At 62.2% G+C, this 112,807-nt stretch carries 105 protein-coding genes, 3 tRNA genes and 3 rRNA genes (2 of these 111 only partly in view); 44 read left to right on the forward strand and 67 right to left on the reverse strand.

Going from position 1 to position 112,807, the window contains the following annotated elements; all coding sequences use genetic code 11:
- The 5 genes from BPHYT_RS17150 to yacG all read left to right on the forward strand — a co-directional run.
- Positions 1–707: the 3' portion of a type II secretion system F family protein gene (locus tag BPHYT_RS17150; protein WP_012434404.1), read on the forward strand. 523 nt of this gene lie to the left of the window's left edge; 707 of the gene's 1,230 nt are visible here — the last part of the coding sequence; its start codon lies off the left edge, out of view; it ends in the stop codon at positions 705–707.
- Positions 708–754: 47 nt separating this feature from the next.
- Entirely contained in the window at positions 755–1,675 is a 921-nt protein-coding gene (locus BPHYT_RS17155; protein ID WP_012434405.1) for a prepilin peptidase, read from the forward strand.
- A gap of 3 nt (positions 1,676–1,678) precedes the next feature.
- Positions 1,679–2,281, forward strand: coding sequence for a dephospho-CoA kinase (coaE, locus tag BPHYT_RS17160; RefSeq protein WP_012434406.1), 603 nt, complete (start codon positions 1,679–1,681; stop codon positions 2,279–2,281).
- 194 nt (positions 2,282–2,475) lie between these two features.
- Positions 2,476–3,231 (forward strand): cell division protein ZapD, encoded by a 756-nt coding sequence (gene zapD / locus BPHYT_RS17165; RefSeq protein WP_012434407.1) that lies wholly within the window; start codon positions 2,476–2,478, stop codon positions 3,229–3,231.
- A gap of 123 nt (positions 3,232–3,354) precedes the next feature.
- Positions 3,355–3,552 (forward strand): DNA gyrase inhibitor YacG, encoded by a 198-nt coding sequence (gene yacG / locus BPHYT_RS17170; protein ID WP_012434408.1) that lies wholly within the window; start codon positions 3,355–3,357, stop codon positions 3,550–3,552.
- 81 nt (positions 3,553–3,633) lie between these two features.
- Here the strand turns inward: yacG and mutT are convergent, their stop codons facing one another.
- The 4 genes from mutT to secA form a co-directional block, all read right to left on the reverse strand.
- Positions 3,634–4,059, reverse strand: coding sequence for an 8-oxo-dGTP diphosphatase MutT (mutT, locus tag BPHYT_RS17175; RefSeq protein ID WP_012434409.1), 426 nt, complete (start codon positions 4,057–4,059; stop codon positions 3,634–3,636).
- 8 nt (positions 4,060–4,067) lie between these two features.
- Entirely contained in the window at positions 4,068–4,937 is an 870-nt protein-coding gene (locus tag BPHYT_RS17180; protein WP_041758583.1) for an ATP-binding protein, read from the reverse strand.
- 54 nt (positions 4,938–4,991) lie between these two features.
- Positions 4,992–6,233 carry a bifunctional glutamate N-acetyltransferase/amino-acid acetyltransferase ArgJ gene (gene argJ / locus BPHYT_RS17185; protein WP_012434411.1) on the reverse strand — a complete coding sequence of 414 codons (1,242 nt, stop codon included), beginning with the start codon at positions 6,231–6,233 and terminating at the stop codon, positions 4,992–4,994.
- Positions 6,234–6,382: 149 nt separating this feature from the next.
- Positions 6,383–9,193, reverse strand: a complete 2,811-nt coding sequence (gene secA, locus BPHYT_RS17190; protein ID WP_012434412.1) for a preprotein translocase subunit SecA — start codon at positions 9,191–9,193, stop codon at positions 6,383–6,385.
- A gap of 291 nt (positions 9,194–9,484) precedes the next feature.
- Here secA and BPHYT_RS17195 point away from each other — a divergent pair, with 291 nt between their 5' ends.
- On the forward strand, positions 9,485–9,970 hold the full coding sequence (locus BPHYT_RS17195) for a DciA family protein (RefSeq protein ID WP_041758585.1): 486 nt from the start codon (positions 9,485–9,487) through the stop codon (positions 9,968–9,970).
- A gap of 70 nt (positions 9,971–10,040) precedes the next feature.
- Here BPHYT_RS17195 and lpxC read toward each other — a convergent pair whose 3' ends face one another.
- The 18 genes from lpxC to coq7 form a co-directional block, all read right to left on the reverse strand.
- Positions 10,041–10,958 carry a UDP-3-O-acyl-N-acetylglucosamine deacetylase gene (gene lpxC, locus BPHYT_RS17200; RefSeq protein ID WP_012434414.1) on the reverse strand — a complete coding sequence of 306 codons (918 nt, stop codon included), beginning with the start codon at positions 10,956–10,958 and terminating at the stop codon, positions 10,041–10,043.
- A 289-nt stretch (positions 10,959–11,247) separates the two neighbouring features.
- Complete coding sequence (locus tag BPHYT_RS17205; RefSeq protein WP_012434415.1) at positions 11,248–11,751, reverse strand: peroxiredoxin; 504 nt, start codon at positions 11,749–11,751, stop codon at positions 11,248–11,250.
- A 256-nt stretch (positions 11,752–12,007) separates the two neighbouring features.
- Positions 12,008–13,204 carry a cell division protein FtsZ gene (ftsZ, locus tag BPHYT_RS17210; protein ID WP_012434416.1) on the reverse strand — a complete coding sequence of 399 codons (1,197 nt, stop codon included), beginning with the start codon at positions 13,202–13,204 and terminating at the stop codon, positions 12,008–12,010.
- A 151-nt stretch (positions 13,205–13,355) separates the two neighbouring features.
- The gene (ftsA, locus tag BPHYT_RS17215; protein ID WP_012434417.1) at positions 13,356–14,588 is read right to left on the reverse strand and encodes a cell division protein FtsA; all 1,233 of its coding nucleotides are present in this window, start codon (positions 14,586–14,588) and stop codon (positions 13,356–13,358) included.
- Between the two features lie 27 nt (positions 14,589–14,615).
- Complete coding sequence (locus BPHYT_RS17220) at positions 14,616–15,368, reverse strand: cell division protein FtsQ/DivIB (protein WP_012434418.1); 753 nt, start codon at positions 15,366–15,368, stop codon at positions 14,616–14,618.
- A gap of 48 nt (positions 15,369–15,416) precedes the next feature.
- Positions 15,417–16,358 (reverse strand): D-alanine--D-alanine ligase, encoded by a 942-nt coding sequence (locus BPHYT_RS17225; protein WP_012434419.1) that lies wholly within the window; start codon positions 16,356–16,358, stop codon positions 15,417–15,419.
- Between the two features lies 1 nt (position 16,359).
- Complete coding sequence (gene murC / locus BPHYT_RS17230; protein WP_012434420.1) at positions 16,360–17,763, reverse strand: UDP-N-acetylmuramate--L-alanine ligase; 1,404 nt, start codon at positions 17,761–17,763, stop codon at positions 16,360–16,362.
- Positions 17,760–18,878 (reverse strand): undecaprenyldiphospho-muramoylpentapeptide beta-N-acetylglucosaminyltransferase, encoded by a 1,119-nt coding sequence (gene murG, locus BPHYT_RS17235; RefSeq protein ID WP_012434421.1) that lies wholly within the window; start codon positions 18,876–18,878, stop codon positions 17,760–17,762. The genes murC and murG overlap by 4 nt, the downstream gene beginning before the upstream one ends.
- Positions 18,875–20,152, reverse strand: coding sequence for a putative lipid II flippase FtsW (ftsW, locus tag BPHYT_RS17240; RefSeq protein WP_012434422.1), 1,278 nt, complete (start codon positions 20,150–20,152; stop codon positions 18,875–18,877). Before ftsW ends, murG begins: the two co-directional genes overlap by 4 nt.
- Positions 20,149–21,663: a UDP-N-acetylmuramoyl-L-alanine--D-glutamate ligase gene (murD, locus tag BPHYT_RS17245; RefSeq protein WP_012434423.1), complete on the reverse strand. Its 1,515-nt coding sequence runs from the start codon at positions 21,661–21,663 to the stop codon at positions 20,149–20,151. The genes ftsW and murD overlap by 4 nt, the downstream gene beginning before the upstream one ends.
- A 26-nt stretch (positions 21,664–21,689) precedes the next feature.
- The gene (mraY, locus tag BPHYT_RS17250; RefSeq protein WP_012434424.1) at positions 21,690–22,859 is read right to left on the reverse strand and encodes a phospho-N-acetylmuramoyl-pentapeptide-transferase; all 1,170 of its coding nucleotides are present in this window, start codon (positions 22,857–22,859) and stop codon (positions 21,690–21,692) included.
- A gap of 17 nt (positions 22,860–22,876) precedes the next feature.
- A complete protein-coding gene (locus BPHYT_RS17255; protein ID WP_041758587.1) occupies positions 22,877–24,283 on the reverse strand; it encodes a UDP-N-acetylmuramoyl-tripeptide--D-alanyl-D-alanine ligase in 1,407 nt (468 codons plus the stop codon).
- 17 nt (positions 24,284–24,300) lie between these two features.
- Positions 24,301–25,848 (reverse strand): UDP-N-acetylmuramoyl-L-alanyl-D-glutamate--2,6-diaminopimelate ligase, encoded by a 1,548-nt coding sequence (locus tag BPHYT_RS17260; RefSeq protein ID WP_012434426.1) that lies wholly within the window; start codon positions 25,846–25,848, stop codon positions 24,301–24,303.
- Positions 25,845–27,710, reverse strand: coding sequence for a peptidoglycan D,D-transpeptidase FtsI family protein (locus BPHYT_RS17265; protein ID WP_012434427.1), 1,866 nt, complete (start codon positions 27,708–27,710; stop codon positions 25,845–25,847). The genes BPHYT_RS17260 and BPHYT_RS17265 overlap by 4 nt, the downstream gene beginning before the upstream one ends.
- A complete protein-coding gene (gene ftsL / locus BPHYT_RS17270) occupies positions 27,707–28,057 on the reverse strand; it encodes a cell division protein FtsL (RefSeq protein WP_012434428.1) in 351 nt (116 codons plus the stop codon). Before ftsL ends, BPHYT_RS17265 begins: the two co-directional genes overlap by 4 nt.
- Entirely contained in the window at positions 28,054–29,007 is a 954-nt protein-coding gene (gene rsmH, locus BPHYT_RS17275) for a 16S rRNA (cytosine(1402)-N(4))-methyltransferase RsmH (RefSeq protein ID WP_012434429.1), read from the reverse strand. Before rsmH ends, ftsL begins: the two co-directional genes overlap by 4 nt.
- A gap of 15 nt (positions 29,008–29,022) precedes the next feature.
- Positions 29,023–29,451 (reverse strand): division/cell wall cluster transcriptional repressor MraZ, encoded by a 429-nt coding sequence (gene mraZ / locus BPHYT_RS17280; protein WP_012434430.1) that lies wholly within the window; start codon positions 29,449–29,451, stop codon positions 29,023–29,025.
- Between the two features lie 412 nt (positions 29,452–29,863).
- On the reverse strand, positions 29,864–30,502 hold the full coding sequence (gene coq7, locus BPHYT_RS17285; protein WP_012434431.1) for a 2-polyprenyl-3-methyl-6-methoxy-1,4-benzoquinone monooxygenase: 639 nt from the start codon (positions 30,500–30,502) through the stop codon (positions 29,864–29,866).
- A gap of 303 nt (positions 30,503–30,805) precedes the next feature.
- Here coq7 and BPHYT_RS17290 point away from each other — a divergent pair, with 303 nt between their 5' ends.
- Positions 30,806–31,975, forward strand: coding sequence for a porin (locus BPHYT_RS17290; protein ID WP_012434432.1), 1,170 nt, complete (start codon positions 30,806–30,808; stop codon positions 31,973–31,975).
- Positions 31,976–32,167: 192 nt separating this feature from the next.
- On the opposite strand, the gene BPHYT_RS17295 is transcribed toward BPHYT_RS17290, so the two are convergent.
- Both BPHYT_RS17295 and BPHYT_RS17300 read right to left on the reverse strand, forming a co-directional pair.
- On the reverse strand, positions 32,168–33,841 hold the full coding sequence (locus BPHYT_RS17295; protein ID WP_012434433.1) for a long-chain fatty acid--CoA ligase: 1,674 nt from the start codon (positions 33,839–33,841) through the stop codon (positions 32,168–32,170).
- A 146-nt stretch (positions 33,842–33,987) separates the two neighbouring features.
- Positions 33,988–36,066, reverse strand: coding sequence for a molybdopterin-containing oxidoreductase family protein (locus BPHYT_RS17300; RefSeq protein WP_012434434.1), 2,079 nt, complete (start codon positions 36,064–36,066; stop codon positions 33,988–33,990).
- 187 nt (positions 36,067–36,253) lie between these two features.
- On the opposite strand from BPHYT_RS17300, the gene BPHYT_RS17305 reads away from it, so the two are divergent.
- Entirely contained in the window at positions 36,254–37,450 is a 1,197-nt protein-coding gene (locus BPHYT_RS17305; RefSeq protein ID WP_012434435.1) for a M20 aminoacylase family protein, read from the forward strand.
- A 218-nt stretch (positions 37,451–37,668) separates the two neighbouring features.
- Here BPHYT_RS17305 and rrf read toward each other — a convergent pair.
- The 6 genes from rrf to BPHYT_RS17335 all read right to left on the reverse strand — a co-directional run bounded on the left by rrf (position 37,669) and on the right by BPHYT_RS17335 (position 44,306).
- Positions 37,669–37,782, reverse strand: a 5S ribosomal RNA gene (gene rrf / locus BPHYT_RS17310).
- A gap of 205 nt (positions 37,783–37,987) precedes the next feature.
- Positions 37,988–40,867, reverse strand: a 23S ribosomal RNA gene (locus tag BPHYT_RS17315).
- Between the two features lie 321 nt (positions 40,868–41,188).
- Positions 41,189–41,264 (reverse strand) — tRNA-Ala (locus tag BPHYT_RS17320).
- A gap of 68 nt (positions 41,265–41,332) precedes the next feature.
- Positions 41,333–41,409: transfer RNA gene (locus tag BPHYT_RS17325), tRNA-Ile, on the reverse strand.
- A 79-nt stretch (positions 41,410–41,488) separates the two neighbouring features.
- Positions 41,489–43,019: ribosomal RNA gene (locus tag BPHYT_RS17330) — 16S ribosomal RNA — on the reverse strand.
- The 16S, 23S and 5S rRNA genes sit together here with 2 tRNA genes alongside, the layout of an rRNA operon.
- Positions 43,020–43,529: 510 nt before the next feature.
- Positions 43,530–44,306, reverse strand: coding sequence for an enoyl-CoA hydratase (locus BPHYT_RS17335; RefSeq protein ID WP_012434436.1), 777 nt, complete (start codon positions 44,304–44,306; stop codon positions 43,530–43,532).
- A 137-nt stretch (positions 44,307–44,443) separates the two neighbouring features.
- On the opposite strand from BPHYT_RS17335, the gene paaN reads away from it, so the two are divergent.
- From paaN to paaK, 5 genes are all read left to right on the forward strand, one after another.
- The gene (paaN, locus tag BPHYT_RS17340; protein ID WP_012434437.1) at positions 44,444–46,144 is read left to right on the forward strand and encodes a phenylacetic acid degradation protein PaaN; all 1,701 of its coding nucleotides are present in this window, start codon (positions 44,444–44,446) and stop codon (positions 46,142–46,144) included.
- Between the two features lie 125 nt (positions 46,145–46,269).
- Positions 46,270–47,472 carry a 3-oxoadipyl-CoA thiolase gene (gene pcaF / locus BPHYT_RS17345; RefSeq protein ID WP_012434438.1) on the forward strand — a complete coding sequence of 401 codons (1,203 nt, stop codon included), beginning with the start codon at positions 46,270–46,272 and terminating at the stop codon, positions 47,470–47,472.
- Positions 47,473–47,522: 50 nt separating this feature from the next.
- Positions 47,523–48,314 (forward strand): 2-(1,2-epoxy-1,2-dihydrophenyl)acetyl-CoA isomerase PaaG, encoded by a 792-nt coding sequence (gene paaG / locus BPHYT_RS17350; RefSeq protein ID WP_012434439.1) that lies wholly within the window; start codon positions 47,523–47,525, stop codon positions 48,312–48,314.
- A 2-nt stretch (positions 48,315–48,316) separates the two neighbouring features.
- Positions 48,317–48,778, forward strand: a complete 462-nt coding sequence (paaI, locus tag BPHYT_RS17355) for a hydroxyphenylacetyl-CoA thioesterase PaaI (RefSeq protein ID WP_012434440.1) — start codon at positions 48,317–48,319, stop codon at positions 48,776–48,778.
- A gap of 150 nt (positions 48,779–48,928) precedes the next feature.
- Positions 48,929–50,233 (forward strand): phenylacetate--CoA ligase PaaK, encoded by a 1,305-nt coding sequence (gene paaK, locus BPHYT_RS17360; protein WP_012434441.1) that lies wholly within the window; start codon positions 48,929–48,931, stop codon positions 50,231–50,233.
- Between the two features lie 177 nt (positions 50,234–50,410).
- Here paaK and mltA read toward each other — a convergent pair whose 3' ends face one another.
- Positions 50,411–51,535, reverse strand: coding sequence for a murein transglycosylase A (mltA, locus tag BPHYT_RS17365; protein WP_012434442.1), 1,125 nt, complete (start codon positions 51,533–51,535; stop codon positions 50,411–50,413).
- A 28-nt stretch (positions 51,536–51,563) separates the two neighbouring features.
- On the opposite strand from mltA, the gene BPHYT_RS38710 reads away from it, so the two are divergent.
- Positions 51,564–51,725 carry a hypothetical protein gene (locus BPHYT_RS38710; RefSeq protein WP_012434443.1) on the forward strand — a complete coding sequence of 54 codons (162 nt, stop codon included), beginning with the start codon at positions 51,564–51,566 and terminating at the stop codon, positions 51,723–51,725.
- A gap of 57 nt (positions 51,726–51,782) precedes the next feature.
- Here BPHYT_RS38710 and apaG read toward each other — a convergent pair whose 3' ends face one another.
- A complete protein-coding gene (apaG, locus tag BPHYT_RS17375; RefSeq protein WP_012434444.1) occupies positions 51,783–52,157 on the reverse strand; it encodes a Co2+/Mg2+ efflux protein ApaG in 375 nt (124 codons plus the stop codon).
- A gap of 280 nt (positions 52,158–52,437) precedes the next feature.
- On the opposite strand from apaG, the gene rpe reads away from it, so the two are divergent.
- From rpe to BPHYT_RS17415, 8 genes are all read left to right on the forward strand, one after another.
- A complete protein-coding gene (gene rpe, locus BPHYT_RS17380) occupies positions 52,438–53,121 on the forward strand; it encodes a ribulose-phosphate 3-epimerase (protein WP_041758592.1) in 684 nt (227 codons plus the stop codon).
- 14 nt (positions 53,122–53,135) lie between these two features.
- Complete coding sequence (locus BPHYT_RS17385) at positions 53,136–53,852, forward strand: phosphoglycolate phosphatase (protein ID WP_012434446.1); 717 nt, start codon at positions 53,136–53,138, stop codon at positions 53,850–53,852.
- A gap of 369 nt (positions 53,853–54,221) precedes the next feature.
- On the forward strand, positions 54,222–55,715 hold the full coding sequence (gene trpE, locus BPHYT_RS17390) for an anthranilate synthase component I (RefSeq protein WP_012434447.1): 1,494 nt from the start codon (positions 54,222–54,224) through the stop codon (positions 55,713–55,715).
- 13 nt (positions 55,716–55,728) lie between these two features.
- Positions 55,729–56,331, forward strand: coding sequence for an aminodeoxychorismate/anthranilate synthase component II (locus tag BPHYT_RS17395; protein ID WP_012434448.1), 603 nt, complete (start codon positions 55,729–55,731; stop codon positions 56,329–56,331).
- Between the two features lie 17 nt (positions 56,332–56,348).
- On the forward strand, positions 56,349–57,380 hold the full coding sequence (gene trpD / locus BPHYT_RS17400; RefSeq protein ID WP_041759042.1) for an anthranilate phosphoribosyltransferase: 1,032 nt from the start codon (positions 56,349–56,351) through the stop codon (positions 57,378–57,380).
- A gap of 30 nt (positions 57,381–57,410) precedes the next feature.
- A complete protein-coding gene (trpC, locus tag BPHYT_RS17405; protein WP_012434450.1) occupies positions 57,411–58,196 on the forward strand; it encodes an indole-3-glycerol phosphate synthase TrpC in 786 nt (261 codons plus the stop codon).
- Between the two features lie 46 nt (positions 58,197–58,242).
- The gene (locus BPHYT_RS17410) at positions 58,243–58,869 is read left to right on the forward strand and encodes a CYTH domain-containing protein (protein ID WP_012434451.1); all 627 of its coding nucleotides are present in this window, start codon (positions 58,243–58,245) and stop codon (positions 58,867–58,869) included.
- Between the two features lie 84 nt (positions 58,870–58,953).
- A complete protein-coding gene (locus BPHYT_RS17415; protein WP_041758595.1) occupies positions 58,954–59,799 on the forward strand; it encodes a uracil-DNA glycosylase in 846 nt (281 codons plus the stop codon).
- 128 nt (positions 59,800–59,927) lie between these two features.
- Here BPHYT_RS17415 and BPHYT_RS17420 read toward each other — a convergent pair whose 3' ends face one another.
- The 5 genes from BPHYT_RS17420 to BPHYT_RS17440 form a co-directional block, all read right to left on the reverse strand.
- Complete coding sequence (locus tag BPHYT_RS17420) at positions 59,928–60,524, reverse strand: FMN-dependent NADH-azoreductase (RefSeq protein ID WP_012434453.1); 597 nt, start codon at positions 60,522–60,524, stop codon at positions 59,928–59,930.
- 154 nt (positions 60,525–60,678) lie between these two features.
- Positions 60,679–62,469 (reverse strand): M61 family metallopeptidase, encoded by a 1,791-nt coding sequence (locus BPHYT_RS17425; RefSeq protein ID WP_012434454.1) that lies wholly within the window; start codon positions 62,467–62,469, stop codon positions 60,679–60,681.
- Positions 62,470–62,563: 94 nt separating this feature from the next.
- Positions 62,564–63,289 carry a DsbC family protein gene (locus BPHYT_RS17430; protein ID WP_012434455.1) on the reverse strand — a complete coding sequence of 242 codons (726 nt, stop codon included), beginning with the start codon at positions 63,287–63,289 and terminating at the stop codon, positions 62,564–62,566.
- A 127-nt stretch (positions 63,290–63,416) separates the two neighbouring features.
- Positions 63,417–64,589 (reverse strand): UbiH/UbiF family hydroxylase, encoded by a 1,173-nt coding sequence (locus BPHYT_RS17435; RefSeq protein ID WP_012434456.1) that lies wholly within the window; start codon positions 64,587–64,589, stop codon positions 63,417–63,419.
- Between the two features lie 102 nt (positions 64,590–64,691).
- Positions 64,692–65,057 (reverse strand): hypothetical protein, encoded by a 366-nt coding sequence (locus BPHYT_RS17440; RefSeq protein ID WP_012434457.1) that lies wholly within the window; start codon positions 65,055–65,057, stop codon positions 64,692–64,694.
- 316 nt (positions 65,058–65,373) lie between these two features.
- Here BPHYT_RS17440 and ychF point away from each other — a divergent pair, with 316 nt between their 5' ends.
- The gene (gene ychF / locus BPHYT_RS17445) at positions 65,374–66,468 is read left to right on the forward strand and encodes a redox-regulated ATPase YchF (RefSeq protein WP_012434458.1); all 1,095 of its coding nucleotides are present in this window, start codon (positions 65,374–65,376) and stop codon (positions 66,466–66,468) included.
- A gap of 96 nt (positions 66,469–66,564) precedes the next feature.
- Here ychF and BPHYT_RS17450 read toward each other — a convergent pair whose 3' ends face one another.
- A complete protein-coding gene (locus tag BPHYT_RS17450; RefSeq protein ID WP_238535663.1) occupies positions 66,565–67,461 on the reverse strand; it encodes a glycerophosphodiester phosphodiesterase family protein in 897 nt (298 codons plus the stop codon).
- Between the two features lie 389 nt (positions 67,462–67,850).
- On the opposite strand from BPHYT_RS17450, the gene ugpB reads away from it, so the two are divergent.
- The 7 genes from ugpB (at position 67,851) to BPHYT_RS17485 (ending at position 75,828) form a co-directional block, all read left to right on the forward strand.
- A complete protein-coding gene (ugpB, locus tag BPHYT_RS17455) occupies positions 67,851–69,176 on the forward strand; it encodes a sn-glycerol-3-phosphate ABC transporter substrate-binding protein UgpB (protein ID WP_012434460.1) in 1,326 nt (441 codons plus the stop codon).
- 69 nt (positions 69,177–69,245) lie between these two features.
- Positions 69,246–70,130, forward strand: a complete 885-nt coding sequence (ugpA, locus tag BPHYT_RS17460) for a sn-glycerol-3-phosphate ABC transporter permease UgpA (RefSeq protein ID WP_012434461.1) — start codon at positions 69,246–69,248, stop codon at positions 70,128–70,130.
- Positions 70,127–70,972, forward strand: a complete 846-nt coding sequence (ugpE, locus tag BPHYT_RS17465) for a sn-glycerol-3-phosphate ABC transporter permease UgpE (protein WP_012434462.1) — start codon at positions 70,127–70,129, stop codon at positions 70,970–70,972. Before ugpA ends, ugpE begins: the two co-directional genes overlap by 4 nt.
- 91 nt (positions 70,973–71,063) lie before the next feature.
- Positions 71,064–72,152, forward strand: a complete 1,089-nt coding sequence (locus BPHYT_RS17470) for a sn-glycerol-3-phosphate import ATP-binding protein UgpC (protein WP_012434463.1) — start codon at positions 71,064–71,066, stop codon at positions 72,150–72,152.
- 49 nt (positions 72,153–72,201) lie between these two features.
- Complete coding sequence (locus tag BPHYT_RS17475; protein ID WP_012434464.1) at positions 72,202–72,501, forward strand: DUF3761 domain-containing protein; 300 nt, start codon at positions 72,202–72,204, stop codon at positions 72,499–72,501.
- 233 nt (positions 72,502–72,734) lie between these two features.
- The gene (gene ettA / locus BPHYT_RS17480) at positions 72,735–74,399 is read left to right on the forward strand and encodes an energy-dependent translational throttle protein EttA (protein ID WP_012434465.1); all 1,665 of its coding nucleotides are present in this window, start codon (positions 72,735–72,737) and stop codon (positions 74,397–74,399) included.
- Between the two features lie 307 nt (positions 74,400–74,706).
- Complete coding sequence (locus BPHYT_RS17485) at positions 74,707–75,828, forward strand: DUF748 domain-containing protein (RefSeq protein WP_012434467.1); 1,122 nt, start codon at positions 74,707–74,709, stop codon at positions 75,826–75,828.
- Between the two features lie 21 nt (positions 75,829–75,849).
- Here the strand turns inward: BPHYT_RS17485 and BPHYT_RS17490 are convergent, their stop codons facing one another.
- The 3 genes from BPHYT_RS17490 to BPHYT_RS17500 are packed head-to-tail and all read right to left on the reverse strand — an operon-like array spanning position 75,850 to position 78,593.
- Positions 75,850–76,473 (reverse strand): HAD family hydrolase, encoded by a 624-nt coding sequence (locus BPHYT_RS17490; RefSeq protein ID WP_012434468.1) that lies wholly within the window; start codon positions 76,471–76,473, stop codon positions 75,850–75,852.
- A 31-nt stretch (positions 76,474–76,504) separates the two neighbouring features.
- Positions 76,505–78,319 (reverse strand): aminopeptidase P family protein, encoded by a 1,815-nt coding sequence (locus BPHYT_RS17495; RefSeq protein WP_012434469.1) that lies wholly within the window; start codon positions 78,317–78,319, stop codon positions 76,505–76,507.
- A gap of 19 nt (positions 78,320–78,338) precedes the next feature.
- Entirely contained in the window at positions 78,339–78,593 is a 255-nt protein-coding gene (locus BPHYT_RS17500) for a hypothetical protein (RefSeq protein WP_012434470.1), read from the reverse strand.
- 204 nt (positions 78,594–78,797) lie between these two features.
- Here BPHYT_RS17500 and BPHYT_RS17505 point away from each other — a divergent pair, with 204 nt between their 5' ends.
- The 7 genes from BPHYT_RS17505 (at position 78,798) to BPHYT_RS17535 (ending at position 84,951) form a co-directional block, all read left to right on the forward strand.
- The gene (locus BPHYT_RS17505; protein WP_012434471.1) at positions 78,798–79,508 is read left to right on the forward strand and encodes a response regulator transcription factor; all 711 of its coding nucleotides are present in this window, start codon (positions 78,798–78,800) and stop codon (positions 79,506–79,508) included.
- 63 nt (positions 79,509–79,571) lie between these two features.
- The gene (hemA, locus tag BPHYT_RS17510) at positions 79,572–80,858 is read left to right on the forward strand and encodes a glutamyl-tRNA reductase (protein WP_012434472.1); all 1,287 of its coding nucleotides are present in this window, start codon (positions 79,572–79,574) and stop codon (positions 80,856–80,858) included.
- Positions 80,859–80,981: 123 nt separating this feature from the next.
- Complete coding sequence (prfA, locus tag BPHYT_RS17515) at positions 80,982–82,064, forward strand: peptide chain release factor 1 (RefSeq protein WP_012434473.1); 1,083 nt, start codon at positions 80,982–80,984, stop codon at positions 82,062–82,064.
- Positions 82,065–82,071: 7 nt separating this feature from the next.
- Positions 82,072–82,932, forward strand: a complete 861-nt coding sequence (prmC, locus tag BPHYT_RS17520) for a peptide chain release factor N(5)-glutamine methyltransferase (RefSeq protein WP_012434474.1) — start codon at positions 82,072–82,074, stop codon at positions 82,930–82,932.
- Positions 82,933–83,050: 118 nt separating this feature from the next.
- On the forward strand, positions 83,051–83,362 hold the full coding sequence (grxD, locus tag BPHYT_RS17525; RefSeq protein WP_012434475.1) for a Grx4 family monothiol glutaredoxin: 312 nt from the start codon (positions 83,051–83,053) through the stop codon (positions 83,360–83,362).
- Between the two features lie 43 nt (positions 83,363–83,405).
- Positions 83,406–84,005 carry a UbiX family flavin prenyltransferase gene (locus tag BPHYT_RS17530; RefSeq protein WP_012434476.1) on the forward strand — a complete coding sequence of 200 codons (600 nt, stop codon included), beginning with the start codon at positions 83,406–83,408 and terminating at the stop codon, positions 84,003–84,005.
- Between the two features lie 160 nt (positions 84,006–84,165).
- A complete protein-coding gene (locus BPHYT_RS17535) occupies positions 84,166–84,951 on the forward strand; it encodes a DODA-type extradiol aromatic ring-opening family dioxygenase (protein WP_012434477.1) in 786 nt (261 codons plus the stop codon).
- Between the two features lie 87 nt (positions 84,952–85,038).
- Here the strand turns inward: BPHYT_RS17535 and BPHYT_RS17540 are convergent, their stop codons facing one another.
- Positions 85,039–86,634, reverse strand: coding sequence for an APC family permease (locus BPHYT_RS17540; protein ID WP_041759043.1), 1,596 nt, complete (start codon positions 86,632–86,634; stop codon positions 85,039–85,041).
- A 481-nt stretch (positions 86,635–87,115) separates the two neighbouring features.
- Between BPHYT_RS17540 and BPHYT_RS17545 the strand changes: the two genes are divergently transcribed.
- Positions 87,116–87,319 carry a cold-shock protein gene (locus tag BPHYT_RS17545; RefSeq protein WP_007180251.1) on the forward strand — a complete coding sequence of 68 codons (204 nt, stop codon included), beginning with the start codon at positions 87,116–87,118 and terminating at the stop codon, positions 87,317–87,319.
- Positions 87,320–87,430: 111 nt separating this feature from the next.
- Here the strand turns inward: BPHYT_RS17545 and BPHYT_RS17550 are convergent, their stop codons facing one another.
- Positions 87,431–88,681, reverse strand: coding sequence for an Hsp70 family protein (locus BPHYT_RS17550; RefSeq protein WP_012434479.1), 1,251 nt, complete (start codon positions 88,679–88,681; stop codon positions 87,431–87,433).
- 189 nt (positions 88,682–88,870) lie between these two features.
- On the opposite strand from BPHYT_RS17550, the gene BPHYT_RS17555 reads away from it, so the two are divergent.
- Positions 88,871–90,346, forward strand: coding sequence for an MFS transporter (locus tag BPHYT_RS17555; RefSeq protein WP_012434480.1), 1,476 nt, complete (start codon positions 88,871–88,873; stop codon positions 90,344–90,346).
- A 57-nt stretch (positions 90,347–90,403) separates the two neighbouring features.
- On the opposite strand, the gene BPHYT_RS17560 is transcribed toward BPHYT_RS17555, so the two are convergent.
- Both BPHYT_RS17560 and BPHYT_RS17565 read right to left on the reverse strand, forming a co-directional pair.
- A complete protein-coding gene (locus BPHYT_RS17560; RefSeq protein ID WP_012434481.1) occupies positions 90,404–90,997 on the reverse strand; it encodes a nitroreductase family protein in 594 nt (197 codons plus the stop codon).
- A gap of 226 nt (positions 90,998–91,223) precedes the next feature.
- Positions 91,224–92,507: an MFS transporter gene (locus BPHYT_RS17565; RefSeq protein WP_012434482.1), complete on the reverse strand. Its 1,284-nt coding sequence runs from the start codon at positions 92,505–92,507 to the stop codon at positions 91,224–91,226.
- Positions 92,508–92,662: 155 nt separating this feature from the next.
- Between BPHYT_RS17565 and BPHYT_RS17570 the strand changes: the two genes are divergently transcribed.
- Positions 92,663–93,298 (forward strand): TetR/AcrR family transcriptional regulator, encoded by a 636-nt coding sequence (locus BPHYT_RS17570; protein ID WP_012434483.1) that lies wholly within the window; start codon positions 92,663–92,665, stop codon positions 93,296–93,298.
- Between the two features lie 119 nt (positions 93,299–93,417).
- A complete protein-coding gene (locus tag BPHYT_RS17575; RefSeq protein WP_041759044.1) occupies positions 93,418–93,972 on the forward strand; it encodes a DUF1415 domain-containing protein in 555 nt (184 codons plus the stop codon).
- A 45-nt stretch (positions 93,973–94,017) separates the two neighbouring features.
- On the opposite strand, the gene BPHYT_RS17580 is transcribed toward BPHYT_RS17575, so the two are convergent.
- Positions 94,018–94,860, reverse strand: a complete 843-nt coding sequence (locus tag BPHYT_RS17580) for a class I SAM-dependent methyltransferase (protein ID WP_012434485.1) — start codon at positions 94,858–94,860, stop codon at positions 94,018–94,020.
- Between the two features lie 382 nt (positions 94,861–95,242).
- Between BPHYT_RS17580 and BPHYT_RS17585 the strand changes: the two genes are divergently transcribed.
- Entirely contained in the window at positions 95,243–95,563 is a 321-nt protein-coding gene (locus BPHYT_RS17585; protein ID WP_012434486.1) for a type II toxin-antitoxin system HicA family toxin, read from the forward strand.
- Between the two features lie 89 nt (positions 95,564–95,652).
- Here the strand turns inward: BPHYT_RS17585 and BPHYT_RS17590 are convergent, their stop codons facing one another.
- Positions 95,653–95,862: a DUF1059 domain-containing protein gene (locus BPHYT_RS17590; protein WP_012434487.1), complete on the reverse strand. Its 210-nt coding sequence runs from the start codon at positions 95,860–95,862 to the stop codon at positions 95,653–95,655.
- Between the two features lie 381 nt (positions 95,863–96,243).
- On the opposite strand from BPHYT_RS17590, the gene BPHYT_RS17595 reads away from it, so the two are divergent.
- Positions 96,244–97,509 carry a TIGR03862 family flavoprotein gene (locus BPHYT_RS17595; protein WP_012434488.1) on the forward strand — a complete coding sequence of 422 codons (1,266 nt, stop codon included), beginning with the start codon at positions 96,244–96,246 and terminating at the stop codon, positions 97,507–97,509.
- A gap of 50 nt (positions 97,510–97,559) precedes the next feature.
- On the opposite strand, the gene BPHYT_RS17600 is transcribed toward BPHYT_RS17595, so the two are convergent.
- The 8 genes from BPHYT_RS17600 to BPHYT_RS17635 all read right to left on the reverse strand — a co-directional run bounded on the left by BPHYT_RS17600 (position 97,560) and on the right by BPHYT_RS17635 (position 104,238).
- Complete coding sequence (locus tag BPHYT_RS17600; protein WP_012434489.1) at positions 97,560–98,684, reverse strand: methyltransferase; 1,125 nt, start codon at positions 98,682–98,684, stop codon at positions 97,560–97,562.
- A gap of 393 nt (positions 98,685–99,077) precedes the next feature.
- A tRNA-Thr gene (locus BPHYT_RS17605) sits at positions 99,078–99,153 on the reverse strand.
- 19 nt (positions 99,154–99,172) lie between these two features.
- Complete coding sequence (locus BPHYT_RS17610; RefSeq protein WP_012434490.1) at positions 99,173–99,682, reverse strand: ClpXP protease specificity-enhancing factor; 510 nt, start codon at positions 99,680–99,682, stop codon at positions 99,173–99,175.
- Between the two features lie 70 nt (positions 99,683–99,752).
- Positions 99,753–100,364, reverse strand: a complete 612-nt coding sequence (locus BPHYT_RS17615; RefSeq protein WP_006052302.1) for a glutathione S-transferase N-terminal domain-containing protein — start codon at positions 100,362–100,364, stop codon at positions 99,753–99,755.
- Positions 100,365–100,459: 95 nt separating this feature from the next.
- Complete coding sequence (locus BPHYT_RS17620; RefSeq protein WP_012434491.1) at positions 100,460–101,215, reverse strand: cytochrome c1; 756 nt, start codon at positions 101,213–101,215, stop codon at positions 100,460–100,462.
- A gap of 21 nt (positions 101,216–101,236) precedes the next feature.
- Positions 101,237–102,616 carry a cytochrome b gene (locus tag BPHYT_RS17625; protein ID WP_012434492.1) on the reverse strand — a complete coding sequence of 460 codons (1,380 nt, stop codon included), beginning with the start codon at positions 102,614–102,616 and terminating at the stop codon, positions 101,237–101,239.
- Entirely contained in the window at positions 102,616–103,236 is a 621-nt protein-coding gene (gene petA / locus BPHYT_RS17630; protein ID WP_012434493.1) for a ubiquinol-cytochrome c reductase iron-sulfur subunit, read from the reverse strand. The genes BPHYT_RS17625 and petA overlap by 1 nt, the downstream gene beginning before the upstream one ends.
- Before the next feature lie 255 nt (positions 103,237–103,491).
- Positions 103,492–104,238 (reverse strand): Nif3-like dinuclear metal center hexameric protein, encoded by a 747-nt coding sequence (locus BPHYT_RS17635; RefSeq protein WP_012434494.1) that lies wholly within the window; start codon positions 104,236–104,238, stop codon positions 103,492–103,494.
- Positions 104,239–104,257: 19 nt separating this feature from the next.
- On the opposite strand from BPHYT_RS17635, the gene BPHYT_RS17640 reads away from it, so the two are divergent.
- The gene (locus BPHYT_RS17640; protein ID WP_012434495.1) at positions 104,258–105,481 is read left to right on the forward strand and encodes a Do family serine endopeptidase; all 1,224 of its coding nucleotides are present in this window, start codon (positions 104,258–104,260) and stop codon (positions 105,479–105,481) included.
- A gap of 135 nt (positions 105,482–105,616) precedes the next feature.
- On the opposite strand, the gene tatC is transcribed toward BPHYT_RS17640, so the two are convergent.
- The 12 genes from tatC to hisB form a co-directional block, all read right to left on the reverse strand.
- Positions 105,617–106,396, reverse strand: a complete 780-nt coding sequence (gene tatC, locus BPHYT_RS17645) for a twin-arginine translocase subunit TatC (RefSeq protein ID WP_012434496.1) — start codon at positions 106,394–106,396, stop codon at positions 105,617–105,619.
- Between the two features lie 34 nt (positions 106,397–106,430).
- Complete coding sequence (gene tatB / locus BPHYT_RS17650) at positions 106,431–106,949, reverse strand: Sec-independent protein translocase protein TatB (RefSeq protein WP_012434497.1); 519 nt, start codon at positions 106,947–106,949, stop codon at positions 106,431–106,433.
- 39 nt (positions 106,950–106,988) lie between these two features.
- Positions 106,989–107,228 carry a Sec-independent protein translocase subunit TatA gene (tatA, locus tag BPHYT_RS17655; RefSeq protein ID WP_012434498.1) on the reverse strand — a complete coding sequence of 80 codons (240 nt, stop codon included), beginning with the start codon at positions 107,226–107,228 and terminating at the stop codon, positions 106,989–106,991.
- Between the two features lie 237 nt (positions 107,229–107,465).
- On the reverse strand, positions 107,466–107,831 hold the full coding sequence (locus tag BPHYT_RS17660; RefSeq protein WP_012434499.1) for a histidine triad nucleotide-binding protein: 366 nt from the start codon (positions 107,829–107,831) through the stop codon (positions 107,466–107,468).
- A gap of 81 nt (positions 107,832–107,912) precedes the next feature.
- Complete coding sequence (locus tag BPHYT_RS17665; protein ID WP_012434500.1) at positions 107,913–108,308, reverse strand: DUF4870 family protein; 396 nt, start codon at positions 108,306–108,308, stop codon at positions 107,913–107,915.
- Between the two features lie 94 nt (positions 108,309–108,402).
- Positions 108,403–108,798, reverse strand: coding sequence for a phosphoribosyl-ATP diphosphatase (locus BPHYT_RS17670; protein ID WP_012434501.1), 396 nt, complete (start codon positions 108,796–108,798; stop codon positions 108,403–108,405).
- Positions 108,795–109,205, reverse strand: coding sequence for a phosphoribosyl-AMP cyclohydrolase (gene hisI / locus BPHYT_RS17675; protein ID WP_012434502.1), 411 nt, complete (start codon positions 109,203–109,205; stop codon positions 108,795–108,797). The genes BPHYT_RS17670 and hisI overlap by 4 nt, the downstream gene beginning before the upstream one ends.
- A gap of 1 nt (position 109,206) precedes the next feature.
- On the reverse strand, positions 109,207–109,980 hold the full coding sequence (gene hisF, locus BPHYT_RS17680; RefSeq protein ID WP_012434503.1) for an imidazole glycerol phosphate synthase subunit HisF: 774 nt from the start codon (positions 109,978–109,980) through the stop codon (positions 109,207–109,209).
- Between the two features lie 237 nt (positions 109,981–110,217).
- Positions 110,218–110,970: a 1-(5-phosphoribosyl)-5-[(5-phosphoribosylamino)methylideneamino]imidazole-4-carboxamide isomerase gene (gene hisA / locus BPHYT_RS17685; RefSeq protein ID WP_012434504.1), complete on the reverse strand. Its 753-nt coding sequence runs from the start codon at positions 110,968–110,970 to the stop codon at positions 110,218–110,220.
- Positions 110,971–111,199: 229 nt separating this feature from the next.
- The gene (hisH, locus tag BPHYT_RS17690; RefSeq protein ID WP_012434505.1) at positions 111,200–111,841 is read right to left on the reverse strand and encodes an imidazole glycerol phosphate synthase subunit HisH; all 642 of its coding nucleotides are present in this window, start codon (positions 111,839–111,841) and stop codon (positions 111,200–111,202) included.
- A complete protein-coding gene (locus tag BPHYT_RS17695) occupies positions 111,838–112,458 on the reverse strand; it encodes a MarC family protein (protein WP_012434506.1) in 621 nt (206 codons plus the stop codon). Before BPHYT_RS17695 ends, hisH begins: the two co-directional genes overlap by 4 nt.
- Before the next feature lie 79 nt (positions 112,459–112,537).
- Positions 112,538–112,807, reverse strand: partial view of an imidazoleglycerol-phosphate dehydratase HisB gene (gene hisB, locus BPHYT_RS17700; protein WP_012434507.1) — the 3' end only. Its footprint extends 318 nt past the window's final position; only the last 270 of its 588 coding nucleotides appear in the window; the start codon falls outside the window, past its right edge; it ends in the stop codon at positions 112,538–112,540.

Below are 112,807 nucleotides of genomic sequence, written 5' to 3' on the forward strand. Positions count from 1 at the left end.
TCACCTATCCCGTCGCGATCCTCGTGCTGGCGATGGCCATCACCGCGGCATTGCTCGTGTGGGTCGTGCCGACCTTCAAACAGATCTTCGACGGCTTCGGCGCCAGGCTGCCCGCACCCACGCAGTTCGTGCTGGCGTTGTCGTCCGGTGTGGCGCGATGGAGCATACCGGCATTCGCCATGATCTTCGCAACGGGATCAGCAGCGACGTTTCTACTGCGACATTCTGAAGCCGCGCGCATCCGCTTTGCGCGCGTATCGCTGACAATACCGGTCGCCGGTCCGCTGCTGCGCACGTTATGCGCAGCGCGCTGGAGCCGCGCGCTCGGCACTTTGTTGTCAGCCGGCACGCCGTTGGCCGACGCGTTCGACTCGCTGACCCACGCCACCGGCAACGCCTTCTTCGACCGAGCCACCGTGGAAATCGCCGCGCGGCTGCGGCGCGGCGAGCGGCTCGCCGCCGCAATGCGCGCGGCACGCTGCTTTCCACCGGAGGTCGTGCAGCCGATCGCGGTTGCCGAGGAGTCCGGAGCACTCGACACCATGCTCATCGACGTGGCGTCGCTGGCCGATCGTCAGGTAGACGAAAAGATCGGCACGCTGTCGAGCCTATGCGAGCCGCTCGTCATCGTCGTGCTCGGCGCGCTGGTCGGCGGCCTCGTGATCGCGATGTATCTTCCCATTATTCAACTCGGCAACGTGGTGTAGGATCGCAGCCGAATCCATCGTTAATCTATGCGGGCTACTCTTCCACCGTGCCAGACACCTCTTCCAGCCTGCTCTCGGGCTTGCTGCCCGACCATTTCGCGGCCGGCCTCGGCCAGGCGTTCGGCAGCCTGCCCGCAGCATTGCAGATGACGTTCGCCATTGTGTTCGGCCTCGTGATCGGCAGCTTCCTGAACGTGGTCGTGCATCGGCTGCCGATCATGCTCGATCGCGCCTGGCGCGCTGAAGTCAGCGAGGCGGCCGATCAACCACAGGAAGAAGACGGCTTGCCGGCACGCTACAACCTGTGGGTGCCGCGCAGTGCGTGTCCTCATTGCGGCCACGTGTTGAGCGCATGGGAGAACCTGCCGGTACTGAGCTATCTATTGCTGCGCGGCCGCTGCTCCGCGTGCAAGGCGCGCGTGAGCCTGCGCTATCCGCTGCTCGAAATCGCCAGCGCAGCGTTTGCGGCCGGCGCACTCGCGATGTTCGGCCCGACCTTCACGGCGCTCGCCGCCTTTGGTCTGTGCGCTACGCTGCTCGCCATGAGCGCGATCGACATCGACACGCATCTGCTTCCCGACTCCATGACGCTGCCGTTGCTGTGGGCGGGCATCATCGTCAACTTCAACGGTATGTTTACGAACCTGCATGATGCGGTGCTCGGCGCAATCTTCGGCTATCTGGTGCTGTGGGTCGTGCATTGGGTATTTCTACTCATACGCGGCGTCGAAGGCATGGGTCATGGTGATTTCAAACTACTGGCGGCGCTCGGCGCGTGGCTCGGCTGGGCCGCGCTGCCGCAGATCGTGGTGGTCGCCGCGGTGACCGGCGCGGTCGTCGGTCTGCTGGCAACATGGCGCGGCCGTATGCGCTTCGAAGAGCCGCTGCCTTTCGGGCCGTTTCTTGCCGCGGGCGGCGCACTGACGCTGTTTCTCGGCACACCGCTCTATCTGGCTCTGGGAGGCTGAAGCATGTTTGCTGTGGGATTGACCGGCGGCATCGGCAGCGGCAAATCGACTGTCGCCGACCTGTTTGCGGCGCACGGTGTGCCGCTCGTCGACACGGACCTGATCGCGCACCGCATCACCGCCCCGCACGGCATCGCCATGCCGCCAATCGCAGCCGAGTTCGGCGAGGCGTTCGTCGCTCCTGACGGCTCACTCGACCGCGCCCGCATGCGCGCACTCGTATTCAGCGACGACAGCGCGCGCAAACGCCTCGAAGGCATCACGCATCCATTGATTCGCGCGGAAACCGAACGCGAGCAACGCGAGGCTCAAGGGCCTTACGTGATCGTCGTGGTGCCGCTGCTGGTGGAATCCGGCACATGGAAGACGCGCGTGAATCGCGTGCTGACGGTGGATTGCAGCGTCGAAACGCAGATCTCGCGCGTGATGAGCCGCAATAATTTCAGCCGCGAACAGGTGCTGGCGATCATCGCCCGTCAAGCCACGCGTGAAGCGCGCCTCGCCGCGGCCGACGACGTGATCGACAACGACAACGCGCCGCTCGACGCGCTAACAGCGCAAGTCGACACGCTGCATCGCGTGTATCTGTCGCTCGCCGGCGCATGACGCCGACGTGACACCTCGGGAAATCCCGGTTGAACTTCGCAGCGATGCGCATGCCAAAAGTGCGTTGAAAACCGCCCGAAACACGTGGAAAAAGTTGCAAATGCGCGCTGAAAAAGTGCGTGATTGCTAGGGTAGTCTCACGGCATTAGAATGTTCTGCATTCCCGTCACCGACCACGCCCGAGGCGAGCCCGCTTGATCCTTTACGAGTATCCCTTCAACGAGCGAATCCGGACGCTATTGCGCCTCGAAGATCTGTTCGAGCGCTTCACGTTCTTTCTGACTCAGGAAGACGCCAGGGAACATCACGTCGCACTGACAACGTTGTTCGAAATTTCAGAGGTTGCGGGCCGCGCGGATCTGAAGTCGGATCTGATGAAAGAACTCGAACGCCAACGGCAAACACTGGCGCCGTTTCGCGGCAATCCGGGAATCGAACAGAGTGCGCTCGAGGCCGTACTTGGCGAGATCGAGCAAACGCTCGCGGGGCTTTCGCAGATGCAGGGCAAGACCGGCCAGCATCTTGCCGACAACGAGTGGCTCGCCAGTATCCGCAGCCGCGCGATCATTCCAGGCGGCACCTGCAAGTTCGATTTGCCGTCCTATTACGCCTGGCAGCAGATTCATCCTGATCAGCGCCGCCAGGACATCGCCAAGTGGGTGACGCCGCTGCTGCCGCTACGCGACGCGGCCATCATCGTCTTGCGGCTCGCGCGCGAGTCCGGCCAGGCATCCAAGGTCATGGCCATGCAGGGCAGCTATCAGCAGATGCTGTCCGGCCGTTCGTATCAATTGATGCAAGTGCGGGTGGCACCGGAATTGCGCGTGATCCCAGAGGCCAGTGCGAACAAGTACATGCTGTGGGTGCGCTTCACGGTGCAGGACGGCGATTTGCGTCCGCGTGCGGTCGATGTCGACGTACCTTTCCAGCTCACGCTTTGCAGCCTGTAAAACACGCTCACAAGCCTGTCACGTTCACCGGGTAAATCAGAAAAGAAGGGGCGCGCCTTTAAAGTGGCGAAAAATGCCCCTATATTCGTTACTTATTCCGTTTGCGATTGATTGCCTGACCGTATGCCTACTGTCGTCAAATGCCCCACTTGCGGAAAGGACGTCCGCTGGACACCTGAAAACCGCTTCCGCCCCTTCTGCTCCGATCGCTGCAAGCAGATCGACCTTGGCGCCTGGGCCGCTGAGAAGTACAAGATAGGCGGGGCCGAGCAGGAAGCGTCGTCGGACGAGACGCCCGGCGGGGATTACACCCCGCATTGAGCAGCGGCCCGCTGGGCGGGCCATGTCGATCGGCGCTGCGGTGAAGCAGCGCCCGGTGTTGCGCGTCCTGCTCTTTCCGCTTCAGTTCTTTTCGGCTGCAAGCCATTCCAGCACGGGAATGGTCGCCGGCAACAGCGGCTCGACATCCGCAGGCAGCGTCTGCCAGACAAAAGCCTGACCTTCGCGGCCGTGCGGCTCGCCGGACCACTGCGTCACTTTGCAGAAAAAGAGCCGCACATACGCGTGCGGGTAATCGTGTTCGAGCGTATGCCAGAGATGGCTTGCTTCGACGTCGATACCCAGCTCCTCGTGCAACTCACGTGCGAGCGCGGCTTCGACCGATTCGCCCGCTTCCAGCTTGCCGCCCGGAAACTCCCAGTAGCCCTCGTACGGCTTGCCCGCCGGGCGCTGTGCCAGCAGATAGCGCCCGTCGGGTTTGACCAGCACGCCGACGGCGACTTGCGTCACCTTGCGGCCGGCGGCGTTCCTCTCGACATTGTCGTTCATACCGACGCTCACGCTGAGGTTTTGCGGCCGGACCAGTCGCGCGCGAATTGCCACGCGACACGTCCTGAACGCGACCCGCGCTCGAGCGCCCACACCAGCGCATCGCCGCGTGCCGCTTCGACTTCGGCGTCATCGCAGCCGAAATGGCGCAGCCAGTGGCCGATGATCGACAGGTAGTCGTCCTGTTTGAACGGATAGAAGCTGACCCACAGCCCGAAGCGCTCGGACAGGGAGATCTTTTCTTCGACCAGTTCGCCAGGGTGAATCTCGCCGTCGGACGTGTGCTTGTACGTCTCGTTGTCGCTCATGTATTCGGGCAACAGATGGCGGCGGTTCGACGTCGCGTAGATCAGCACGTTGTCCGATTGCGCGGCGATCGAGCCGTCGAGCGCAACCTTCAGCGCCTTGTAGCCCGACTCGCCGTCTTCGAACGAGAGGTCGTCGCAGAACACCACAAAGCGCTCCGGCCGCTGCGCAATCAGGTCGACGATATCGCCGAGGTCGTGCAGATCGTCCTTATCCACTTCGATCAGACGCAGGCCGTCTTTGGCATACGCGTTCAGACACGCCTTGATCAGCGACGACTTGCCGGTGCCGCGCGCGCCCGTCAGCAAGACGTTGTTGGCCGGCTGCTTGTGCACGAATTGACGCGTGTTCTGCTCGATCAGGCCTTTCTGGCGATCGATGTTCTGCAGGTCGTCAAGCGTGATCGCCGAGATGGCCGGCACCGGCTGCAGGTAGCCGCGCCCCTGGCGTTTGCGCCAGCGGAAGGCCACTGCCGCCGACCAGTCGATATCAGGCGCAGCAGGCGGAAGCATCGCTTCGAGGCGAACGAGCACGGCTTCGGCCCGGGTCAGAAACTGTTCGAGTTTATCCATGGCTGGAAAGTAAGCGGCCATGAGGCCGCGTTAAACCCCTGGTGAGGAACCTGGTTACGAACGATAGTCGGCGTTGATGCTCACGTAGTCGTGCGACAGATCGCAAGTCCAGATCGTGGCTTGCGCATCGCCGCGGCCGAGTACGACACGAATGCCGATCTCGCTCTTTTTCATGACGCGCTGGCCGTCTTCTTCGCGGTAGGCCGGATTGCGGCCGCCGGCAGTCGCGACCAGCACGTCGTCCAGATACAGATCGATCTTGCCGACGTCGAGATCGTCCACGCCGGCATAGCCGATGGCCGCGAGAATGCGGCCGAGATTCGGATCCGATGCATAGAAGGCCGTTTTCACGAGCGGCGAGTGGCCGATCGCATAGGCGATCTGGCGGCATTCGCCGACGCTCGAACCGCCTTCCACTTGCACGGTCATGAATTTGGTCGCGCCTTCGCCGTCGCGCACGATCAGTTGCGCGAGGGTCTGGGCGACTTCGGTCACCGCGTCGCGCAGCGCTGCATAAGCGGGCGAGTCGGTGGACGTGATCGCCGGCAGGCTCGATTTGCCCGACGCGATCAGAATGAATGAATCGTTGGTCGACGTATCGCCATCGATCGTGATGCAGTTGAACGAGCGGTCCGCCACGTGCTTGACCAGCGCGTCCAGCACCGGCTGGGCGACGGCGGCGTCGAACGCGAGGAAGCCGAGCATGGTCGCCATGTTCGGCTTGATCATGCCCGCGCCCTTGCTGATGCCGGTCAGCGTGACCGTGTGGCCCTCGATCGTGACCTGGCGCGACGTGGCCTTGGGCAGCGTGTCCGTGGTCATGATCGCCTGCGCGGCGTCGTACCAGTTTGCTTCCTTGCGGTTCGCCAGCGCGGCCGGCAAACCCGCTTTCAAACGATCGACCGGCAACGGCTCCAGAATCACGCCCGTCGAAAACGGCAGCACCTGTTCCGGCGTAATGTCCGCGAGACGCGCGAGCTCGGCGCAGGTTTCGCGCGCCGCCACGAGGCCCGGCTCACCCGTGCCCGCATTCGCGTTGCCGGTGTTGATCACCAGCGCGCGAACCGGCTTGCCGCCGGCGCGCACGCGATCCAGATTCTCACGGCACACGGTGACGGGCGCCGCGCAAAAACGGTTCTGCGTGAACACCCCGCCCACCGTGGCGCCATCGCCCACGGAAATGACGAGCACGTCCTTGCGGTTCGGCTTGCGGATATTCGCCTCCGCCCAGCCGAGCGAGACGCCGGCGACGGGGTGGAGTTGAGCGGGATCGATCGAGGGGAAATTGACAGCCATGGTCGCGACCTGTCGAAGAAAATGCCGGCAGGCGCCGGCATCGGGGAAACGGAACTGATGGCCCGGGCGTGCTGCCGGACCACCGCGAAATCAAGGCAAGCAAACGTGTAAAACGACGCGGCGCGCCTTTCAGCGCGCCGCATTCGGCATTAGACGATCTTGCCGTGGCACTGCTTGTACTTCTTGCCGCTGCCGCACGGGCACGGGTCGTTGCGGCCAACCTTCGGCACGTTGTCCGCGCTCAGGTTCGCTGCTGCCGTATGCGACGAGCCGTGGCTCATTGCATCGCCAATCATGGCGGCAGTGGCTGCTTCCGCGGCAACAGGCGCTGCGGCGGCTGCTTCGGCGAATTCGGCGTGGCGGAACTCGACGTTTTCAAGGTGACCGCCTTGCTCTTCGAGCTGTTCGGCAGCCTGTTCCAACTGTTCCGGCGACTGGATCTGCACGTTCATCACCACGCGGGTGACTTCAAGCTTCACGGCGTCGAGCATGGCGGCGAATAGTTCGAACGCCTCGCGCTTGTATTCCTGCTTCGGATTCTTCTGCGCATAGCCGCGCAGATGGATGCCCTGACGCAAGTGATCGAGCGCGGCCAGATGTTCGCGCCAGCTACGGTCCAGCGTTTGCAGCATGATCGAGCGTTCGAACGCGCTGAACGATTCGCGGCCGACCAGCTCGACCTTCGCTTCGTAGGCTTCGTCCGCGGCGGCCTCGACCGCCTCGAGAATCTCGTCCGCGCTGATCGAGTTCGACTCGTTGATCATTTCCTGGATCGCGAGATCGAGCTGCCATTCGTTGCGCAGCACTTCTTCCAGTTCGGGCACGTCCCACTGCTCTTCAATGCTGCCCACCGGCACGAACTGGTGAACGATTTCGCCGATCACGCTCTGGCGCATCGCGCCGATCGTTTCGGTGATGTCGTTCGCTTCGAGCAATTCGTTGCGCTGCTGGTAGATCACCTTGCGCTGATCGTTCGAGACATCGTCGTATTCGAGCAATTGCTTGCGAACGTCGAAGTTGCGCGCTTCCACTTTACGCTGCGCCGATTCGATCGAGCGCGACACGATGCCCGCTTCGATCGCTTCGCCTTCCGGCATCTTCAGCCGGTCCATGATCGCGCGCACGCGATCGCCGGCGAAAATGCGCAGCAGCGGATCTTCAAGCGACAGATAGAAGCGCGACGAACCCGGGTCACCCTGACGGCCGGCACGGCCGCGCAACTGGTTGTCGATCCGGCGCGATTCGTGGCGCTCGGTGCCGATGATGTGCAGACCGCCCGCGGCCTTCACCTGATCGTGCAGCGCTTGCCATTCGTCGTGCAGCTTCTGGATGCGGCGTTGTTTCTCTTCTTCGGAAAGCGTTTCGTCCTTTTCGATGAAGGACGCTTGCTTTTCGGCATTGCCACCGAGCACGATGTCGGTACCGCGACCGGCCATGTTGGTGGCGATAGTGACACGCTTCGGACGGCCGGCTTCAGCGACGATCTCGGCTTCACGCGCATGCTGCTTGGCATTCAGCACTTCGTGCGGCAAACCGGCCTGCTTCAGCAGATGCGACAGCAACTCGGAATTTTCGATCGACGTCGTGCCGACCAGCACCGGCTGACCGCGCTCGTAGCAATCGCGGATGTCGCGAATCACCGCGTCGTAACGTTCCTTGGCGGTCTTGTAGATCTGATCCTGCTTGTCGATCCGCTTGGGCGGACGATTGGTCGGGATCACGACCGTTTCGAGACCATAGATCTCGTTGAATTCGAACGCTTCCGTATCCGCCGTGCCGGTCATGCCGGACAGCTTCGCGTACATGCGGAAGTAGTTCTGGAACGTGATCGACGCGAGCGTCTGGTTCTCGCTCTGGATCTTGACGTGTTCCTTCGCCTCGACAGCCTGGTGCAGACCGTCCGACCAGCGGCGGCCTGACATCAGACGGCCGGTGAATTCGTCGACGATCACCACTTCGCCGTTCTGCACCACGTAATGCTGGTCTTTGAAGAACAGCGTGTGTGCGCGCAGCGCGGCGTACACGTGGTGCATCAACGTGATGTTCTGCGGCGCGTACAGGCTTTCGCCCTCGCCGATCAGGCCCCACTCGGCGAGCAGGCGCTCGGCCTTTTCGTGGCCCGATTCCGTCAGGAACACCTGGCGGCCTTTTTCGTCCAGCGTGTAGTCGCCCGGCCTCTCGACGCCGGTGCCGTCCGCTTTCTCTTCACCGATCTGGCGTTCGAGCAGCGGCGGCAGCGCGTTCATGCGCACGTACAGGTCGGTGTGATCTTCGGCCTGGCCGGAGATGATCAGCGGCGTACGGGCTTCGTCGATCAGGATCGAGTCGACCTCGTCGACCACCGCGAAATTCAGGGCTCGCTGCACGCGCGCGTCGGTCTCGTAGACCATGTTGTCGCGCAGGTAGTCGAAGCCGAATTCGTTGTTGGTGCCGTATGTGATGTCCGCCGCGTAGGCTTCCTGCTTCGCGCCGTGATCCATCTGCGACAGGTTGATGCCGACGGACAGACCGAGGAAGTTGTACAGGCGCGCCATCCACTCGGCGTCGCGCTGGGCGAGGTAGTCGTTGACCGTGACCACGTGCACGCCGCGGCCCGACAGCGCGTTCAGGTACACCGGCAGCGTAGCGACAAGCGTCTTGCCCTCGCCGGTGCGCATTTCGCCGATCTTGCCGTAGTGCAGAACCATGCCGCCGATCAGCTGCACGTCGAAATGGCGCATTTTCAGCACCCGCTTGCTGGCCTCGCGGCACACCGCGAAGGCTTCCGGCAGGAGCTTGTCGAGCGATTCGCCGCTCGCGACGCGCTGGCGGAATTCACCCGTTTTGGCGCGCAGTTGATCGTCCGTCAATTGCTCGATCTGCGGCTCGAGCGCATTGATCGCCGTGACGGTCTTTTGATATTGCTTGACTAGCCGCTGGTTGCGGCTGCCAAAAATCTTCTGTAGAAAACCGGTGGTCATCGGATCGGTGTCTGCGTCGCGGCTTCGGCTGGGTTGCGGCGTGCAGTTCATGCACGCGCGCTCCGGGGTCGGAAGGGCCTCGGCGGCTTAGTCCAAGAGTGAATTCGAATCGCGCATTTTAGCACGCGCCCCCGCCCACGCTTATGTCAGCAGCGAGACGGCGGCGGGGCATCGGAAGCCCGCCGTAGCGAGCTCTGGGAGTCCGTATTGAGGCGGGCCCGCGTGCATCCTGCGCGGTACAATCGCGGCGTGAACGCGCATAGTGTGCGGGCACGCCATTACCCATCGAACATGAGCCGTTTTCCTTCCTTTTCAAGGCCGCCGCCCCAGCAGTTCAAGGCGCGCCGCCCGCAGCCGGTCGCCGAGGTGCTCAATCGCACAGACGCGTTCGCGGCCCTGCGCGCGGGCGTCGAGCAGATTGCGGCGCTGGAGAAGGATCTGCGCGCGCTACTGCCCGACTATCTGGCGACGAGCGTCGAACCCAGCTTTATCAAGGAAGGCGTGCTGGCCCTGTTCGCCGGCCATAACGCGCTGGCAGCGCGGCTGCGGCATCTGGAGCCACGGCTGCTGGCGGATCTGCAGCAGCGCGGCTGGCCCGTGAATTCCCTGCGGATTCGCGTGCGGCCGCAGGCGGTCAAGGAACCGCCGCCGGTCAAACAGGCGCGCATGACGCCAGCTGGCGCCGATGCGCTCCACGCGCTGAGCGAATCGCTGGCGCCCTCGCCTTTGCAGGAAGCGCTGGCGAAAATGGCGGCCCGGCATCGGAGAAATCGCTAGGCAAAAGAAAAGCGGCCCGACTGGGCCGCTTACTTTTCATGCGCTTGTTTCGGAAAATTCACCCAAGGCGTTAGGCAAAAGCCGTCTGCGTCTCGTAGGCAAAACCGCGCGGCGCCTTTTGCGTGTCGTCGAAGGTGACGATTTCGTACGAATCTTCGTGCGCCAGCAGTTCGCGCAGCAGCGCGTTGTTCAGGCCGTGGCCCGATTTGTACGCGTCGTACGCTGCCAGCAGCGGATGGCCGATCACATACAGGTCGCCGATCGCGTCGAGCATCTTGTGCTTCACGAACTCGTCGTCGTAGCGCAGGCCGTCGTTGTTCAGAATGCGGTATTCGTCCAGCACGATCGCGTTGTCCATGCTGCCGCCACGCGCCAGACCCAGTTCGCGCATCATTTCCACCTCATGCGCAAAACCGAAGGTGCGAGCACGCGCGATCTCGCGCACGTACGACGTATTGGCAAAATCCACTTCCAGCGCCTGACCGGTTTTATCCACAGCCGGGTGACGGAAATCGATCGTAAATTTGAGCTTGAAACCAAAATACGGGTCGAGGCGCGCGAATTTATCGCCGTCGCGAATTTCGACCGGCTTGGTGACCTTGATGAATTTCTTCGCCGCGTTCTGCTCTTCAATACCGGCAGACTGAATCAGAAATACGAATGAACCGGCGCTGCCGTCCATGATCGGAATTTCTTCGGCGGTGACGTCGATATAAAGATTGTCGATGCCGAGACCGGCGCAGGCGGACATCAGATGCTCGATGGTCGAGACGCGCGCGCCGTCCTTCTGCAACACGGAAGCCATACGCGTATCGCCAATCGCCATCGCCGACGCGGGAATGTCCACCGGCGTGGCCAGATCCACGCGCGAAAACACGATGCCCGTGTCCGGCGCGGCCGGACGGAGCGTCAGTTCGACTTTGCGGCCCGAGTGCAGGCCGATGCCGACCGTCTTGACGATTTGTTTGATAGTGCGCTGCTTCAGCATGGTGATCTTCTATTCGATTGAAAATCCCAATCGGGACTTTTTATTCCATAGCGCGAATTATACTCCAATACCCTAAGGAGCGTCTTTTCACGGAACGTATCAATCTGTTTCGCTGCATTACCCTTGGGCGCCCATCAGGGAAAGCGTGACGGGCCGATGCCCCGGAACGGAGGCGTTTCCGGTCATCGGCCCGCGTAACGGCCTGTCACAAAAGCGTCTTATCGACCGTTGCCCTGGCACAACGCGCGAACCGCGTGTGCCTGTGGCGAAGGTCACGACGCCAGCGTGCCTAGCTCAACGTAGCGAGAATACTCCCTGCATCGCTGACTTCGAATTTGCCGGCAGCCTCGACGTTCAACGTCTTGACCACGCCGTCGTCGACCACCATCGCGTAGCGTTGGGAACGGATTCCCATGCCGCGCGCCGACAAATCCTGCTCGAGACCGAGCGCTCGCGTGAAAGCCGCACTGCCGTCCGCCATCATGCGCACCTTGCCCGAGGCGTGCTGATCGCGTCCCCACGCGCCCATTACGAACGCGTCGTTGACGGACACGCACCAGATCTCGTCGATGCCAAGAGCGCGCAACTGCTCGGCGTGCTCGACATAACCCGGTACATGTTTGGCCGAACAGGTGGGCGTGAACGCGCCGGGCAATCCGAAGATCACCACACGCTTGCCCGCCGTCTGCTCGCGCACGTCGAAGCTGTTAGGCCCGATCGTGCAGCCCGCCCGCTCGTCTTCGATCAACTCGAAGAGCGTCGCGTCGGGCAGCTTGTCACCTGCCTGAATCATGCTCAGTCCTTTGCATCGATGCGAAGCACGCTCACACGTCGTCGTGTCGCAGTGAAAAATCCGGCGTGGGCACCAACCACTGCATGCTCCGCCGTCCGGCGACAGTCGCCCACTCCGCTTCGCGAATCCGAAGAGGGCACTTGTCCTTGTCGCGAATCCTCAACGATACGCGACTTGTTCGCCGTTCACCCGCCACGCTCGTGCATTCGTCCGCCAGCGCCAGAATCGGCGCCGCAACGAAAGCCTGCCCGTGCGCTCAGTCCGCCTGCTTGCGCAGGAATGCCGGAATGTCGTACGTGTCGACGCCCTTTTCCTGCAGCGCCTGCACATGCGAAGCGGCCGTATCGCGCGACGTGCGCCACACTGCCGGCGTATCCAGCGCGCCGTAATCGGCGGTGCTGGCGTGCGACGACTGCGGTGCGTAGGCAGCGTGTGCGCTGATCGGCTGGTTGTCGGTGCCGGTGCGCAGCAGCGTCATCGGTGCCGATTGCTGCTTCTTCGCCGCGCGGCCCAGACCCGTTGCCACGACCGTCACGCGCAGCGCGTCGCCCATTGCATCGTCGTACACTGCGCCGAAAATCACGGTTGCGTCTTCCGCAGCGTAGCTCTTGATCGTGTTCATCACTTCGCGCGTTTCCGACAGACGCAGCGAACGGCTCGACGTGATGTTCACCAGCACGCCACGCGCGCCCGACAGATCCACACCTTCCAGCAGCGGGCTTGCAACAGCCTGCTCAGCAGCGAGGCGTGCGCGATCGACGCCGGCAACCGTCGCCGTGCCCATCATCGCCTTGCCCTGTTCGCCCATCACCGTCTTCACGTCTTCGAAGTCGACGTTCACCAGACCGTCGACGTTGATGATTTCCGCGATGCCGGCAACTGCGTTGTTCAGAACGTCGTCTGCGCACTGGAAGCACTTGTCCATCTCGGCGTCATCGCCCATCACCTCGAACAGCTTGTCGTTCAGAACGACGATCAGCGAGTCGACGTGATCCTCCAGTTGCTGCGAACCGGCTTCTGCCACGCGCATCCGCTTGCCGCCTTCGAATTCGAACGGCTTGCTGACGACGCCAACGGTCAAGATACCCATTTCTTTCGCGATCTGCGCGACCACGGGTGCTGCGCCCGTGCCCGTGCCGCCGCCCATGCCGGCCGTGATGAAGACCATGTGCGCGCCACGCAGTGCGTCGGCGATGCGCTCACGTGCTTCTTCCGCTGCGGCGCGGCCCATTTCCGGCTTGGCGCCGGCGCCCAGACCCGTGTTGCCGAGCTGGATCACCGCGGTGGCGCGCGAACGCGACAAAGCCTGCGCGTCCGTGTTCATCACGATGAAGTCGACGCCTTGCACGCCTTTGTTGATCATGTGCTGAACAGCATTGCCGCCAGCGCCACCTACTCCGACCACCTTGATGATGGTGCCGTTCGTTTCGGTTTCCAGCATTTGGAAATCCATGATGCCTCCGTCAAGATAAAAATTTACAGCCACTTCGGCCGTTATTCGGCAGGAGATCGGGCAACCCCCTGTCGCGCGCCGGCCGCCGGCACCAGCGCGTATTTTGAAACTCGTTCGACAACCCGTTCTGTGCAGCGGTGCTACGAATGCTTTAAAAATTGCCGAGGAACCAGTCCTTCATGCGCGTGAACACCTGTCCCATAGAGCCCGACTGCACCGCGACCTTGCGGCCGCGCATGCGCTGCGAGCGTCCTTCGACGAGCAGGCCCATCGCCGTCGAGTAGCGCGGATTGCGTACTACATCAGCGAGACCGCCCGCGTATTCCGGCACGCCGATACGCACCGGCTTCAGGAAAATGTCCTCGCCCAGTTCGACCATGCCGAGCATCATCGACGCGCCGCCGGTCAGCACCACGCCGGAGCTCAGCAGTTCCTCGTAACCCGACTCGCGCACCACCTGCTGCACGAGCGAAAACAGTTCTTCGACACGCGGCTCGACCACCGCCGCCAGCGCCTGGCGCGACAACGTACGCGGACCGCGCTCGCCGAGACCCGGCACTTCGATCATTTCGTCCGGATCGGCGAGCGCCTGCTTGGCGATGCCGTAATCCACCTTGATGTCTTCCGCGTCCGGCGTCGGCGTGCGCAACGCCATCGCGATGTCGCTCGTGATCTGGTCGCCGGCAATCGGAATCACCGCCGTATGGCGGATCGCGCCTTCGCTGAAAATCGCGATGTCCGTCGTGCCGCCGCCGATATCGACCAGCACCACGCCGAGTTCTTTTTCGTCTTCCGTCAGCACCGCCAGCGACGACGCCAGCGGTTGCAAGATCAGATCGTTCACTTCGAGCCCGCAACGGCGCACGCACTTCACGATGTTCTGCGCCGCGCTCACCGCGCCGGTGACGATATGCACCTTCACTTCGAGACGAATGCCGCTCATGCCGATCGGCTCGCGCACATCTTCCTGACCGTCGATGATGAATTCCTGCGTCAGGATATGCAGCACCTGCTGATCGGTCGGGATGTTGATCGCCTTGGCCGTTTCGATCACGCGCGCCACATCCGCCTGCGTGACTTCCTTCTCCTTGATCGCCACCATGCCGCTCGAATTGAAGCTGCGGATATGGCTACCGGCAATCCCGGTAAATACGTTGGTGATCTTGCAGTCGGCCATCAGTTCGGCTTCTTCGAGCGCGCGCTGAATCGACTGCACGGTGGCCTCGATATTCACCACCACGCCTTTCTTGAGCCCCTTTGATTCGCTCTGGCCGAGGCCGATCACCTCGTAGTGACCTTCGCCCTTCAACTCGGCGACGATGGCCACGACCTTCGACGTCCCAATGTCGAGGGCGACCAGCAGATCTTTATAGTCTTTACTCATAGCGTGCTCATTGCGTGTGATGTCCGTTTACTTCTTGCCCTTGTCGGGTTCGGTGATAAAGCGCATCCCTGCCGCGCGAATCGCGAAACCGTTCGGATAGCGCAAGTCCGCATACTCGATATCCTTTCCCCAACGTTGCGTCACCGCGCTCCACGCCGCGCTCAGACGTTTGCTCCGATCGAGCAGCGTGTCCTGATTACGTTCGCGCCCAAGTTCCACCTGCGTGCCGTTCGAGAGCTTCACCGTCCACGCATAGCGCGGCGACAGCGTCACTTCTTCAGGCGTCGCGCCCAACGGCGCAAACCATTTCTGGAAGTCGTGATACCGCGCGACCACCTCTTTTGCCGTACCGTCCGGACCGTCGAACGCGGGCAGATCCTCTTCGAGCTCGCCCTGGTTCGCGGTGAATAGTTCGCCGTCGACGCTCACTAGCTGATCGCTGCCCCACGTCCCCAGCGGTTTGTACTCTTCCAGCGTGACAGCCAGTGCATTCGGCCAGACGCGCCGCACGCTCGCATGACGCACCCACGGCATCTGCTCGAATGCTTGACGCGCCACGTCGAGATCCACCGTGAAAAAGTTGCCCTTCAAACGCCCAACCACACCCGCGCGCACCGTCGGCGAATTGATGTGCTCGGTATCGCCGTCGATCTGAATCTCGTGCAGCGCGAAATTCGGACGCTGGATCAGCCAGTAACCGCCAGCCGCCAGCAGCACGAGCACCAGCAACACATGCAATGCGTTGGCGGCGAAATTGAGCTGGCGAACGTTGTTCCACATGGTGTTGCTTTCGGGTCGCCCCGGTTAGTGCTGCAATTAGTGCCGCAATTAGTCCTGCAACGTCAGCGCCAATACGCCGACAACCAGTTCCTGATAGCTGATGCCCACCGCGCGCGCCGCTTTCGGCGGCAGCGAGTGATCGGTCATGCCGGGCGCCGTGTTCACTTCGAGGAAATACGGGTTGCCGTCGGCGTCGAGCATGAAATCCGCGCGGCCCCAGTCGGTGCAGCCAAGCACGTCGAACGCACGGCGCGCGAGCACTTTCAGGCGAGCTTCCTCGTCCGCCGCCAAACCGCACGGGATCAGGTACTGCGTGTCGTTCGCGATGTACTTCGCGTGATAGTCGTAAAACTCGCCGGCCGGCACGATGCGGATCACCGGCAGATCCAGATTGCCTGCGATGCAAGCGGTGTATTCGCCGCCGCCTTCAACGCTCTTTTCCACCACCACGATCTTGTCGTACTTGACCGCTTCGATCAGCGCGGCCGGCAATGCGTCGGCGCTCTTCACCTTGATCACCGCGACGCTCGAACCTTCGCTCGCCGGCTTCACGAAAAGCGGCAAGCCGAGCTTCGCGACGATCTCTTTCGAGCGCGCTTCGTAGTCGTCGCCGCGCAACACGGCTTCGAACGGCGGCGTCGGAATGCCGAGTTGCTGCCACACGAGCTTGGTGCGGAATTTATCCAGACCGAGCGCCGAGCCGAGCACGCCGCTACCCGTGTACTTGATGCCGTAAAAGTCGAGCGCACCCTGAATCTGGCCGTTCTCGCCGTAGCCGCCATGCAGCGCGTTGAACGCGCGCACGAAGCCTTCTTCCTTCAACGCGGCGAGCGGACGCTCGGCCGGGTCGAACGGATGCGCGTCCACGCCGGCGTCGCGCAGACCTTGCAGTACCAGGCGGCCGGAGTTGAGCGATACCTCGCGCTCGGCGGAATTGCCGCCGAGGAGTACTGCCACCTTGCCGAATTGTTTCGGGTCAATACTGCTCATCTCACACCTTCGTTTCCTGCGCGAGGCGACCCGGCACACCGCCGATCGAACCCGCGCCCATCGTGATCACCACATCGCCGTCGCGCACCACTGCTGAAAGCGCGTCCGGCACTTCATCCACCGTATCGACAAATACCGGCTCGACCTTGCCCGCCACCCGCAGCGCGCGCGCCAACGCGCGGCCGTCCGCGGCGACGATCGGCGACTCGCCGGCCGAATAGACTTCGGTCAGCACGAGCGCGTCGACGGTCGACAGCACTTTCACAAAATCCTCGAAGCAATCACGCGTGCGCGTGAAGCGGTGCGGCTGAAACGCCAGCACCAGACGACGCCCCGGAAATGCGCCGCGCGCCGCCGCCACCGTGGCCGCCATTTCGACCGGGTGATGACCGTAGTCGTCCACCAGCGTGTAGGCGCCGCTCGCTTTGCCTTCGCTTACGACAGGCACTTCGCCGTAGCGCTGGAAGCGTCGGCCCACGCCGTTGAAATCGGCCAGCGCTCGCTGGATATCGGCATCTTTCACTTCAAGTTCAGTCGCAATTGCAATCGCGGCCAAAGCGTTCTGCACGTTGTGCTCGCCCGGCAGATTCAAGACGATGTCGATCGGCGCCGCGTCTTCACGCATGGCCGTGAAATGCATCTTGCCGTCGTGCGCTTTGACGTTGACCGCGCGCACCTGCGCATCCGGCGCGAAACCGTAGCGGATGATCGGCTTCGACACGAACGGCAGAATTTCCTTCACGTTCGGATCGTCCACGCACAACACCGCGATACCGTAAAACGGCAGACGGTGCGTGAATTCGATGAACGCCTGCTTGAGCCGCGCGAAGTCGTGGCCGTAGGTGTCCATGTGATCGGCGTCGATGTTCGTGATGACTTCGATCACCGGGAACAGATTCAGGAACGACGCATCCGACTCGTCGGCTTCCGCGACGATGAAGTCGCCCGTGCCGAGCCGCGCATTCGCGCCTGCACTGATCAGCCGGCCGCCGATCACGAAAGTCGGATCCAGCCCGCCCGCCGCCAGCACGCTCGCCACCAGCGAAGTGGTCGTGGTCTTGCCGTGCGTACCGGCAATCGCGATGCCTTGCTTCAGGCGCATCAATTCCGCGAGCATTACTGCGCGCGGCACGATCGGAATGCGGCGATGACGCGCGGCCAGCACTTCCGGGTTGTCGCTACGCACAGCCGTGGAAACGACTACCGCATTCGCGCCTTCGATGTTCTCCGCCGCGTGACCGATCGCGATCCGCGCGCCGAGTGCGGCGAGGCGATCGGTGATCGCGTTGCTCGTGAGATCCGAGCCGCTCACCTGATAGCCGAGATTGACCAGCACCTCCGCGATGCCGCTCATGCCGACACCGCCGATGCCGACAAAGTGAATGTGTTTGACGATGTGTTTCATTGCTTTCCTTCTGGGCTCGCGCCCGAAATCGAACCCGCCACGGTCGCGCAAATCTGCGCGACCTGTTCAGTGGCGTCGGGTTTCGCGAGCGAGCGCGAACGCTCCGCCATCTCCGCGAGGGTCTCTCGCGTCTGGCTGCGCAACCAGTCAGCGAGGGTTTCCGCCGACAGATCGCGTTGCTGCACGACCAGCGCCGCGCCGTTGTCGGCGAGGAACGCTGCATTAGTGGTTTGGTGATCGTCTACTGCATACGGGAACGGCACGAAGAAAGCCGCCACGCCTACTGCTGAAATCTCTGAAACTGTCATGGCGCCCGAGCGGCAAATCACGAGGTCCGCGTTCGCGTAGGCGCTCGTCATGTCGTCGATGAACGGCACGAGTTCGACGTCGGCGCCTGCTTGCAAACCGGCTGCCGAGTAGTTCTCGCGCAGCGCTTCGATATGCTTCGCGCCCGCCTGATGCACGATGCGCGGGCGCTCATTCGGCGCGAGCAAAGCCACCGCACGCGGCACGACTTCATTCAATGCCGCCGCGCCCAGACTGCCGCCCACGACCAGCACATTCAGCGGACCGCTGCGTTGCGCGTAGCGTGCTTTGGGTGCAATTGCGCGCGCAAGTTCCTCACGAATCGGATTTCCCGTCCATTCACCGTGCGGCAATGCATTCGGAAACGCAACCAGCACGCGTTTGGCGACTTTCGCGAGCACCTTGTTCGCGAGACCCGCAATCGAATTCTGTTCATGCAACACCAGCGGCCGCCCGCTCAACGCGGTCATCAAGCCGGCCGGAAACGTGATGTAGCCGCCCATGCCGAGCACGACGTCGGGTTTCACGCGACGCAGTACGGAGAGACTTTGCGTGCAGGCGCGCAAGAGATTGACCGGCAGCATCAGCTTGGTTTTCATTCCCTTGCCGCGCAGGCCGCCGAAGCGCACGTATTCCATCGGGATGCCGTGCTTCGGCACCAGCGTCGCTTCCATGCCCGCGGGATTGCCGAGCCATACGACCTTCCAGCCCCACGCCTGCATCAGATGAGCGACCGCGAGCCCCGGGAACACGTGCCCCCCGGTGCCACCGGCCATCACCATCAGCGTGCGTTGCGGCAGAGCGGTCATACTTTCCCTCCGCGCATGAGCACCCGGTTCTCGTAATCGACCCGCATCAACACGGCAACAGCAACGCAGTTCAGCACAATGCCCGAGCCGCCATAACTGACGAGCGGCAACGTAAGACCCTTGGTCGGCAGCAAGCCAAGGTTCACGCCCATGTTGATGAAGGTCTGCGCGCCGAACCAGATGCCGATGCCCTTGGCGACGAGACCCGCGAACGTGCGATCGAGCGCAAGCGCCTGACGGCCGATCTCGAACGAGCGGCGCACGATCCAGTAAAACATCAGGATCACGACCAGCACACCGACAAAACCCAGTTCCTCGCCGATCACCGCGAGGATGAAGTCGGTATGCGCTTCCGGCAGATAGTTAAGTTTCTCGACGCTGCCGCCAAGGCCCACGCCGAACCACTCCCCACGGCCGAACGCGATCAGCGAGTGCGTCAATTGATAAGCCTTGCCCTGCGCGTAACGGTCGTCCCACGGATCGAGGTACGCGAAAATCCGTTCGCGACGCCACGGCGACGCCCACACCAGCAAACTGAATGTGCCGACCGCAGTGGCGACCAATCCGCCGAACAGCTTGCCGTTCACGCCGCCGAGAAACAGCACGCCCATCGCAATCGCGGCGATCACCATGAACGCGCCCATGTCCGGCTCGAGCAGCAGCAACGCGCCGACGAGACCCACCGCCACCGCCATCGGCAAAAAGCCTTTGGCGAAGCTGTGCATGTATTCCTGCTTGCGCACCGTGTAGTTCGCCGCGTAAATCGTCACCGCGAGCTTCATGATTTCCGACGGCTGCATGTTCGTGATGCCGAGCGGAATCCAGCGACGCGCGCCGTTCACGCCCTTGCCGACGTGCGGGATCAGCACGATCACCAGCGCGACCAGCGAAATCAGAAACAGCTTCGGCGCGTACTTGTCCCACGTCGCGATCGGAATGCGGAACGACACGATGCCGATCACCGAACCCATCACCACGAAGATGATCTGGCGCACGAGGAACGCGTAGTCACGGTACGACGCGTACTTCGGCGAATCGGGCATGGCGATCGACGCCGAATACACCATCACGACACCGAGCCCGAGCAGCGCGACGACCACCCACAGCAGCGAGTGATCGTAGTCGAGCATGCGCGAGCGCAGCGGACGCACGCCATTGACGGCGCTCGCGAGACCACTTCCGCCCGTGCGGCCGCCCACGCGTGCCGCGCCGCCCGAACCACCCGCGTCGCCGGCGGCGGCCTGACGCGAACCGAAACGTTCCGACCAGCTCATATCATCGTCCCCCGTTCGGCCGCGATGTCTTCTACCGTGCTGCGGAATACCGCGGCGCGGTGCGCGTAACCCTTGAACATGTCGAAGCTCGCGCAAGCCGGTGACAGCAGTACGGCATCGCCCGGTTCCGCAAGCGCGGTTGCTGCGCGCGTCGCTTCTTCGAGCGTAGCGTGATCGGTCATGGCGATGCCGGTGTCTTCCAGCGCGGCGCGAATCAGCGGCGCGTCACGGCCGATCAGCATCACGGCGCGGCACCAGCGCATGACCGGCGCGGCCAGCGGTTCGAAATCCTGGCCCTTGCCGTCGCCGCCGGCGATCAGCACGATGCGCTGCGCAAGCCCGTCGAGCGCGGCAACCGTCGCGCCGACATTGGTGCCCTTGCTATCGTCCACGTAGTCGATACCGTCGATCGACGCGATTAATTCCACGCGATGCGGCTCGCCGCGATATTCGCGCAGTCCGTGCAACAGCGGCGCGCCCGGCAGACCGATTGCGCGTGTAAGCGCGTAGGCGGCGAGTGCGTTGGCGGCGTTGTGCAGACCGCGAATACGCAAGGCGTCTGCAGGCATCAAGCGTTTCAGCGCGATATTCGGCGGCGTGACCACTTCGTTCTTGCGACGGCGCTTTGGCACCGGTTCGTCGGTGGCGTCGCGATCGTGCGCCTGCACGAGCCAGATCATGCCGTTGTCGCGCAGCAGACCGTAGTCGCCGTCGTTCTTCGGCTCGGTGACGCCGAACGTAACCATCTCGGCTTCGCTGTCTTCCGCGGGCGCCAGCTTCATGACGCGCGAGTCATCGCGATTCAGCACGCGCACAGTCTGCGCACCGAAGATGCGGCCCTTCGCGGCGGCGTATGCGTCCAAACCGCCGTGCCAGTCCAGATGATCCTGAGTGATGTTCAGCACGACCGCCGCATCCGGCGTAAACGTGTGCGCGGTTTCCAACTGGAAGCTCGACAGTTCGAGCACCCACACGTCGGGCAACGCGGTGTTGTCGATCGCTTCCGAGAGTTTGTCGAGCAGCGCCGGGCTAATGTTGCCGGCTACCGCGACCTTCTTGCCGGCGCGCTCGCACAACAAGCCCGTCAGGCTCGTGGTCGTGGTCTTGCCGTTGGTGCCGGTAATCGCGATCACCTTCGGCGCATAGCCGCTTTCGCCGAGCGCCTTTAGCGCTTGCGAGAAGAGTTCGAGTTCGCCCCACACGGGAATGCCCTGCTCGCGCGCCGCCGAAATCAGCGGCACCAGATCGGCGGCAAGCGGCGACAAACCCGGGCTGATGGCAACGAGTTCGACACCTTCGAGCAACACCGGCGAAAACGGGCCGCCGACGAACGCGGCGTCGATGCCGTGCGCTTCCAGCGCGGGCAGGTTCGGCGGCACTTCACGCGTATCGGCCACACGCAGCCGACAGCCGTGCCGCGCGCACCAGCGCGCCATAGCGAGACCGGATTCACCCAGTCCCAGCACGAGCACCATCGGCTTTTGCCGATCCCGAAACTTCTCGCCGAACATCGCCTGCTTCCTTAATGACCTGCTGCTTAACGCAGTTTGAGCGTGGACAAACCAAAGAGACACAACATCAACGTGATGATCCAGAAGCGCACGACCACCTGCGTTTCTTTCCACCCCGACAACTCGAAATGGTGATGCAGCGGCGCCATCTTGAAGAGACGCCGCCCTTCGCCGAAACGGCGCTTGGTGAACTTGAACCAGGTGACCTGCAACATCACGGAAAGCGTCTCAGCGACGAAAATGCCGCCCATGATGAAGAGCACGATTTCCTGACGCACGATCACCGCTACCGTGCCGAGCGCGCCACCGAGCGCGAGCGCGCCGACGTCGCCCATGAACATCTGCGCCGGGTGCGTGTTGAACCAGAGGAACGCGAGCCCTGCCCCGCCCATCGCCGAACAGAAGATCAGCAGTTCACCCGCGCCGGCGATATGCGGAAACAGCAGATACTTCGAATAGACCGAGCTGCCCATCACGTAAGCGAACACGCCGAGCGACGCGCCGACCAGCACGACCGGCATGATCACGAGGCCGTCGAGGCCATCAGTGAGGTTGACCGCGTTGCTCGCGCCGACGATCACCAGATACGTCAACACGATGAAGCCCCACACGCCGAGCGGATAGCTGATCGACTTGACGAACGGCAGCATCAAATCGGCGTGCGGCGGCAAGCCCATCGAGAGGCCGCTCCTCACCCACGCCATGAACAGGTCGAACACGCGCACATTGCTCGCTTCGGACACACTGAAGGCCAGATAAACTGCCGCGAACAGCCCGATCACCGACTGCCAGAAATACTTTTCACGCGACGACATGCCGCGCGGGTCCTTGTAGACCACCTTGCGGTAATCGTCGACCCAGCCGATCACGCCGAAACCGAACGTGACGAGCATCACGATCCAGATGAAGCGATTGGTCAGATCGGCCCACAACAAAGTAGCCACGGCGATGCCGAGCAGAATCAGCACACCACCCATGGTCGGCGTGCCCGATTTGACGAGGTGCGTTTGCGGGCCGTCTTTACGAACGGCCTGACCGACCTTCATGGCGGTCAGCTTGCGAATCACCGCCGGGCCGCAGACGAGCCCGATCAGCAGCGCGGTGATGGTCGCCATCACCGCACGGAAAGTCAGATAACTGAACACGCGCAAGAAGCTTGCGTCATTCTGCAGCCATTGCGCCAGCGCCAGTAGCATGCTTCGGTCCTTCTATTTCAATGTGCGGCGGGCGTACTGCCCGCTGCGTTGGGTTGTGGACTCGTTACGGCGTCCACCACGCGCTCCATCTGCATGAAGCGCGAGCCTTTCACGAGAAGCGTTGCAGTAGAACCGAAACCGGCCTGCTGCAATTGCGCGACCAGCGTGCCGATGTCGGCGACGTGATGCGCGCTCGCGCCATACGCGGTACAGGCGTCGCGCGAGGCGTCGCCCATTGCGTACAGCGCGTCGATACCGCGCTCCTTGGCGTAAGCGCCAATTTCGCGGTGGAACGCCGGACCGTTGTCGCCGACTTCGCCCATGTCGCCCATCACCAGCACGCGCGGCGCGGCACGTGAGGCGAGCACGTCGATCGCGGCGCGCATCGAATCGGGGTTGGCGTTATAGGTGTCGTCGATGACGGTGGCGCCGGCGAGCGTGCCGAGCACAGCTTGCTTCACCTGCAAACGGCCTTTCACGGCGCCGAACGATTCGAGGCCGCGCTTGATGGCGTCGAGCGACACGCCCGCTGCCAAAGCTGCCGACGTTGCGGCCAGTGCGTTGTGCGCATTGTGGTCGCCGAGCACTTGCAGCGTGACTTCGATCTGGCCTTCCGGCGTGTCGATGCTCAGGACGTTGCCGGCGAACGTGCCTTTCACCGCCGCCTCGGTGATGCGCTCGGCGGAGTTCAGTGCGAAATCCATGATGCGGCTGCCGGTTGCGGCCACGCGCCAGATGCTCGCGTAGGCGTCGTCGGCGGGGAACACCGCGACGCCTTCCGGCGTCAGCGCGTGAATCACGCTCGCATGTTCGAGCGCGACCGCTTCGACCGTCGCCATGAATTCCTGATGCTCGCGCTGCGCGTTGTTCACCACGGCGACCGTCGGCTCAGCGATTTTCGCGAGCTCCAAGGTTTCGCCCGGATGGTTCATGCCCAGTTCGACTACCGCCAATTGATGTGCTGCGTGCAGACGGAACAGCGTGAGCGGCAAGCCGATGTCGTTGTTGAAGTTGCCCGCGGTCGCGAGACGCGCGTCGGCGCCGACCGCGGCGGCGAAGATCGACGCGATCATTTCCTTGACCGTGGTCTTGCCATTGCTGCCCGTCACGGCGACGAGCGGCATGCTGAACTTGCGGCGCCAGCCGCGTGCGAGCGCGCCGAGACCCACGCGCGTGTCCGTGACTTTGAGCGCCGGCACAGTCCAGTCTTGCGGCGTGCGCGTGATGAGAACGGCCGTCACGTTGCGCGCGGCGACGTCCGGCAGAAAGTCGTGAGCGTCGAACCGGTCGCCCTTGATCGCGACGAACAGATCGCCGGGGCCCGCGCTGCGGCTGTCGGTCGAGACGCGTTCGAATGTGACGTATTCGTCGCCGATAACGGTTGCGCCGGAGATCAGCGCGGCGGCTTCACGCAGCGAGAACATAGCATCTCCATGCCGGTTCATTCGCCACCTCCGCGTGCGTGCGTCGCGCGTGCGGCCAGCGCGAGGCGAGCGTGGTCCTGATCGGAGAAAGCGCGTTTCTTGCCCATGATTTCCTGTGTTGCTTCGTGCCCCTTGCCGGCCAGCACGATGACGTCTTCGCGCGCCGCGCTGCGGATCGCTTGCAGGATCGCGCTCGCGCGGTCCTCGATACGGCGCGCCTTCGACGCGTCTTTCATTCCAGCCGCGATCTGCTCGATGATGGCCTGCGGATCTTCGCTGCGTGGGTTGTCGCTGGTCACCACGACGCCGTCGGCGATTTTCTCGGCGATCGCGCCCATCAACGGACGCTTGGTGGCGTCGCGGTCACCGCCGCAGCCGAACATGCAGATCAGTTCGCCGCCGCGCGCGGTGGCCATCGGGCGCAACGCTTCGAGTGTTTTTTCCAGCGCGTCCGGCGTGTGCGCGTAATCGATCACGACGAGCGGTTCGTCGTTTTGCAAGCGGCCACCGAGACGCTGCATGCGGCCGTTCACCGATTCGAGCTTTGCCAGTTCGGCCACGGCGGCGTTGAACGGAACGTCGGCGGCGAGCAATGCGCCCAGCACGCCGAGGAGATTGCTCACGTTGAACGCGCCGAGCGTTTGCACTTCGACTTCGGCATTGCCCCAATCTGAGGTGCTCAGATGGAACGCCGTGCCCGTGGCGGTGGCGCGCACGTTTGAAGCGAGCAGAAGCGCGTCGGCTTTCGGCGCGTCTTGCAGTGTGTCGTCGAGCCCGTAGGCGATCGTGCGTGCATGGCCTTGCGTGCTCGCGAGCAAGCGGCGGCCGGCGGCATCGTCGCGATTGATCACGGCCGCGCGCAGGTCCGGCCACGCGAACAGACGCGCTTTGGCGGCTTCGTAGGCTTCGAACGTGTGGTGATAGTCGAGATGGTCTTGCGTGAGATTCGTGAATACGGCGATGTCGAACGCCGTGCCGTTCACGCGGCCCTGATGCAGCGCGTGCGACGACACTTCCATGGCCACCGCCTGCGCGCCCGCATCGCGCAACTGCGCGAGACTGCGCTGCAATTGCGGCGCGTCGGGCGTAGTAAAGCCGGTGTGCACCAGGTGGCCCGGCAAGCCGGAGCCGAGCGTGCCGATGATCGCGCAGCGCGTGCCGAGCGCCGTCAGCGCCGCCGAGATCCACTGGCTGCACGAGGTCTTGCCGTTCGTGCCGGTGACGCCGAGCGTCAGCATGCTGTCGCTCGGATCGTTGTACCAGCCGCTCGCGATCGAACCGGCAAGTTCGTTCAACGCCGGCACCGCCAGCGTGTTCGACGGATCGATCGCGCCGCTGAAGCCTTCGGGCTGAACCAGCACGGCGGCGGCGCCACGTTCGATGGCGCCTTCGATGAACGGGCGGTTGTCCGCGCCATCCACGGCGTAGGCGAAAAACGCGTCGCCGGCCGCGAGCGAGCGCGTGTCGGCGTGCAGATGCGCGCCTGGCCGCACGTGAGCATGCAGCCAGGCGAGGGCGTCGGCGATCTGCCGCTGTGCGGGATGCTTCTTCCGCAACATGCTCATCGCACGACTCCCGGATGGCTTTTCGCGTTCGCGGAAATCGTCATCTTCTTCGCGCCCGCGCTGGTGGAGAGTTTCTTGGCCGTGGCTGGCGTGGCGGGCGCGGCCGGTGCTGCCGGCGCCGAATCGTCCGACACCACCATTTGCTTGACCGGCATGTCCGGCGGCACATTCAACGAGCGCAGCGTGTCGCCGACGATGCTCGAGAACACCGGGCCCGACACCTGACCGCCGAAGTGGCTGCCCGCCGTCGGTTCGTCGACCGAGACGGCGACGACGATACGCGGGTTCGGCATCGGCGCCATGCCGACGAACGAAGCGCGATATTTGGAGTGGTCGTAGCCGTGCGCGCCGTGCTTGTACGCCGTACCGCTCTTGCCGCCGACGCGATAACCCGGCACCGCCGCATCCGGCGACGTGCCGCCCGGCGCCGTAACGGTTTCGAGCATTGCGCGCACCTGGCGAGCGGTGGTGGGCGCGAATATCTGCGGACCGGTGGCCGGCTGATCGCCAGGCGTGCGGAAAATCGACACCGGCATGATTTCGCCGTCATGGGCGATCGCGGTGTAAGCGCGGCCCAGCTGGAACAGCGACACCGACAGGCCGTAACCATACGACATGGTGGCCTGCTCGATGCGGCGCCAACTCTTCCACGGGCGCAGACGGCCGGCCGCCGCGCCAGGGAAACCGACCTTCGGCGCCTGGCCGAGACCGATGCTGGTGTACATGTTCCACATCTCTTCGGGCTTGAGCTGCATGGCGATCTTGGTCGCGCCGATGTTGCTCGACTTCTGGATCACGCCGCCCACCGTCAGCACGCCGAACGCGCTGTCGTCGGTAATCGGCGCACCGTCAAGCACGAAGCGGCCGCCGCCTGTATCAACCAGTGTAGTCGGCGTGACGCGGTGCAGATCGAGCGCGAGCGAGACCGTGAACGGCTTCATGATCGAGCCGGGCTCGAACGTGTCGGTCAGGATGCGGTTGCGCAACTGGTCGCCGGTCAGGTGTGAACGGTCGTTCGGGTTGTACGTGGGGTAATTGACCAGCGCCAGCACTTCGCCGGTGCGCACGTCGATCACCATGGCCGCGCCGGCCTTTGCCTTGAATTTCTCGACGGCCGCCTTCAGGTTCGTATAAGCGATGTACTGAATCTTGCTGTCGATCGAGAGATCCACGTCCTGGCCGTTGTGCGGCACGACCTGCTCGTCCACGTCTTCAATGATGTGGCCCATGCGGTCCTTGATCACGCGGCGGCTGCCCGACATGCCGGCGAGCAGCTTCTGGTCGCCGAGTTCGACGCCTTCCTGCCCTTCGTCTTCCACATTGGTGAAGCCGATCAGGTGAGCCGTGATCTCGCCTTCCGGATAGAAGCGCTTGTACTCGTCGCGCGCGTAGATGCCGGGGATCTCCAGCGCGGCGACCTTTGCGGCGACGTCGACCGGCACCTGGCGCTTTACGTAGACGAAGGTCTTGTCTTCCGAGAGCTTGGCGCGCAGCTCCTTATTAGTCATGCCGAGCAGTTTGCCGAGCGACGTCAGCTTGTCCGCGCCAAGGTCGTCCGGCACCGATTCGGGAATCGCCCAGATCGCGCGTACCGGCAGACTCGTGGCGAGCACGAGACCGTTGCGGTCGAGAATCTTGCCGCGCGTGGCCGGCAGTTCGAGGCGGCGCTGATAGCGGATTTCGCCCTGCTTCAGATAGAAAGCGTTGCCCGGGCCCTGAATCCAGAACGCGCGCGCGGTGAGCGCGACGAACGCCATGAACAGCATGAACACGACGAGCTTGGAGCGCCACATTGGCAGGCGCACCGAGAGGATCGGATTGGCCGAGAAGGCCACGCTCTTGCGAGTCGACGATTTTTTCATCGCACGCCTCCGCGACGGGTCGCCGCCGGCGCCGATGCCGGGCCGGAAGTCGGAATCGGTGCGTCCTGGGCTTTCGCCGCGCCCGGGTCGAGTGTGAGGTACTGGGTGCGGCCGGTGGTGACCGATTGCATCTTCAGGGAATCAGTGGCGATAGTCTCGATGCGCGACGTTTTCGACAACGCGCTCTGCTGATATTGAAGCTGCGAGTAATCCTGCTGGAGCTGGCGCTCCTGCGATTGGGCGCGCTGCAACTGGATAAAGATCTGACGCTGCTGATTGGTAGCGTTGACGACGGACAGAGCGCAACCCATCACGATGATCAGCAGGAAGATGTTGAGACGGTTCATGGTGCGATCCGCTCCGCCACGCGCATCACGGCAGAACGGGCGCGCGGATTCGCGGCGACTTCAGCGTCGCTTGCGAATACGCGGCCGATGATTTTGAGCGGAGGGCTCGGCAAATCGACGGCGCGAATCGGCAGACGGCGATCCACTGCGGGCGTACTCGCGTGCGCCTGCATGAATCGCTTGACGATCCGGTCCTCGAGCGAATGAAAGCTGATGACCACCAGCCGCCCCCCTTGCTCCAACAGCGACAACGCTGCTTCTAAAACGACTTGCAGCTCCGCAAGCTCTTGATTGATGTGAATCCGTATAGCTTGAAAGGTGCGGGTTGCCGGATCCTTGCCCTTCTCACGGGTTTTGACGACGTTAGCCACGATTTGGGCAAGCTCGCCCGTGCTGACGAGAGGCCCAAGACGGTCGGACTCTGCCCGGCGAGCAACAAGCGCCTTTGCAATCTGAAAAGCAAACCGTTCTTCCCCATAATCTCGTATCACCTCCGTCAATTCCTGCACCGTGGCCCGCGCCAGCCAGTCAGCGGCAGACTCGCCGCGCGTCGGGTCCATCCGCATGTCGAGTGGGCCGTCGGCGCGGAAGCTGAAGCCCCGCTCCGGATCGTCGATTTGCGGCGACGATATGCCCAGATCCAATAAAACACCCGACACCCGTCCTACGCCGCGCTCCGCAATCGCGGTGCGCAGTGAAGCAAAACTCTCGTGCACGATGCCGAAGCGCGGATCGGCAATCTGCTGCGCCGTGGCGATGGCGAGCGGGTCTTTGTCGAAAGCGATCAGGCGCCCCGACTCCGCCAGCTTCTCCAACACCAGGCGGCTATGCCCACCGCGCCCGAACGTGCCGTCCACATACACGCCGTCCGCGCGCGTGACCAGCGCTTGAACCGCTTCTTCCAGCAGCACCGTGCGATGCTGCAATTCGTTTCCCATCGCAGGTGCCATATATGTAAACCGCGATCAGAACGTGAAATCTTTTAACGCGTCGGGCATGCCCTCGGCCATTGCCGCCTGTTCCTTCGCGGCGTATGTTTGTGCATCCCACAACTCGAAGTGACGACCCATGCCGAGCAAGGTCACTTCTTTTTCCAACCCACCAGCCGTGCGCAATTCCGGCGACACGAGCACGCGCCCTGCGCCGTCCATTTCCACGTCCATTGCATTGCCGAGAAAAATGCGCTTCCACCAGGTCGCGTTCATGGGCAGCTTGTCGACCTTGTCGCGGAAGATCTCCCACTCCGGGCGCGGAAAGAGCAACAGGCAGCCGTCCGGGTGCTTGGTGATCGTCACCCGGCCCTCTGCCTGTGTCTGCAGCGCATCCCGATATCGAGAGGGGATAGACATCCGCCCTTTCGCATCGAGCGTCAGCGCCGACGCCCCTTGGAACACTTCGCTCTCCCCATGTGGCGCATTGGCGCGCCAGCTGCCCGATCCATGAAAATCTACCCGAAACCGCTTGCGAGATCACACAAAAATACACTTTCTCACACTGTCTCCCACTTTAGAGGAACGCTAAACGGGGGTCAAGGGAGATACGTGCTTTTCCGGCGAATTTTGTTTGTTAGAACAAGGACTTAGCGCGACTCCTTCACGTCACGCATAAAACGGAAAACCGTTATAAATGAATGAGCTAGTGCAGCTTGTGAAGGTGATACGTGAAAAGTGCGGGGGAAAGGCGTGGAATGAAAGAGATCGTTAAGCGGGACCGGCAGGTGTGGGATGGCGTTTCCGGGTGCTTCAGGCGGACGGCGCGCGAGGCGCCGTCCCACTTCCGAGAGGTGCGTGAACGGCTGGCTTTAACTTATATGTAATAGGCGGTGCGGGTCATGACTTTCGACACGGCGCGCATCAATGCGCGCGCGGGAAACGGTAGCTCGAGGCCGCCGGCTTCCATCGCCGCTTTGCCGTGTTCCGCTTCGTCCACGCGCATCTGCTCGACGATGGCACGCGACTCGTGATCGGCTGCCGGCAACTCGTCCAGATGGCTGTCGAGATGCAGTTCCACCTGACGCTCGGTCTCGGCCATGAAGCCGAGGCTGACACGGTCGCCCATGCGCCCAGCCGCGAGGCCGATGGCAAGCGCGCCCGTATACCAGAGCGGGTTCAGCAGACTGGGACGCGAGTCGAGCGCTTCAAGACGTTTTGAAGTCCACGCGAGATGATCTTCTTCCTCGATTGCGGCGCGATCGAACACGGCCCGCAAGGACGGCGATTTGGTAGCGAGTTTCTGAGCCTGGTAGAGCGCCTGGGCGCAGACCTCGCCGACGTGATTCACGCGCATCAAGCCAGCCGCGTGCGCACGCTCGGCCGGTGAGAGTTCGACCGCCGGTTCCGTCACCTTGGATTCCTGCGGAACCGGCAACGGACGACTCATCCGCGACACGCCGGTCATTGAGCGTAAACCCCGATCAAACTCGCTAATCAACTCGTCCAGAAACATTCAGCACTCCCTCATTCAACAACCGCGCGACCGATCTGCCAGGTCCGCTCGACAAGGCTTTGCAGCGCAAAACCGGCTTCGCGGAAACCTTCAAATCGCATGAATCGGGCGGCCAATTTCTGATTTTAGACCATGTTGCGTAAACGAAACAGGAGCCTTCGCGCCCCGCTCCTTTTTCTTTGTGCCATGTATGCCTTTTGTTACATTACGTGCAACTTCTCGCGAAGTTGGACATGCAAGGCCTCAACGCTAGATAAATATTCTGCCTTGTACAAAAGATTCGTAATCCTTGGAGATCATTCGATGAAAAAGTCGCTTCTCGCTCTCGCAGCACTGGGCGCATTCGCAGGCGTCGCACATGCTCAGAGCAGCGTGACCCTGTACGGTATCATTGACGAAGGCTTCAACATCAACACCAACTCGGGTGGCAAGCACCTGTACAACCTGTCCAGCGGCGTTCTGCAAGGCTCGCGTTTCGGCCTGCGCGGCACGGAAGATCTGGGCGGCGGTCTGAAGGCAATCTTCGTGTTGGAAAACGGCTTTGACGTGAACAACGGCAAGCTGGGTCAAGGCGGCCTGATGTTCGGTCGTCAAGCTTACGTCGGCCTGTCGAGCCAATTCGGTACGGTCACGCTGGGTCGTCAGTACGACTCCGTCGTCGACTACGTCGGTCCGCTGGAAGCCGGCGACCAGTGGGGCGGCTACATCGCTGCTCACCCGGGCGACATCGACAACTTCAACAACGCGTACCGCACCAACAACACGGTCAAGTACACGAGCGCAAACTACGGCGGCCTGACGTTCGGCGGCACGTACAGCTTCGGCGGCATCGCCGGCAACGTCACGTCGAACCAGATCTGGTCGTTGGGCGCTGGCTACAACAACGGTCCGTTGGTCTTGGGCGTTGGCTACTTGAACGCACGCACGCCGGCAGCTGCGGGCGGCCTGTTCAACACCGGCAGCACGGCTGCAGCACCGGCCGCAGCTGTGACGTCGCCGATCTACGCTGGCTTCACGTCGGCTAACACGTACCAAGTGATCGGTGCAGGCGGCGCGTACACGTTCGGCGCAGCGACCATCGGTGCAACGTACTCGAACATCCGCTTCGGCAACCTGGGCGCATCGTATGCATCGCCGTTCAAGGGCCAGTCGGCAACGTTCAACAACGCAGAACTGAACTTCAAGTATCAGTTGACCCCGGCATTGCTGGTCGGCGCAGCGTATGACTACACGCGCGGCGCGGAAATCAACGGCAACTCGCGTGCTCAGTACCACCAAGGCGCAGTTGGCGTGGACTACTTCCTGTCCAAGCGTACCGACGTGTACGTGACGGGTGTGTACCAACACGCTCTGGGCGACACGGTCACCGCTGGTGGCGCTGTGGTCGACGCAACGGCAGGCATCAACGGCCTGTCGGGTTCGTCGAACCAGAACCAGTTCACGGCGCGCATCGGTATCCGCCACAAGTTCTAATAAGTCGTAAAAAAGCAGTCTGCCTCAAAGGCGCCTTCGGGCGCCTTTTTTTATGGCGCGCTGCCGGTGGGTTTTGCAATGCGATTGCTGCGTAAAAAAAGCCCGACAGACTTTCGTCTGCCGGGCTTTTTCGCTTTTTCGGTTACTCGCCGCTTCTTGCCGGTATCGCGCGTGATCAGCACGCGATTCCGCCTACGCCCGTCCGTCGCGCAACTCTCGACGCAAAATCTTGCCGACATTGCTCTTCGGCAGCTCGGTACGGAACTCGACGATCTTAGGCCGCTTGTAGCCGGTCAACTGCTGCTTGCAGTAGGCGAAGATGTCGGCATCGGTGAGCGCCTGATCCTTCTTCACCACGAACAGCTTCACCGCTTCGCCGGAATGCTGGTCCGGCACGCCGACCGCTGCAACCTCGAACACGCCCGGTAGCTTGGCGACCACGTCTTCGATTTCGTTCGGATAGACATTGAAACCGGACACCAGAATCATGTCCTTCTTGCGGTCGACGATCTTGACGAAGCCGCCGTCATTCATCAGGCCGACATCGCCCGATTTGAAGAACCCGTCCGCCGTCATCACTTTCGCGGTTTCGTCGGGCCGGTTCCAGTAGCCTGCCATCACCTGCGGCCCGCGGATGCAAATCTCGCCGGGCTGACCGAGCGGCACCTCGTTACCTTCGTCGTCACGAATCGAGATTTCCGTCGACGGCAGCGGCAGGCCGATTGTTCCGCTGTATTCGGTGACCGTGACCGGATTGCAGGTCACGCACGGCGACGTCTCCGACAAACCGTATCCTTCGATAATCGGCGTATGAGTCTGCTCGTACCAGCGTTTGGCGACGGCTTCCTGCACCGCCATACCTCCGCCGTTCGCGGCGATCAGCTTCGAAAAATCGAGCTTATGGAAATCCGGGCTGTTCAACAACGCGTTGTACAGCGTGTTGACGGCGGGAATCGTCGTGATCGGATAGCCTTCCAGCGCCTTGATCATGCCGGGAATGTCGCGCGGATTCGGAATGAGTACGCCGAGGCCACCAGTGCGGATCGTCAGCAGCCCGCACACGGTCAGCGCGAACACGTGATACAGCGGCAAGGCGACGACGGTGACGAACTGATCGATATCCTTGCGATTCGCGCGAACCGGATCGAGCCAGATCTCCGACTGCAGCACATTGGCGATCAGGTTCCGATGCAGCAGCGTTGCGCCCTTGGCCACACCTGTCGTTCCGCCCGTGTACTGGAGAAATGCGACGTCTTCAGGGCCTTGCTGGACCGGCTTGAAATTCTGGCGTGCGCCTTCTGCTATGGCGGTGTTGAATTTGACGTGCCCCGGCAGACTCCAGGCCGGCACCATCTTCTTCACCTTGCGCACGACGAAATTCACCAGCGTGCCCTTGATCCCCATCAAGTCGCCCATTGCCGCCACAACCACATGCTTGATCGACGTGTTGCGCACGATCGCCTGCAGCGTAACCGCGAAATTCTCGAGCAGAATGATCGCCTCCGCTCCGCTGTCCTTGAGTTGATGCTCGAGTTCACGCGGCGTATAGAGCGGGTTCACGTTCACGACCACATAGCCCGCGCGCAAGATGGCTGCAATGGCCACCGGATACTGCAGCACGTTGGGCATCATGATCGCGATGCGCGCGCCGCGGGCCAAGCCCTTCGACTGAAACCACGCGGCGAGTTTGCGCGAAAGCGCGTCGAGCTCGCCGTAGCTGATCTCCTTGCCCATGCAGACGAACGCCGGTTTGGCGCGGTGCTCGCGGAAGGCTTCTTCGAGCAGTTCTCCCACCGACGAATAGCGGCTCGGGTCGATCTCTGCGGGAACGCCGGGCGGATAAGATTTCAGCCAGATTTTGTCCATGCAGCGTCTCCTCCTTTATTTTCGAATGGTCGTGCTAAAAACGCATCGTAGCATGGGCACCTCGGTGCTATTCGCGAAAAGCGGCCTGGTTAGACTGCAGCCTCGAACCCGTGCGGGACGCGCGCTGCGGGGTGACTGAGCGGGTTTCAGACGCGTTCGACTTCGACCAGGCAGTCGTAGAACGTCGCCGAGCCGCCCAGATCGGTGAGCGCCTGGCTGGTGAGTTGATTGGCATTGCGGCCGTCGGGGGCGAGCTTTTTCCACCAGATCGACAGGCCGACCACGAGCCCTTCGCGGGCTTTATCCGTGACGCGCACGCGCGCCTGCATCGAACCGCGATCGTTAAAGATGCGCACCTGAGCGCCATCGGCAATGTCTCGCGCTTGTGCGTCGGCTGGGTGCATGTCGAGGTGCGGCTCGCCTTCCGTCGAACGCAAACTTTCGACGTTCACGAAGGTGCTGTTCAGGAAGTTGCGGGCCGGCGGCGAGATCATCGCAAGTGGGTAGCGGGCGGCGAGTTCCGGTGCGCCGTCGGCGGATTCGTAGGGTGGCAGGTAGTCGGGCAGCGGGTCGAGTCCCTGCTTTGCGAGGCGCTCGCTATAGAACTCGCATTTGCCGGACGGCGTTCGGAAGCCGCCTTCGGCGAAAGGCGCGTCGGGCAGGTTCAGCCGGGCCCAGCCGGTTTGCTTCAAGGTCTGCCAATCCACGCCTTCGAGCGTTTTGTCCTGCCAGCGGAACGCAGCCTGCGCAATGGTCTCGTCGCTCTCGAACAGTGCTGGTTCGTCGAGCCCCATGTGACGCGCGAAGCCGCGAAAAATCTCGGTGTTTGGAAGTGCGCCGCCGACGGGTGCGATTGCCGGCAGGTTGACCATCACGTGCGTGTGGCCGTATGACTTGTGGACGTCGAGGTGCTCGAGTTGGGTGGTCGCGGGCAGGAGCAGATCGGCGTAGTCGGCGGTGTCGGTCTGGAAATGCTCCAGCACGATCGTAAACAAATCCTCGCGCGCAAAACCCGCTGCGACTCGCTCGGAATCCGGCGCGACGGCCACGGGATTCGAGTTGTAGACAACGATCGCTTCGACTTTAGGGCCGAACGCGGCGTCGCCCTTGTGCAGCAACGCGTCGCCGATTGTATTCATATTGATGACGCGGCTGACCTTGGACGGCCAGCCCGGCATCAGGTCCGGACGCTGCAATGCATGCGTGTCGACCGGCGCCCAACCGCCCGAGGACAGCAGCACGCCCCCCGCTCTTTCGCGCCACGCACCCGTCAACGACGGCAGGCAGGCGATCGCGCGCACGGCATTGCCGCCGCCACGCACGCGCTGCAGACCGTAGTTCATGCGGATCGCGGCCTTTTTGGTACTACCGTAAAGTCGCGCAAGATCAACGATAACGTGTTCATCAATGTCGCAAATTTCAGCAACGCGCGACGGCGGGTAATTCAGCGCGCGTGCCTTCAGCTCATCGAAACCTAGTGTGTGGGCCGCGATGTAAGCGTGATCGAGCAGATTTTCCGTGATCAACACGTTCATCATGCCGAGCGCCAAGGCGCCGTCGGTGCCGGGTTTCAGGGCAATGTGCTGATGGCATTTTTCGGCGGTTAGCGACCGGTACGGATCGATAGCGATCAGCCGTGCGCCGCGGCGTTTGGCCTGCTGGGCGCGCGTCCAGAAATGCAGACTCGATGCGATGGGATTGGAACCCCAGATGAGGATGACTTCGCTCTCGTCGAAAAACTCGGTGAGCATGCCAAGGCTCGCGCCATAGGTGTACTTCAACCCGGCGGCGCCCGCCGATGCGCAGATCGTGCGGTCCAATTGCGACGCGCCGATCTTGTGAAAGAAGCGCTGCGCAATGCTCTCGCCCTGAACTAAACCCATCGTGCCGGCATAGCTGTAGGGAACGATCGCTTCTGGCGCGCGGCGCGCAATCTCCGCGAGACGGCCAGCAGCGATCCGGAATGCCTCGTCCCAACTGATCGGTTCAAAGCGGCCATCGCCTTTACGGCCGACGCGCTTCATCGGCGCCGTCAATCTTTGCGGATGATGCACACGCTCAGCATAGCGGCTGACCTTGGTGCACAGCGCGCCTTGCGTCGGCGGATGCTCAGGATCAGCGACAACCTTGATCGCACGTCCGCCCACGACCGTCACTCGCATCGCGCAGGTGTCGGGGCAATCGTGCGGGCATACGGCGCGAGCGAGTTCAGTTGGGGCATTCATCGGCGATCCGTTCAAGAAGGCAGTGAGCGGTGAAGCAATGCGGGATTCTATTACGGCAATTGCTGCCTGGTCTGCACGGTGCCGCCAAAAAGGCCTTGGGCGTAGAATCGGTTATTACCGTGCCCGGGCCAATGGGGCCCCGAGCGATTCCACGCAAGCCAAAGCACAGACGCGTCACCACTCCATCATGAAACTGATCCCAGAAATCCAGGCCGCTCACGGCGAAATCCAGACCCTCCGACGAACCATCCACGCCCATCCGGAACTGCGTTACGAAGAAACGGCGACGGCCGATCTGGTGGCACGAACCCTAGAGTCGTGGGGTATCGAAACTCATCGAGGGTTGGGCAAAACCGGCGTCGTCGGTGTGCTGAAACGCGGCAATGGCTCACGCTCCATTGGTCTGCGAGCCGACATGGATGCGCTGCCGATACAGGAACTGAACAGCTTCGACCATCGGTCGAAAAACGACGGCAAGATGCACGCGTGCGGCCATGACGGACATACCGCGATGCTGCTCGGTGCCGCGCGGCACCTGGTCAAACATGGTGAATTCGATGGCACGATCGTGTTCATTTTCCAGCCAGCTGAAGAAGGCGGCGCCGGCGCGCAAGCCATGATCGACGACGGCCTGTTCGTGAAATTTCCGGTCGACGCCGTCTTCGGCATTCATAACTGGCCGGGCATGCCGGCGGGGCAGTTCGGCGTGACCGAAGGCCCGATCATGGCGTCGAGCAATGAATTTCACATTGAAATCAAAGGCGTGGGTTCGCACGCAGCGCTGCCGCACAACGGCCACGATCCTGTCTTCACTGCGGTGCAAATCGCGAATGGGCTGCAGAGCATCATCACGCGGAACAAGAAGCCGCTCGACACTGCCGTGTTATCGATCACCCAGATTCATGCCGGCGACGCGGTCAATGTTGTTCCGAACAATGCGTGGATTGCAGGCACAGTGCGGACGTTTACCACCGATACGCTTGATCTGATCGAAGCGCGCATGCGCAAAATCGCGGAGAGCACCGCCGAGGCCTACGATTGCTCGGTCGATATTCAATTCCACCGAAACTACCCGCCGACGATCAACAGCAGCGAGGAGGCCCGCTTTGCAGCGACGGTGATGAAGGAAATTGTCGGCGCGGAAAACGTCGACGACGCGGTTGAGCCAACGATGGGCGCGGAGGACTTCTCTTTCATGTTGCTCGCCAAACCGGGTTGTTACGCGTTCCTTGGTAATGGCGATGGGGGACACCGAGATTCGGGGCATGGCGCGGGCCCGTGCATGCTGCATAACGCGAGCTATGACTTTAACGACGAGTTGCTGCCGATCGGCTCGACGTACTGGGTACGACTGGCACAGCGGTTCCTGGCGCAGGGCAAATAGAATGCTTTCGAGCGGGTTGGCCGCTGTGATTGGTTCGTCGCCCGTTATGTCTCGCGCAACGGGTGATTGACACCCGTGCCGCTCGCTCGCTTAAGCCAGCGTTTGCGGGTGGGCGGGGAGTGAAGGCGGCTGTATTGCGTGGGATTGTCTGAGTATTTCTGCGGCGTAAACGCAGAAACCCCACCGTGTTGGGGTGGGGTTTCTGATGCTGCAGGGGAGCCTGACGATTACCTACTTTCACACGGGTAATCCGCACTATCATCGGCGTGGAGTCGTTTCACGGTCCTGTTCGGGATGGGAAGGGGTGGGACCGACTCGCTATGGTCATCAGGCTTTGACGGGTTGCTGCCTCGCTCGGGGAGCGCTGCAGCCAATCTGGAAGAAGTAGTTTCTGGTGATGCTCACCAGGGGTAAAGCGGTTGGGGTTGTGTTGATTCTGGCACAACACGATCACTTAACCTGAGTGTTCCTGCCCCCTTCGGGGGTTGACCTGAGTAAGCGCTGAAGCGCTAACTCATGTCGAAACACACCTGTTATAGGATCAAGCCTTACGGGCAATTAGTATCAGTTAGCTTAACGCATTACTGCGCTTCCACACCTGACCTATCAACGTCCTGGTCTTGAACGACCCTTCAAGGGGCTCGAAGCCCCGGGGATATCTCATCTTAAGGCGAGTTTCCCGCTTAGATGCTTTCAGCGGTTATCTCTTCCGAACATAGCTACCCGGCGATGCCACTGGCGTGACAACCGGTACACCAGAGGTTCGTCCACTCCGGTCCTCTCGTACTAGGAGCAGCCCCCTTCAAATATCCAGCGCCCACGGCAGATAGGGACCAAACTGTCTCACGACGTTTTAAACCCAGCTCACGTACCTCTTTAAATGGCGAACAGCCATACCCTTGGGACCGGCTACAGCCCCAGGATGAGATGAGCCGACATCGAGGTGCCAAACACCGCCGTCGATATGAACTCTTGGGCGGTATCAGCCTGTTATCCCCAGAGTACCTTTTATCCGTTGAGCGATGGCCCTTCCATACAGAACCACCGGATCACTATGACCTGCTTTCGCACCTGCTCGACTTGTCGGTCTCGCAGTTAAGCACGCTTATGCCATTGCACTATCAGCACGATTTCCGACCGTACCTAGCGTACCTTCGTACTCCTCCGTTACACTTTGGGAGGAGACCGCCCCAGTCAAACTGCCTACCATGCACTGTCCCCGATCCGGATTACGGACCAAGGTTAGAACCTCAAACAAACCAGGGTGGTATTTCAAGGATGGCTCCACGCAGACTGGCGTCCACGCTTCAAAGCCTCCCACCTATCCTACACAGACCGGTTCAAAGTCCAATGCAAAGCTACAGTAAAGGTTCATGGGGTCTTTCCGTCTAGCCGCGGGGAGATTGCATCATCACAAACACTTCAACTTCGCTGAGTCTCGGGAGGAGACAGTGTGGCCATCGTTACGCCATTCGTGCAGGTCGGAACTTACCCGACAAGGAATTTCGCTACCTTAGGACCGTTATAGTTACGGCCGCCGTTTACCGGGACTTCAATCAAGAGCTTGCACCCCATCATTTAATCTTCCGGCACCGGGCAGGCGTCACACCCTATACGTCCACTTTCGTGTTTGCAGAGTGCTGTGTTTTTATTAAACAGTCGCAGCCACCAGTTTATTGCAACCCCTTCACCCTTTGCGCGCAGGCGCATCAGGCTACAGGGGCGTACCTTATCCCGAAGTTACGGTACCAATTTGCCGAGTTCCTTCTCCCGAGTTCTCTCAAGCGCCTTAGAATACTCATCTCGCCCACCTGTGTCGGTTTGCGGTACGGTCCTGTTAAACTGAAGCTTAGAGGCTTTTCTTGGAACCACTTCCGATTGCTTCTTCACCGAAGTGAATGGCCTCGCACCCTTGAATTCCGCGCCCGGATTTGCCTAAGCGCCTTCTCCAATGCAAGGACCGGGACTTCCAACACCCGGACAACCTTCCGCGATCCGTCCCCCCATCGCATTTAACAATGGTGCAGGAATATTAACCTGCTTCCCATCAGCTACGCATTTCTGCCTCGCCTTAGGGGCCGACTCACCCTACGCCGATGAACGTTGCGTAGGAAACCTTGGGCTTACGGCGAGGGGGCTTTTCACCCCCTTTATCGCTACTCATGTCAGCATTCGCACTTCCGATACCTCCAGCACACTTTTCAATGCACCTTCGCAGGCTTACGGAACGCTCTCCTACCATGCACATAAATGTGCATCCGCAGCTTCGGTATATTGCTTAGCCCCGTTACATCTTCCGCGCAGGACGACTCGATCAGTGAGCTATTACGCTTTCTTTAAAGGATGGCTGCTTCTAAGCCAACCTCCTGACTGTTTTAGCCTTCCCACTTCGTTTCCCACTTAGCAATATTTGGGGACCTTAGCTGGCGGTCTGGGTTGTTTCCCTCTTGACACCGGACGTTAGCACCCGATGTCTGTCTCCCGTGATTGCACTCTTCGGTATTCGGAGTTTGCTATGGCGTAGTAATCCGCAATGGACCCCACAACCATGACAGTGCTCTACCCCCGAAGGTGATACACGAGGCACTACCTAAATAGTTTTCGGAGAGAACCAGCTATTTCCAGGTTTGTTTAGCCTTTCACCCCTATCCACAGCTCATCCCCTAACTTTTCAACGTTAGTGGGTTCGGACCTCCAGTACGTGTTACCGCACCTTCATCCTGGCCATGGATAGATCACCTGGTTTCGGGTCTACACCCAGCGACTGAATCGCCCTGTTCGGACTCGCTTTCGCTACGCCTGCCCTAATCGGTTAAGCTTGCCACTGAATGTAAGTCGCTGACCCATTATACAAAAGGTACGCCGTCACCCCTTGCGAGGCTCCGACTGTTTGTATGCATGCGGTTTCAGGATCTGTTTCACTCCCCTCCCGGGGTTCTTTTCGCCTTTCCCTCACGGTACTGGTTCACTATCGGTCGATCACGAGTATTTAGCCTTGGAGGATGGTCCCCCCATCTTCAGACAGGATTTCACGTGTCCCGCCCTACTTGTCGTACACCTAGTTCTTCCTCGCTGTTTTCGTCTACAGGGCTATCACCTGCTATGGCGGCACTTTCCAGAGCCTTCGACTAACAATGAAGATAAAGAGTACAGGCTGGTCCCATTTCGCTCGCCACTACTCTGGGAATCTCGGTTGATTTCTTTTCCTGCGGTTACTTAGATGTTTCAGTTCACCGCGTTCGCTTCTCATGACCTATGTATTCAGTCATGGATGACCCATTCGGGCCGGGTTTCCCCATTCGGATATCGGAGGATCAAAGCTCGTTTGCCAGCTCCCCTCCGCTTTTCGCAGGCTACCGCGTCCTTCATCGCCTGTGATCGCCAAGGCATCCACCACATGCACTTGTTCGCTTGACCCTATAACGGGTGTGTCTCGCACGCCCTTCACTGGGAAGGACCGTGGCTGCCACACTCGCTACAGGTTGAGTATTCGTGTTGCGCCGTATTCCAAAGCAATCTTTCGATCACCTTTTCATACATTGATACAATCACAACCCTGATTCACCTACTCGCACACCCATCTCTAAGCATGCTTTCGTGAATCTCTTTACTACTTCTTCCTGATTGTTAAAGAACGACAGCCGATATCATGGTTGCTATAACCATGTATCACTCTGACTGGCTCAATCGCCAATGCACAGCACTCTGCTTCTCACAGCAGCGCTACGCATTGAGGATTGGTGGAGGATGACGGGATCGAACCGACGACCCCCTGCTTGCAAAGCAGGTGCTCTCCCAGCTGAGCTAATCCCCCAGTCATGCACAGACCATCATCTGTTGCCACTCAGGGGTTTTGCCGGTCAGCCATCGCAGACAAGACAATGGTGGGTCTGGATGGATTCGAACCATCGACCCCCGCCTTATCAAGACGGTGCTCTAACCGACTGAGCTACAGACCCCTGAGTCTGTCTGCGTTTCTGTCTTTAATTCACAGCCGATAAGCGTGAGCGCTCAACACGATTGACACGTGAGCTCGAGAAAGGAGGTGATCCAGCCGCACCTTCCGATACGGCTACCTTGTTACGACTTCACCCCAGTCATGAATCCTACCGTGGTGACCGTCCTCCTTGCGGTTAGACTAGCCACTTCTGGTAAAACCCACTCCCATGGTGTGACGGGCGGTGTGTACAAGACCCGGGAACGTATTCACCGCGGCATGCTGATCCGCGATTACTAGCGATTCCAGCTTCACGCACTCGAGTTGCAGAGTGCGATCCGGACTACGATCGGTTTTCTGGGATTGGCTCCCCCTCGCGGGTTGGCGACCCTCTGTTCCGACCATTGTATGACGTGTGAAGCCCTACCCATAAGGGCCATGAGGACTTGACGTCATCCCCACCTTCCTCCGGTTTGTCACCGGCAGTCTCCCTAGAGTGCTCTTGCGTAGCAACTAGGGACAAGGGTTGCGCTCGTTGCGGGACTTAACCCAACATCTCACGACACGAGCTGACGACAGCCATGCAGCACCTGTGTTATGGCTCCCTTTCGGGCACTCCCACCTCTCAGCAGGATTCCATACATGTCAAGGGTAGGTAAGGTTTTTCGCGTTGCATCGAATTAATCCACATCATCCACCGCTTGTGCGGGTCCCCGTCAATTCCTTTGAGTTTTAATCTTGCGACCGTACTCCCCAGGCGGTCAACTTCACGCGTTAGCTACGTTACCAAGTCAATGAAGACCCGACAACTAGTTGACATCGTTTAGGGCGTGGACTACCAGGGTATCTAATCCTGTTTGCTCCCCACGCTTTCGTGCATGAGCGTCAGTATTGGCCCAGGGGGCTGCCTTCGCCATCGGTATTCCTCCACATCTCTACGCATTTCACTGCTACACGTGGAATTCTACCCCCCTCTGCCATACTCTAGCCCGCCAGTCACAAATGCAGTTCCCAGGTTAAGCCCGGGGATTTCACATCTGTCTTAGCGAACCGCCTGCGCACGCTTTACGCCCAGTAATTCCGATTAACGCTTGCACCCTACGTATTACCGCGGCTGCTGGCACGTAGTTAGCCGGTGCTTATTCTTCCGGTACCGTCATCCCCCTCAGGTATTAACCAAGAGGTTTTCTTTCCGGACAAAAGTGCTTTACAACCCGAAGGCCTTCTTCACACACGCGGCATTGCTGGATCAGGCTTGCGCCCATTGTCCAAAATTCCCCACTGCTGCCTCCCGTAGGAGTCTGGGCCGTGTCTCAGTCCCAGTGTGGCTGGTCGTCCTCTCAGACCAGCTACAGATCGTCGCCTTGGTAGGCCTTTACCCCACCAACTAGCTAATCTGCCATCGGCCGCCCCTGTAGCGCGAGGTCCTAAGATCCCCCGCTTTCATCCACAGATCGTATGCGGTATTAATCCGGCTTTCGCCGGGCTATCCCCCACTACAGGACACGTTCCGATGTATTACTCACCCGTTCGCCACTCGCCACCAGGGTTGCCCCCGTGCTGCCGTTCGACTTGCATGTGTAAGGCATGCCGCCAGCGTTCAATCTGAGCCAGGATCAAACTCTTCAGTTCAAACCTGTTACTGTTTTTCGGTTGTCGCAGTTGCCTGCTTGCAACCGGTCGCTCACTCAACGTACTGACGAATGATCTCTCCATCTTTCAATGGAAAAACCTTCCTTTCATTACTGTGTGAGACTTGATACTTTCGCTTCCAGCAAACCCCGAAGGATCCACTGCGCGTCGCGCATCAAGCGCCCACACTTATCGGCTGTTAATTTTTAAAGATCGATTCCGCATTCACCACCAAACCGGCACCGCACGCCGCTGACATCAGTCATCAGCATTCCAACTACCCGGCACCGCTTCGTTCTGCGTCGCTGCATCAGCAGCAGAGAAACGAGATTATGAAGAACTTTCGCTACGCCGTCAACAGGTTTTTCCAACTTCCTGAACCTGCCCGCTTCGCCGAAAGCCTTGCCACCGCTGGCTCTCCCGCTCCCCGTGCCTCGTTGTCCGAAGCACGAAAGAGCGAGATTCTAGCGACCCGCACCCCGCCTTGCAAGCGTTATTTTGACAAGCGTATTAACGATGCTTGAAAACCGGTTTGCGCTTCTCGACAAACGCGGCCATACCCTCCTTCTGATCTTCGGTGGCGAAGAGGGAATGGAACAGGCGGCGCTCGAAATGCACGCCTTCGGCGAGTGTCGTCTCATAGGCGCGGTTGACCGATTCCTTCACCATCATCACGGCCGGCGACGGGAATTCAGCAATCGTCGCAGCCGCGGCTATTGCCTCGTCGACCAGCGACGCAGCCGGAATCACACGCGATACCAATCCAGCGCGCTCGGCTTCCGCAGCATCCATGAATCGCGCGGTCAGGCAGAGGTCCATCGCCTTCGCCTTGGAGACGGCGCGCGGCAAGCGCTGCGTACCACCGGCGCCCGGCATGATGCCGAGCTTGATTTCCGGCTGGCCGAACTTTGCCGTGTCGGCGGCGAAAATGATGTCACACATCATCGCCAACTCGCAACCACCGCCGAGCGCGAAACCGGCCACCGCCGCAATAATTGGCTTACGAATGGAGCGGACGGTCTCCCAGTTGCGAGTGATGTAGTCGCCCTTGTAGACATCCATATAGGTGTAGGTGGACATCATGCCGATGTCGGCACCGGCCGCGAACGCCTTTTCGCTGCCCGTGACCACGATCGCGCCGATCGCGTCGTCGGCATCGAACTCGCGCAACGCCGCCCCCAGTTCGTCCATCAATGCGTCGTTCAGAGCGTTCAATGCCTTCGGACGATTCAACGTGACCAAGCCGACCCGTCCCCGCGTCTCAACAAGAATGTTCTCATAAGCCATGCCGCCTCCTAAAGTTAGAAAAATCGCGCGCGAAAACACTTCGCGCGGCCATCTTAATAATGCTACCATTCCCCAACCAACCGGTCGGTCAATTATTCGACAGGCTTTTCCCAACGTACAGCCAAGCCCCCTCTGCCATGACACATCCGCTATTCACCAAGCACGAAGACACGCTGCAAAAGGCACTCACCGCAGTTGAAACACGCGGCTACTGGAGCCCGTTCGTCGAAATGCCCAGTCCGAAAGTGTACGGGGAAACGGCTAACGCGGACGGCGAAGCCGCATTCAAAGCGCATCTCAACGCGACGTTCCAACTAGACCAGCCCTCGACGGGCGAAACCGTCGGCGCCGAAGTCTCACCGTTCGGATTCCCGCTCGGCGTGCGCTACCCGAAGGCCGAACCCGCCGCCCTGATCGCGGCTGCCGCGGCTGCCCAACGCGACTGGCGCGCGGCAGGACCGCAGGCATGGATCGGCGTGTGCCTCGAAATCCTTGCCCGCGTGAATCGCGCCAGCTTCGAAATTGGCTACAGCGTGATGCACACGACCGGCCAGGCATTCATGATGGCCTTCCAGGCCGGCGGCCCGCACGCACAAGACCGCGCGCTCGAAGCTGTCGTGTATGCGTGGGACCAATTGCGCCGCATTCCCGGCGACACCCATTGGGAAAAACCGCAAGGCAAGAATCCGCCGCTCGCCATGCACAAGCGTTACACCGTCGTGCCGCGCGGCACCGGCCTCGTGCTCGGCTGCTGCACCTTCCCCACATGGAACGGTTATCCGGGCCTCTTCGCCGATCTGGCCACGGGCAACACGGTCATCGTCAAGCCGCATCCGGGCGCAATTTTGCCGCTGGCGCTAACTGTACGAATCGCGCGCGACGTTTTGCGCGAAGCGGGTTTCGATCCGAACGTCGTCACCTTGCTGGCTACCGAGCCGAACGACGGCGCACTCGTCCAGGACCTGGCCCTGCGCCCCGAAATCAAACTCATCGACTTCACGGGCAGCACGCAAAACGGCACGTGGCTCGAGCGTAATGCGCACCAAGCTCAGGTCTATACCGAAAAAGCCGGCGTGAACCAAATCGTGATCGACTCGGTCGACGACATCAAGGCCGCGGCCCGCAACGTTGCCTTCTCGCTCGCGCTGTACTCGGGCCAGATGTGCACCGCGCCGCAAAACATCTACGTGCCGCGCGGCGGCATCCGCACTGCAGAAGGCACGCTCAGTTTTGACGAAGTTGCCCAAGCCATTGCCGGCGCTGTGCAAAAACTCGTCGCCGACCCGGCTCGCGCTGTCGAACTGCTCGGCGCGATTCAGAACGAAGGCGTGACTCAACGCATCGACGAAGCCGCAAAGCTCGGCCGCGTTCTCGTCGAAAGCTTGACGCTCGAACATCCCGCTTTCGCCGGCGCCCGCGTACGCACGCCGCTCGTGCTCCAACTGGATGCCGCCACCGACCATGCGCAGTTCACCAAAGAGTGGTTCGGCCCGATCTCATTCGTGATCGCAACGGACTCGACCGCGCAGTCGCTGGATCTCGCCGGTGCAATCGCCTCCGAGCACGGCGCGCTAACGCTTTCGGTGTACAGCACGGACGAAGCGGTGCTCGACGATGCGCACGAAGCGTCGATCCGCGGCGGCGTGGCCTTGTCGATCAATCTGACCGGCGGTGTGTTCGTCAATCAGTCGGCAGCGTTCTCGGACTTCCACGGCACGGGTGCAAACCCAGCGGCCAATGCCGCGTTGGCTGACGCCGCCTTCGTCGCGAATCGCTTCCGCGTAGTTCAAAGCCGCGTTCATGTTGAACCGAAAGCGGCGCCGGCGGTAGCTGGCTGAATGGCATAAGACAAAGCACGGCTTCGTCCTATGCCGTTTGGCCGAATGGACCGGGCAGTGCACCCCAACTAACATGAGACATCGGATCGGCACCTCACGCCGGTCCGCCCCCTGCAGGAATCCATATGAACGACGCCTTCATTTGCGATGCGATTCGCACTCCAATTGGCCGCTATGGCGGCGCACTCAAGGATGTCCGCGCCGACGACCTCGGCGCGGTGCCGATCAAGGCGCTGATCGAACGCAATCCTGGCGTCGACTGGCGCACTGTAGACGATGTCATTTATGGCTGCGCGAATCAGGCCGGCGAAGACAATCGCAACGTCGCCCGTATGTCGGCGTTGCTGGCCGGCTTGCCTGTTGAGGCGCCCGGCTCAACCATCAACCGCTTGTGCGGCTCGGGTATGGACGCGGTCGGCACCGCCGCGCGCGCGATCAAGGCGGGCGAGGCGCGCCTGATGATCGCCGGCGGCGTCGAAAGCATGACACGCGCGCCGTTTGTCATGGGCAAGGCGACTAGTGCGTTCGCGCGCCAGGCTGATATCTACGACACGACCATCGGCTGGCGCTTCATCAACCCGCTGATGAAACGCCAGTATGGCGTCGATTCGATGCCTGAAACCGCGGAAAACGTCGCTGCCGAATTCAGCGTCAGCCGCGCGGATCAGGACGCGTTCGCGCTGGCGAGCCAGCAAAAGGCCGCTCGCGCCCAGCAGGATGGCACGCTGGCCCAAGAGATTGTCGGCGTCGAAATCGCGCAGAAAAAGGGCGACCCCGTGCGCGCGCTGCTCGATGAGCACCCGCGCGAAACGTCGCTCGAAAGTTTGGGCAAGCTTAAAGGCGTGGTTCGCCCGGACGGCAGCGTGACGGCCGGCAATGCGTCGGGCGTGAACGACGGCGCGTGCGCGCTGTTGCTAGCCAACCAGCAGGCGGCCGATCAATACGGCCTGCGCCGCCGTGCCCGCGTGGTGGGCATGGCAACGGCGGGAGTCGAGCCGCGCATCATGGGTATCGGTCCGGCGCCGGCCACGCAAAAACTGTTGAAGCAACTCGGCATGACGCTCGAACAACTCGATGTGATCGAGTTGAACGAAGCCTTCGCATCGCAAGGTCTCGCTGTTCTGCGTACGCTCGGTTTGCGCGACGACGACCCGCGCGTCAACCCGAACGGCGGAGCCATTGCACTCGGCCATCCGCTGGGTGCTTCGGGCGCGCGTCTGATCACGACCGCGCTGTACCAATTGGAGCGGACCAACGGCCGCTTTGCGCTTTGCACGATGTGCATTGGCGTGGGCCAGGGCATTGCACTGGTCATCGAGCGGCTCTGATATCAGCGCCGCAGCGCCCACCGGTCAAAGAGACTTTGAGGAGACACCCAATGTCATATGAAGCGATTCGCCTGGACATCGACGCATCGAGCCATGTCGCAACCATCACGCTAAACCGGCCGGACAAGCTCAACAGCTTCACGCGCGCGATGCATCAGGAACTGAGCGCCGCGCTCGATCAGGTCGAAACATCCGGCGCACGCGCGCTCGTGCTTACCGGCGCGGGCCGCGGCTTTTGCGCCGGCCAGGACCTCGCCGACCTCGACTTCACCCCTGGCGCCATGACCGATCTGGGTGAACTGATCGAGCAACATTTCAATCCGCTGATTCGCCGCCTGCAAGCATTGCCGCTTCCCGTCATCGCCGCGGTGAACGGTACGGCCGCCGGCGCAGGGGCCAATCTCGCGCTCGCGTGCGACCTCGTGCTCGCGGCTCGCTCCGCCAGCTTCATTCAGGCGTTCGTGAAGATCGGCCTGGTGCCGGACTCGGGCGGCACATGGTTCCTGCCGCAGCGTGTTGGCATGGCTCGCGCGCTAGGACTCGCCATCACCGGCGACAAACTCAGCGCGGAAAAAGCCGAAAGCTGGGGCTTGATTTGGCAAGCAGTCGACGACGCGGAGCTTGCCGAAACCGCGGCGAAACTCGCGGCCCAACTTGCGCAACAACCCACGCGCGCCATCGCCGCCATCAAGCGAGCCATGCGTGCGGGCGCGACGCAAACGCTCGACCAGCAACTCGACCTCGAACGCGATTTGCAACGCGAACTGGGGGCTTCCCACGATTACGCGGAAGGCGTGCAAGCCTTCGTTGAAAAGCGCGCACCGCGCTTTGAGGGCCGTTGAACATGTCCACGCAAGCCAATCATCCCGATCAGATGACGCCCGACGAGCTCGCCCGCGCCACTGCTGCCGCGATGTACGAGAACGACGCGTGCAGCCGCGCGCTCGGCCTGGAAATTGTCGAAGTACGCCCCGGATACGCGCGCCTGCGCATGGCCGTACGCGCCGACTTTCTGAACGGCCATCAGATTTGCCACGGAGGTCTGATATTCACGCTCGCGGATTCGACATTCGCATTCGCCTGCAACACGTACAACATCAACACCGTTGCGGCCGGCTGCTCAATCGAGTTTCTGCGGCCTGTGAAAGGCGGCGACGTATTGACGGCGGAAGCCGTCGAGCAAACGCTGAGTGGCCGAACCGGCATCTACGACATTCGCGTGACGAACCGTGCTGAAGAAACCGTCGCGATGTTTCGCGGCAAATCGGCGCAAATCAAAGGCAAGCTGGTTCCCACAGGCGATTGATAACCGCAACCTCGCAGCAAACCATGACAGATTTTCGGTTCGTCGGCGGTTCTTCGCCGCCGCACCGTTAAACAACAGCCAGCCCCCGGTTTTTTACGCGCAAGCGCACGTACATCAGACCCAAGCATTGAGGCAGCAAGGAGACATTCGATGACCACCGCCCTTCCGCTCGATCCGATCGAGACCGCCAGCCGCGACGAACTTGCCGCGCTTCAACTTGAACGGCTTAAATGGTCGTTGAACCACGCTTATGAAAACTCGCCGGTTTATCGGCACAAATTCGATGAAGCCGGTGTCCATCCGAGTGAAGTGAAAACCCTTGCGGACCTGGCGCGCTTCCCCTTCACCACCAAGAAGGATTTGCGCGACAGCTACCCGTTCGGGATGTTCGCCGTGCCGCAGGAACAGATTTCACGAATTCACGCGTCGTCCGGTACAACCGGTAAACCGACCGTGGTCGGCTACACGGCGCGCGACATCGACACGTGGGCGAATCTCGTCGCGCGTTCCGTCCGCGCCGCCGGCGCGAAGCGCGGCGACAAGGTTCATATCAGTTACGGTTACGGTCTGTTCACGGGCGGTCTCGGCGCGCACTACGGCGCCGAGCGCGCGGGGCTGACCGTGATCCCGTTCGGCGGCGGCCAGACTGAAAAGCAGGTGCAACTGATCCAGGACTTCCGGCCCGACATCATCATGGTGACGCCGAGCTACATGCTCTCGATCGCGGACGAACTCGAGCGGCAAGGCGTCGACCCGGCCAATTGTTCGCTGCGCATCGGCATCTTCGGCGCGGAACCGTGGACCAACGACATGCGTCAGGCGATCGAAAAGCGCATGGGCATCGATGCTGTCGACATCTACGGTCTGTCCGAAGTGATGGGTCCGGGTGTGGCGTCGGAGTGCGTGGAAACGAAAGACGGCCCGACCATCTGGGAAGATCACTTCTATCCCGAGATCATCGATCCCGAAACCGGTGAGGTGTTGCCGGACGGCGAGCTCGGCGAACTGGTGTTCACGTCGCTGACCAAAGAAGCGCTGCCGATCGTCCGTTACCGCACGCGCGACCTGACGCGCCTGCTGCCGGGCAGCGCCCGCACCATGCGGCGGATGGAAAAGATCACCGGCCGCTCGGACGACATGATGATCGTGCGCGGCGTGAACGTGTTCCCGACGCAGATCGAAGAACTGCTGCTCAAGCAGCGTGCGCTCGCGCCGCACTATCAGATCGTGCTGACCAAGGAAGGCCCGCTCGACGTGTTGACGTTGAACGTCGAACCTTGCCCGGAATCGGCACCGGATACAGCCGCGTTGAGCACGGCCAAGCAGGCGCTGGCCTATGACATCAAGGCGCTGATCGGCGTGAGCGCCGTGGTGAATGTGCTGGCTGTGAATGGGATCGAGCGTTCGGTAGGCAAGGCGCGGCGCGTGGTGGACAAGCGTAAGTTGGGGCTCTAACGAATAGCTCCCTAAACGACGCATGCGTCGCATCCGTTTGCGCGCGCGACCGAATTGACCAGCCACGCCAGAAACAATGTGCAGCGAACCAATAAGCAGCTCGGCCCCGCTCGCCGCTTACCGATCGCATCAACCGGAAATAGCGGCGGCGCTAAACGTAACGTCCACCACCGAACCTCAAGAATTCGGCAGTAACAACCACATCCGGCCGCCCTGCTTCATCTTGCCGGCCAGATCGCCGGCGTCGTCGCCGAGGCCCCAGAAATAATCGGCGCGCACGCCGCCTTTAATCGCGGAACCCGTGTCCTGCGCGAAGACGAGGCGATTCATCGGCGAATTCGTCAACGGACGCGTGGTCTGCAAGAACACCGGCGTACCGAGTGGAATCGAAGTCGGATCGACCGCGATCGACCGCTCCGGCGTCAACGGCACACCCAACGCGCCGATCGGGCCGTCCGCGCCACCGCTCGGCGCGCTCTCGCCGGACGGCATCTCGCGGAAGAACACGAAGCGCGGATTCGTATCGAGCAGCGCATCGACGCGCGTCGGGTTCGCGCGCGCCCACGCCTTGATGCCCTGCATGGTCGCCTGCGCGGGCGTGAGTTCGCCGCGGTCCAGCAGCCAGCGTCCGATCGACTTGTACGGCTGGTTGTTAGTCCCGCCAAAGCCGAGGCGCATCACGCTGCCGTCTTCCATCACGATGCGCCCGGAGCCCTGCACTTGCAGGAAGAACGCTTCGATAGGATCGTCGACCCACACGAGTTCGTTACCGTTGAGCACACCCGCGCGCTCAAGTTGCGCACGCGCCGGCAGCGGCGCGCCCGCGCGATAACTCGCCGGCCAGCGATACAACGCGGTCTGATACACGCCGTGCCGAGTGCGCGAACCACGCAGCAACGGCTCGTAGTAACCGGTGACTAACCCGTCGAGCGTGCCGTCGGTATTCGCCAGTTGGAAAGGCGTGAAATAGGCTTCAAAAAAAGCCCGCGCACTGGTGACGTCGAGGTCGTCGATTTGCGAGGCCGCGGCACAGGCGCGCGCCCAGTTCGGCTGACGCGCGAGCCTCGCGCAGTTTTGCCGCAACGCGGCCGTCGCGCCGATCAACGAGTCGTCCTGCCAACCCGGCACCTGCTGCCAGGCAACGGCGGTCAGCCGCGTCGCGGCAATCTGTCCAGGTACGATCGCCGCACCCGTGGGTGGCGAAACCGAGGGCCGGACCGCGCCGCCGCCGCCGCAGGACGCCAGCATCACCGCAACCGAAAGCGCTCCGAGCCATGCTCCGGCCGTGCGGACAAAACGCATACAATGTTCGTTCTTGATGGAAACCGCCATGTCTGATCTGTTCGACGAATACCCAATGCTCATCTTCGCGCTGGAATCGCTCCTCGCACTCTTCCTGCTCGTCTTTATCGTTGTATGGACGTCGTCCGGCAAGAAGAAAGCGGCGCGCGCCAACGCAAGTGAACAACAGAAGCAGCAAAAATCGCAGTAAAGCTGCGCGTTCGACCGCGCGTTGAGCTTCTTAAAGACCGCGGGCCGCGCCCTCGGTTCAATGCAACGTACGCGGCATGCGCAGGATGAACTCCGGCACTGGCGCGTCGAAACGCTCGCCGTCCTCGGCCACGCAGAAGTACTCGCCGCGCATGGTACCGACCGGCGTGGCGATCACCGCCCAACTCGTGTACTCGAAATGCTCACCCGGCTTGAGCAACGGCTGATGTCCGACCACGCCAAGGCCCTTCACTTCCTGCACGCTCTTGTCGCTGTCGGTGATCACCCAATGACGCGCGATCAATTGCGCGGGCACCTGGCCTGTGTTACGGATAGTCAGCGTGTATGCGAATGCATACTGGCGGCGCTCCGGGTCCGACTCTTCGGGCAGATATTGCACCTGCGCCGAGACGCTGAATTCGTACTGGCTCATCCTGATTCCGGTCTGCTGAAACGGGGTGTGAAAAATCGCGGGAAAGCCCGAACGCCAATGGTTTGCGGGCGCATTGGCGATACGGCGCTGATGGTTTTGGCATTCTGCTTGATGCGCGCCACGCCCGCAACCGGACAAATCCCTTTGGCCAAGGGCCACTAAGGCGTTTTGTCACATTCGCCGCCTGAACGAAGGTTCACGCCCGAAAGCGCCCCCGAACCGGAACGCCCGCGCACAAAACGGTAAAATGGCGCTTTCCCCGCTTGCCTCCGCCCCCGCCATGACGCAATTCCGCATCGCTCCAAGCATTCTGTCAGCCGACTTCGCCCGCCTTGGGGAAGAAGTCCGCAACGTCGTCGCCGCCGGCGCCGACTGGATTCACTTCGACGTGATGGACAACCATTACGTGCCGAACCTGACCATCGGCCCGCTCGTCTGCGAGGCGATCCGCCCGCACGTCGACGTGCCGATCGACGTGCATCTGATGGTGCGCCCGGTCGACCGCATCGTGCCCGACTTCGCCAAGGCCGGCGCGAATCTGATCAGCTTTCACCCGGAAGGCTCGGACCATATCGACCGCACGCTGTCGCTGATCCGTGACCACGGCTGCAAGGCCGGCCTCGTGTTCAACCCGGCCACCTCGCTGAGTCATCTGGACTACGTGATGGACAAGGTCGATCTCGTGCTGATCATGTCGGTGAATCCGGGCTTCGGCGGCCAGTCGTTCATTCCCGAGGCGCTCGTCAAGCTGCGCGAAGCACGCAAGCGCATCAACGAATACAAGGAACGCACCGGCCGCGAGATTCATCTGGAAGTGGACGGCGGCGTGAAGGTCGACAACATCGCCGAAATCGCGGCGGCCGGTGCGGACACCTTCGTGGCCGGCTCTGCGATCTTCGGCCAGCCGGATCACAAGGTCGTGATCGAGAAGATGCGCGCGGCACTCGCCAACATCCAGCACTAAAGAATCGACGCACAATGACCGCTCCGTTCCCCACCCCGACTTTCACCGGCCCACGCCTGCAAGCCGCGATCATCGACCTCGACGGCACGATGATCGATACCGCCGACGATTTCACCGCCGGCCTGAACGGCATGCTCGCGCAACTCGACGCGGAAGAAACGTCGCGCGAAGAAGTGGTCGGTTATGTCGGCAAGGGTTCGGAGCATCTGATCCGCAGCGTGCTGGCGCCGCGCTTCGAAACGGAACGCGCGCAAGACCGCTTCGACGAAGCGCTCGCGATCTATCAGGAGGAGTACGCGAAGATCAACGGCACGCACACGCGGCTCTATCCCGATGTCGAAGCCGGCCTGATCGCCATGCGCGACGCCGGCCTCAAGCTCGCCTGCGTGACCAACAAGCCGCATCGGTTCGCGGTGGAATTGCTGCAGCAGTATGGGCTTGCCCAGTATTTCAGCGTCGTGATCGGCGGCGACAGTCTGGCGAAAAAGAAGCCGGATCCGCTGCCCATGCTCACCGCGGCGGCGCAGTTGGGCGTGAAGCCGCAGGCCACGGTTGCCATCGGCGATTCGGAAAACGACGCGCTGGCGGGCCGTGCGGCCGGCATGGCGACGCTCACGGTGCCCTACGGCTACAACCACGGCCAAGCTATACAAACAATAAAATCCGATGGTATAGTTGGCTCGCTGCTCGACGCCGCCAAGGCGATCGCAGCGCACCAATCCACGACCTGAAAAGTCCTTCATCCTCATGTTTCTGAATAAAAAACGGAGTCTGATTAGCATCGACCGGGGAGCCTGGCCCTGGCGTCGCTGGTCGCGCTAACCTCGCCTGAGGTACGCTGAAGCTCGTCTTCGGCAACCGTTTTTTACTTCGCTGCGCTCACGCGTTTTTTCCATCATCTTGTTTCGCTGCATCGGTTGATTCGGCCTGCGTGTACCCGCAAAGTACCGTTGTGCGCTGAAATCCCTTGCACGCGTCGATGGGAAACTCGCGCCGGTCGGTATCATCTGTCGATACGTCGAACGAACGCCTGACCGGCCGCGCAATGACCCGCTTTGTCCGACGCACGCTGCCGCCGGATCACCGTACAGGATCGGAACATGACCGAACTCGAATTCCAGTCCCTCGCCAATGAGGGCTTCAACCGCATTCCGCTGATCGCCGAAGCGCTCGCCGACCTCGAAACGCCGCTCTCGCTATACCTGAAACTCGCGCAGAGCGAGCGCAACGGCGCCAACTCGTTCCTGCTGGAGTCGGTGGTGGGCGGCGAACGGTTCGGCCGCTATTCGTTTATCGGCCTGCCGGCGCGCACGCTGCTGCGCACCCGCAACGGCGTGTCGGAAGTAGTGCGCGACGGCAAGGTCGTCGAAACGCACGAGGGCGACCCGCTCGAATTCATCCAGCAATTCCAGGGCCGCTTCAAAGTGGCGCAGCGCCCCGGCTTGCCGCGCTTCGCGGGCGGACTGGCCGGCTATTTCGGCTACGACGCGGTGCGCTACATCGAGAAAAAGCTTGCGCACACGGCGCCGAAAGACGATCTGAATCTGCCCGACATCCAGCTGCTGCTGACTGAAGAGGTCGCGGTGATCGACAACCTCGCGGGCAAGCTCTATCTGGTCGTGTATTCCGACCCGACGCAACCCGAGGCGTACACGAAAGCCAAGCAGCGTCTGCGTGAACTGCGTCAGCGCTTGCGCACGACCGTGCAACCGCCGGTCACGTCAGCCAGCGTGCGCACCGAGACCTACCGCGAGTTCGCCAAAGACGATTACCTGGCGGCCGTGCGCAAGGCGAAGGAATATATCGCCGCCGGCGAACTGATGCAGGTGCAGGTTGGCCAGCGCCTGACCAAGCCGTACCGCGACAATCCGCTTTCGCTGTACCGCGCGCTGCGCTCGCTGAATCCGTCGCCGTATATGTACTACTACAATTTCGGAGACTTCCACGTGGTGGGCGCGTCGCCGGAAATTCTGGTGCGCCAGGAAAAGCGCGGCGAAGATCGCATCGTCACGATCCGGCCGCTCGCCGGCACGCGTCCGCGTGGCAATACGCCGGAACGCGACGCCGAACTCGCGACCGAACTGCTGAACGATCCGAAGGAAATCGCCGAACACGTCATGCTGATCGACCTCGCGCGCAACGACGTGGGCCGCATCGCGCAGATCGGCTCGGTGGTCGTCACCGACAAGATGGTGATCGAAAAGTACTCGCATGTGCAGCACATCGTGAGTTCGGTCGAAGGCAAGCTGAAACCCGGCACCACCAATTTCGACGTGCTGCGCGCCACCTTCCCGGCCGGCACGCTGTCCGGCGCGCCGAAGGTCCGCGCAATGGAACTGATCGACGAACTGGAGCCCATCAAGCGCGGCCTGTACGGCGGTGCGGTCGGCTACCTGTCGTTCACCGGTGAAATGGATCTGGCCATCACGATCCGCACCGGCGTGATCGCGAACGGCAATCTGTATGTGCAGGCGGCAGCGGGTGTAGTCGCGGATTCGGTGCCGGAATCCGAATGGCAAGAGACCGAGAACAAGGCGCGCGCTGTGTTGCGCGCCGCCGAGCAAGTTCAAGACGGCCTCGATAGCGACTTCTGACCGGAGACACACCATGCTGCTCATGATCGACAACTACGACTCGTTCACCTACAACCTGGTGCAGTACTTCGGCGAACTCGGCGAAGACGTGCGCACCTATCGGAACGACGAAATCACGCTGGACGAAATTGCGAAGCTCAACCCGGAGCGCATCTGCCTGTCGCCCGGTCCGAGCAACCCGCAACACGCCGGCATCACGCTCGACGTGCTGCGCGAATTCAGCGGCAAGACGCCGATTCTCGGCGTGTGCCTCGGCCATCAGGCCATCGGCGAAGCCTTCGGCGGGCGCGTGGTGCGTGCGCAAACCATCATGCACGGCAAGGTCAGCACGATCGAAACCGACTGCAAAGGCGTGTTCGCCGACCTGCCGAAACACTTCGTGGTGACCCGCTATCACTCGCTCGCGATCGAACGCGAATCGCTGCCCGACTGCCTCGAAGTGTCCGCGTGGACCGAAGACGGCGAGATCATGGGCGTGCGTCACAAGGAGCTGGCCGTCGAAGGCGTGCAGTTCCACCCTGAGTCGATCCTGTCCGAACACGGCCACGCGCTGCTCGAAAACTTCGTGAAGCAGTCGAAGCTCGCCGGCGCGCAAACGTCCAATCGCAACGCTTGATGAAGAGAGACGACATCATGACGATTACGCCCCAGGAAGCGCTGCAACGGACCATCGAGCACCGCGAGATTTTCCACGACGAAATGCTGCATTTGATGCGGCTCATCATGCGCGGCGAACTCTCGCCCGTGATGGCGGCCGCGATCATCACCGGCTTGCGTGTCAAAAAAGAGACCATCGGCGAAATCACCGCCGCCGCCACGGTGATGCGCGAGTTTGCCCGGCACGTCGAGGTGCAGGACAACTCGAACTTCGTCGATATCGTCGGCACCGGCGGCGACGGCTCGCACACCTTCAACATTTCCACGGCAACCATGTTCGTTTCGGCCGCGGCCGGCGCCAAGGTCGCGAAACACGGTGGCCGCGGCGTATCGAGCAAGTCGGGCAGCGCGGACGTGCTCGAAGCGCTCGGCGTGAATATCGATCTGCAGCCGGAACAGGTGGCGGCGTCGATTGCGGAAACCGGCATGGGCTTCATGTTCGCGCCGAACCATCATCCGGCCATGAAGAACATTGCGCCGGTTCGCCGCGAACTCGGCGTGCGGACCATCTTCAATATTCTCGGGCCGCTGACCAATCCGGCCGGCGCACCGAATCAATTGATGGGCGTGTTCCACGGCGACCTCGTCGGCATTCAGGTGCGCGTGATGCAACGTCTCGGCGCGAAGCACGTGCTAGTGGTGTACGGTATGGACGGCATGGACGAAGTCTCGCTCGGCGCGGCGACGCAGGTCGGCGAGTTGCGCGACGGCCAGATCCACGAGTACGAGATTCATCCGGAAGACTTCGGCATGCAGATGGTGTCGAACCGCACGCTGAAAGTGGCCGACGCCACCGAATCCAAAGCGATGCTGCTCGACGCGCTCGACAACAAGCCTGGCGTCGCCCGCGAAATCGTCACGCTGAACGCGGGCACCGCCTTGTATTCGGCGAACGTGGCTTCGTCGATCGCGGACGGCATTCAGTTGGCGCGCGAAGCGATCGCGAGCGGCAAGGCACGAGCCAAGGTGGACGAACTCGTTCGCTTTACCCAGCAATTCAAGCACTGATCAAGTAGCCATCAACGTAGCGAGACACTTATGAGCGACATCCTCGACCGTATCATCGCGGTCAAACGCGAAGAAGTCCGCGCGGCCGAACAGAGCGCGCCGCTCGAAGAGCTGCGCCTCGAAGCGTCGTCGCGCGACATTCGCGACTTCGTCGGCGCATTGCGCGCGAAACACACGGCAGGCCTCGCCGCCGTCATCTCCGAAGTCAAGAAAGCGAGCCCGTCGAAAGGCGTGTTGCGCGAGCACTTCGTGCCGGCCGAGATCGCGCGTTCGTACGAAAAGCACGGCGCGGCCTGCCTGTCCGTGCTCACCGACGTGCAATTCTTCCAGGGCAGTGTCGCGTATCTGGAGGAAGCGCGTGCGGCCTGCAATTTGCCGGTGCTGCGCAAGGACTTCATCGTCGACCCGTACCAGATCGTCGAAGCGCGCGCGATGGGCGCCGACGCGATCCTGCTGATCGCCGCCGCGCTCGAAACGTCGCAGATGCAGGACCTGGAAGCGCTCGCGCATTCGCTCGGTCTCGCCGTGCTGGTCGAAGTGCACGATCACGACGAGCTGATGGAATCGCTCACACTGAAAACGCCGTTGATCGGCATCAACAACCGCAATCTGCGCACCTTCGAGACCTCGATCGAAACGACGATCGGCATGCTCGAAGCGATTCCGGACGACCGCATCGTCGTCACGGAGTCGGGCATTCTGTCGCGCGCCGATGTGGAGCGCCTGCGTGCGATGGACGTGCACACGTTCCTCGTCGGCGAGGCGTTCATGCGCGCGAACGAGCCGGGCGTGGAGCTTGCCCGGATGTTTTTCTGAGCACAGTGTCAAGACGCGGCACGCGACGCACGTAGCGGAGCAGATCATGGGCATGGAACGCGAAATCAAATTGGCGCTGCCGCCCGCGCAGGTGGAAGCGGCGACGCGTTGGTTCGTCGCGCGCACCGGCGCGCAGGGTCGTCCGATCAAGCTGGTGAATATTTACTTCGACACGCCAGCGTTGGCGCTGGCGGGTTCGAAAAGCGCCTTGCGTTTGCGGCAGACGCCGGACGGCTGGCTGCAAACCTTCAAGACGGTGGGCAACGCCAACAATGGTTTGCACAGCCGGCATGAATGGGAAATGCCGGTAGCCGGCGAAAAACTGGAGATCGACGCGTTGCTGCGCGACTGCGACGAGCCGTCCGCCGCAGACGCGTTGCGTCAAGCCGCGCCTGAGCTGACAGAACTGTTCCGCACGAATTTCACCCGGACGCTGTGGCATGTCGAAGTAGACGGCTCGGACATCGAAGCGGCCATCGATCAAGGCGACGTGTTCGCCGAGGTCGACGGCGAAACGCGCCGCGCGCCGATCTCGGAAGTCGAGCTCGAACTGAAGTCCGGCGACGAAGCCGCGCTTCACACGCTCGCAGCGGAACTCGGCAAACAGATACCCGGCCTCGCGCCAGACAACATCAGCAAGGCGCAGCGAGGTTACAAGTTGCGCGTTGACTGAGGCGCGGTAAAGCGACCCGGCAAACGCGACAAGCGACCGACCACACCTTGAGCAACGCCGCGTTTGCTGCGACACTTCCCCGCCATGACCTCCGCTTCCCGCACCCGCTCCAGTTCGTCGCAAGCTTCGCTGTTCGGCGACGCCACACCCACAGCAGCCAAGGCTGTCATGACGACCACCCAGCCGCAGCAATCCGGCGCGAGTGCGCCGCCGCCGACGCTCGAAGCGCAATTCGATGCCCTGCCGCCCGCATGGCGCACGCATCTCAAACCGTTCATCGAAAGCGACGCCTACGCGCCGCTCTGCCGTTTCGTCGATGGCGAACGCGCCGCCGGCAAAACCGTCTATCCCGCCGACGTGTTCCGCGCGCTGCGTCTGACCAGTCCCGATGACGTCAAAGTCGTCATCCTCGGCCAGGACCCGTACCACGGCGAAGACCGCGGCACACCGCAAGCGCACGGACTCGCATTCTCCGTAGCGCCGAACGTGCGCACGCCGCCGTCGCTGCGCAATATTTTCAAGGAGATCGCCGCCAGCCTCGGCCACGAGACGCCGCGTCACGGCTGTCTCGACACATGGGCGAAGCAAGGCGTGCTGCTGCTGAATACGGTGCTGACCGTCGAGCGTGACTCGGCCGCCAGCCACGCGAAACGCGGCTGGGAAAAATGCACCGACACGCTGATCCATGAACTGGCCATGCGCCATGACGGCCTGGTGTTCATGCTATGGGGCGCGCATGCGCAAGCCAAGCGCGCGCTGCTCGGCGGCAAGTCGCATTGCGTGCTGGAAGCGCCGCATCCGTCGCCGCTGTCGGCGCATCGCGGTTTTCTCGGTTGCGGGCATTTCGCAAAGGCCAACGACTATCTCGCGCAGCATGGCCGTGAACCGATCGACTGGCGTTTGCCCGACGAAGCGCAAATGCTCGCGTAAGAACCGACGGCGATAGGCAGCCAAGCGTCACACAGCCACGCCACAAAACAAAAACGCCACGGACTCAAAGATCCGCGGCGTTTTTCATTCCGGCAGGCTATTCACCGCATTCAAGCGGCGCAGCCAGATTACGCAGCAGCGATCACTTCACGCGCCGAAGCCAGCGCGGCACCCGCAGCGTCCGGGCCCATGTTCAGGCCTTCAGCGTAGATGAAGTTCACGTCGGTCATGCCGAGGAAGCCGAGGAAGCTCTTCAGGTACGGCGTCTGGCTGTCGTTCGGCGTGCCCAGATACTTGCCGCCGCGTGCCGACACGACGTAAACCTTCTTGCCCTTCACGAGACCTTCCGGACCATTCGCCGTGTACGCGAACGTAATGCCGGCACGGGCGATGAAGTCGAAGTACGTCTTCAGTTGCGACGAGATGCCGAAGTTGTACATCGGCGCGCCGATCACGACGATGTCGGCAGCTTGCAGTTCGGCGATCAGCGCTTCGCTGCGCGCGGCGATCGCGGCTTGCTCGGCGGTGCGTTGGTCGGCCGGCGTGAAGAACGCGCCGAGGACGGCGTCGTCCAGGTGGGGCAGCGGCTCAGCTTGCAGATTACGGACGACGACTTGCGCGCCCGGATTCGATTGTTGCAGCTTGGCGGTCAGTTCGTTGACGAGCAGCGTCGAGTTTGCGCCTTGCGAACGGGCTGCCGAATTGATTTGCAGGATCGTGGTCATGGTTGACTCCAGTTGGGGCGCGCAGTGTTGCGCGAATGGAGCCATTGTGTTTTTTTGCCGCATCCGGAACAAGCCATCCGGCGGCGACGGATTGTTGCACTGATAGAACAATCCGCCCGTCCGGGCCGTCCATTGGAGACGGCCCGGACGACGATCAGCTCGCCAGCCAGCGCTCACGCGCCTTGCGCGCGGCGGGCCGCTTGTCGCTGGCGGTGAGCTTGTAGCGTGCCACCTCGGGCCCATCCAGCTTGACTTGCGTGGTGCGCAGCTCGTCGCGGCGGAACGCGTGTACCTCGACTTTCGCGCCAGGCTGATAGCGCGCGAGCAGCCCGTCAAGATTCGAGCCGGTTACGCGCAGGCCGTCGAGCGCGATCAGCACGTCGCCGGCCGAGAGTCCGGCTTTTTGCGCGGCGCTGCCGTCATGAACCGCCGCCAGCGTGCAATCCGCGCCGCCGCGCACACGCGCGCCGAGCGACGGCTTGCCGTTTTTGTCCAATTCGGGCGCGATGTCGACACCGAACGGCGCAAGCAGCGTGTCGAGCGGCAGATCGCGCGTGCCGTGCACGGCTTCGGCAAACAGCTCGGCCAGCTTCGCGCCGGTCGCTTCCGCGAAAAGCGCCTCGATCTCGTTTTCGTCGACGCCGACCGGTTTGCCACGATAAAAATCGCGGCCAAAGCGCTGCCACAGCAAACGCATCACGTCGTCGAGGGATTTGCGGTTATTGGTTTGCGCGCGGATCGTCAGATCGAACGCGAGCGCGACGAGCGAGCCCTTGGTGTAATAGCTGACGATCGCATTCGGCGCGTTCTCGTCCTGCCGGTAGTACTTGACCCACGCGTCGAACGAGCTTTCGGCGACGGTCTGCTTGAGACGCCCGCTACCGCGCTGCACGCCGCCGATCACCTTGCCGAGCATGCCGAAATAGTCGTCCTGCGAGATCAGGCCGCTGCGCACGAGGATCAGGTCGTCGTAGTAAGAGGTGAAGCCCTCGAACAGCCACAGCAGCGACGTGTAGTTTTCGACGCTCAGATCGTACGGCGCGAACACCGCCGGCTTGATGCGCTTCACGTTCCAGGTGTGGAAATATTCGTGGCTGCACAGGCCGAGGTAGGTTCGATAGCCTTCGGTAAGCGCCTCGCGGCCTTCCACCGGCAGATCGCCGCGATTGCAGATCAGCGCGGTCGAAGCGCGGTGTTCGAGGCCGCCATAACCATCGGTGACGGCTTGGGTCATGAACACGTAGCGATCAACCGGCGCCTTCTTCGACTTCGGCTCGAACAACGCGATCTGCGCTTCGCAAATGCGCTTCAGGTCGGCGGACAGACGCGCCATGTCCAGGCCAACCACGCGCCCGGCGATCACGATGTCGTGCGGCACGCCATGCGCCTTGAACGTCGCTAGTGCGAATTCGCCGAGTGTGACCGGATGATCGATCAGTTCGTCGTAGTTCTGCGCGCGATACTCGCCGAAGCCATACCGCTTCGTACCACGCGCTTCCGGCAACGCGGTCGCGACACGCCAGTTGCGATACGCCGCGCCCTCGGGCTTCTGAATGTCGACCACGCACTGCGCCTCTTCGTGACCGAGCGGCGAGAGAAACACGCTCGTGCCGTTGAAAAAGCCCGTCGTATCGTCGAGATGCGCCGCGCGCACCGACAGATCCCATGCATAGACCTCGTAGCGCAGCGTCAGCGCGCCCTTGACCGGCGCGGCTTGCCATGTGTGCTTGTCGGTCTTTTCGACACGCACCTTGCGGCCCGCGTCGTTGAAGGCGCGCAGCGTGACGATGTTGCGCGCGAACTCGCGCACCATGTAGCTGCCCGGAATCCACACCGGCAGCATGAAACGCTGGCCGGCCGGATCGGGATCGGCGACGGTCACGGTGACTTCGAACAGGTGGGCGGCGGGTTGCTTGGGAACGATGGTGTAGCGGATCGGCTTCATCGGCGGCAATTAGAAGAGGTCGGGCGGGGATGTTCGGGCTTGATGCGAAAGGAGGCGCACGACGCGCCTCCTTTGCTTGCTTTGTCGTGCGTGCTCAGTGCACCGCGGACATTTCCTTGTCCAGCCGGTCAGCCGGCACGGCGCCGGGCAGACGGCGGCCGTCGGCGAGAAACACCGTGGGCGTGCCGTCGACGTTCATGGCGTGGCCGAGCGCGAGGTTCTTGTCGATCGCGGCGGTGTCGCAGGTGCCGGCGGCGGTGGGCGCCTGGTGATCCTGCATCCACGACTCCCAGGCCTTCGCGCGATCCGTCGAGCACCAGATCGACTTCGACTTGGCAGTCGAATCCGGCGACAACACCGGGTACAGGAAGGTGTAGACCGTCACATTGTCGATCGACTTGAGCGACGTTTCGAGCTGCTTGCAGTACGGACAGTTCGGATCGGAGAACACGGCGATCTTGCGCGCGCCGTTGCCCTTCACGACCTTCACCGCGTTGCCGAACGGCAGGCTCGCGAAATCGATACGGTTGGTTTCCGACAGGCGCGCTTCGGTCAGATTCTTGCGGGTCTTGGCGTCGACCATGTCGCCGAGCAACAGGTAGTCGCCATTCGCGTCGCTATAGACGATCTGCGTGCCGAGGTTCACTTCGTACAGGCCGGCAATCGGCGACTTCGTCACGCTCTTGATCGACACGTCGGCGAGCCGCGTTTGCAGCGTGGCCTTGAGCTTGTCGGTGGTCTGGTCGGCCTGCGCGGAGCAGCCGATCGTGACGGCGGCGATGGCAAGCACGGCGGCTGCCATGCGGAAAGTTTTTTTCATGCTGAATTCCTGGTTCAATCGCGCGATGCGCGCAGTGCTCATTTCCTGACGTTTCCGGTCTGACTGGAACGGCGTCCATCCGTTCATGATACCTGTCTCGCCGGCCGCGGCATGCCGGCCGGATGCTTCAACCCAGCGCGGCCGATACCAGCCAGCGTTTGATGAACGGCTGCGCCCCGACAAACGCCATGCCGGTGTTGCGCAACACCTTGGCAAACGGACCGGGGACGGAGAAGAGTTTTTGCAGGCCGTCTGTAGCGATCATCAGCGCGCGGATGTCCTCGCGGCGGGAGCGTTCGTAGCGGCGCAGCAGCACCATGTCGCCGAGATCGCGGAACGACTCCTTGCCCGCGACGGTATCAGCGAGCGCCGCGACGTCGCGCAAGCCGAGGTTCATGCCCTGTCCAGCCAACGGATGAATCAGGTGCGCGGCGTCGCCGACCAGCGCGACGCGCGGCGCCACCAGCCGGTCGACCGTTTGCAGCGCGAGCGGGAAGCCTTGCGCGGGCGTCACGCAATCGAGCGCGCCGAACTGGCCGCCGGTCACGCGTTCCACTTCAGCGGCGAGTTGCGCCGGATCGAGCGCGACCAGCTGCTCCGCGTGCTCGGTGCGCGCCGACCAGACCAGCGAGACGTGACCGTCCGGCATGGGCAGCAGCGCGATGATCTCGCCGTCCTTGAACCATTGGTACGCGGTCTCGCTGTGCGGTTTTTCCGCCTTGAAATTGGCGACAACACCGGTTTGCTTATAGTCGCGCCGGACCATTTTCGAGCCGATTTGCGCGCGCACCCACGAATGCGCGCCGTCCGCGCCGACCACCAGATCGGCGTCGAGTACATTGCCGTTGGCGAGGCCGACGCTGGCGCTGTCGCTGGTGAAGTCGAGCGCCTGAGCGCGCGTGTCGATCCAGGTGAGATTCGGCTGGAAGCGCAGCGCCGCATCCAGCGCACGCTCGATCACCGACGATTCGACGATCCACGCCAGTTGCGGCACCGAAGCCTGGAACGCGGAGAAATGCAGTTCGGCGTGCGCATCGCCATAAACGCGCATGTCGTAGACCGGCCCAAGCCGCGCCAGATCGAGCGCCTGCCACACTCGCAAACGCTCCAGCAAAGCCTGCGAGCTCGACGACAGCGCGTAGACCCGCGAATCGAAGGCGGCGCCGGCGGGCAGCGCCGCGCAAGGTTGCGCGAGCAGCGCCACGCGCAGTCCGCCTTGTGTCAGCGCGAGCGCCGCGGTCTTGCCGACGAGCCCGCCGCCGATCACGGCGGCATCAAAGGTCTGGTGGTGTGCGTTCATCCGCGCATTATAGCCGTGGGGGTTGCGGGGGACGGATCGATGCACACGGCGTTTGCGCCCGCGTTTGAGCCCGGGTTTGCGCCCGAACAACCGGGCCAATGTTTACAGGTGGCCGGCCGCCGCCAGCGGCGCGTTCGCTTCGCGCAGCCGCGTGAATTCGCGCTCAGAAGATAGGAGCCGCCACGCGCTCGCCTCGAGGTCGGCCTTGCGCTCCCGCTGATCGCCACGCACGGCGCAGTCGGGGAAGATGCGGTCGTACACGCGCCAGAGTGAGTCGAAGTCGTTGGCGTCCGCGAATTGCGCGATCTGCTTTTTGTCGTCCAGCGTTAAACGGCTTGAGAGGCAGTTGACCGTCTGCCGGTCGGAGTTCGCCTGAGCGTCGTCGAAGTTCGGCGACACCCATGACGCAATCGCGCTGCCCACCGCGACGACAGCCACACCCGTGAAGACCCACCGTATTGTTCTCATTTTTGCCTCGGATTCGGGCTCTGGCGGCCCTGAACGGGCGATTCTACAGTGCGTCCGAGGAAACCTTACCTGAACCTTGCAACCGCGGACCGAGCGGCGAGCTCCGCTTTCCCGCAGCCGCACCGGTGAGCCGATCCGAACGGGTTACAATTGCGCTTTCCGTGAAAACTCGCACCCGGTCGTCGAGCAACGCCCCGATCCGGTGTCTTGTCCCGCTCCGCTGCACTGGTCCGCCACGCCACTCGCGAAGGCTTCTCGAATCCTGCACACAGCGTCGAGCGCATCACGCAACTTACTGATTCACTGAAGGATTTCCATGAGCCTCAAATGCGGCATCGTCGGCCTGCCTAACGTCGGCAAGTCCACCCTGTTCAACGCGCTGACCAAGGCGGGCATCGCCGCCGAAAACTATCCGTTCTGCACGATCGAGCCGAATGTCGGCATCGTCGAGGTGCCGGACGCGCGTCTGAAGGCGCTCGCTGAGATCGTCAAGCCGGAGCGCATCCTGCCGGCGGTGGTGGAGTTCGTCGACATCGCCGGTCTCGTGGCGGGCGCGAGCAAGGGCGAAGGTCTGGGCAACCAGTTTCTCGCCAATATCCGCGAAACCGATGCGATCACGCACGTGGTGCGCTGCTTCGAAGACGAGAACGTGATTCACGTCGCGAACAAGATCGATCCGCTGTCGGATATCGAAGTAATCAACACCGAACTGGCGCTGGCCGACCTCGCAACAGTCGAGAAGGCGCTGGCGCGCTATTCGAAGGCCGCCAAGTCGGGTAACGACAAGGAAGCCATCAAGAACGCCGCCGTATTGGAGAAGGTGCGCGCGCAACTCGACCAGGCCAAGCCGGTCCGCGCACTCGACCTCTCGGACGAAGAAAAGGCCACGCTCAAGCCGTTCTGCCTGATCACCGCCAAGCCGACCATGTACGTGGCCAATGTGAAGGAAGACGGCTTCGAGAACAACCCGCATCTGGATGCGGTCGCGAAGCACGCGGCGGCGGAAAATGCGCCGGTCGTCGCCGTATGTGCGGCGATCGAAGCGGAAATCGCCGACCTCGACGAAGCCGACATGGAAGTGTTCCTCGCCGACATGGGCATGGAAGAGCCGGGTCTGAACCGCGTGATCCGCGCCGGCTTCAAGCTGCTGGGTCTGCAAACCTACTTCACGGCCGGCGTGAAGGAAGTGCGCGCGTGGACGATCCATATCGGCGATACGGCGCCGCAGGCCGCGGGCGCGATTCACACGGACTTCGAGCGCGGCTTCATTCGCGCGCAGACGATCGCGTACAACGACTACATCACTTACAAGGGTGAGCAAGGCGCGAAGGAAGCCGGCAAGATGCGCGCGGAAGGCAAGGAATACGTCGTGCATGATGGCGACGTGATGAACTTCCTGTTCAACGTCTGAGCGCCGGCTTCGGCGTGCGGCGGCGGGCGCAAATCTGAACGCCGCCACCCGCAGCAAGTAGCCTCAAGAGAGCCCTCTTTTCGAAGCGGGCTTTTTTTATTGGCCACTGCTTGCCCTAGAACGCGGACAACGCAACGGCAACGCGATACCGTCCCTGATGGCCGCCATTTTCGACGGTGAATCCGCGAGCACCGCATCGAGCCCGAGGCACGCCGCCATACGGTAATGGTCCGCCTCGTTCACCGCGATCGCGACGATCCGCACGCCCGGCTTCTGCCGGAAACAAGCGACCGTTGCCGGCGTCCATAGCGTAGCCTGCACATCCGAGCGCCCCTCCCCCAGCGTGAACTTCTCCACCACCGTCAGCGCGCGATGCAACTCAAACGCGGTCATGGTGCGTTCGGCCGGCGCGTCCACGCACCCCTGATTCAGCAGGACTCGCACGAGACGCTCACGCGTCGCATCGCGCGATTCGAACAGCCGCGCTTGCGGATACGCGGCAAAGCTCCGTTGATAATCCGCTTCGGTCGAATAGATCGACACACGCTGCCACGCGTTTTCTTCATCGAGCACACGCACGACGGCTTGCGTCTGCGGGCCGGCGGGCAGCGCTTTCATATCGAGGATGACCGGCATGGTCGCAGGCGTGGCATGCAGCGCCTCGCGCAGCGTCGGAATTCCCACAGGATGATCGCGGTACGGATACGCCTCTGCGCGGCGGAAATTCCAGCCGGCATTGACGCGGGCAAGCTCAGCGGCGGTATAGGTGAACACCGGCCCTTTCGCGTCCGTCAATGCCGACAGATCGGCCGGCCGATACAGAACCGGCACGCCGTCCTTGCTCAGCTGCACGGTCAGCCACATCGCGTCGGCACGATGCTCGATCGACAGGTGGATCGCATCGAGCGTGTTCTCCGGCGCATCGCCCGTGCCGCCGCGATGCGCGATGATCGCCGGCAATGAGTTCGCCTGCGTGACGGCATCGGTATTCATGACGGGCGTGAGTGAACAACCGGCCAGAACGAAGCCCGCCATCCAGCTACCTGCCGCCAACCGCACTGAAGGACTCAGCATCTGCAATCCTGATTAATACGCACCGTGACGTAACGTACACGAATCCACCAGCGCGACTCAAACTCACCTTCATCAAGCGCGTCGCGCAAACGGCCGCGTGCAGCAGGCAAGGCCCGCCCCGGCCTTACGCGGATATTCGCTTTCCATCCCCGGTTGTTTCCGTTTTGTGACACCAGTGTTAAATTGCGGCATTCGGCGTCCGCTAAAAAATGGGACACCCCGTCCGGCCACCGTCGCTGGACTGTCATCGAACACAAATAGAATCGCGCGATTCGCATCTGCGCCCGTTTCGCCAAGGAGACAAATCGATGAGTTTCAAGCCGCTAATCCGTTCGCTTTCCCTTGCCGCCGTATTGAGCGTCGGCCTCAGCCAGGCGGCTCACGCCGCGACTGAGATCCAGTTCTGGCACGGCATGGAAGCCGCGCTGGGCGAACGGCTGAACGACATCGCCAACGCGTTCAACGCATCGCAAAGCGACTACAAGATCGTGCCGGTCTTCAAAGGCACCTACGATCAGACGCTCGCCGCGGGCATCGCCGCGTATCGTAGCGGCAATGCGCCGGCCATCCTGCAGGTCTACGAAGTCGGCACCGCCACGATGATGCAGGCGAAGAAGGCGGTGATCCCCGTCTCGGAAGTGTTCAAGCAAGCCGGCGTGCCGCTCGATGAGAAGGCCTTCGTGCCGACCATCGCCAGCTATTACAGCGACGCCAAAACCGGCGAGCTGATCTCGATGCCGTTCAACAGCTCGACGCCGGTGCTGTACTACAACAAGGACGCCTTCAAGAAAGCCGGCCTCGACCCGAACCAGCCGCCGAAAACCTGGGCCGAATTGCAGACCGACGCGCAGAAGCTGAAGGCGTCGGGCATGGCCTGCGGCTATTCGTCGGGCTGGCAGAGCTGGATTCAGCTCGAAAACTACAGCGCGTGGCACGGCGCGCCGTTCGCGTCGAAGAACAATGGCTTCGACGGCCCGGACGCGCAACTGGAATTCAACAAGCCGCTGCAGGTCGCGCATATCCAGTTCCTGCAGAACATGCAGAAGGAAGGCACGTTCACCTACGTCGGCCGCAAGGACGAACCGGTGTCGAAGTTCTATAGCGGCGACTGCGGGATCATCACCAACTCGTCGGGATCGCTCGCCACGATCAAGAAGTACGCGAAGTTCAACTTCGGCACCGGCATGATGCCGTACGACGCAAGCGTGAAGGGCGCGCCGCAGAACGCGATCATCGGCGGAGCGAGCCTGTGGGTGCTGTCGGGCAAGGATCCGGCCGTCTATAAGGGCGTGGCGAAATTCCTTTCGTACCTGTCGTCGGCGCCGGTTGCCGCGAAGTGGCATCAGGACACCGGCTATCTGCCGGTCACCACCGCCGCTTATCAACTTACCCAGCAGCAAGGCTTCTACGACAAGAATCCGGGCAGCGACACTGCCATCAAACAGATGCTCAACAAGCCGCCGCTGCCGTACACCAAGGGCTTGCGTCTGGGCAACATGCCGCAGATCCGCACGGTCATCGACGAAGAACTCGAACAGGTATGGGCACAGAAGAAGACGCCGCAACAGGCGCTCGACGCCTCGGTCTCGCGTGGCGATGAACTGCTGCGCCGCTTCGAAAAAGCCGGCAATTAAACGGCCGCCGGCAGGGTTCGGTGCACTCGCACCGAACCCCTGGTTGCACCAGAACCTTGGAATTCATCGATGGAAAAGCGCTCCAGCTTCGGCACCAGTCTGCTGCCCTACCTGCTCGTCGCGCCACAACTCGCAATTACGCTGCTGTTCTTTCTGTGGCCGGCCGGTGAAGCGCTCTGGCAATCCACGCAAAGCCAGGATGCGTTCGGCACGTCGAGCGAGTTTGTCGGCCTCGCCAATTTCAAGCAGCTATTTGCCGACCCGCTTTACCTGTCGTCGTTTTATACGACGCTGATCTTCTGCGCGCTGGTCACCGTGTCGGGACTCGTGATCTCGCTGCTGCTCGCGGTCTGCGCCGATCGCGTGACGCGCGGCGCCAAGACTTATCAGACGCTGCTGATCTGGCCGTACGCGGTTGCGCCCGCGATCGCGGCGGTGTTGTGGTCGTTCCTGTTCAATCCGAGCATCGGCCTCGTCACCTACGCGCTGGCCAAATACGGCATCGTGTGGAATCACGCGCTGAACGCGGGCCAGGCGATGTTCCTCGTGGTGCTGGCCTCCGTCTGGAAACAGGTCAGCTATAACTTTCTGTTCTTCTACGCGGGCTTGCAGGCGATTCCGCGCTCACTGATCGAAGCGGCGGCGATCGATGGCGCCGGTCCGGTGCGGCGCTTCTTCGGAATCGCGCTTCCGCTCCTGTCGCCAACCAGTTTCTTCCTGCTGGTGATCAACATTACCTACGCGTTCTTCGACACCTTCCCGGTGATCGACGCCGCTACCGGCGGCGGTCCCGCGCAAGCCACCCGCACGCTGATCTACAAGATCTTCGCCGAAGGTTTCCAAGGGCTCGACATCGGCAGCTCCGGCGCGCAGTCGGTGATTCTGATGGTGATCGTCGTTGCGTTGACGGTCGTGCAATTCCGCTTCATCGAACGCAGGGTTCAATACTCATGATCGAGAACCGCCGCGGTTTCGACCTCTTCTGCCACGCGGTGCTGATTCTCGGCGTCGTGCTGGTGGTGTTTCCGGTGTACGTCGCGTTTTGCGCGGCGACCATGAGCGAGCACGAAGTGTTCAGCGTGCCGCTTTCGCTGGTGCCGAGCACGCATCTGCTTGAAAACATCGCGACCGTGTGGTCGCAAGGCAGCGGCAACGCGGCGGCGCCTTTCGGCCGCATGCTGTTCAACAGCCTCGTGATGGCACTGGTGATTTCGATCGGCAAGATCGCGGTCTCGATGATCTCCGCCTACGCGATCGTGTTCTTCCGTTTTCCGTTTCGCAACCTCGCGTTCTGGCTGATCTTCATCACGCTGATGTTGCCAGTCGAGGTGCGGATCTTCCCGACCGTGCAGGTCGTGTCGTCGATGCATCTGAGCAATACGTATAGCGGTTTGACGTTGCCGCTGATCGCCTCGGCCACCGCGACGTTCCTGTTCCGCCAGTTCTTCATGACGCTGCCGGACGAATTGATGGAAGCGGCGCGCATCGACGGCGCCGGCGCCATGAGGTTCTTCTGGGACGTCGTCTTGCCGCTGTCGAAGACGAACATGGCCGCTCTGTTCGTGATCACGTTCATTTACGGCTGGAATCAATACTTGTGGCCGATTCTGATCACGAGCCAGCAATCGCTGACCACGGCGGTGGTCGGCATCAAAAGCATGATCGCGTCGGGGGACACCGCCACCGAATGGCATCTGGTGATGACCGCGACGCTGCTCGCGATGCTGCCACCGCTCGCAGTCGTGCTGACGATGCAGCGCTGGTTCGTGCGCGGACTCGTGGACGCGGAGAAGTAAGCCGCACCACTTAAGCGAGCTTTTTCCCGGCATCGAAAAAAAACAGACAACACCGCGCGATCCGCGGCACGCAACGAAAGGCTAAAACGGCATGGCTGCACTGACTCTGCAAGGCGTTAAAAAAACCTACGACGGCAAACAGTTCGTGCTACACGGCATCGACGTGGACGTGGCCGACGGCGAGTTCGTCGTGATGGTCGGCCCGTCGGGTTGCGGCAAATCGACCTTGCTGCGAATGGTGGCGGGACTGGAACGCATCTCGGAAGGCAGCATTTCGATCGCCGGCAAAGTGGTCAACCAGCTCGAGCCGAAGGATCGCAACATCGCGATGGTGTTCCAGAACTACGCGTTGTATCCGCATATGAGCGTCGCCGAAAACATGGGCTACGCGCTGAAGATCGCGGGCGTGGACCGCGCGCAGATTGCGAAGCGCGTGGACGCCGCCGCGCAGATTCTCGAACTCGAAGCGCTGCTGCAACGCAAGCCGCGCGAGTTGTCCGGCGGCCAACGACAACGCGTGGCGATGGGCCGCGCGATCGTGCGCGAGCCCGCCGTGTTTCTGTTCGACGAACCGTTGTCGAATCTCGATGCACGTCTGCGCGTGCAAATGCGCCTCGAAATCCAGCGTCTGCACGCGCGGCTCGCCACCACGAGTCTGTACGTGACGCACGATCAGATCGAAGCGATGACGTTGGCGCAACGCGTAATTGTGATGAACAAGGGGCACGCCGAGCAGATCGGCGCGCCGACCGAGGTGTACGAGCGGCCTGCGACGGTATTCGTGGCGAGCTTCATCGGTTCGCCTGGGATGAATCTGCTGGAAGGCCGCGTGTCGGACGACGGCGCGTTTTTCGAAGTGGCCGGCAACGGCCCGAAGCTGCCGCTGACCGACGTCGCGTCGATCGGGCGCGAAGTCGCCAGGGGACGCGAATGGACGCTCGGCATTCGTCCGGAACACATGAGTCCAGGCCAGGCGGATGCGCCTCACGCAACGCTCACCGTCGATTCCTGCGAGCTGCTCGGCGCGGACAACCTGGCGCACGGCCGCTGGGGCAAGCACGACGTGACGGTGCGCTTGCCGCATGCGCATCGGCCCGCGGCGGGTGAAGCGCTGCAGGTGGCGCTGCCCGCGCGGCATCTGCATTTCTTCGATCCGGCGAGCGGACGGCGCGCGAATTGAAGCCCGGCAAAGCGCGTTGGAAGTCAGAACAACAAGCGCAAGAAAAACAATGACAGGCACGATCCGTAACACCCTGCGCTCTTGCGCGGCAGTCGCCGCAGCGCTGCTGTTCAGCGCATCGTCCGCGTTCGCCTACGTAGCGCCAGGCACTACGCCCGACGAAGCGAACCTCAGCAACCACAACAGCTATACCAACCGCGACGGCAACACCGTGCACGCACCGGCCCGCTCGTTATCCGGCAAGGCGCCCGAAGGCGCGACAGCGCGTTGCCGCGACGGCACCTACAGTTTCAGCCGGCATCGCAGCGGCACCTGTTCGAGGCATGGCGGCGTGGCGGATTGGCTTTGAACATCCGAACGGGCCCTGGCCGAACGGACAGCCACTGCCGTGCCGCGCCTGCGCCGAAGTACAATGCCACCTGAACCACCCGCCCGCGCGCGGGGCCTCGCGAAGTTCGACGCCGCGCTTCACGCCGCGCCGGCCGGCGCCGGGCGCTCCACCCGGCTATAACACCGATTACCCATCCACCCACGACCGCCCGCCCCCACGCGGCCGGCGTCGTCAACGTCTATTGCAAGCAAATGGCCCAATACGTCTTCACCATGAACCGGGTCGGCAAGATCGTGCCGCCCAAGCGTCAAATCCTGAAAGACATCTCGCTGTCGTTTTTCCCCGGCGCGAAGATCGGCCTGCTCGGCCTGAACGGCTCGGGCAAGTCGACGCTGATCCGCATCATGGCCGGTGTGGACAAAGACATCGAAGGCGAAGCCACGCCGATGCCGAACCTGAACATCGGCTATCTGCCGCAGGAACCGCAACTCGATCCGAACAAGACGGTGCGTGAAGCAGTCGAGGAAGGTCTCGGCGATGTGTTCGGCGCGCAAAAGAAACTGGACGAAATCTACGCGGCCTACGCCGAACCCGACGCCGACTTCGACGCGCTCGCCGCCGAACAGGCGAAGTACGAAGCGATCCTCGCCACCACCGACGGCAGCGCTGAGCAGCAAATCGAAATCGCCGCCGACGCGCTGCGCCTGCCGGCCTGGGACGCGAAGATCGAACATCTGTCGGGCGGCGAAAAGCGCCGCGTCGCGCTGTGCAAACTGCTGCTCGAAAAGCCGGACATGCTGCTGCTCGACGAGCCGACCAACCACCTGGACGCGGAATCGGTCGACTGGCTCGAGCAGTTCCTCACGCGCTTTCCGGGCACCGTCGTCGCCGTGACCCACGATCGCTACTTCCTGGATAACGCCGCCGAGTGGATTCTCGAACTCGACCGCGGCCATGGCATTCCGTGGAAGGGTAATTATTCGAGCTGGCTCGATCAGAAGGAAGAGCGCCTGAAGCAGGAAGAATCGTCGGAGTCGGCGCGTCAGAAGGCGATCAAGAAAGAACTGGAATGGGTGCGCCAGAACCCGAAGGGCCGTCAGGCGAAGTCGAAGGCGCGTATCGCCCGCTTCGAGGAACTGAATAGCCAGGACTATCAGAAGCGCAATGAAACCTCGGAAATCTTCATCCCGGTCGGCGATCGTCTGGGCAATGAAGTGATCGAGTTCAAGAACGTCAGCAAGTCGTATGGCGACCGTCTGCTGCTCGACGACGTCAGCTTCAAGATTCCGGCGGGCGCGATCGTCGGCATCATCGGACCGAACGGCGCCGGTAAGTCGACGCTGTTCCGCATGCTGACCGGCCGCGAACAGCCGGACTCGGGCGAGATCGTGCAAGGCCCGACCGTCAAGCTCGCGTACGTGGACCAAAGCCGCGACGCGCTGGACGGCTCGAAGACTGTGTTCGAAGAAATTTCGGGCGGCGCCGACGTTCTGACGGTCGGCAAGTACGAAACGCCGTCGCGCGCCTACATTGGCCGCTTCAACTTCAAGGGCGGCGATCAGCAGAAGATCGTCGGCAACCTGTCGGGCGGTGAGCGCGGCCGGCTGCATCTGGCCAAGACGCTGATCGCGGGCGGCAACGTCCTGCTGCTGGACGAGCCGTCGAACGACCTCGACGTCGAAACGCTGCGCGCGCTCGAAGACGCGTTGCTTGAGTTCGCCGGCTCGGTGCTGGTGATTTCGCACGATCGCTGGTTCCTCGACCGGATCGCCACGCACATCCTGGCGTTCGAAGGCGATTCGCAAATCACGTTCTTCGACGGCAACTACCAGGAATACGAAGCGGACAAGCGCGCGCGTCTGGGTGAAGAAGCTGCGCGTCCGAAGCGTCTGCGTTACAAGCCGATCGCGCGATAAGGTCGGACCGGGCGGCCTGCGCGTCGGATTTATTGACGCGCACGCCGCCTCGATGGCCATGTTTCAGCTGCTCGAACGGCGCCGCCTGGCGGCGCAAACCTGGCTCGCGGCGCAAACACACCTAGCCGTCAACCGTGTGAGCGGTAGGGCACACGCATTGCGTGCCATGGCGTGATACACGTCATCGCGGCGGGATGCGTGTATTTCACGTCCCGCCCTGGACAAACATATCTAAGCGCGCGCCCACCCGGCGTGCACACAGGCCGATCACTGCCACACCGCGCGTCGCGGTGACGAGGAGGCAAGCATGGCGATGTCGAAGGGCAAGCGCTGGGCCGTCGCCGTGGGCGGCGTGCTGCTGGTGCTGATCGTCGTCGTGGTCGGCGCCTTGCAGTTCGCGCAACGCGAGGTCAAGGAACGTGTGATCGCGGCGCTCGGTCCCTTGGGCAGCGCCGAAAACATCGAGGTCGGCCTCACTTCGGTTCGTCTCACCAACGTCCTTCTCAAAGCGCCGCCCGGCTGGCCGGCCGGCGATCCGCTCCGAGCCGACGAAATCACCCTCACACCCGACATTCGCGATCTGATCGCGCGGCGCATGCACGTTCGCAGCGTGGTAGTACGCGGCTTCGACATCGCCGTGCTACGCACGAAGGACGGTGCGATTCGCTTGATGCCGAATCTGCGGGAAACGGTGAATCAATCCGACGCCGAAGCCAGCGGCCCGGCAGCGTCCATCCCGCGCGAAAAACAGATCGACCACATCAGCTTCGAGCAAGGCAACTTCCATTTCTACGACATGACGGTCGGGCCGCCCGCGTTCAAAGTCACGGTCAGCAATGCCAACGCGACCGTCGATAATCTGCGCCTGCCTGCGCTCACCGACCCGACCAATGTCAATGTGACGGGCTCGATCAAGGGCCCGACGCATACAGGCACGGTGTCGTTCGGCGGCTGGATCAAGGTCGCCAGCAAGGATTCGCAGACTACGAGCAAGCTGCGCGGCGTCGACATCGTGATGCTCGACCCGTATCTGATCAAGAAAGCGGGCGCCAAGGCGCAAGTGGCGGGCGGCACGATCGATCTCACGGTCGACTCGACGGTGAGCAACTATCAGTTGCACGCACCCGGCACACTAACCATCCACAATCTGCAACTCGCCGACAGTGGCAATCCGCTCGACACCTTCATGTCGATTCCGACCAAGGCGGCGGTCGCCGCGCTCAAGTCGCACAACGGCGACATCACGCTGCATTTCGTGCTGGATGGGAATTTGCGCGACCCGAAATTCTCGGTGCAGGAAGGGCTGATGAAGCGCATCGGCAACGGCTTTGCCAAGGCACTCGGCGTGAGTGTCGAGGACGTGGCAAAGGGCGCGGGAGAAACCGTGAAAGGCTTGGGTAACGCGTTGAAAAATCTGCTTGGGCAGTAGGCCAGGGCAAACGCCTCAGCCTTAAACCGGCAACCCGAGCTCGCGCAGTTTTGCTTCGGTTCGCGCGGCGCTGGTGTGATGCACGCCATGCCAGCCGAGCGCCGTCGCGGCTTCGGCGTTCTTCAGGTTGTCGTCGATAAAGACAAGTTCGGCGGGCTCGATGCCCGGCAATTGCGCCTCGATCCGCTCGCGCATGGCCGCGAAAATGGCCGGATCGGGCTTCACCAACTTCACTCGCCCCGACACGACGATGTCGCGAAAGCGCCGCAGCACCGGGTAATGCTCCCACGCATAGGGAAAGGTCTCCGCCGACCAGTTGGTCAGCCCGAAAAGCGGCACCTCGGCCGCTTCGAGCTTTTCCATGATTGCCACGCCTTCTTCCAGCACGCCGGCCACCATCTCGTGCCAGCGTTCGTAGAATGCGCGGATCAGCGCTTCGTGATCGGGAAACCTGGCGACCAGTTCCGCGGTGGCCTCGACAATCGGCTGGCCGCCATCCTGACGGATCACCCAGTCCATCGAGCAGACGTGGGTCAGAAACCAGCGGCGCTCGGTTTCGTCAGGAATCAGTTCCCGATAGAGATACTCCGGACTCCAGTCGATCAGCACGCCGCCGAAATCGAACACCACTGCCTTGATGGCCATGCACGCTCCATAAGCTCGTTGCTGATTGCGATCAGATGGGTTGCGTGCGCAACTCCAGCCACGCCTTGGCGTCGCCCGACACGTGCGGCGACAGACGCGTGCGCACAGTCTCGTGATACGCGTTCAGCCACGCGCGTTCGTCCTCGCGCAGCAGTGACAGGTCGAGGCAACGCGTATCGATCGGGCACAGCGTCAAGGTCTCGAACTTGAGGAAATCGCCAAATTCGGTCTGACCGGCGGGCACGTTCAGCACAAGGTTCTCGATCCGCACGCCCCACTTGCCCGGCCGGTAAATGCCCGGTTCAACCGAGGTGATCATGCCCTCTTCCATCGCCGTCCACGGTTCGGCCGGTGCGTAGTGTGAGATCACCTGCGGACCTTCGTGCACGTTCAGAAAGTAGCCCACGCCGTGACCGGTGCCGTGGCCATAATCGGCGCCGGCTTCCCAGATCGGCGCGCGGGCGATTGCGTCGAGCATCGGCGAACGGATGCCGCGCGGGAACTGCGCGCGCGACAACGCCATGGTGCCTTTCAGCACGATCGTGAAATCGCGCCGCTGCTCATCGCTCGGCGTGCCGATCGGCACCACGCGCGTGATGTCGGTCGTGCCGCTCAAATATTGCGCGCCGGAATCCCTCAGCAACAGGCCGTTGCCTTCGATCACCGAATGCGATTCGGCAGTGGCGCGGTAGTGCGGCATCGCGCCGTTCGCGTTGAAGCCGGCGATCGTCGCAAAGCTCAGCGACACGAAGCCTGGACGGCGCGCGCGAGCCGCCGTCAGACGTTCGTCGATAGTGAGTTCGGTGATCGTCTCGTTGCCCAGCGCGCTTTCGAACCACGCGAAGAATTCCGCCAGCGCCGCGCCGTCCTGTTCCATGGTCTCGCGCACATGCTCGGCTTCCGCCTCGGTCTTGCGCGACTTGAAGAACGTGGACGGATTGACGGCCTCGACCACCGTGACCGTCGACGGCACCGATTGCAGCGAGCCGAACGTGATACGGCGCGGGTCGATCAGCAGCGTGCTGCCGGCGGGCAGCGCGGCCAGCGCGTCGGCGGCCTTCGCATACGGCTCGACGGTGATCTTGTCCTTCGCGAGCGCATCGGCGAGCGCCTGCGGCACCTTGCCATCGGCGACGAACAAAGACGCGTGGTCGACGCCGATCAGCGCGTGCGCCACGAACACGGGGTTGTAGCTGACGTCCGCGCCGCGCAGATTCAGCAGCCACGCGAGATCGTCGAGCGTGGAAATGAAGTGCCACTGCGCGCCTTTCTCCGCCATCGCGCGGCGAATCTGCGCGAGCTTGTCCGACCGGGCGACGCTCGCATGCGGCGCGGCGTGCTCGAACACGGCGGCCGCCGGCAGCGACGGACGCTGCGGCCAGATCGCGTCGAACAGATCGACGTCGGTACGCAACTGCACGCCGCGGGCCTCGAGCGCCTGGCTCAAGGCACGCGCCGCCGCCACGCCGAGCACGGCGCCGTCCACGCCGACCGTGGCGCCTGCCGGCACGTTCTGAGCGAGCCATTCGAAATGCGGCACGGTCTGTTGGCCGCCGGTCATCTTCATCAGCTGAACGCCGGTGCCGGCCAGTTGCGCGTTGGCCTGTTCCCAATAGCGGCTGTCTGTCCACACGCCGGCGAAGTCCGCGGTCACGATCAGCGTGCCGGCCGAGCCGGTGAAACCGGACAGCCACTGCCGGCCTTGCCAGCGACCTGGCAGATATTCGGACAGATGCGGGTCGGCGGACGGCACCAGGTAGGCGGCGACGCCTTCGCGCGCCATTGCGTTGCGCAAGGTGGCGAGCCGTTCGGGAATGGAGGAAGTTTCGGGGAGTCGGGCATTCATCGGAGTCACCTGCAAATATTCATCGACGGGAAAGCAAGCCGACCGTCACGGCAACGGCGATCAACGCGACGCCGGTGCATACCGGCCATTCGAGCGTATCACCGTCATGGAAGAGACCAATCACGTTGCCGGCCATGTGCGCGACGACCGCGCCCAGTACGCCGGCCAGCAGCGCCACCCACCACCGGGCGCGGCTCGCGCGGCGCAGCGGATGCAACCACCAGCCCGCGAGACCGATCGCCGCCCCCAACACTACAAGACCGGGCCACCCCATTAACGGCTGGCCTCGCGCAGTTTCGGATTCGTCTCATGGGCGCAAGGGGCCAACACAGCTAGCATTTTTGTCTCATTAACTATAGAAGTTCAGCACGGCGCTTTCCGCATAGCGGTTGAGTTTAGGGGTCGGGGTGATGTTAGGCAAGCTGTCGGCCTTACGGAAAAGCCTGGTCCCCGGTCATTGCCACGCTGAAAGCGCGTCATGCGAATCGCCCTTATCGAGCCGGACTTGCGACATGCTGAACTGATCGGCCGGCTGGTTTTCGCCGGCGGTCATCTGTGCCAGCACTTCACCGCGAGCGTGCCGTTTCTGGCGCGCGCCGACGAAGAATTCTTCGATCTTCTCATCACCGAAAGCTGGGCCGGCGACCATCCCGCCGAAGACGTCATTCCGCGCGCCCGCGCCATTCTGCCGGGCTTGCCGGTGATCGTGCTGATGTCGGCGCCGCGCGAAAGCCAGATTGTCGCCGCGCTTCACGCGGGCGCCGACGACTGCCTGACCAAACCGGTCCGCGGCCCCGAGATGCTGGCCCGCGTGGACGCGCTGCTGCGCCGCGCCGGCTTGCGGCGGCCGCCTAACCGGCGGCGTGACATCATCCGCGAATATGCGTTCGATGCCGCGCAATTTGCCGTCACGTTCCGTAAGCAAACGGTCGCGCTCACGCCCAAGGAATTCCGCCTCGCGCTGCTGCTGTTCAGCAATCTCTCACGGCCCGTGTCGCGAGCGCATATTCTTGAAAACGTGTGGACGCGCCGCCGTGACGTAAGGTCGCGCACGGTGGACACGCACGCGTCGCGGGTGCGCAGCAAATTGCAGCTTCATCCCGAACACGGCTATTGTCTGACGCCGCTTTACGGCTACGGCTATCAACTCGACGCGATCCCGCCGGAAGCCGTTGTAACCGCGGAATAAGCTGCGCACAATGTGAAAATCGTGGAAACGCTATAATATTGGGCTAAACCATAGCTCCCCCAAATGCAGCTTCTAACGATCGGAATCAATCACCACACTGCGCCTGTCGCCTTGCGCGAACGCGTGGCGTTTCCGCTCGAACAGATCAAGCCCGCATTGGAAACTTTCAAGAGCATCTGGTTGGGCCCTTCGGCCCGCACAGCGCCGGAAGCGGCGATCCTGTCTACCTGCAATCGCACCGAACTCTATTGCGCGACCGACGACCAGGCCGCGCGCGAGGCCGCGATCCAGTGGCTCTCCAGGTACCACAACCTGCCCATCGACGAACTCGCGCCGCACGTCTACGCGCTGCCGCAGTCGGAAGCCGTGCGCCACGCGTTCCGCGTCGCGTCCGGGCTGGATTCGATGGTGCTGGGCGAAACGCAAATCGTCGGACAAATGAAGGATGCAGTGCGTACCGCATCCGAAGCCGGCGCGCTCGGCACGTATTTGAACCAGCTTTTCCAGCGCACCTTCGCGGTGGCGAAGGAAGTGCGCAGCACGACCGAAATCGGCGCGCAGTCGGTTTCCATGGCGGCCGCCGCCGTGCGCCTCGCCCAGCGGATTTTCGACAAGGTCTCGAACCAGCGCGTGCTGTTCATCGGCGCGGGCGAAATGATCGAGCTGTGCGCCACGCATTTCGCAGCACAGCAACCACGTGAACTCGTGGTCGCGAACCGCACGGCCGAGCGCGGCACGCGTCTCGCCGAGCGCTTCAACGGCCGGGCCATTCCGCTGTCGGAACTGCCCTCGCGCATGCATGAGTTCGACATCATCGTGTCGTGTACGGCGTCCACCTTGCCGATCATCGGCTTGGGCGCCGTCGAGCGGGCTGTCAAAGCGCGCCGTCACCGGCCAATCTTCATGGTCGATCTGGCCGTGCCGCGCGACATCGAACCCGAAGTCGGTCAGCTCGAAGACGTGTTCCTGTACACCGTCGACGACCTCGGCGCGATCGTCCGCGAGGGCAATGCGTCGCGGCAAGCCGCGGTCGCGCAGGCCGAAGCGATCATCGAAACGCGCGTGCAGAACTTCATGCAATGGCTGGACGCGCGCAGCATCGTGCCGGTGATCCGCCATATGCACACGCAGGCCGACGTGCTGCGCCGCGCCGAAGTCGAACGCGCGCAGAAAATGCTCGCGCGCGGCGACGACCCGGCTGCCGTGCTCGAAGCGCTGTCGCAATCCCTCACCAATAAACTGATCCACGGTCCCACGCACGCGCTCAATCGCGCGAGCAGCGAAAACCGAGACAAGCTCATCGAACTCATGAGCGGTTTCTACAAACACTCCGGTTCCACGGAGCGTTAGCGGCGCAGCCATCGCCGCGCTGTCCGGGCTACCCGCAAGTGGCCCGCGACGTGCTTCTGACCAGGGCATCCGCCCACTCCCCTAGTCGCCGTCCTTGCCGGAGCCCGCTCCGATATCCGTCCGATGAAAACGAGCATGCAACGCAAGCTCGACCAGCTCACTACCCGGCTGGCCGAACTGAACGATCTGTTGAGCCGCGAGGACATCACCTCGAATCTCGACCAATACCGCAAGCTCACGCGGGAACACGCTGAGCTCGGGCCGGTGGTGGACCACTACGCGCTATGGCGCCAGGCCATGAACGACGCAACCACCGCTCAGGAATTGCTGGCGGATGCGTCGATGCGCGACTTCGCCGAAGACGAAATTCGCGCCGCCCGCGAGCGCATGGAAAAGCTCGGCGCCGAGTTGCAGAAAATGCTGCTGCCGAAAGACCCGAACGACGACCGCAACATCTTCCTCGAAATCCGCGCTGGAACGGGCGGCGATGAGTCCGCGCTGTTCGCGGGCGACCTGCTGCGCATGTACCTGCGCTTTGCCGAGCGCAACCGTTGGCAAGTGGAAATGATGTCGGCGAGCGAGTCGGACCTGGGCGGCTACAAGGAAGTGATCGTGCGGATCGCGGGCGAAGCCGCTTATTCGAAGCTCAAGTTCGAGTCTGGCGGCCACCGCGTGCAACGCGTGCCGGCGACCGAAACCCAAGGGCGCATCCACACGTCGGCCTGCACGGTCGCGGTCATGCCGGAAGCGGACGAAATCGGTGAAGTCGAGATCAATCCGGCGGATTTGCGGATCGACACGTTCCGCGCGTCCGGCGCGGGCGGGCAACACATCAACAAGACCGATTCCGCCGTGCGCGTCACCCACTTGCCGACGGGGATCGTCGTCGAATGTCAGGACGACCGGTCGCAGCACAAGAACAAGGATCGCGCGCTGAAGGTGCTGGCCGCGCGCATCAAAGACAAGCAATCGCACGAGCAGCAGGCGAAGGAAGCCGCCACGCGCAAGAGCCTGATCGGCTCGGGCGACCGCTCCGAGCGGATTCGCACGTACAACTTCCCGCAAGGGCGTCTGACGGATCATCGCATCAACCTGACGCTGTACCGTCTGGACGCGATCATGGACGGCGATCTCGACGAACTGATCGCCGCGCTCGTCAGCGAACATCAGGCCGAACTGCTGGCCTCGCTGGGCGACGCGGACTGAAGCGCGCATGACTTCGGCCACACCTGCCACGTCCGCCACACCCGCCGCGCTGTTGCGCGCCTCGCCGCTGCCGCCGCTCGAAGCGCGCATCCTGCTCACGCACGTGCTCGGCTGGCGGCCCACGCAACTGATTACGCGCAGCGACGAAGCGCTCGACGGCAAGCTTGTCGAGCGTTATCAGACGCTGGAAGCACGGCGCGTAGCCGGCGAACCGGTGGCGCAACTGGTCGGTGCACGGGAATTTTTCGGGCTGGATTTCGAAGTCACGCCACACGTGCTGATTCCGCGCCCTGAAACCGAATTGCTGGTCGACACTGCGCTGTCGGCACTCGAAAACCTCGTGCGGCCTCGCGTGCTGGATCTCGGCACGGGCACCGGCGCCATTGCCGTCGCGATTGCGTCGATGCGGCCGGATGCGCGAGTCTGGGCGCTAGACCGTTCCGCCGAAGCACTGGCGGTCGCCACACGCAACGCCGCCCGCCTGCTCGACGCGCAACGCCCCGGCGGCGCCGTGGTGCTGACGCAAAGCGACTGGTACGACTCGCTCGACGCCGCGTTGCGCTTCGACGTGATCGTCAGCAATCCGCCGTATATCGCGAGCGGCGACCCGCATCTGTACGAAGGCGATCTGCGCTTCGAACCGCGCGGCGCACTCACCGACGAAGCCGACGGGCTCAGCGCGATCCGCGCCATCATCGCCGGTGCGCCAACACGGCTCGCCGCCGATGGCGTATTGTGGATCGAGCACGGCTACGATCAGGCCGAAGCCGTGCGCGCGTTGTTGACGGCGCAAGGATTCGCGCAAGTCCGCTCGGAGCGCGATCTGGCGGGCATCGAACGGATCAGCGGCGGACGTCTGGGCGGCTGACGCGCATCGCCTAATATCCACAAACGCTGCACGGACAAAGCGGCGCCCGGCCGGCTGTATCGAAATCCGCTATCATTTCAGCCTATTCCCTACACATAACGGAACCGCAAGGTCAGTCATGGATACGCAACAACGCATCAAGCAAATCGTCGACGAGAACAATGTCGTCCTCTTCATGAAGGGCACCGCTCAGTTCCCGATGTGCGGCTTTTCGGGCCGCGCCATTCAGATTCTGAAGGCGTGCGGCGTCGGTGAGATCAAGACCGTCAACGTGCTCGAAGACGACGAAGTCCGCCAGGGCATCAAGCAGTTCTCGAACTGGCCGACCATTCCGCAGCTGTACGTGAAGGGCGAATTCGTCGGCGGTTCGGACATCATGATGGAAATGTACGAATCGGGCGAACTGCAGCAGCTGTTCGCCGCGGCCTGAACGGCCTCGGTTCACACGTTTCTCTCCTTAGGCGCCGCGAGCCATGGAAACACGCGCTGCGGCGCCACGCCGGCTGATCGTCGCGATCACCGGCGCGACGGGTGCCATCTACGGCATCCGGATACTCGAAACGCTGCGCCGGTTGGGCGGCGTCGAGAGCCATCTGCTGATCTCGAGCGCGGGCTGGCTCAATATTCAGCACGAACTCCAGTTGAGCAAAGAAGACGTGCATCCGCTCGCGGATGTCGTCCACTCGGTGCGCGACGTCGGCGCGAGCATCGCGTCCGGCTCGTTTGCCACCGACGGCATGGTCGTCGCCCCTTGCTCCATGAAGACGCTCGCCAGCGTCGCGCACGGTTTCTCGGACAATCTGATCACGCGCGCCGCCGACGTCACGCTCAAGGAGCGCCGCCGCCTCGTGCTGCTCGTGCGCGAGACGCCGTTCAATCTGGCGCATCTGCGCAATATGACGGCCGTCACCGAAATGGGCGGCGTGATTTTCCCGCCCTTGCCTGCCTTCTACAACCAACCCGCTTCCATCGACGAAATGGTCGATCACACCGTGGCGCGCGTGCTGGATCTGTTTCCGCTCGGACCGGCTTTGTCGCCGGCATGGGCTGGGCTGCGCGGCACGCAGGAATAGCGCGTCAACTCAGGCAAGCGCTGTCCGTGCATACGCACGGATTCACAACACCCGTGACACAATCAATTCTGTTTTAGCCCGTTTATCAAATCGCGGTGCCCCCCTATATTGGTAGCAACCCAATCTATCTGTGCCGCGCTCTCGCGGCCGCGTCGCTGCCATGAACCGCTTACCCTCGCTTTTCCTGTCCCACGGTGCGCCCACGCTGCCGATCGACCCGTCGTTGCCGTCCGCCGAATTCGGCGTGCTGAGCGCCCAGTTGCCGCGTCCGGAGGCCGTGCTGATGTTGTCCGCCCATTGGGGCACGGCGCAGCCGGTCGCGAGCACGTCCACGGCGCCGGAAACCATCCACGATTTCTACGGCTTTCCGCGTCAGCTGTACGAAATTCAGTATCAGGCTCCGGGCGCCCCCGATGTGGCGCGCCGCGCCGCCGTGTTGCTCGGCGAGAGCGGCATCCTGGCGGGTGCCGAGCCACACGGGCTCGACCACGGCGCGTGGGTCCCGATGCTGCTCATGTTTCCGCAGGCCGATGTACCCGTCGCCCAGCTGTCGATCCAGCCGCACATGGACGCGGCGCATCACTTTCGCGTCGGCCGGGCGCTGCGGTCGTTGCAAGACGATGGCGTGATGGTGATCGGCTCCGGCCAGATCACGCACAATCTGCGCGCTGCTGACTTCTCCGCCCGCCCGGAGGACGCCGACCCACGCGTCGCCGAATTCACCGACTGGTTCGAGGAAAAACTCTCCGCGCACGATATCGACGCGCTGCTCGACTATCGCCGCCAGGCGCCGCACGCGGTGCTGATGCATCCCACCGACGAGCATCTGCTGCCGGTATTCGCCGCATTGGGCGCAGCGGACGACGATTATTCGCTGGCTATCCAGTCGCTCGGCACCTACCAGCGCTCGCTCGCCATGACGAACTACGTATTCGGCACAGCCTAACGCAAGGTCATAGGCACTTTAGAAAAGAAAAACCCCCGCCTGAGCAACTCCGGCGGGGGTTTTTTCCACAAGCTTCAGCGCAACACTTTAATGAGCGCCCATGCCTTCGAGCACTTCGTCATGCTCGCTGCGCTCGTCCAGGTATTCCGAGCGATAACCGCTCGTCACGCCCCAGTAATAGAACACCAGCGAAAACGCGATAACCACCACCATGTCCCAGCCATAAGGGATCAGGTCGTGGCCGCCGAACTGCTTGCTGCCGATCAGCGACAGAATCGCCATCACCGGCAGATAAGCGACCAGCCACCACGCCGCCTTCAGATCACGCCCCCAGCCGGCGAAACCCGACTTCGCCTGGAAGTAGAAGTACACCGGCAGCGCGACGACCATCAGCAGAATGATTTCGCCGGTCAGCGGCCACTTCGCCCAGTACAGGATCAGCGACGCGCAGACGAACGCGAACGGCGCAATGATCTTCATGCCCGGGATATGCAGCGGACGCTCGAGGTCCGTCGCCGCACGGCGCAGCGCCATCAGGCTGATCGGGCCGGTCAGGTACGAAATCACGGTTGCGACCGAAATCACCGCCGCGAGCGAACTCCAGCCGCGGAAGAAAAACAGGAAAATGAACGACACCAGCAGGTTGAACCACATCGCCTGACGCGGCACGCCGTAGAACGGGTGGACGTTGCCGAACATCTTCGGCATCGTGTTGTTGCGTTCCATGGCGTAAATCATGCGGCTGGTGGTCGCCATGTAGGTCGTGCCGGTGCCGCTCGGGCTGACGAATGCGTCGACGTACAGCAGGATCGCCAGCCAGTTCAGGTTCAACGCGATAGCGAGTTCCGCGAACGGCGAAGCGAAGTTGAAGTGGCTCCAGCCCTTCATCACGTCGCTCGGATTCACCGCGCCGATATACGCAATCTGCAGCAGAACGTAGATCACCAGTGCCAGCAGGATCGAGCCGATCACCGCGAACGGCACGCTTTTGGCCGGATTGCGCGCTTCCCCCGCGAGATTGATCGGGCTTTGGAAACCGTTGAACGCGAACACGATGCCGCTCGTCGATACCGCAGTCAGCACCGCCGACCAGCCGTACGGCGCGAAGGTGCTCGCTTCACCGAAGTTTTCCTTGTGGAAGCCCGCGAACATCAAACCGAGGATCGTCGCGCCGGGAATCAGGAACTTGAAGATCGTGATCGCCGAATTGGCGCGCGCAAACAGTTTCACGCCCCAGTAGTTCAGCATGAAGTAAATGATCACCAGCGCCGCGGACAGCAATAACCCGTTCGTGGTTAATGATCCATCGACGAATAGCGCATGCGCCCATGGATAGGGCCACGTACTCATATATTGAATGGACGCTTCAGCCTCAATCGGAATCACCGAGACAATGGCAATCCAGTTGGCCCATGCGCTAATGAAACCCACCAGCGCGCCGTGCGAATAGCGCGCGTAACGCACCATGCCGCCGGACTCCGGGAACATCGCGCCGAGTTCGGCGTAGGTCAACGCGATCGCGAGAATCACGACCGCGCCGATCACCCATGCACAAACGGCAGCGGGACCGGCAATTTTTGCAGCCTTCCACGCGCCGAACAGCCAGCCCGATCCGATGATGGAACCTAAGCCGGTCAGCATCAGCGCGAACGGGCCGATGTTCCGTTGTATAGAACTTTTCACGTCTTCTCCTGTTTCGGCGGGAGTGAGCGCTTTGGCGCTGACTCCGCCCCATGCAAGTTGCAGCAGAAACATGTCGGCACCGCGTCACATCGCCTTGGAGGCGCTGGAAACGGGTCACGCATGCGTACGCGACGGCCCAATCCAAAACAGGTGCAACCGACGCGAGGCGCGTAGTTTAACGGTTGCACCCAGTCCCTGCAGCAAAACCAAGGGTTCTCCCTAGCAAAAAAATCGGATGAATAGCAAGCTTTGTAAGCAACTTTTACGCCATGTTGGCGAAAGTTCGTAAAGTTGTGGGGAGACTGTTGACCTTCTCTCAAAATGGCCGTATAACGTTCGGGCAGGATTTCAAGCGGCGAGTGAATTGGTCTTTCGTAGTTCGCCCATCAACGGTACTCCGGTTGGTCCCATTACCCCCTTCCTTGATTTTCATGCACCCTCTGGGCTTCGGCTTTATTTACCATCTTTAGGAACAAGTAATATGGAAACCGGTACCGTCAAGTGGTTCAATGACGCAAAGGGCTTTGGCTTCATCACGCCGGACGGCGGCGGCGAAGATCTGTTCGCGCATTTCTCGGAAATCCGCACGGAAGGCTTCAAGACGCTGCAAGAAAACCAAAAGGTTACGTTTGAAGTGAAGACGGGCCCGAAGGGCAAGCAAGCTGCTAACATCAAGCCGGTGTAAGCAACACGCTTCCTTCTGGACGCAAAAAAACCCCGCCTCGGCGGGGTTTTTTTATATCTGCCGCTATTGCGAACGGTGATTATCTTCGCAGTATGCGGTTGATGATTCTGGTTATCCGAATAGACGTCGCGCGTGAATGCCGAGTCCAGTCGCGACACTCGCGAGCCGGTCGCCGAATACCGCTTTAGCATCCGGAAATGCCGCCGCCAATGCGCCCGATAGAAACGCCAATCCAGTCGAACCGCCCGTAAAGTAAATCGCGTTGACGTCGCGTGTCGCCACGCCGGCCGCCTGGACCGTGTCGCGCGCCGCCTGCACGATGCGCAGCGTTTCGTCGTGGCCGGCCTTGATGAGTTGCGCTTCGTCGAACGCGAGACGCAAGTCGTCTTCCACTTCATCGAGGTCGATCACGGTCTCTCCGCCCGCCGCCACGCCGATCTTCGCCTCTTCCGCGTGAGCGGCCAGCGCATGACCCAGGCGGCGCTCCACGACGCGCATCAGGCGGTCGTGATGCTTGGCCTCGCTGAACAGGTGCCGCATCAGCGCAAGTTCGCTGACGCGCTTCGGAGCGTAGACGGTGTTGATCAGATGCCAGGTCGCCAGATCGAAATAGATCCGGTTTGGAATCTCGCGGCCTTCCGGGTCCAATGTCTGATAGCCCATTTCGCGCAGGATCGTCGCCAGTTCCACGCGACGGTCGAAATCCGTGCCGGCGACGTGCACGCCGTGGTGCGCCAGCACGTCGTCCTTGCGCTCGACGCGTTTCATCCGCTCCGGCCCGACCCGCACCAGCGAAAAGTCCGAGGTGCCGCCGCCGATGTCGGCCACCAGCACCAGCCCTTCTTCTGTCAGATGCGATTCGTAGTCGAACGCGGCCGCGATCGGCTCATACTGAAAGTGGATTTCCTGCAGACCGACTGAGCGCGCGGCGGCTTCGAGCTGCTGCTGCGCCATCTGATCGGCACGCGGATCGTCGTCGACGAAAAACACCGGGCGGCCCAGCACGGCGCGATGAATCGGGCCGCCAGCGCTTTTTTCGGCAGAACGCTTCAAATGATCGACGAAAATCGCGATCACGTCCGTGTATTTGATAGCGGAGCCGTCGCCGAGATCGGTGGAGTTCTCGGCGAGCGGCGAGCCGAGAATGCTCTTCATCGAACGCATCAGACGGCCGTCGAAGCCGTCGATATAGGCTGCGAGCGCCGCCCGCCCGAATTCACGGGTGTTTTCGTCGGTATTGAAAAAGACCGAGGTGGGCAGCGTCGTGTAAGCGCCCTCGACCGGCGCGAGCTTGAGCGCACCGTCGACGGGAACGGCCACAGCCGAATTGGAAGTACCGAAGTCAATCGCGCAATAGTTCATGGCAGGAATCGCCGCTCACGGCTGGCGCGGACAGAAGGGGGAGCGGCTTTGTATCACGAAAGCCCAATCAGCATCAACTGACGTTTCGGGCGCGCTCGCGATTATGCAGAAGCCCGGCTCGACGGAACGAATATTGCTCATTTTGACAGGATACGCCGCCAATTTCCGGAATTGAGGAGACTTCAAGCAATGAGCGCGCCGCCTACTGCCGCCGTCCACGAAAAAAACGCCACGGTCGTCGAAACGGATCTGCCTTCGCGGCTCGACCGTCTGCCGTGGGGCCGGTTTCACTCGCTGATCGTGGTGGCGCTTGGCGTCACGTGGCTGCTCGATGGTCTGGAAGTCACGCTGGCTGGCGCGGTGGCAAGTGCGTTGAAGTCTAGTCCATCGTTGCACCTTACCAACGCCGACGTCGGACTTGCCGGTAGCGCCTACATCGCCGGAGCCGTGCTCGGCGCGTTGGGATTCGGCTGGCTCACCGACCGGCTCGGACGGCGAAAGCTGTTTTTCATCACGCTTGCCCTGTATCTGGCGGCGACGGCGGCAACCGCGCTGTCATGGAATCTGGCCAGTTTTTTGCTGTTTCGCTTCCTGACCGGCGCCGGGATCGGCGGCGAATACACGGCAATCAATTCGACGATTCAGGAATTTACGCCGGCGCGCGTGCGCGGCTGGACCGATCTGGGCATCAACGGCACGTTCTGGATTGGCGCGGGGCTCGGCGCGGCCGGTTCGCTGGTGCTGCTCGATCCGCATCTGCTGCCGGCCGACTGGGGCTGGCGCGCCTGCTTCTTCATCGGCGCGGTGCTCGCGCTTGGGATTCTGCCGATGCGCATCTGGGTGCCTGAAAGCCCCCGCTGGCTGCTCACGCACGGTGACGAGCGCGACGCGCGCGCGATTGTCGAAGGCATCGAAACGCGTTTCCGCAACGAAGGCCACACCCTCTCCGATAACGACCTCACGCGCCTGCGATTGCGTGCCCGCGGACACACGCCACTGCGCGAGGTGTTCCATACGCTCTTCAACGTGCATCGCCGGCGCGCACTGGTCGGTCTGTCGCTGATGACCGCACAGGCGTTTTTCTACAACGCGATCTTTTTCACCTACGCGCTGGTGCTCACCGACTTCTACCACGTGCCGGGCGACCACATCGGCTGGTATCTGCTGCCCTTCGCGCTCGGCAATTTCCTCGGCCCGCTGCTGCTCGGCCGGTTCTTCGACGTGATCGGGCGACGCAAGATGATCGCGGCAACTTACTCGATCTCCGGCATTCTGCTGACGCTGAGCGGTTACCTGTTCGCGCACGAAATGCTCACTGTCGTGACGCAGACGATCGCGTGGATGGTGATTTTCTTCTTCGCCTCGGCGGCCGCGAGTTCGGCTTATCTAACCGTCAGCGAATCGTTTCCGCTGGAAATCCGCGCGCTGGCCATCGCCGTTTTCTACGCGTTCGGCACGGCGCTCGGCGGCATCGCCGGGCCGGCGTTTTTCGGGCGGCTGATCGACACGCATCAACGCAGCGAGGTGTTTTCGGGCTATCTCGTCGGCTCGGGTCTGATGCTGGCGGCAGCGGTCATCGCGGCGATCTGGGGCGTGGACGCGGAGCGCAAGTCGCTGGAGAGCGTAGCGGCGCCGCTGTCGAGTGTCGCGGACGGCGTCGAATGAAAAACGCGCGGTCGGCGCCGCGCGTTCGTTCTACTCAATATGTAAGCTGAAATCCGCTTAGAACGCCTTCTTCCAGCCGCCGCCATAGGCCATTTCCGCCAGCGGCAAACGCTGACGCACCGACTTCTCGCGCTCGCGCAACACCGGATCCAGTTTGTCCACGTCGCCGTAATGACCGAGCGCAATCATCGCAATTACTTCGACGTCGTTCGGCAGCTTGAATGCCGTGCGGAACGCGTTCGGATCGAAACCGCTCATCTGATGCGCGGCAAGTCCGAGCGCGTGCGCCTGCAACACCAGCGCCATCGCCGCTGCGCCCGCATCGTATGGTGCGCAGCGATTCACCTCGCCCTTGTTGGTCAATGTGTGCGTCGTCACCGCGATCAGCACCGGCACCGGCGCATTCCAGCCCTGGTTGAACGGCACCAGCGTGGCAAAGGCCTGCTTGAACGAGACTTCATCGACGCTGCGGTCGAATACGAGAAAACGCCAAGGCTGCGCGTTATACGAAGACGGCGCCCAGCGTGCCGCTTCGAGCACGGAATGCAGATGCTCGCGGCTCACCGGCTCGCTCGAATACGCGCGCGGGCTCCAGCGGCCTGCAATCAGCTCGTGAATGGCAATTGCGGTAGGGGCGGGTTTGTTGGTCATGCGCTTCTCTCGGTCGAAATTCATGAACGACGGGCAACGGCCCGGGGGTCACATAGCATAACCGGGCTTCGGCGCGCGTGCGCCTACAAGCGAGCAGTTTGTTTTGCGCCGCCCGCAATAGCGAACGGCCCCTTGCGGGGCCGTCGTTGTCGCGATGCCCGAATCGCCGGGCGCGGTTTCAAACCGGTGCAGTTTCCGGCATCGCGCCGGTCGAGTGCGTGCGGTTTTATGCCGCCTGCGGTTCCGGCACTTTGGCGGGCCGGTTGATCCGCAATACGATCACCGCCGCCACGAGGCACAAGCCGCCGGAAATCATCGACGCCACCGTGTACGTGCCGAGGCTCGCGCGCAGCATACCCGCGCCGAGTGCCGCAAACGCCGCACCGAGCTGATGGCCGGCGACGACCCAGCCGAACACCACCGGCGCCGATTCCTTGCCGTAGACGTCGGTGGCCAGACGCACGGTCGGCGGCACGGTCGCGATCCAGTCGAGTCCGTAGAACACGGCGAACAGCGGCAGCCCGAAGAAGTCGATGCCGAACGCATGCGGCAGATACATCAGCGACAAACCGCGCAGACCGTAGTACCAGAACAGCAGCACGCGGCTATTGAAGCGGTCCGACAACCAGCCGGAGAGCGTCGTGCCGAACAGGTCGAAGATGCCCATCGCGGCGAGCAGCGAAGCGCCCTGCACTTCCGTCATGCCGTAGTCGCCGCACATCGCGATCAGGTGGGTGCCGACATAGCCGTTGGTACTCGCGCCGCAGATAAAGAAGCTGAAGAACAGCAGCCAGAAATCGCGCGTCTTGCTCGCCATGGCCAGTGTGCCGAAGGCGATCGCCAACGGATTCTGTTTGGTGACGGTGCTGTTGATGGGCGAATCGTGCGGTTCGCCGTACGGGCGCAGCTTCATGTCGGCCGGGCGCTCGGGCAGCAAAAACGCAACCAGCGGAATCACGATCGCGGCCGCAATGGCGACGACCCACACCACTTGCCGCCAGCCATGGTGCTCGGCGATGGCAGCGAGCATCGGCAGAAACACGAGTTGGCCGGTTGCCGAACTCGCCGTGAGAATGCCCATGACGAGCCCGCGCCGCGTGGTGAACCAGCGCGTCACCACCGTCGCCGACAACGACAGCGCCGCGACCCCCGTCGAGCCACCGACCATCACGCCCCAGATGAGCACCATTTGCCAAGGGTGCGTCATCAGCGAAGATAGCGCGACGCCCAGCGCCATCGTCCCGAGCGCGGCCAGCAGCGTGGGGCGTACACCGAAACGTTGCATCGCCGCGGCCGCGAACGGTCCCATCAGACCGTACAGCGCAATGTTCACGGAGATCGCGAGAGAAATCGTTGCGCGGCTCCAGCCGAACTGATGCTCGAGCGGCAGCATCATCACGCTCGGCGTGGCGCGCGTGCCGGCCGCCGCCAGCAGTACCAGAAACACCACCGCGACGGTCAACCAGCCGTAGTGGAAACGTCCGCCAATCAGTCTTGCTGCCCAGTTCATCGGTTCTCCAATCGAGGCCTGCTCCGCAGGTGCCGCCGCCAATATTGTTACGCGTTCGGTAAAGGACTTGTGACAGATCAGTCACAATAGGTGTTGCGATCTTAGTTACTGCTCGGTAACATGTCAAGGCGTCAATTGAGTTCAGGTAGCCATTCATGTCCGACAGTCAAACCTCAAAGCCGGCCTCTGCGCGCCGCACGCGCAACGCGCAGACCGCCGGCCCGCAGGCGCAACAGCACTTGCTGCGCGCCGCGGACGAGCTGTTCTATCGCGAGGGCGTGCGAGCCGTCGGCGTGGACGCGGTGGTCGAGCGCGCCGGCGTGAACAAGATGAGTTTGTACCGGCAGTTTTCGTCGAAAGACGAGCTTGTCATGGCTTACCTGGAGCGTAAGGACGAGCAGTTCTTCAGCTATGTGGAGCGCAGCTTCGCCAAACATCCGGGCGAGCCGGCCCGGCAGCTTCGGCAATATTTCGACGACCTCGCGGTGCGCGCGTCTGTCGACGATTATCGCGGCTGCCCTTTCGTGAATGTGTCGGTGGAGTTTCCGGAGACGGCGCATCCGGCGCGGCAGTTCGTGTTTCGCAACAAGGCGCGCCTGATGGCGCGGCTCACGGAACTGACCACGGCAGCGGGCGCCGATGATCCGGTAGCGCTCGCCAATGCGCTGGGTCTGATGATCGAAGGCGTGTATGCGGCCAGCCAGACGTATGGGCCCGGATGCGGGCCCATTCTAGCCGCGCCCAAAGTCGCCGCACAGTTGATCGCCGCGGCGTGCGGCGCGGCAGCATAGGCGACGGCGTCGGCCGCAGCTGATTGAATTTTCTGCTTCGACGTTCTGTTTGAGCTAGGCCCGAATCGACTACGGTTCACCCCGTTAAAATGGCGCTTTATCTCCCTGCGCCGCCCGCCATGTCGTTGTCCGCCGAATCCCACGATGCCGTTGTCGCCGCTACTCGTTACTGGTTGACCGAGGCTGTGATCGGCCTCAATCTTTGCCCGTTCGCGAAGGCAGTCCACGTGAAGGAACAGATTCGCTACGCCGTCAGCGATGCCGTGGACATGGAAGGCGTACTGACCGATCTGGAAACCGAGCTTCAGACGCTCGTCGCCGCCGACCCCGACGCCGTGGATACGACGCTGTTAATCGTGCCGCAGGCGCTCGGCGATTTTCTGGACTACAACGATTGCCTGTTTTTCGCCGAACGCATGCTCAAGCAGCTTCGGCTCGAAGGCGTCGTTCAGATCGCGAGCTTCCATCCCTTTTACCAGTTCGAAGGCAGCGAGCCCGACGATATCGAGAACTACACGAATCGCGCGCCGTATCCGATTTTGCATCTGCTGCGCGAGGACAGCATCGAACGCGCGGTTCAGGCTTTCCCCGACGCTGAAGAGATTTACGAACGCAATCAGGAGACGCTGCGGCGAATCGGGCTGGCCGGCTGGAATGCGTTGATGAAACGGTAATTCACGCAACGGACCCGCCACCAGCGGCCGCGCGACGTCGCCGGATCAGGCCGAAACAAAAAACCGTTCTTTCAGCTCCTCGATCCCGAGCGTTTCCATCACCTCGTTCAAGCGCTCGGCCGGCCGGCGCCGCGGCAAATCCTTGTACTGGGCGATGATGAGTTCATTCTTCATGGAATGCTCCCAACCCACCAGCTCGGTCACGCTGACCTGATATCCGTGCGCTTCGAGTTGCAAACAGCGCAGCACATTCGTGATCTGGCTCCCGAACTCCCGCGTGTGCAGCGGATGCCGCCAGATCTCCGTGAGGGCGTTGCCGAGAGATTTGCCCTTGTTCTGCCGCAACACCCCCGCCACCTCCGCCTGACAGCACGGCACGACCACGATGTACTTCGCCTTCTTTTCGAGCGCGAAGCGCAGGGCGTCGTCGGTCGCTGTATTGCAGGCGTGCAGTGCGGTGACGATGTCGATCCGGGCCGGCAAGCGGTCCGACGTGATCGAGTCCGCCACCGACAGATTCAGAAACGACATGCCCGTGAATCCCAGCCGGCCAGCGAGCTCTTCGGACTTCGCGACGAGCTCCTCACGCGTCTCAATGCCGTATATGTGTGACGCACCGCCCGCTTCTGCCTGAAACTCCTTGAAGAAAAGGTCATACAGGATAAAACCTAGATAAGACTTGCCCGCGCCGTGGTCGACGAGGGTCACGGCGCCCTGCTCGTTCCTGAGGTCTTTAAGCAGCGGCTCGATGAACTGGAACAGGTGATAGACCTGTTTCAGCTTGCGGCGGCTGTCCTGGTTCATCTTGCCGTCGCGCGTCAGGATGTGAAGCTCCTTCAACAACTCGACGGATTGATTGGGGCGAATTTCGTGCGTTTTGCTGGACATCGGGGGAAACCGCCAATAATTGCAGCGCGAACGTGCGACAGGTGACGGAAAAAGGGAAAAGTTGCTGCCAGTTTACCCAAAGTGCGGCTTGCTGACCGAAGGAGCCGCGCAAAGCATGTCAGAAAGGGGATAAAACTGGAACATTTCCTGCTCTAAAAGCGTCACGCGGAAGGTTCCAGAAAGGCGCAAGAGCAGCTTGCGTAACGGCCAGGCCCATGGCGCCGGCCGTGCCGCCTATAACAATGGGCTGCGGCCGTGGCTTTCACCACGCGAACCGAATGCATGTGGGGAGGACGGTCCGGAACACGGGCCGAACGTTACGTAACCAGCAGCGCGCCGAGACGTCAAGCGGACGCGCGCTCGGAAAATAGAAGAGGCGGCAATGGATACGGTACCCAACGGAAACGTCGAACAGAAATTTCAGGAAATGCTGGCGAAACTCATCGCCACCCCGGCGTGGTCCGAGAAGCAGCAACTCGAGCTCGAGATGGCCCGCGATATCTCGACGGAAATGCTCCGTCTGGCCGAAGTCATGCGCGACGGCAGCGTAGACATGGAAACTTGCCTGACCATGCTCAAGTACGCCAAGGTGCTCGACTTCGTCATGACTACGCTTGCTTCGCGGCGCGATATCAAGCCGCAAACGCTGCGGGTCATCTTCAAGCTCGCCGGGTTGAAGGTGGACGAGGCGTACCCCGGCTAGGACGTAGTTCGACGATGCTGCGACCCGCGCGGGCGGCAAGACGCCGTTCGCGCGGGTCGTTCGTTCTGTAGATCCCCCAAGACAGCAGCTTACGCGCGCGGCGCGTCGACCGGCGGCGTGCCGTCGTGAAAGAGCGTCTTGAGTTGCGAGCGCAATTCCGGCGAATCCGTATGCTTGTGCACCGTGACCGCGTGTTGCACGGCGGCGTCGAGCAATTCGCTCTCGCTGTCGGCAGACAGGGCGACGGTGCAGTTCATTTCGCTCGGAAACTCGCGGCAATCGATATATTTGCGGGACATGGCAGTCTCCTTGGTTCAGAGGACGTTCAGACATCCACGCAGGCAGCAGACGCGCGGACCACATCGCCGGCCGTGACACGGCGGCTCCGATCGCGCGGAGAGCACCGGGTGGCGGGGAAGGCGGCGGAGTTGGTCTGACGCAAGGAAGACGCGCGGCGTCCGATGGAAGGTGTCTGAAAAGTATAGGTCGCGTGGTCGCATAACACAGCAGCGGATGCGAGCCGGGTGTATGCGAGCCCGCCTGAACCCAGCCGTTTTCCGCCTGCCGGCCCGCTCGCGCGTTTGCCCTGTGCTGCCCAGGGGTGTGAAAATAGCGCCCTTCGCGCCGCAGATCATCCAAACCGTCGGCGCGCCGCCACTTCCGCTCTTCCGCAGGCCCGCATGTCATCCTCACTCCGTTCCGCCCGCGTCGCCGTGATCGGCGGCGGCCCCGCCGGCTTGATGGCCGCCGAGGCGCTCGCGCAGCAAGGCATGCAGGTCGACGTCTATGACGCCATGCCGTCGGTCGGCCGCAAGTTTCTGATGGCGGGCAAAGGCGGCATGAACATCACGCATTCGGAGCCGCTCGAGCCGTTTCTCGGCCGTTACGGCGCGCGCCGCGAGCAGATCGCGCCGCTCGTGCGAACCTTCGATCCCGACGCCTTGCGCGCGTGGCTGCATGGGTTGGGCGTGGAGACATTCGTCGGCAGCTCGGGGCGCGTTTTCCCGGCGGATATGAAAGCCGCGCCGATGCTGCGTGCGTGGCTGCATAGACTGCGCGAAGCGGGCGTGCGGTTTCACATGCGCCACAAGTGGTGCGGCTGGGACACCGAAGCCGGCCATGGCGTCGCGCATACGCTCCGTTTCGCGACGCCCGACGGCGAGCAAGCTGTCACCTTCGACGCCGCGGTATTCGCGCTCGGCGGCGCAAGCTGGCCGCGCCTCGGTTCGGACGCCGCGTGGGTCCCGCTGATAGCGTCGCGCGATGTGCCCATCGCGCCCCTCCGGCCAGCGAACTGCGGCTTCGACGCGGACTGGAGCCCCTATCTGCGCGAGCGTTTCGCGGGTCAACCGGTCAAGCCGGTGGCCATCACGCTGACCGATGTAGACAATAAAGTCCACAATCGACAAGGTGAAATACTTTTGACCGAAACGGGCCTCGAAGGCAGCTTGATCTATGCTTTGTCGGCCGCCGTTCGGGAGCGGATTCTGGCTGACGGCGACGTCACGATCACGCTCGATCTGGCGCCAGGCCTGGCTTTGGAGCGGGTCGTCGCCGAGGTCACGCGACCGCGAGGTTCGCGTTCGATGTCGAGCCACTTGCACGGTCGGATCGGCATTAGTGGGGTAAAACTGGCTCTGTTGCACGAGATTCTGTCGAAAGAAGCCTTCGCCGACGCCTACGGTCTCGCGCACGCCATCAAGGCGCTGCCGGTGCGGCTCACGCGCGCCCGGCCGATCGCGGAAGCGATCAGCACCGCCGGCGGCATTCCCTTCGAGGCGCTCGACGAGCATTTGATGATCGAGCGCCTGCCCGGCATCTTCTGCGCGGGCGAAATGCTCGACTGGGAAGCGCCCACGGGCGGCTACCTGCTCACCGCCTGCTTTGCCAGCGGCCTCGCGGCAGGGCGCGGGGCGGCGGCGTATGTCCGCGGCGCTTCGACCTGACGCGCCGATTACCGCTCTCGCTGTTAAGGGAGCGGCATGCGTCTCACCGCTTAGCGCGCCTTCAAACGCCAGAGCGACGTCACTTCGGCCATGCGCGCCGTGTGCAGCGCATCGGTTTCATCGGTCGACTTGGGGTGGCGCGGACGAATGTCCTCGCGACCCGCCACTGTCAGCCCCGCCTTGTCGATGGCGGCCAGCAGCCAGTCGCGCGTGCGCAAGCCAAGATGCTCCGCGAAATCGGACATGATCAGCCAGCCTTCCCCACCCGGCGACAGATGCTCCGCCAGCCCGTTCAGGAAACCGAGCAGCATGCGGCTTTCCGGATCGTAGATCGCGTACTCGATCGGCGAAGCGGGCCTTGCCGGCACCCACGGCGGATTGCTCACCACGAGCGGCGCGCGGCCTTCGGGAAACAAATCGGCCTGCACGACGTCGACCTGCTGGTCGTAACCGAGACGCGTGAGGTTTTCGCGCGCGCAAGCGAGCGCGCGCGGATCCTGATCGGTAGCGACGATTTTCTTCACGCCGCGTTTGGCGAGCAGCGCCGAGAGCACGCCCGTGCCCGTGCCGATATCGAACGCCTTGTTCAGCGAAGGCAGCGGCGTGCTCGCGACGAGGTCCACATATTCGCCGCGTACCGGCGAGAACACGCCGTAATGCGGATGAATCCGTTCGCCCAACGCGGGAATCTCGACGCCCTTCCTGCGCCACTCGTGCGCGCCGATCATGCCAAGCAGTTCACGCAGCGACACGACGGACGGCTCGTCGGTCGGCGGTCCGTAGGTTTCGATGCAGGCTTGCTGGACATCGGGCGCGCGGCGCAGCGGAATACCGTAAGCGGAGTCCAGCGGAATCAGGATCATGCCGAGCGTGCGCGCGCGTTGCGACTGCGCCTGCCGATGCAGGTTGAATGCGTCGAGCGGCGTTTCGCCCTGCTTGCGCGGTTTGCGCTCCAGTCGGCGCGTCACCGCTTGCAGCAACTGGCGAGCGTTCTGGAAGTCGCCGTTCCACAACAGCGCCGTCCCTTCGCACGCCAGTCGGTAGGCGGAATCTGCGGTGGTGCGGTCGTCCGCGACGATGACGCGCTTGGGCGGCGGCACGGCTGCTTCGGAGCGCCAACGCGCGGAGCGGGGGCCGTCGGCTTCGGGCCAGGTGATGGTTGCGGGGCTGGTCATGGTGAGGTGGGATCGGTGTTGCGGGAGCGACGCGCTGAGAAGCCGCGTCATCGGGGGCGTTGCCCGCCGGAGTACTTAGAAGCGTTGCCGACTGACGCCCGAATAGTACCTCTGTCGTTCGGGTTCGCGGTGCGCTATTCGCCGGTGGAACGGATGAAGCGCGCTATCTGCCGGCCTCGACCATGAACTTTGTAGACTTAAAAGTCCACAATCGACAAGGTGAAAGAGATATGGTGATTTTGGACCGTTTCGCGGCTCACCGACGTTTCATGAAGCCGGTCCTTTTTGCAGGCGGAAGCGCCGTGCAGCGGCACGAACACGGCGTCTTATCGATAAGCACGCACCAAGAAAAAACGGGGTTTCTGATTGAACAGAAACCCCGTTTAGTACAACTGGTGCCGGCTGCAGGACTCGAACCCGCCACCTCATGATTACAAGTCAAGCGCTCTACCTGATGAGCTAAGCCGGCATGAGGCCGTGATTCTACTTCATTTTACGATCTTGAGGCGAGCCCTTCCGCCGCCTTTCGATCCATCGTCGTCAGGTTGCGGGCCGGACGTCTCGCTATCCGCTTTGGCGGTGGCGGCCTCCGTAGCCGGCGCCGTTTCAACCGCGCGTGGCGCGGGCGCTTCGGTTTCGTCCGCAACTTCTGCGTCGGCGCCTGAATCCTGCGCTTCGCCGCCCGTCGACTCGACCGGGAACGCCATGCCCTGGCCGTTCTCGCGCGCATAGATCGCGAGAATATTGGCGATGGGCACCTCGATCTTGTGCGACTTGCCGGAGAAACGCGCACTAAACTCGATCCACTCGTTGCCCATCTGCAGCTGGCTGGTCGCCTCGAAGCTGATGTTCAACACGATTTCGTTGTCGCGCACGAATTGACGCGGCACGCGCGTCTGATTGTCGACCCGGACCGCGATGTGCGGCGTATAGCCATTGTCCGTGCACCACTCATAGAGCGCGCGCAGCAGGTAAGGCTTGGTGGAAATCTCTTGCATCAACTGTCCTCTTACCGGGCGCGGGCCCGCGCTCGGCCAGCCGCGCGGCGCCCTCGCCCCAAAGCCACACTCAACGACGCATCACCTTTTCCGAAGGCGTCAGCGCTTCGATATAAGCCGGGCGGCTGAAAATGCGCTCGGCGTACTTCATCAGCGGCGCGGCGTTCTTCGACAGTTCGATGCCGTAGTGATCCAGACGCCACAGCAACGGTGCGATCGCGACGTCGAGCATCGAGAACTCTTCGCCGAGCATGTACTTGTTCTTCAGGAAGATCGGCGCGAGTTGCGTCAGACGATCGCGGATCGCCAGACGGGCTTTCTCGTGATTCTTCTCCGCAGCCTTGCCCTTTTCGTTTTCGAGCGTGCCGACGTGAACGAACAGCTCTTTCTCGAAGTTCAGCAGGAACAGGCGGGCGCGGGCACGCTGCACCGGATCGGCCGGCATGAGTTGCGGGTGCGGGAAGCGCTCGTCGATATATTCGTTGATGATGTTCGATTCGTACAGAATCAGGTCCCGTTCGACGAGAATCGGCACCTGACCATACGGATTCATCACGGCGATGTCTTCCGGCTTGTTAAACAGGTCGACGTCGCGGATCTCGAAGTCCATGCCCTTTTCGAACAACACCAGCCGGCAGCGCTGGGAGAACGGGCAAGTTGTGCCGGAATACAGAACCATCATGTTTACGTTTCCTCAAAAAGCTGAAAGGCCAGCGCGCGGAAAAACCGTCCAACAGGTTTTTCCTGGCGCCGGCCCCACGCCGGGTGACGGCGTGATTATTTGATATGTTTCCAGTACGCGGCGTTCAATCGCCAGGCGAAAAAGCTCAGGATACCGAGGAACATCAGCACCCACACGCCAAGCTGCTTGCGGGTTTTCTGAGTCGGTTCGGACATCCATGACAGGTACGACACGAGGTCGGCCACAGCAGAATCATAATCTACCGGCGACATCGTCCCCGGAGTGACCTGCTGGAAGCCCACGAATTTGTGTACCGTCTCGCCAGTTTTTTCGTCGGTTTCATCCCCGAACTTCGCGGTACGTTCGCCCTGAAGCTGCCACAGCACGTGAGGCATGCTCACGTTTTCATACACCAGATTGTTCCAGCCGGTCGGCCGCGTATTGTCGCGATAAAAAGTGCGCAAATACGTGTACAGCCAGTCCTTGCCGCGCGCCCGCGCTTCCACCGACAAATCCGGCGGACTCGCGCCGAACCACGCTTTCGCGTCGTCCGGGCGCATGGCCACGGTCATGGTGTTGCCGACTTTGTCCGTGGTGAACAGCAAGTTCGCCTGAATTTCGTTCGGCGTAATGCCGATGTCGGTCAGGCGGTTGTAGCGCATCAGGTTCGCGCTGTGGCAATTCAGGCAGTAGTTTACAAACAATCGCGCGCCGTGCTGCAAGGAAGCGAAATTCTCCGCGTTATCCGGCGCGCGGTCGAGAGGGAAATTCTCGTCCGCGTAAGCCGGGGCGGCCAGCACCGCGAGCAGTGTCGCGCCGATCAGCGCGCACTTCGTAAGCAGTTTTTTCATTCGTGTTCTCCTGGCTCGCGATTAGTGAGGCTTGAACCGCACCCGCTCGGGCGGCTGCTTGAACGTGCCAAGCCGCGTCCAGAACGGCATACCGAGGAAAAACGCGAAGTAGATCAGCGCACAAACCTGCGCGATCAGCGTGGCGGTCGGCGACGGCGGTTTAGTGCCGAGGAAGGCCAGCGTCAGGAACACGAGCACGAAGATCCCGTAGAACACCTTGTGAAAAAACGGCCGGTAACGGATCGACTTGACCGGCGACCGGTCGAGCCAAGGCAGGAAGAACAGCGACACCACCGCACTGCCCATCACCACCACGCCCCAGAACTTCGATTCGGTGAACGCCATCGCCAAAATCACCAGCACAGCGAGCACCGGCAGGCCGAGTTTCCATTTTCCGCGGGCGCGCACCAGCGCGAGCAGGCCGAGCAACCCGATTATCACCATCAGCACGATCTTGAACGGATCCGTCGTGGCGCGCAGCATCGCGTAGAACGCCGTGAAATACCACACCGGCGCAATTTCAGGCGGCGTTTGCAGCGGATTGGCCGGCACGAAGTTGTTCGCTTCGAGGAAATACCCGCCCATCTCCGGCGCGAAGAAAATGATCGCCGCGAAGATCAGCAGGAACACCGACACGCCCATGAAATCGTGCACCGAGTAGTACGGATGGAACGGAATGCCATCGATCGGAATGCCGTCCGGATCCTTCTTCGCCTTGATCTCGATGCCGTCCGGGTTGTTCGATCCCACTTCGTGCAGCGCGACCAGGTGAGCGACCACCAGCCCGATCAGCACCAGCGGAATCGCGATCACGTGGAACGCGAAGAAGCGGTTCAGCGTGACGTCCGAGACCACGTAGTCGCCGCGAATCCACAGCGACAGGTCCGGCCCGATAAACGGAATCGCTGAGAACAGGTTGACGATCACCTGCGCGCCCCAGAACGACATTTGCCCCCAAGGCAGCAGATAGCCGAAAAACGCTTCAGCCATCAGACACAGGAAAATCGCGCAGCCGAAAATCCACACCAGTTCGCGCGGCTTGCGGTACGAGCCGTACATCAGCCCACGGAACATATGCAGATAGACGACGACGAAAAACATCGACGCGCCCGTGGAGTGCATATAGCGGATCAGCCAGCCCCACGGCACCTCGCGCATGATGTACTCGACCGACGAAAACGCGAGCGTCGCGTCGGGCTTGTAGTTCATGGTGAGGAAGATACCGGTGACGATCTGGTTGACCAGCACCAGCAGGGCAAGCGAACCGAAGAAGTACCAGAAGTTGAAGTTCTTCGGCGCGTAGTACTCGGAAACGTGCTTCTTCCACGTGGAAGTCAGCGGAAAGCGCCGGTCGATCCAGCCGACCAGCCCGGTCGTCTCTACTTCGTGTTCGATCGCCATTACGCTTCTCCTTTCTCGTCCTTGCCGATCACGAGGCCGGTGGCCGAGGTGAACATGTAAGGCGGGATGTCGAGGTTCTGCGGCGCAGGTTTGTTCTTGAAGACGCGGCCGGCCATGTCATAGGTCGAGCCGTGGCAAGGGCACAGGAAGCCGCCTGGCCAGTCGTCCGGAAGATTGGGCTGCGCGCCCTCCTGGAAGCGCGGTGTCGGCGTACAGCCCAGATGGGTGCACACGGCGACGGCGACGAAAAGGTTCTTGTGGTCGGTGCGTGAACGGAACTCGTTGTTGCAGTACTCCGGCAACGGCATCGAAAAAGGATTCTTGGTGTGGGGATCCGCTACTTCGTTATCGGCTTTCTGGACATCGGCGAGCATACGGTCGGTGCGGTTGATGATCCACACCGGCTTACCACGCCAGGCAACGGTCTTCATGTCGCCGGGCTTGAGGTCACTGATATCGACTTCGACCGGGGCACCTGCTGCCTTGGCCTTTTCAGATGGTGCAAACGAACTAACAAAGGGTACGACAGTGGCAACGCCTCCAATGCCACCTGCTACGGTCGTCGCTATCAGCCAGGTACGGCGGCTGCCGTCGACGCGTTCATCTTCCTTGTCTCGCATCACACGCCCCACTTCTGAGTTGGATTTTTCCTTCACGTCTCTTCTACCGCCGCTAGTTTGCGCGAATGGAGTCGCCATTTACAAGGCCCGATTGCCAAAAACCGTGCGAAGCCTTTGATAAATCAGGGTTTCTCCGTACTAATCGCAAACCGTTTTGCACCTCCTTTTAAGTGCCCTCTCCGTTATTCCTGCCTTTTGCTTCGCTAATGCGTTTTGGGTCGCTCTTGTGATTTGCGTCGCTCTTGCGATTGCGATTCAAACGGGATTGGGGATATCGATAAAGAGGTGTTCGATATCGAACTGCTCTGAGAGATGCTTGCCCACCGCCTGCACGCCGAAGCGCTCGGTGGCATGATGGCCCGCCGCGAGAAACGCCACGCCGCTTTCCGCCGATGTGTGCATCACCGACTCCGACACTTCGCCGGTCAGATAGACGTCGGCGCCCGCGTCGATGGCCGCGTCGAACATGCCTTGCGCGGCGCCCGTGCACCAGCCCACGCGGCGCAGTTCGCGGTCCGCGTCGCCGAATACGAGCGGCGTGCGACCGAGCGTCTGCTCGACTTGCGCGGTGAAGTGCGCGAGCGTGATCGGCATGGGAAACGTGGCGAGCCAGCCGAGGTCGTTCTCGCCGAAGCGGGCGTCGCTGATCCAGCCCATCTTGTGGCCGATCTGCGCGTTGTTGCCGAACTCGGGATGGTCGTCGAGCGGCAGGTGATAGGCGAACAGGTTCAGGTCGTTGGCGATCAGCAGCTTGAGCCGCGCGTGTTTGCGGCCGGTGATCTGCGGCGCCTCGTTGCGCCAGAAGTAGCCGTGATGAACCAGCACGGCATCCGCGCCCCAGTCGAGCGCGGCCTCCAGAAAGGCCGCCGAAGCGGTCACGCCGGTCGCAAGCTTATTGATCTTGCGACGCCCTTCGACCTGCAATCCATTAGGGCAATAGTCCTTGAAGCGCGCGGTTTCAAGGAGATTGTTCAAGTACAATTCAAGTTCGATCCGATCCATATAAACCTCTAGTCTTCAGATGCTTAGACGCTTTTGGCTGTTCTTTGCCCAAGCGGTGACCGTGCTGTTGGCGCTCATGTTCATCATTGCGACCCTCAAACCGCAGTGGCTCCAGCGTCAAGGGCAATTCGGCAAGCAACTCGCCGAACCGATCGTCGCGCTGCGGGAAGTAGCGCCAGGCATCGGGAGCGGCCCAGCTCAGGCGTCGTACGCGGACGCCGCGCAAAAGGCCATGCCCGCGGTCGTCAATGTGTTTTCCAGCAAGGATGGCTCACTGCCGCCCGACCCGCGCGCGAAAGATCCGCTATTCCGCTACTTCTTCGGCGACAAGAACCGCAAGCAGCAGGAACAGCCCGCGTCCAATCTGGGCTCTGGCGTGATAGTGAGTTCGGAAGGTTACATTCTAACGAACCAGCACGTCGTGGACGGTGCCGATCAGATCGAAATCGCGCTTGCCGACGGCCGCACCACGAATGCCAAGGTGATCGGCATCGATCCGGAAACCGATCTGGCCGTGCTCAAGGTCAACATGACCAACCTGCCCACCATCACACTCGGCCGCATGGACCAGACGCGTGTGGGCGACGTGGTGCTTGCCATCGGCAATCCGTTCGGCGTCGGCCAGACGGTGACCATGGGCATTGTCAGCGCGCTCGGGCGCAATCACCTCGGCATCAACACGTTCGAAAACTTCATTCAGACCGACGCGGCCATCAACCCGGGCAACTCGGGTGGCGCGCTGGTCGACGTGAACGGCAACCTGCTCGGCATCAACACCGCCATCTATTCGCGCTCGGGCGGCTCGCTCGGCATCGGCTTCGCGATTCCCGTTTCGACAGCGAGGAGCGTGCTGGAGAGCATCATCACCACGGGTTCGGTCACGCGCGGCTGGATCGGCGTCGAACCGCAGGACGTTACGCCGGAGATCGCCGAATCGTTCGGGCTGGAGCAGAAGTCGGGCGCGATTGTCGCGGGCGTGCTGAAGAACGGCCCGGCGGACCGTGCGGGCATCAAACCGGGCGACATTCTCGTGAGCGTGAACGGCCAGGAAATTACCGACACCACGCGTCTGCTGAATGTGATCGCGCAGATCAAGCCGGGCACGGCCGCGAAGGTGCATCTGGTGCGCAAGAGCCGCGAGATGGATCTGGATGTCACCATCGGCAAACGCCCGCCTCCGCCGAAGCAACCAGCCGAAGACAATGGCGGCGGCAGCGGCGATCAGGACGACGACGGCGGTTGACCTTAGCGAAAGGCAAACTGAAGTCAGCGTCCCTCAATAATCAAGCACAAGCCAGGCGCCACGGGCCAAACAAAAAGGGCAGTCCACCATGGACTGCCCTTTTTGCTTGCGTGAGTTCGCCGAATCGCTAAACCATCATTCCGACGGGCTCGCGTCTTCGATCACCACCGGCTGCTTGCCGACGATCAACCGCGCCGCAATGATCCCCGCCTCGTACAGCACGATCAGCGGAATCGCCAGAATCAGCTGCGAGAACACGTCCGGCGGCGTGACCACGGCGGAAATCACAAACGCGCCGACGATCACATACGGACGAATCTCCTTGAGCTTCTTGAGCGTCACCACGTTCATGCGCACCAGCAGCACCACGACGATCGGCACCTCGAACGTCACGCCGAACGCAATGAACATGGTCAGCACGAAGCTCAGGTAATTGTCGATGTCCGTGGTCATCTCCGCGCCGAGCGGCGCGTTGTAGTGCGCCATCACGCGGAAAATGGTCGGGAACACCACGAAATACGCGAACGCCATGCCGCACAGGAACAGCGTGTAGCTGCTGCCCACCAGCGGCCCGACCAGTTTCTTCTCGTGCTGGTAAAGACCCGGCGCGACGAACGCCCAGATCTGGTAAAGCACGATCGGCAGCGCGATCACGAAGGCCACCAGCATAGTCACCTTCATCGGCACGAAGAACGAGCCGGTGACGTCGGTGACGATCATCTTGCCGTCCTTCGGCAGGTTCTGCATCAAAGGCCGCGCCAGCAACCGGAAGATATCCGGCGCCCAATACACGAGTCCGACGAACACCACGACGACGGCAAGGCCGGCGCGAATGATACGGTCGCGCAATTCAACGAGGTGGGAAATGAAGGTCTCTTCAGTGCCTTCGTCCTGGGTTTGCTGGGGGTCGCTCACGCCGGCCCTCGGTTAGAGATTGTCGTTCTGATCATCAGAAGAACCGCGTCGGACGACGCATGCTGGTCGGCGTATGCCGCGCCACGCGCGCAGCGCCCGACTGCACACGCGTGCGGCGCGTGGTCGCGCGCTTGTACCACGTGGGCATGGCCGTCTGCTTGACGCGCCAGTTCTTGCGTTTGGCGGCCGCGGCGGGCGTGCTGCCCGACCACGAGGTGTTGCCCACATCTTCGAGCGCGCCACCGGCAATGCTCGGCGACACCGACGAGCCGCTGTTCCACGCGTCGTTCAGTTCGGACTCGTGCTTGCGCAGGTTGTCCTGAACGGAGGTTTGGACATTGGTCGCGGCGGCCTCGAACTCGCTTTTCATCCGACGCAATTCGTCGAGTTCGATTTCGCGCGTGACTTCGGCCTTCACGTCGTTGATATACCGCTGTGCGCGGCCGAACAACGCGCCGGCCGTGCGGGCGACGCGTGGCAGGCGCTCAGGCCCGAGTACGACCAGCGCGACGACGCCGATCAGCGCCATCTTGGTTAGACCGAGGTCCAGCATGAAGTGGAATGTCCGTCAGTAACGCGGGTAAGCCGCGGCTTAGCGGTAATCGCCCGAACGCGGCGTCTTTTCCTTTGCTTCCACGTCTACGGCGCCGTTGCGCGGCAGTTCGCGCTGCTGCGCTTCGGCTGCCGGCGCGTCGGCTTCCTTCATGCCTTCCTTGAAGCCTTTCACCGCGCCGCCCAGATCGCCGCCGATATTGCGCAGCTTCTTCGTGCCGAACACGAGCGCCACGATCAACAACACGATCAGCCAATGCCAAATACTTAATGAACCCATGACTACTCTCCTTAACCCCGATACCGCACCGGATGCGGCGGTACTCGGGCGCCTTGCGGCGTGAATCGAAGCGCGTACGCTTCATCTATACGTTACCGCGAGCTTCTCTGCTGCAACCCGCGACACGGAATGTCATTGTGACCAGACGATCGCGTCGGCGTCGTTACAATGCGGCAAAAACAACGGCCGCGCTATTGTCCGTGACCAAAACTCACTAAACACACTTGCACTGCGGCGTCACCCCATGCGCTGCCAGGGGCGCGGTCCCGCGAGAATGTGCGCGTGCAGGTGATACACCTCCTGGCCGCCGCCCGGACCGGTATTGATTACCGTGCGAAAACCCGTTTCGCCGCCGGTGTACGCCACGCCCAGCTGATCGGCTAAACGCGCCACCAAGACCAGCATTCTACCAAGCAGCGGTGCATCGCTTTCGGTGCAGTTCGACAGCGTGGCGATGTGCTTGCGCGGAATCACCAGCACATGCGTCTCCGCAGCCGGACGAATGTCGCGGAAGGCGACGAACTCGTCGTCTTCGTGGACTTTGGTCGACGGGATTTCGCCGGCAGCGATCTTGCAGAAAAGGCAGTTCGGGTCGTGGCTCATCGTATTCCTGACACAGTATGGCTGAAGCGCGAAGCCCACGCGGCGCGATTCACGTCAGGCCCGGCAACCGTCGGACGAAACTCAGAACCAGCCACGCGGATTCGCGAGCGGCTTGTTATCGTACAGATACAGCCAGCCCTTGATAATACGGTACAACATCCAGATGCTCACGGCCCACAGAACGGGAATGCCGATCACCACGAACAGCAGCACACCGCCGATCGCGTAGCCCAGCAAGGCCATCCAGAAGGAGCGGATCTGCCACTCGAAATGGGCCTCGTACGGCGTGCCGACCACATCGGGCCGCTTTACGTAGTTGATGATGATCGCGATCAGGATCGTCAGGCCGCCCGTCAGCCAGTGGACCGCATACAGCGCGTACAGCACGTGGGTAAGCGTACGCAGGCTGCGCTCGCGCTCAGGTTCGAGAGCATTGCGATAGACCGGCGGCGGATAGCTCTCGTGCGACTGTTCCATGCTTGCGTCCTCCCAAGGATGCGATCAGATGCGTTCAGTGCGATATGGGCGCCGGTGCTCTCCACTTCAAGACGCGAGCGCGGACCCACTACGATCAGTCGCCGTTCTGTTCGCGGTCGCGGCTCTTGCGCAGCGCCTTTTCCTCGATACCCGACATGCCTTCGCGGCGCTCCAGTTCGGCGAGCACGTCCGCCGGGCTGAGGTCGAAGTGCGACAGCATCACGAGGCAGTGAAACCACAGGTCCGCGACTTCGCCGACCAGCGCCTTCGGCGCGCCGCCGTGGCGTGCGTCCTTGGCGGCCAGCACGACTTCGGTGGCTTCTTCGCCGATCTTCTTCAGCACCGCGTCGTCGCCCTTGTGGAACAGGCGCGACACATACGACACGTCTGGATCGCCGCCCTTGCGGCTGTCGATGATCGCCGCGAGGCGCATCAGCGTATCGGTCGTGGAGGCGGAGTCGGACGACGTGGTTTGCGTGGATTGCGTCATTTGTAAATGTGTTCGGGGTCTTTCAGCACGGGATCGACGGCGACCCAGTCGCCATCGTCCACCGAGCCTTCGAATTTCTGGAAGAAGCACGAGTGGCGGCCGGTGTGGCAGGCAATGCCCGACACCTGCTCCACTTTGAGCAAGACGACGTCTTCGTCGCAATCGAGCCGCACTTCGTGCACATGCTGCACGTGGCCGGACTCTTCGCCCTTGAACCACAGGCGCTGGCGCGATCGCGAAAAATACACCGCGCGATTGGTTTCGATGGTCTTGGCCAAGGCTTCGCGGTTCATCCAGGCGAACATGAGCACGTCGTTCGTCGACGCCTCCTGCGCGATTACGGGCACGAGGCCGTTCGCGTCCCACTTGACCTTGTCGAGCCAGTTGACTGCCGATGGATTCACCACGTCACAACCTCACCGAAATGCCCTGATCGGCCATGAAGCGCTTGGCCTCGCCCACGGTGTGTTCGCCGTAGTGGAAGATGCTCGCGGCGAGCACCGCGTCCGCGTGGCCGTTTTTGATGCCGTCGGCCAAATGTTGCAGGTTGCCCACGCCGCCCGAAGCGATCACCGGAATCGGCACCGCATCGGACACGGCGCGCGTAAGCGCGAGGTCGAAGCCGCTCTTGGTGCCGTCGCGGTCCATGCTGGTGAGCAGGATTTCGCCGGCGCCGAGTTCGGCCATCTTGCGCGCCCATTCGACCGCTTCCAGCCCGGTGGCCTTGCGGCCGCCATGCGTGAAGACTTCCCAGCGCGGCGGCTCGCCGTCCGCGGAGACGCGCTTTGCGTCGATCGCGACGACGATGCACTGCGAGCCGTATTTGTCCGTGGCGTCTTTCACGAGTTGCGGATTCGCCACCGCCGACGAGTTCATGCTGATCTTGTCCGCGCCCGCGTTCAGCAGACGCCGCACGTCTTCGACGGCGCGCACGCCGCCGCCGACCGTCAGCGGAATGAACACTTGCGACGCGACCGCTTCGATGATCGGCAGGATCAGATCGCGCTGATCCGAGGTCGCGGTGATGTCGAGGAAGGTGAGTTCGTCGGCGCCCTGATCGTCGTAGCGGCGGGCGATTTCAACCGGGTCGCCCGCATCGCGCAGTTCGACGAAGTTGACGCCCTTGACCACGCGGCCAGCCGTGACGTCGAGACAGGGAATGATGCGTTTAGCTAGAGCCATGATCTTGCAATTCTGCCAATACCGCTGATGAGGCCGCTCGCTTTGGGACTTCGACGAGCGGCGCAAGGTCGGCGCGGCGCGGTCGCGCTGCGCCGCCGGTGAGTCGCACGCGGGCGGCCTCAGGCGCTCTGCCGGTGCATGACCGCGTCCGTTTCGGCTGCCGGCGATTCGTTCACCGCGCCGCCGGCCGCAAACGCGAGACGCGGGCGGCGAGCCTGAAGGCTCGCCACAGCAAGCTTAGGCGTCGTCCGATTCGCGCAGCCGGTCCGCGAGGGTTTGCGCGGCCGCGAAGTCGAGATCGCCCGAGTAGATCGCCCGGCCGCAGATCACACCTTCAATGCCTTCGTCTTCGACTTCGCACAGCGATTCGATGTCGGTGAGGTTGGACAAGCCGCCGCTTGCGATCACCGGAATCTTCACTGCGCGCGCGAGGCGCACCGTCGCTTCGATGTTGATGCCCTGAAGCATGCCGTCGCGGCCGATGTCGGTGTAGATGATCGACTCGCAGCCGTAGTCCTCGAACTTGCGCGCGAGATCGGCCACTTCGTGGCCGGTCAGCTTGCTCCAGCCGTCGGTCGCCACCTTGCCGTCTTTCGCATCCAGTCCGACGATGATATGGCCGCCGAACGCCGTGCAGGCGTCCTGCAGAAAGCCGGGGTTCTTCACTGCCGCCGTGCCGATGATCACGTACGACAAACCGTCGTCCAGATAGCGCTCGATCGTATTCAGGTCGCGAATGCCGCCGCCCAGTTGCACGGGAATCTCGCCGCCCACCTCCTCGATGATCGCGCGAATCGCGTCTTCATTCTTCGGCTTGCCGGCGAACGCGCCATTCAGGTCGACGAGGTGGAGACGCCGGGCACCGCGATCGACCCAATGTCGGGCCATCGCCGCCGGTTCCTCGGAAAATATCGTCGCCTGGTCCATATCGCCTTGTTTGAGGCGTACACACTGACCGTCTTTCAGGTCGATGGCGGGAATCAGCAGCATAGCAATCGGGTGTTGTCTGGGAAGGGGTTGAAGGTCGGCGGCAGCGTCTGGTGGGTCAGCCCGCAATGGGCCAGCCCGCTGGGACGCCGTTTCGCTAGTTTAGTACAACTCTTTCGACGCCCTTGCGCGGCGTCGTGAGGCAGCGAAAGCATGGTATTGCGATTGCGGTGCGCGACATAAGCTCCGCTTGTGGCGGAGCGATGCAGGACAACAGGATGAACAAAGGCGCTCACGGGTTCCAGTGCACGAAGTTTCGATACACGCGCAACCCCGCTTCGGCGCTCTTTTCCGGGTGGAATTGGGTCGCGAAGATGTTATCCCGCGCCACCGCCGAGGTAAAGGGAACACCGTACACCGTTTCGCCCGAGGTATGGGCGACGTTGTCCGGCACCACGTAATAACTGTGCACGAAGTAGAAGAACGCGTTGTCCGCGACGCCGTCCCACAGCGGATGCGGCTGCGCCTGGCGCACACGGTTCCAGCCCATTTGCGGGACCTTGAAGCGCGAGCCGTCGTCCTGCAATTGGCCTTCCAAGTCGAAGCGCAGCACTTTGCCGGGCAACAGGCCGAGGCCAGGCGTGCCGCCCTCCGCGCTCCAGTCGAACAGCATCTGCTCGCCGACGCACACGCCCATCAGCGGCTTGCTGCGCGACGCCTCGATCACCGCGTCCTGCAGGCCGGACTCGGCCAGACTGCGCATGCAGTCGGGCATCGCGCCCTGGCCGGGCAGCACCACGCGGTCGGCCGCGCGAATCGCTTCCGGCTGGTCGACGATCGCCACGTCCGCTTCCGGCGCGGCTTTGCGCAGCGCCTGGGCCACCGAGCGCAGGTTGCCCATTCCGTAATCCACAATCGCTATCGAAGTTTTCATTTCAAGTTAGGCAGCAATGCCTTCAATCCATCGACGATGAATTCCACCGCCAGCGCCGATAACATCAAACCCATGAGCCGCGTGCCGATGTTGATACCCGTGCGACCGACCCAGCGGGCAATCGGTTCGGCGAGCCGCAGCGAAAAAAAGCAGATCGCCGCCAGCACCGCGCCGATCGCGACGAGGCTGATCCGGTCGTACCAATGCGCCGAGCCGGCCGCGTAGATGATCGTGGTGCTGATCGCGCCCGGGCCGGTCAGCAGCGGAATCGCCAATGGAACGACGGCGATGTTGTCCTTCTGCTCGGCTTCGTGGCGCTCTTCCGGCGTCGAACGGCTGTTGCCGATCTGCGCGTTCAGCATGTTGATCGCCATCAGCAGCATGATGATTCCGCCGCCCACTTCGAGCGAGCCGACCGAAATGCCGAAGAAGCTGATGATCTGCTGCCCGAGCAGCGTGGTGATCGCGATCACGCAGAACACCGAAATCGCCGCAATCCGAATGGTTCTACGCCGCTCGACATCGCTCTGATTCGCCGTCAGGCTCATGAAGAACGGGATGGCGCCGACCGGGTTGATCAACGCCAGCAGCGAAATAAACGACTTCAGAATGTCCATCGCACACCGGGCGCGAGCGCACTCGACGCTGGTCCCGGTCCTGGTAGTTGAGTTGGCCTATGAGCCGGCTAATGAACGCTTAAAGGCTGCCCTTGGTCGACGGAATCTGTCCCGCCGCACGTTCGTCCAGTTCGGTGGCCATGCGCAACGCACGCCCGAACGCCTTGAACACCGTTTCCATCTGATGGTGGGCGTTCAGGCCGCGCAGGTTGTCGATATGCAAAGTGACGCCGGCATGATTCACGAAACCGCGGAAAAACTCGATGGACAGATCGACGTCGAACGTACCGATGCGCGCACGCGTGAACGGCACATGGAATTCGAGACCCGGACGGCCCGAGAAATCGAT

The sequence above is a fragment of the Paraburkholderia phytofirmans PsJN genome (genome assembly GCF_000020125.1).
GTDB classification, from domain to species: Bacteria; Pseudomonadota; Gammaproteobacteria; order Burkholderiales; family Burkholderiaceae; genus Paraburkholderia; species Paraburkholderia phytofirmans.

Excerpts from the sequence above, each read along its gene's own strand:
- lpxC (WP_012434414.1), bottom strand. The coding sequence starts at position 10,958 with ATGCTGAAGCAGCGCACTATCAAACAAATCGTCAAGACGGTCGGCATC.
- murD (WP_012434423.1), bottom strand. The coding sequence starts at position 21,663 with ATGTTCGGCGAGAAGTTTCGGGATCGGCAAAAGCCGATGGTGCTCGTG.
- BPHYT_RS17490 (WP_012434468.1), bottom strand. The coding sequence starts at position 76,473 with ATGGCCATCAAGGCAGTGGTGTTCGATTTCGGCGGCGTGCTGATCGAC.
- hisH (WP_012434505.1), bottom strand. The coding sequence starts at position 111,841 with ATGAAAACTTCGATAGCGATTGTGGATTACGGAATGGGCAACCTGCGC.
- ftsZ (WP_012434416.1), bottom strand. The coding sequence starts at position 13,204 with ATGGATTTCCAAATGCTGGAAACCGAAACGAACGGCACCATCATCAAG.
- paaK (WP_012434441.1), top strand. The coding sequence starts at position 48,929 with ATGACCACCGCCCTTCCGCTCGATCCGATCGAGACCGCCAGCCGCGAC.
- BPHYT_RS17505 (WP_012434471.1), top strand. The coding sequence starts at position 78,798 with ATGCGAATCGCCCTTATCGAGCCGGACTTGCGACATGCTGAACTGATC.
- coaE (WP_012434406.1), top strand. The coding sequence starts at position 1,679 with ATGTTTGCTGTGGGATTGACCGGCGGCATCGGCAGCGGCAAATCGACT.
- trpC (WP_012434450.1), top strand. The coding sequence starts at position 57,411 with ATGAGCGACATCCTCGACCGTATCATCGCGGTCAAACGCGAAGAAGTC.
- BPHYT_RS38710 (WP_012434443.1), top strand. The coding sequence starts at position 51,564 with ATGTCTGATCTGTTCGACGAATACCCAATGCTCATCTTCGCGCTGGAA.
- BPHYT_RS17500 (WP_012434470.1), bottom strand. The coding sequence starts at position 78,593 with ATGGGGTGGCCCGGTCTTGTAGTGTTGGGGGCGGCGATCGGTCTCGCG.
- BPHYT_RS17255 (WP_041758587.1), bottom strand. The coding sequence starts at position 24,283 with ATGTTCTCGCTGCGTGAAGCCGCCGCGCTGATCTCCGGCGCAACCGTT.
- secA (WP_012434412.1), bottom strand. The coding sequence starts at position 9,193 with ATGACCACCGGTTTTCTACAGAAGATTTTTGGCAGCCGCAACCAGCGG.
- BPHYT_RS17470 (WP_012434463.1), top strand. The coding sequence starts at position 71,064 with ATGGCTGCACTGACTCTGCAAGGCGTTAAAAAAACCTACGACGGCAAA.
- trpD (WP_041759042.1), top strand. The coding sequence starts at position 56,349 with ATGACGATTACGCCCCAGGAAGCGCTGCAACGGACCATCGAGCACCGC.
- trpE (WP_012434447.1), top strand. The coding sequence starts at position 54,222 with ATGACCGAACTCGAATTCCAGTCCCTCGCCAATGAGGGCTTCAACCGC.
- ychF (WP_012434458.1), top strand. The coding sequence starts at position 65,374 with ATGAGCCTCAAATGCGGCATCGTCGGCCTGCCTAACGTCGGCAAGTCC.
- mutT (WP_012434409.1), bottom strand. The coding sequence starts at position 4,059 with ATGAACGACAATGTCGAGAGGAACGCCGCCGGCCGCAAGGTGACGCAA.
- BPHYT_RS17670 (WP_012434501.1), bottom strand. The coding sequence starts at position 108,798 with ATGACGCAATCCACGCAAACCACGTCGTCCGACTCCGCCTCCACGACC.
- grxD (WP_012434475.1), top strand. The coding sequence starts at position 83,051 with ATGGATACGCAACAACGCATCAAGCAAATCGTCGACGAGAACAATGTC.
- BPHYT_RS17435 (WP_012434456.1), bottom strand. The coding sequence starts at position 64,589 with ATGAACGCACACCACCAGACCTTTGATGCCGCCGTGATCGGCGGCGGG.
- ftsW (WP_012434422.1), bottom strand. The coding sequence starts at position 20,152 with ATGAGCTGGTCGGAACGTTTCGGTTCGCGTCAGGCCGCCGCCGGCGAC.
- paaG (WP_012434439.1), top strand. The coding sequence starts at position 47,523 with ATGTCATATGAAGCGATTCGCCTGGACATCGACGCATCGAGCCATGTC.
- mltA (WP_012434442.1), bottom strand. The coding sequence starts at position 51,535 with ATGCGTTTTGTCCGCACGGCCGGAGCATGGCTCGGAGCGCTTTCGGTT.
- BPHYT_RS17660 (WP_012434499.1), bottom strand. The coding sequence starts at position 107,831 with ATGAGCCACGACCCGAACTGCCTTTTCTGCAAGATCGCTGCCGGCGAA.
- BPHYT_RS17635 (WP_012434494.1), bottom strand. The coding sequence starts at position 104,238 with ATGGATCGGATCGAACTTGAATTGTACTTGAACAATCTCCTTGAAACC.
- BPHYT_RS17475 (WP_012434464.1), top strand. The coding sequence starts at position 72,202 with ATGACAGGCACGATCCGTAACACCCTGCGCTCTTGCGCGGCAGTCGCC.
- BPHYT_RS17420 (WP_012434453.1), bottom strand. The coding sequence starts at position 60,524 with ATGACCACGATCCTGCAAATCAATTCGGCAGCCCGTTCGCAAGGCGCA.
- BPHYT_RS17620 (WP_012434491.1), bottom strand. The coding sequence starts at position 101,215 with ATGAAAAAACTGCTTACGAAGTGCGCGCTGATCGGCGCGACACTGCTC.
- BPHYT_RS17195 (WP_041758585.1), top strand. The coding sequence starts at position 9,485 with ATGAGCCGTTTTCCTTCCTTTTCAAGGCCGCCGCCCCAGCAGTTCAAG.
- prfA (WP_012434473.1), top strand. The coding sequence starts at position 80,982 with ATGAAAACGAGCATGCAACGCAAGCTCGACCAGCTCACTACCCGGCTG.
- BPHYT_RS17415 (WP_041758595.1), top strand. The coding sequence starts at position 58,954 with ATGACCTCCGCTTCCCGCACCCGCTCCAGTTCGTCGCAAGCTTCGCTG.
- BPHYT_RS17180 (WP_041758583.1), bottom strand. The coding sequence starts at position 4,937 with ATGGATAAACTCGAACAGTTTCTGACCCGGGCCGAAGCCGTGCTCGTT.
- BPHYT_RS17575 (WP_041759044.1), top strand. The coding sequence starts at position 93,418 with ATGTCGTTGTCCGCCGAATCCCACGATGCCGTTGTCGCCGCTACTCGT.
- murG (WP_012434421.1), bottom strand. The coding sequence starts at position 18,878 with ATGACCGCTCTGCCGCAACGCACGCTGATGGTGATGGCCGGTGGCACC.
- rsmH (WP_012434429.1), bottom strand. The coding sequence starts at position 29,007 with ATGGCACCTGCGATGGGAAACGAATTGCAGCATCGCACGGTGCTGCTG.
- BPHYT_RS17440 (WP_012434457.1), bottom strand. The coding sequence starts at position 65,057 with ATGAGAACAATACGGTGGGTCTTCACGGGTGTGGCTGTCGTCGCGGTG.
- BPHYT_RS17610 (WP_012434490.1), bottom strand. The coding sequence starts at position 99,682 with ATGCAAGAGATTTCCACCAAGCCTTACCTGCTGCGCGCGCTCTATGAG.
- BPHYT_RS17290 (WP_012434432.1), top strand. The coding sequence starts at position 30,806 with ATGAAAAAGTCGCTTCTCGCTCTCGCAGCACTGGGCGCATTCGCAGGC.
- tatA (WP_012434498.1), bottom strand. The coding sequence starts at position 107,228 with ATGGGTTCATTAAGTATTTGGCATTGGCTGATCGTGTTGTTGATCGTG.
- petA (WP_012434493.1), bottom strand. The coding sequence starts at position 103,236 with ATGCGAGACAAGGAAGATGAACGCGTCGACGGCAGCCGCCGTACCTGG.
- BPHYT_RS17590 (WP_012434487.1), bottom strand. The coding sequence starts at position 95,862 with ATGTCCCGCAAATATATCGATTGCCGCGAGTTTCCGAGCGAAATGAAC.
- BPHYT_RS17625 (WP_012434492.1), bottom strand. The coding sequence starts at position 102,616 with ATGGCGATCGAACACGAAGTAGAGACGACCGGGCTGGTCGGCTGGATC.
- BPHYT_RS17495 (WP_012434469.1), bottom strand. The coding sequence starts at position 78,319 with ATGAATGCCCGACTCCCCGAAACTTCCTCCATTCCCGAACGGCTCGCC.
- BPHYT_RS17305 (WP_012434435.1), top strand. The coding sequence starts at position 36,254 with ATGAAACTGATCCCAGAAATCCAGGCCGCTCACGGCGAAATCCAGACC.
- BPHYT_RS17430 (WP_012434455.1), bottom strand. The coding sequence starts at position 63,289 with ATGAAAAAAACTTTCCGCATGGCAGCCGCCGTGCTTGCCATCGCCGCC.
- BPHYT_RS17585 (WP_012434486.1), top strand. The coding sequence starts at position 95,243 with ATGGATACGGTACCCAACGGAAACGTCGAACAGAAATTTCAGGAAATG.
- BPHYT_RS17395 (WP_012434448.1), top strand. The coding sequence starts at position 55,729 with ATGCTGCTCATGATCGACAACTACGACTCGTTCACCTACAACCTGGTG.
- BPHYT_RS17545 (WP_007180251.1), top strand. The coding sequence starts at position 87,116 with ATGGAAACCGGTACCGTCAAGTGGTTCAATGACGCAAAGGGCTTTGGC.
- BPHYT_RS17695 (WP_012434506.1), bottom strand. The coding sequence starts at position 112,458 with ATGGACATTCTGAAGTCGTTTATTTCGCTGCTGGCGTTGATCAACCCG.
- BPHYT_RS17615 (WP_006052302.1), bottom strand. The coding sequence starts at position 100,364 with ATGATGGTTCTGTATTCCGGCACAACTTGCCCGTTCTCCCAGCGCTGC.
- BPHYT_RS17555 (WP_012434480.1), top strand. The coding sequence starts at position 88,871 with ATGAGCGCGCCGCCTACTGCCGCCGTCCACGAAAAAAACGCCACGGTC.
- BPHYT_RS17300 (WP_012434434.1), bottom strand. The coding sequence starts at position 36,066 with ATGAATGCCCCAACTGAACTCGCTCGCGCCGTATGCCCGCACGATTGC.
- apaG (WP_012434444.1), bottom strand. The coding sequence starts at position 52,157 with ATGAGCCAGTACGAATTCAGCGTCTCGGCGCAGGTGCAATATCTGCCC.
- ftsA (WP_012434417.1), bottom strand. The coding sequence starts at position 14,588 with ATGAGTAAAGACTATAAAGATCTGCTGGTCGCCCTCGACATTGGGACG.
- BPHYT_RS17530 (WP_012434476.1), top strand. The coding sequence starts at position 83,406 with ATGGAAACACGCGCTGCGGCGCCACGCCGGCTGATCGTCGCGATCACC.
- pcaF (WP_012434438.1), top strand. The coding sequence starts at position 46,270 with ATGAACGACGCCTTCATTTGCGATGCGATTCGCACTCCAATTGGCCGC.
- hemA (WP_012434472.1), top strand. The coding sequence starts at position 79,572 with ATGCAGCTTCTAACGATCGGAATCAATCACCACACTGCGCCTGTCGCC.
- yacG (WP_012434408.1), top strand. The coding sequence starts at position 3,355 with ATGCCTACTGTCGTCAAATGCCCCACTTGCGGAAAGGACGTCCGCTGG.
- BPHYT_RS17225 (WP_012434419.1), bottom strand. The coding sequence starts at position 16,358 with ATGAGCAGTATTGACCCGAAACAATTCGGCAAGGTGGCAGTACTCCTC.
- BPHYT_RS17450 (WP_238535663.1), bottom strand. The coding sequence starts at position 67,461 with ATGAATACCGATGCCGTCACGCAGGCGAACTCATTGCCGGCGATCATC.
- BPHYT_RS17550 (WP_012434479.1), bottom strand. The coding sequence starts at position 88,681 with ATGAACTATTGCGCGATTGACTTCGGTACTTCCAATTCGGCTGTGGCC.
- BPHYT_RS17335 (WP_012434436.1), bottom strand. The coding sequence starts at position 44,306 with ATGGCTTATGAGAACATTCTTGTTGAGACGCGGGGACGGGTCGGCTTG.
- BPHYT_RS17600 (WP_012434489.1), bottom strand. The coding sequence starts at position 98,684 with ATGACCAGCCCCGCAACCATCACCTGGCCCGAAGCCGACGGCCCCCGC.
- hisF (WP_012434503.1), bottom strand. The coding sequence starts at position 109,980 with ATGGCTCTAGCTAAACGCATCATTCCCTGTCTCGACGTCACGGCTGGC.
- BPHYT_RS17570 (WP_012434483.1), top strand. The coding sequence starts at position 92,663 with ATGTCCGACAGTCAAACCTCAAAGCCGGCCTCTGCGCGCCGCACGCGC.
- BPHYT_RS17535 (WP_012434477.1), top strand. The coding sequence starts at position 84,166 with ATGAACCGCTTACCCTCGCTTTTCCTGTCCCACGGTGCGCCCACGCTG.
- BPHYT_RS17295 (WP_012434433.1), bottom strand. The coding sequence starts at position 33,841 with ATGGACAAAATCTGGCTGAAATCTTATCCGCCCGGCGTTCCCGCAGAG.
- BPHYT_RS17595 (WP_012434488.1), top strand. The coding sequence starts at position 96,244 with ATGTCATCCTCACTCCGTTCCGCCCGCGTCGCCGTGATCGGCGGCGGC.
- BPHYT_RS17665 (WP_012434500.1), bottom strand. The coding sequence starts at position 108,308 with ATGGAACAGTCGCACGAGAGCTATCCGCCGCCGGTCTATCGCAATGCT.
- BPHYT_RS17560 (WP_012434481.1), bottom strand. The coding sequence starts at position 90,997 with ATGACCAACAAACCCGCCCCTACCGCAATTGCCATTCACGAGCTGATT.
- paaN (WP_012434437.1), top strand. The coding sequence starts at position 44,444 with ATGACACATCCGCTATTCACCAAGCACGAAGACACGCTGCAAAAGGCA.
- BPHYT_RS17385 (WP_012434446.1), top strand. The coding sequence starts at position 53,136 with ATGACCGCTCCGTTCCCCACCCCGACTTTCACCGGCCCACGCCTGCAA.
- BPHYT_RS17220 (WP_012434418.1), bottom strand. The coding sequence starts at position 15,368 with ATGTGGAACAACGTTCGCCAGCTCAATTTCGCCGCCAACGCATTGCAT.
- ugpE (WP_012434462.1), top strand. The coding sequence starts at position 70,127 with ATGATCGAGAACCGCCGCGGTTTCGACCTCTTCTGCCACGCGGTGCTG.
- ugpB (WP_012434460.1), top strand. The coding sequence starts at position 67,851 with ATGAGTTTCAAGCCGCTAATCCGTTCGCTTTCCCTTGCCGCCGTATTG.
- BPHYT_RS17580 (WP_012434485.1), bottom strand. The coding sequence starts at position 94,860 with ATGTCCAGCAAAACGCACGAAATTCGCCCCAATCAATCCGTCGAGTTG.
- BPHYT_RS17260 (WP_012434426.1), bottom strand. The coding sequence starts at position 25,848 with ATGAGCATGTTGCGGAAGAAGCATCCCGCACAGCGGCAGATCGCCGAC.
- ettA (WP_012434465.1), top strand. The coding sequence starts at position 72,735 with ATGGCCCAATACGTCTTCACCATGAACCGGGTCGGCAAGATCGTGCCG.
- BPHYT_RS17265 (WP_012434427.1), bottom strand. The coding sequence starts at position 27,710 with ATGAAAAAATCGTCGACTCGCAAGAGCGTGGCCTTCTCGGCCAATCCG.
- murC (WP_012434420.1), bottom strand. The coding sequence starts at position 17,763 with ATGAAACACATCGTCAAACACATTCACTTTGTCGGCATCGGCGGTGTC.
- argJ (WP_012434411.1), bottom strand. The coding sequence starts at position 6,233 with ATGGCTGTCAATTTCCCCTCGATCGATCCCGCTCAACTCCACCCCGTC.
- BPHYT_RS17410 (WP_012434451.1), top strand. The coding sequence starts at position 58,243 with ATGGGCATGGAACGCGAAATCAAATTGGCGCTGCCGCCCGCGCAGGTG.
- ftsL (WP_012434428.1), bottom strand. The coding sequence starts at position 28,057 with ATGAACCGTCTCAACATCTTCCTGCTGATCATCGTGATGGGTTGCGCT.
- prmC (WP_012434474.1), top strand. The coding sequence starts at position 82,072 with ATGACTTCGGCCACACCTGCCACGTCCGCCACACCCGCCGCGCTGTTG.
- ugpA (WP_012434461.1), top strand. The coding sequence starts at position 69,246 with ATGGAAAAGCGCTCCAGCTTCGGCACCAGTCTGCTGCCCTACCTGCTC.
- BPHYT_RS17205 (WP_012434415.1), bottom strand. The coding sequence starts at position 11,751 with ATGATTCAGGCAGGTGACAAGCTGCCCGACGCGACGCTCTTCGAGTTG.
- hisA (WP_012434504.1), bottom strand. The coding sequence starts at position 110,970 with ATGCTGCTGATTCCCGCCATCGACCTGAAAGACGGTCAGTGTGTACGC.
- BPHYT_RS17565 (WP_012434482.1), bottom strand. The coding sequence starts at position 92,507 with ATGAACTGGGCAGCAAGACTGATTGGCGGACGTTTCCACTACGGCTGG.
- BPHYT_RS17485 (WP_012434467.1), top strand. The coding sequence starts at position 74,707 with ATGGCGATGTCGAAGGGCAAGCGCTGGGCCGTCGCCGTGGGCGGCGTG.
- mraY (WP_012434424.1), bottom strand. The coding sequence starts at position 22,859 with ATGCTACTGGCGCTGGCGCAATGGCTGCAGAATGACGCAAGCTTCTTG.
- BPHYT_RS17640 (WP_012434495.1), top strand. The coding sequence starts at position 104,258 with ATGCTTAGACGCTTTTGGCTGTTCTTTGCCCAAGCGGTGACCGTGCTG.
- tatB (WP_012434497.1), bottom strand. The coding sequence starts at position 106,949 with ATGCTGGACCTCGGTCTAACCAAGATGGCGCTGATCGGCGTCGTCGCG.
- BPHYT_RS17425 (WP_012434454.1), bottom strand. The coding sequence starts at position 62,469 with ATGAAGCCGATCCGCTACACCATCGTTCCCAAGCAACCCGCCGCCCAC.
- coq7 (WP_012434431.1), bottom strand. The coding sequence starts at position 30,502 with ATGTTTCTGGACGAGTTGATTAGCGAGTTTGATCGGGGTTTACGCTCA.
- rpe (WP_041758592.1), top strand. The coding sequence starts at position 52,438 with ATGACGCAATTCCGCATCGCTCCAAGCATTCTGTCAGCCGACTTCGCC.
- paaI (WP_012434440.1), top strand. The coding sequence starts at position 48,317 with ATGTCCACGCAAGCCAATCATCCCGATCAGATGACGCCCGACGAGCTC.